The organism is Edaphobacillus lindanitolerans (assembly GCF_900156305.1).
GTDB classification, from domain to species: domain Bacteria; phylum Bacillota; class Bacilli; order Bacillales_A; family Planococcaceae; genus Bhargavaea; species Bhargavaea lindanitolerans.
In genome coordinates this window covers 460,336-575,678 of sequence record NZ_FTPL01000001.1, presented here as the reverse complement: position 1 = coordinate 575,678, position 115,343 = coordinate 460,336, and the positions used below count along the sequence as shown (strand labels likewise).

Genomic DNA, 115,343 nt, shown 5'->3' with positions numbered 1-115,343 from the left:
TTTTGTTTCGGATAGCCTAAGTGTAGCACAGATGCCTTCAGGAACGGGGGGACAGGCCCCGCCGTCACATCATTGTTAAAAAGGCTGCCGCTTTTCTGCCGACACCTGTTTGTGTATGCTTGTCGGAGGAACAATGAAACCCGGCCAAACCCGGGAAACAAAGATCAGGAGAATGAACCATGGACTTCACCACGGACTTGACGACCGACCTTCTGCACCCGTCTTCCTGGCGCTTCATCGACCAGTCGGCGAGCGGCATCGGACGGTCGGCGCTTGAATCATTTGCAATGGACGACACACTCTGCCATCTCGTCGGACAAGGGTTGAGCAGTCCGGCGGTCCGGACCTGGGTACACGGCCGGACCGTCGTTCTCGGCATCCAGGATCACCGGCTCCCGTTCATCGGGGACGCGGTCGCCCTTCTGGAGACGAACGGCTGGCGCCCGATTGTCCGGAACTCCGGCGGACTTGCGGTGGTCCTCGACGAGGGCGTGCTCAACATTACGATCACGCTGTCGGAGCGGGGACGGCCGATCGACATCCCGGCGGGCTACGAAGTGATGCTGGAGTTTGTCCGGCTCCTGCTGCCGGAGGCGGCGGACCGGATCGAAGCTTACGAAATCGTCGGTTCCTACTGCCCGGGATCATACGATCTGAGCATCGGCGGCAGGAAATTTGCCGGCATTTCCCAAAGGCGCCTCCGGGGAGGGATCGCCGTCCAGGTGTACCTTTGCGCAGAAGGCAGCGGCTCCGAGCGGGCCGAGCTGATCCGCGACGTTTACCGGACGGGCCTGAAGGGCGAGCAGACGAAATTCGACTATCCCACGATCCGTCCGGAAGTGATGGCCTCGCTCACCGAACTTCTCGGCAAGCCGGTCACCGTCTTTGAGTTGAATACCCGTGTCCAGCAGCTGCTCCATGCGCTGACAGGCAATGTGCAGCGGAATCTGTTTGAAGGGGAAGAACTCAGTCTGTACACGAAATATCTGACGCGCGTCGTCGAACGGAATGAAAAGTTGCTGGCCGGTGTGTGAAGATCTGCAGCCGAAGCGGCGGCAACCGAAACTTTTTTAAATGACGGCTGATTGATCATAGGAATCAATGAAACGCAAAAGCTGCCGAGGGATCGGCAGCTTTTATATTAGGAGTGCTGGTTGTCCTCGTCATTGACGAGGTTGCCGTTTGGTTCCATCCGGAAAACGGGAGCCTGGGCCTCATCACCATCAAGTGTCACAAGCTTGCGGGCGCGGTTCATGATGCGGACGAACTGATCGTAGTCTTCGCGGATCGACTGGTTTTCCTTTTCGAGCCGTTTGACTTCCTGTTCAAGTTCCTCGGCACGGCGCTCTGCCGCGGCGACGTTCCGCTGCCACTTCATCGTCTCGTGGCCCGCCGGGTTCGAGTGCTGCAGGCGCATGAGATAGGCGATGACGACGTCCAGTGACAAATTGGACAGCCGGAGCGGTGCACTGCTCACGCCTTCCCCTTCATTTCCGACAACATACAGCCCGGCATTGTTCCGCCGGAAATCCTTTCCTAGAGCACGCATCGTTTCCTTGCGCTCTTTCTTCGCCTCGGCAAGTTCCTTCTCGTATTCTTTGCGGACAACGGCATTCCATCGGAAACCGCATGCCGCCGCGGTCCGGTTCATTGCATCTCCCGCTTCCTCGAACGCATTCAGCTGCGTGCTGCCTTCGCGCACATGGCGCAGCACCGTTTCCGCGAGCAACTGGTCATTCTCTTCGAGCCAAGCATCCTGTCTGACTTTCACCATTGAGAATCCTCCTGCCATCTTCATAGTCTGTTTCCTTGCTTGCAGTCTGTACGGACGGCCTTTTTTTTATACGGTCTCTTTTATTTTTTCCAAAGACTTCTCGAATAGGGAATGCCGTACACCGGCCGGAGGATTCATAACTTGGCTATTTGAGGGGCAAGGGCGATGGCATCATGGGATGACCGATGAGAGCCGGATCGGGAAACGGGCGGTGTGGGAGCGGGAGATGAGAAAGCCGGTTTTACGATATTGAGAAATACGACCGGTTTACGATGCGGACCAAATTTGAAATATGGACGACCGATTTACAATATGGAACGCGAATTTGAGATATGGACGGCCGGTTTGCAATATGGGCGCGAATTTGAGATATGGACGGCCGGTTTGCAATATGGAGCGCGAATTTGAGATATGGACGGCCGGTTTGCAATATGGAGCGCGAATTTGAGATATGGACGGCCGGTTTGCAATACGGAGCGCGAATTTGAAAAATGGACGGCCGATTTGCAATATGGACAGCGTATTTGAAATAAGGACGGCCGATTTGCGATATGGACCGTGAATATGAGATAAGGGCGCCCTATATGCAATATGGCCCGGGACATTGAGGTGAAAACGTCCACTTTACGATAGAGACGGACGATCCAAACAGGTCGTTCAATCAGGACCGGTGGTGGTACTGGAGTCGGTAGATTTGGGGACGCACTTCTTCAGTCCGGATCCGTCCCGCATCATCACTTCACACGCCCGGTTCTCGGAAAATTGAAAGTCTGGCAGACGGATTCCCATGGGGTGCCGGAAGGGGTATACTGTAGGGACCGATCGTTTTGCGGGGGTGTGACATGCAATATGCCAATGAGAAACTGAAGGAAGAAAAAGTGTTCAAGGATCCGGTGCACCGCTACATCCATGTGCATGACCAGGTGATCTGGGACCTCATCGCCACAAAGGAGTTCCAGCGGCTGCGGCGGATCCATCAGCTCGGTACGACCTATCTCGTGTTTCACGGGGCGGAGCACAGCCGGTTCAATCATTCGCTGGGCGTCTATGAAATCGTCCGGCGGATCATCGACGACAGTTTCAGCGGGCGTCCCCAGTGGAACGATTCGGAGCGGCTCGTCACGCTTTGTGCGGCTTTGCTTCATGACCTCGGGCACGGCCCGTTTTCCCATGCGTTCGAGAAAGTGTTCGATCTCGACCATGAATATTACACACAGCAGATTCTGCTCGGCGACACCGAAGTGAACGCGGTGCTGAGACGGGTGGATGAAGGGTTCCCGAGAAAGGTCGCCGATGTGATCGGCAAGACTTATCCGGACAAGCTGGTCGTCAGCCTCATTTCAAGCCAGATTGACGCGGACCGGATGGATTATCTCCAGCGCGATGCGTATTTTACGGGCGTGAGCTACGGACATTTCGACATGGAGCGGATTCTCCGGGTCATGCGGCCGGCCGAGGACCAGGCGGTCATCAAGATGAGCGGGATGCATGCAGTCGAAGACTATATCATGAGCCGCTACCAGATGTACTGGCAGGTTTACTTCCATCCGGTTTCCCGGTCGGCGGAAGTGATTCTCGTGAAAATTTTGCAACGGGCGAAATTCCTGAGCGAAGAAGGGTATACGTTCAAACAGGACCCGGTGCACTTCCGCTCGTTTTTCGGGAAGTCGATCGATCTTCAGGAGTATCTCGATCTGGATGAATATATCCTGATGACGTACTTCCAGATGTGGGAGAAGGAAGACGACGAGATTCTTGCCGACCTGTGCGACCGGTTCATCAACCGGCGGCTGTTCCAGTACATTGACTTCAATCCCGCCCGGGAATACCGGAAACTCGGGGAGCTGGAGATGTTGTTCCGGAAGGCCGGGATCGACCCGGATTATTATCTTGTCGTCGACTCTTCCTCGGATCTGCCGTATGATTTCTACCGGCCGGGCGAAGAAGAGGAACGGCTGCCGATCCATCTGCTCATGCCGGACGGAGAACTGAGGGAACTGTCCCGTGAGTCCGACATCGTGGATGCGATCAGCGGCAAGCGGCGGACCGACCATAAATTGTATTTCCCGGAGAACCTGCTCCGGGAAGGCAGGAAAAAGAAAGTGTTCAGGCAGCAGATCCTGGACATTCTGGGTAGAACCGAAGGGAGAGAGTGAAAATGCTTCGGGAGCATGCGAAGATTGTGCAGTTCGTCTCGATGGCCAATGGTGTCACAGGACGGAAAAAACTGCAGAAGATGATCTATATCGCCAAGAAGATGGACTTCCCGTTCCAGGAAAAATATGAACTGCATATATACGGCCCTTATTCGGAAGAACTGACGCTCCGAGTTGAAGAGCTTTGTGAAATGGGCTTCCTCGATGAGGCGCAGGAAGACAAGGGCTCTTACATGCAATACAGCTACGAAGTGACGGAAGAGGGGAGCCGCTTCATCCGGGATACGGGAGATGCACCGTCCGGACTGGGAGACTGCATTGTCCGGATGAAGGAGAAGAGCTCGCGTTTTCTGGAGCTCGTGTCGACGCTGCTTTACTTTGACCATCTGCCGAAAGAAGAACAGATCGCCAATTTACATATCGTCAAGAACAAGCTTAATTTTTCGGAAGCCGAGATCGAGGATGCCTTCAGCTTCATGGAAGAGCTGTCCGGCTGCATCCGTCAGTAGAGCGCCCGCCTTTTACGGGCCGGGCGGAATGGATATAATGGCAGGGGAGGGGGTGCTTGACGATGGCGAATGAAGACAAGCCGAAGCAGAAAATGGGTTTTACGATTCTGAGGGATGATCCGATCAGCGGCCATAAAGGGTTCGGCAGGAGTTCCCTGTCCCTTGAGAACGTGTCGCCGGTCATCATCGATGTCGAAGAGGGCACCGCCCAGGTCGAAATGGGTGCGATGCATGCCCGGAGCCTGACCGAACGGGGGATCAAGTTCACCGTCAACCGGGAGGATTCCGAAGGCGGCAAGCCGTACTGGCTCGTCTGGGTCACGATCGACTACAAGGAAGACGGTCCGTACTACGCGGGGGTCACGGCGGCCGAAATGGTCATCAACCGCGAGAAGCGCCGCGGATACAAAGTCCTCGCGGATCATGTGAACCTGCTCGACAAATCGCTGAAGCGGAGAATCATTGTTGACGGGATGGACGACAAGTCCAAGGGCATTCTGGCAGACTTCCTGATGAGCCACAACGAGGAGTTGTGGAGAAACAGCGAGCCCGAACTCCGGGAAGGCCTGAACGCGGAGGGTTGACCGGTCCCTCCCGACAAATATGAACGATCTTTGACAGTTGCCCCGAACGTGCGGCAGACGGTTGAACCGGGCCGCAAAAGGGAGTAAACTGACGATAACGCTTGCTGAATACAAGCTAGGACAGCCTGCCGCGCGTAGCGGCGCAGCAGGCAAACCCCGACCCGCCACGGAGAGATCCGAAGGCGGGTCGGGGTTTTTTCGGCCATTGAGAGACGGAGCGCTTCTCATGGCATACACAGCTCCTTCTCACAGGCAGCCGCTATTTCCAAACATAGGAACCGGCGTTCTAAACGGACAGGATCGTCATCTGAACGCGCGGCGCATTCAGATCGTCCCGTTATTCATTCGCCCGGTATTCATTCAAAGAACGAAAACGGGAACAGCCGGACGGGGGCCCCGTCTTTCGTATCGGAGGAGCGGTCCAGGCGGAGGGCGGGATCGGTACAGAGTTTTTTTGGCACGTCGCGCTCTTTCATATAGACGAGGCGCTGCTTGCCGCAGCCATCGACGGCAAGGCCGCCCGTCTCGACGTCGACGATGACGCCGGTCACGCCCTCCGGTTTCCTGAACGCTTCCGGCGTTGTGCCGGCGTGGACGTCCTCCATGAAATCGATCCACATTTTTTTGGCTGCCATCTTGTCACTGTTCTCGGAGAGCTGGCGGCCTTCATCGAAACCGGCCCAAATGCCGGCAGTGAGCACCGGAGAAAAGCCGATGAGATACTGGTCGCTCAGCGTCGTCCCGGATTTTGCCGCATACGGACGGGTCTGACGCGGTCGCAGCGACAAGCCGGTCGCGGGCGCATAGTCACTGAACACCGGATCGAACATCCCGGTCATCATCTCAGTGAGGATATAGGCATCTTCCTGATCCATCACCCGCTTGTCCGTTTCCTCCTTCTGCCGGTAGACTTCCTCGCCCGAGGCATCGGTGATCGACACGATCGTCGTCGGTTCAACCCGTATCCCGCCGGCAGCGATCCGGTTGTAGGCACCGGTCATTTCATAGAGCGTCACTTCCGCCGTGCCGAGTGCGGTCGCCGGAGCATCGGTGAAATTCCCGCTGATCCCTAGCCGGGCCGCCATGTCCTTGAACGGCTTATAGCCGATCTCCTCAAGCGTCTTCACCGCATAGATGTTGTCCGAAATGGCCAGTGCCTGGGCGAGGGATATCGGACGCCCGGCAAATTTCCCGTTCACATTCTGCGGTTCGTATGTCTGCCGCCCGTCGTCGTATGTGAACACGGTCGGTTCGCTTTTCAGGAATGTCAGCGGATTGAATCCTTCCTCGAGGGCCGCCGCGTACAATACGGGCTTCATTGCGGATCCGGACTGCCGTTCGGCCTGGGTCACGCGATTGTAGGGGCTGAGCGAGTAATCCCTCCCGCCGATCATCGAGGTCACCCGGCCCGTTGACGGCTCGACCGAGACGAATCCGAACTGCAGGTCGTTATCAGGTAGCCAACGGGCCGCGGCGGCTTCCGCCACTTTCTGATGCTGGGGGTCGAGGGTCGTTTTGATCGTCCAGCCGCCTTCGTTGATGCTCCGGCCTTCCGATTTCAGGATCTTCTCCGCTTCGCGCCACACTTCATCCAGGAAGTAAGGCGCCGCTTTTTCCGCTCCGTCCCACTCGCTGTTTTTGAGTGAGATCCGCTCGGCCACTGCGTGGTCGGCCTGGTCCCGCGTCACGTACCCCTGACGGACCATTGCGTCGAGGATGATCTTCTGCCGCTTTTTCGCTGCATCCGGGTGATCGACGGGAGAATATACCGACGGGCCTTTCGGAACTGCCGCGAGCAGCGTGGCCTCGGACAGCGTCAGTTCATCCGCATCCTTGCCGAAATAAAACCGGCTCGCCGCCTCGGCCCCGTACATCCCGTGTCCAAAATAAACTGTGTTCAAATAGCCCTCGAGGATGGTGTCCTTGTCATAGAATGTCTCGATCCGGCGTGCATAGACCGCTTCGTTGATTTTCCTCGACCATGATTTTTGATGTGTGAGGAAGAGGTTCCGGGCATATTGCTGGGTGATCGTGCTCGCGCCTTCCACTTTTCTGAACGCCTTAACGTCCTTCAGAACCGCAGCGGCAATCCTGGAATAGTCGAACCCATTGTGCTTCCGGAAGTCCTTATCCTCAACTGCCACGAACGCATCCTGCAGAAAAGGGGAAATTTCATTCAGAGAAGCGGGATATCTCCGCTCGCCCGAATGCCGGTCGCCGATCGGGTTCCCGTTCCGGTCGAGGAACACCGACGCCGACGGCACGTCGAGTCCCGGCGGTCCCGCAGCACGGATATAGATCAGAAACGCACCGTACATGATTCCGGCCGCAACGGCCAGACTCACCGTCAGCAGCAATCCCCGCCTGAACATGGACCGCCGTCTGCGCTTCCTCCTCATCTGCGACCGTCTCATTTTCCCGCCGCCTTTCCTCCGCATTTTTCCCGAGTATGCGCAGTCCGCCGGCTTTTCAACCGCATGGATCGCCGCGGATTGATTGTTTTGGCACACGGAGGGCCGTTCCCATCCCCTTTCAATTCAAATTTCCGGTGCGAATATGCGCTGCTTGTCCCTTGCCGTCGGCGGCCCGGCGTCTGTCAGCACCATGCAAAAAATGGTTGCAACCTTACACTCAGGCCTTATAATGAAGCTTAGTTTCCACGGAACCCGCCTGAAAGCGGGGGAGCCGGGACGTGAAGCATAAGGAGGGTACATCATCATGGCAGGTCTTTGGTATACAGAAAAACAAACGGAACATTTCGGGATCACGATGAAAATCAAGAAAACACATCACGTGGAGCAGACGGATTTTCAGCTGCTGGAGATGGCAGAGACGGAAGAGTGGGGGAATATGCTGTTTCTCGACGGCATGGTCATGACGTCGGAGCGGGACGAATTCGTCTACCATGAAATGGTCGCGCACGTGCCCCTCTTCACGCATCCGGACCCAAGGAAAGTGCTCGTCGTCGGCGGCGGCGACGGCGGCGTCATCCGTGAAGTGCTGAAGCACCCGCAGGTTGAGCAGGCGGTACTCGTCGACATCGACGGCAAAGTCATCGAATACTCGAAAAAGTATCTTCCGTCGATCGCCGGCAAGCTGGAAGATCCGCGTGTAGACGTCCGGGTCGGAGACGGCTTCATGCACATCGCCGAATCCGAGAATGAGTACGACGTCATCATGGTCGACTCGACAGAGCCTGTCGGGCCGGCGGTCAACCTGTTCACAAAAGGCTTCTATGCAGGTATTTCCAAAGCGCTCAAAGAAGACGGTCTGTTTGTCGCACAGTCGGACAATCCGTGGTTCAAAGCGGACCTCATCCGCCAGGTTCAGCAGGATGTGCGGGAAATCTTCCCGGTCACCCGGCTTTACACGGCGAATATCCCGACCTATCCGAGCGGTCTGTGGTGCTTCACGCTCGGCTCGAAAAAATACGATCCGCTTGCAGTGGAAGAATCCCGCTTCCATGACATCGAAACGAAGTATTACACAGAAGAGCTGCACAAGGCCGCTTTCGTCCTTCCGAAGTTCGTCCGTGATCTCGCAGAAGGAGAAGGGGAATGAGATTCGAAGAAGCCTACTCCGGCAACGTGTTCATCAAAAGCGGATCCGACTACGATGAAGCGGACGCCGTCATCTACGGAATGCCGATGGACTGGACGGTGAGCTGGCGTCCGGGCTCCCGTTTCGGCCCGGGACGGATCCGCGAAGCGTCGATCGGCCTGGAAGAGTACAGCCCCTACCTTGACCGGGAACTGGATGACATCCGCTACTTTGATGCCGGCGACATCCCGCTGCCGTTCGGAAATGCACAGCGTTCGCTCGATCTGATCGGCGGGTTTGTCCGCCGGATTCTGTCAGACGGCAAGATTCCGGCAGGCATGGGCGGGGAGCATCTCGTCTCCCTGCCGGTCATGCAGGAAGTCGCGGCGGACAACCCGGATCTCGCCGTCATCCATATTGACGCCCATACCGATCTCCGGACGGATTATGAAGGGGAGCCGCTGTCCCACTCGACGCCGATCCGGAAGATCGCAGAACAGATCGGTCCGCGCAATGTGTACTCGTTCGGCATCCGCTCCGGCATGAAGGAAGAATTCGAATGGGCGCGGGAGAACGGCATGCATCTTTCGAAATTCGATGTTCTGGAGCCTCTAAGGGAAGTCCTGCCCGCACTTGCGGGACGCCCGGTCTATGTGACGATTGATATCGACGTGCTGGATCCGGCCCATGCGCCCGGTACGGGAACCGTCGACTGCGGCGGCATCACTTCCCGGGAACTGCTCGCATCGATCCATGAGATCGCCCGGTCGGATGTCCGGGTTGCCGGCTTTGACCTCGTCGAGGTGGCGCCGGTGTTCGATCCGTCCGAACAGACGGTCAACACGGCCAGCAAACTGTTCAGGGAGATGCTGCTCGGTTTTGTGAAATAAGAAAAACGTGATGCCCGGTTGATCCGGGCATCACGTTTTCAATATGGGTCCCTGTCGGGGGGGCCAGACCACCGTGCAGTTCCGTCCGCTCTGCTTTGCTGCATACAATGCCCCGTCTGCGCGGCTGTATAGCTGTTTGGAATCGGCCGCCTGTCCGGGGAACGAACAGACGCCGAGCGAGATGGTGATCGGGATCGACTGGCCGCCGGTCACGATGAATGGATTGCCGGCCATTGCCAGCCGGAGCCTGTCCGCAGCGTCTGCAGCTTCTTCACCGTCAATTCCCGGAAGCAGGACGGAGAATTCCTCTCCGCCGTTCCGGGATATCACTGCGCTTCCGGGCAGCACCGCCCTCCGGGTCCGTCGGGCAAGTTCGGCGAGCACCTCGTCGCCCGCCGGATGGCCATATGTATCGTTCACTTTCTTGAACCGGTCGATATCGAAAAGGATCAACGAGACGGGACGATGTCCGTTTTGCAGGGCCGTCTCCAGGATTTCACCGAATGCGCGGCTGTTGTTCAATCCGGTGAGAAAATCGGTCCTGGACAGTTTTTCAATGCCGGCGAGCTTCCTGAAGTGACTGTTCAGCTCCCTCAGGATGGTCACTACAGTGAAATAAGACAAATACGAATAAGCCAGAAACATGGCCGTGTTCAGGAATTGGTCGGAACCGGGCGGCAGGAGTGCAACGAGCACAATGGCCGTCTCGAGCACAGCGAAATGGAAAAACAGCCGTGCGTTCCGGAACGAAGACCCTTTCCAGGCGAAAAACCCGGCGGCCGTGAGCCCGGTCAGAAAGGCATTCAACCCTGCGATGAGGCCCGGTCCTGCGAACCCGGCGTATGCAATGCGGACACTGCCGATGATGAGCGCCGATATGATTGGTGCCGCGGGCCCGCCAAAGATTCCGGATATGACGATGACGGGGACCCGGGCATCCACGACCACTCCGCCATCCAGGCGGACGGAAGCAGCCAGCAGAAAAACCCCCGTCACGCCGCCCAGCAGACCGATCAGGGCCGGATGGAGCCGCGGATACGGAATCCGGAATCGGCCCCGGTCCTGGAACGGCCAATAGCTGATGACGGAAAATGTGAACAGAATACAGAAGTTGACGGCAAGCTGATAAAGCAATGTGGTCTCCTCCAGGTTCAGGATCCGATAAGAACGGGATATTTTAAAATGGGGGCCGGCGGGACTGTCTTCAACAACCGCCTATTTTCTGATAAATAAAGAGGGGACCCGGAAACCGCTGCGCAAACTTACATGGTCACTCCGCGGGCAGAAACCCGGCCCAAGATTTTCTTGATTATACCATCTTTTCAACGGCGGACACGCCCCTTTCCGGCATCCGTTGAAAACGTGCGGCCGGACGGGCTATAATAAGGGAATGATTTTATGGACGGGAGGCAGGACAATGACCAATCCGGCGGAAGGGAAAGCCGCTGCCATCCGGCTCATTTCGACGGTCACGCAGCCCGGTGAGCCCCCGGCAAAGCACATCGTGAATACAGATGGCCATCTCATCGAACGGGGCGGCAGTCTGTGGCTCCGATTTGAAGAGGAGATGGACGGCCGGCAAGTCCGCACAACCGTCCGCATGCGGGAAGAGGACGCGCTGATCATGCGGAGCGGGGATGTGTCGATGCGCCTGCCGCTTGTCCCCGGCGAAGACCGCCCCGGTACATACGGAGTCGGGGAGTTCAGCCTCCCGCTTGACGTCCGGACCCGGTCGATGCAGTTCGAACCGGGCAGGGAAGGCAGGTTTGCCGCAGTCTATGAGCTCGTTTCAAACGGGCAGACGGTCGGCACCTATGAGATTGAATTCACTTATTCGGAGGGAAAAAGATGAACATCGTGGAACAGGTCCAGCAACAGCTGAAAGAAGCAATCGGTGCGGCCGTGGCAAAATCCGCATTTGCAGACGCCGGCGAACTGCCGGAAGTCATGATCGAGACACCGAAAAATAAGGAAAACGGCGACTATGCCACGAATATTGCGATGCAGCTGACGAAAATCGCCAAAAAGCCTCCGCGTGCCATTGCGGATGACATCGTGGGCAATCTCGATACGGACAGCACGCCGATCCGCTCAGTCGACATCGCCGGCCCCGGCTTCATCAATATCACGCTGAAGCCGGATTACCTCGGGGACGTCGTCAAGGACATCCTGGGCAAGGGTGAGGACTTCGGCCGCAGCGATGCGGGCCAAGGAGAGAAAGTCCAGGTCGAGTTCGTCTCCGCGAACCCGACGGGGGACCTGCACCTCGGCCATGCCCGCGGCGCCTCGCTTGGCGATTCGCTCTGCAATGTAATGGACTTCGCCGGCTTCGACGTATCCCGCGAGTACTATATCAACGATGCGGGCAATCAAATTAATAATCTGGCGAAATCCATCGAGGCCCGCTATTTCCAGGCACTGGGCCGCGAAGCCGAGATGCCGGAAGACGGATATCACGGACAGGACGTCATCGACATCGCCGACGCACTGGCAAAAGAGCACGGGGACAAATTCGTCTCCATGCCGGAAGAAGAGCGCTTCGAGTGGTTCCGCAAGCACGGCCTCGGCGTCGAGCTTGATAAGCTGAAGCAGGACCTTGCCGCATTCCGAGTGAATTTCGACAACTGGTTTTCCGAGACGACGCTTTACGAAGACGGAAAGATCGACACGGCGCTGGACAAGCTGCGCCAAAACGGGCATGTTTACGAGGAAGACGGCGCAACTTGGTTCCGCTCGACCGATTTTGGTGACGACAAGGACCGCGTGCTCATCAAGCAGGACGGCTCATATACGTATCTTCTGCCGGATATCGCCTACCACGAAGACAAGCTGCAGCGCGGCTTCGACAAGCTGATCAACATCTGGGGAGCCGACCACCACGGCTACATCCCGCGCATGAAGGCGGCCATCGAGGCGCTCGGGTATGACAGGGAAACGCTTGAAGTGCTCGTCTCCCAGATGGTTCAGCTGTACAAGGACGGCGAGAAGTTCAAAATGAGCAAACGGACCGGCAAGGCGGTGACGCTGCGTGAACTCGTCGACATGGTCGGCCTCGACGCAACCCGCTATTTCTTCGTGATGCGCTCCGGGGATTCCCAGATGGACTTCGACCTGGACCTCGCCGTTTCGCAGTCGAATGAAAACCCGGTGTACTATGCCCAGTATGCACACGCGCGCATCTGCTCGATCCTGCGCCAGGCGGACGACGCCGGACTGTTCGCCTCCGAGGACCATGTGGCCCTGCTGCTGGAGTCAGAGAAGGCGCTCGACCTCATGCGCAAACTGGGCGACTTCCCGCAAATCGTGGCGGATGCTGCGAAGCTCCGTGCACCCCACAGGGTCGCAACGTACATCCATGAGCTGGCGGCCTCGTTCCACACGTTCTACAGCACAGATAAAGTCGTCGATCCGGACAACCGTGAACTGTCCGAAGCCCGGCTCGCCCTCGTCACGGCCACCCGCACCGTGATCGCGAACGCCCTGCGCCTCATCGGCGTCGCGGCACCGGACCGGATGTAACCACAAGTCGCAGACCAAATAAAGGAAGGCCGGCCCGTGCGGCCGGTTTTCGTTTGCCCCGAGAATCGCCCGAGCGGAGCAGAAATTTGGTCGGGCGGTACGCCAGCGTGAGTCCGAAATTCATGCTGCGACCGGGTTGGGGCGTATTATAAGGCGCCTGTACCGTGTTTCAGTATCCGTCAAAACATTGGATACCGTGCAAGGGCCCTCGACAAAATCAGCGCGTTCTGATTAAATTGAATAAGAATTGAATATCCGGCGTATGAGCCGCATGTCCCAGAATTGACGAAGGATGTGCGAGGATCATGCCGCCGGATGACGCGAAGGTGCCCCGTTGAGGGGGTAAAAGGGAAGCCGGTGGGAATCCGGCACGGTCCCGCCACTGTGAGCGGCGCAGCGAGAGCAAGCGCCGAAGTCAGGAAACCTGCCTTTGCGGACAACACCCGAATTGCGCCTGCGAGGACAGGCCGGTGTGGCACGGCGCCTGCATTTGCAGGCTGCGGTCGTTTTTCCGCATGCCGTCCTGCCGGTTTTCTTGACCCCCGCCGAGCGCGGGGGTTTTTCATTTCTCACAAACCAGACTGACAGGGGGATATCAGCAATGAGCAACAGATGGATGAAGTGGCTGGCCGTTTTCCTGGCAGCCTTGCTGCTGACGGCATGCGGATCAGGCAAGGACAATGCCAATGAGCCGCAGATGAAGCAGGAAGAAGGGACGGCAGACAAGCAGGATGACAACCCATCCGGCAAGCAGGCGTTCCCGGTAACCGAGACCGACGCGGTCGGGAACGAAATCACGCTTGATAAACAGCCTGAGAAAATTGTTTCCATGATACCGAGCAATACGGAAATCCTGTTCGCGGTCGGAGCGGGAGACACGGTTGTGGGAGTCGGTGATTACGACGATTACCCGGCGGAAGTGCAGGACATTGAAAAAATCGGCGGGCAGGAGTTCAACGTCGAGAAGATCATCGGATTGGCTCCGGATATCGTCTTCGCCCACGAATCGGCCCTCAGCATGGGTGAGGAAGGTCTCCAGCAGCTTCGGGACGCGGGCCTGACCGTCTTCGTCGTCAAGAATGCGGCGGATTTCGATGAGACCTACAGTACGATCGGGCAGATCGGCAAGCTGACCGGACATGAAGACAAGGCAGAGGAAATTGTCGAGGACATGAAAGCGAAAGTCGCGGAAATCGAAGAAAAGGCAAAAGACGTGAAAGAAGAGAAAAAAGTGTTTGTCGAAACGTCACCCGCACCTGAAATCTATACGCCGGGCTCCGGTACGTTCATGCAGCAGTTCCTCGACATGATCCATGCAGAAAACGTCGCGGGCGACCAGGAAGGATGGGTCATGATGGATCCGGAAGAGATCGTCAACCGCAATCCGGATGTGATCATGGTCATGTACGGAGACGACAGTGCAGTGGATGCCGTCTATGAGCGGGACGGGTTCGGCGCCGTTTCGGCGATCAAGGAGAAGGAGGTCGTCCGTGTCGATGAAAATACGACAAGCCGGACGGGTCCCCGCCTTGCAGATGGACTTGAGGCCGTAGCCAAAGCCGTGTACCCTGAAATCTTCGGCGACGGGCAGGGCGACGTCCAAAACGATGACGAAGACGAAGAAGATCAGGCGGCCTGATATGAGGAATCGCCTGCTCGCCTATACCTTGGCGTCGGCCGTTCTTCTGGCCGCCATCTGGTTCGGCGTGTCGATCGGGACGGTGAACGTTCCGCTCCGTGTGCTGTGGGATCCGGGGGCGAATGAGACTGCCGCCAATATACTGTGGAATATCCGCCTGCCTCGTGTCGTGCTTGCGGGTCTTGTCGGCGGATCCCTTGCCATGGCGGGAGCGGCCTTCCAGGGGCTGCTGAAAAACCCGCTTGCGGATCCTTACACGCTCGGAGTGTCGTCCGGTGCCTCGGTGGGCGCCGTGGCGACACTCTTTTTCGGAATCGGCCTGTTCGGATCGTATACGCTGCCGATCTTCAGCATGGCCGGCGCCATGGCTGTCCTCCTGCTCGTCATCGGATTCTCCCGTGCAGTGGACAGGTCGCTCAAGATGGAGACGATCATCCTGACCGGGGTCATCTTCGGCTCATTCCTCGGCTCGCTGCTGTCGCTCATGATTGCACTCACCGGCGAGGAACTTCGCCAGATCATCGGCTGGCTGCTCGGCAGTGTGTCGATGAGGGGGTGGAAGTACATCTGGATGGTCCTCCCGTTCATGTTCATCGGCGGTTTCATGCTGTGGCTCTGCCGCAGGGAGCTCAATGCCATGCTGTTCGGAGAGGAGCGGGCCCATCATCTCGGGGTGGATGTCCGCAAACGGAAATGGATGATCCTCGGAGGGGGATCAATCCTCACCGGTTCTGCTGTCGCGGTCTCCGGCACGATCGGTTTCGTCGGGCTCGTCGTCCCGCATATGACCCGGATCCTGTTCGGCAATGATCACCGGCATCTGCTGTCGCTGTCGTTCATGAACGGGGCGTCGCTCCTGATCCTGTGCGATCTGGTCGCCCGGACGATCATCTCACCGACCGAACTTCCGGTCGGGGTGATCACCTCCTTCATCGGGGCTCCGGTGTTTGCATTCATTTTCTACAGACAGAGGAGAAAAGGGGCGGTTCGCCATGCTTAAAGTGAGCGGTTTAACCGGGGGATACGACATTGGCAATCCGGTCGTCCGGTCGGTTTCCTTCGAGGTGGAGGCCGGCACGATGCTCGGCATCCTCGGTCCGAACGGAAGCGGGAAGTCCACGCTTCTGAAAATGCTGAGCGGCCTGCTGCCCGCGGCATCGGGGACCGTGGAGGTCGGCGGCCGGAACATCGGGGACTATTCAAGGAAGGCGTTCGCCCGGCAGGTCGCCGTGCTGCCCCAGCTCCAGGCGGATACGTTCTCCCATACGGTTTACGAAACGGTGTCGCTCGGACGATACCCGCACCAATCCGGCCTGTTTTCGAGCTGGACCGGGGCGGACGAGCGGGCGGTGGAATCGGCGATGGACAGGATGGGCATCTCGAAGTACCGGAACACTCAGATCGAGTTCATGTCCGGAGGGGAGCGCCAGCGGGCGTTCGTCGCCCAGGCGCTTGCCCAGGAAGCCCCGCTCCTCCTGCTGGATGAGCCGACGAACCATCTCGACATCGCCCACCAGCAGCAGCTGCTCGATACGGTCCGTCAACAGGCAACCGAAAACGGGCTCACGGTCGTGTCTGTTTTCCACGATATCAATCTGGCGTCTCTCTATTGCGACCGGCTGCTCCTCCTTGATGAGGGGGAAGTCGCCGCGATCGGAACCCCGGGCGAAGTGATCGATGAGCGGAAGATCAGTGACGTGTACAAGGCGCGGGTGAAGAAGGGCATGCACCCGGAAATTCCGAAGCCGCAGATCACGCTGCTTCCCGGGGAAGAACCCTCGGTCCGGGAAAAGTCCGTCATCCGCAAGGGAGACTTCTCGGTATCCGGGAAGTATGTCCACCTCGACAGCCGATACCCGCTGAAGGCCGTTTCGTCCGCGGTGTTCCAGGCCGGTTCCGGCTGGTTCCGCCACTTCATCAACCGCCACGTGGACGCCGGCTACCGGTCGGACGACGCCGGGGCGGAAATGCGGTCCTGGCTGCAGCGAAACGGGTTCCCCCTTTCTCAGTCGGTCGCCATGATGACGGCGGCCATGACGGAAGACGCCGTCATCCGGGAATACGGTCCAAAAGAAGCCCCGATCGTTGTCTGTGTGACGGCAGGGGTCGGAAATGCGGTGGATGCATCGGCAGGGGCAGACCGCGGTGTGCATGCCGGTACGATCAACACATGGATCATCGTAAACGGGCACCTGACCGAAGAAGCGCTCATCCAGGGAATGGTGACCGCGACCGAGGCGAAGGCGAAGGCGATGCAGACCGAGCAGGTCCTCGATCCGCTCACCGGGACCATCGCGACCGGAACGTCAACGGACAGCCTGCTTATCGCGGCGACCCAGACGGGCGACCGGCATCCATACGGCGGTACCGTCACCACACTCGGGAAGGCGATCGGCAGAGGCGTGTTCGAGTGCACGGCGGAGGCCGTCCGCCGGTACAGGGACCGCAAAAAGGTTTTTGAGGGGGAAGAAGAGGAATGATGCCGGAGGTGATGGTGAATCATCTGGCTGCCGGTCTCGCGGGATTCATCCTTGACCGGTGCATCGGCGATCCGCCCGGCTGGCCGCATCCGGTGCGCTGGATCGGCAGGCTGATCGGCTTTCTTGACGCTAAATGGAACAAGGGCCCGTATCGTCGCGCCAAAGGGGTGCTTTTGCTTGTAGTCATCGTTGCCGCATCGATCACCGCAGCACTCACTGTCACCTGGATGTTCTACAGCTTTCACCGGTTCGCCGGTATCGCGGCGGAGGCGATCCTGATCGCAGCGGGCCTGGCACAGAAGAGCCTAGGCGAAGCGGCGATGGACGTATACCGGCCGCTCCGACGGGGGGATCTTGCCCAGGCCCGGGAAAAGCTCGGCTGGATCGTCGGGCGTGATACGGAGAATCTGGACGAGCCGGAAATCGTCCGCGGTGTCATCGAGACCGTTTCGGAGAACACGTCGGACGGCGTGACGGCCCCCCTGTTTTGGGCGGTGCTTCTCGGTGCCCCGGGCATCTGGGGGTATAAAGCGGTCAACACGCTCGATTCGATGGTCGGCTACCGAAACGATAAATATGCGGAGTTCGGCCGCTTCTCCGCCAAGGCGGACGACTGGCTGAATTGGATCCCTTCCCGGCTGACGGGCGCATTGATTTTATTGACCGTGAACAATCAGGGCGGACTTCCCCTGAGCGAACGGATCCGGATCTGGCGGCGGGATGCGCGCAGGCACCCGAGTCCGAACAGCGGCTGGCTCGAGGCCGCGACTGCATGCCGGCTCGGCATCGAGCTCGGCGGTCTCAATTATTATGGCGGCATCCCATCCGACCGGGCGCGGATGGGCGTAGCACAAAGACGTCCGGATGCGGAGGATATACCGGATTGTGTGAAGGAAATGCAAACCGTCTCTGCCGCATTCCTTGTTATGTCACTGATGATCGGAGGGGGGTTCATTGCCGTCTTTGCCTGAACACGGGGCGAACCCGAAGTTGCTGTACCGGCGGCTGGGAATGGAAGAACCGGAAGAGGTCCTCGATTTCAGCGAGAACGTCAATCCGCTCGGCATCCCCGAATCTGTCCGGAAAGCCTGGCCCGGCCTGATCCGATTGCTTCCGCACTATCCGGAGCCGGATGGGGAGCCGTTCCGCTCGGATGCGGCCCGCTTCCACGGTGTCCCATCGGAGATGGTCATGGTGGGGAACGGGGCGGCCGAGCTGTTCTCGGTCATTGCCGATCGCTACCGCGGAAAGCGGGCCCTGCTCATCCATCCGACCTTCTCGGAATACAAGGCGACACTCCTTGCAAAAGGGGCCCTCTGCGTAGACCTGACGGTCGATCCGTCCGATGCGGCGCTGCCCGTCGGACGGATCAAGCAGGCGATGGAAGACGCGGATGTCATTTACCTATGCAATCCGAACAATCCGACAGGGGAGCGGATTCCGGAAGAGAAGATGCTCGAACTGGCGGGCCACGGACGGGGATGCGGCTGCGAGCTCGTGATCGACGAAGCGTTCATGGACTTTGCGGGCGAGGCGCATTCGTTTGTCCCCCATCTCGCAGAGCATCCCCATGTCGCGGTCATGCGGTCGATGACGAAAATGTATGCGATCCCCGGAATCCGGCTCGGCTACATGGTCGCCTCGCCACAGCGGATCAAGGAACACCGGAAGGCCGCACCGCACTGGAATGTGAACGGGATCGCCGCGCAGATCGGTTCGCTCTGCCTGCAGGAGGCGGAATTCAGGGAACGGTCCGTGCTGTATAGCCGGACAGTGCGGGAAGAATTGACGGCTTTTCTCGTTGCCGCGGGATGCACGGTCACAAACAGCGAGACGAACTACGTCAGCTTCCGTCCGCCGGCCGATCCTGCCGGGCTGTACGAAAGCCTGCTCCGGCAGGGGATCGTCCTCCGTCATTCCGAGAACTTCCTCGGCATGGACGGGCAATGGTTCCGGGTCGGCATGAAGGAAGAATGGAAAATGGACAGGCTGAAGGAGGCGCTCGCCCGATGGTTCGAGGAGACATCACCTTCGTAAGCGGCGGTGTCCGCAGCGGCAAGACAGCGTATGCGGAAGGGCTGCTCGAAGGTTCGGATTGCAGCCGGCTTGTATACGTGGCGACGGGCCTGCCGGCTGATCCGGAAATGGAGGAACGCATCAGCCGGCACCGGCAAGACAGGAGACGAAGCAGGAGGAACTGGGTCACAATCGAGCGGCCGATTGACCTGCCCGGGGTCCTGACGATGATCCGGGAGGGGGACGGCGTGCTCGTCGACTGCATCACAACTTGGCTGGCCAATGCAATGTATGAGGGGTTTGAGACCGGTTCGTCTTGCCATGAACAGCCCGGCTGCATGGAAGAGAAGATCGGTGAAATGCTGAATGCGGTCGTCCGGCTCGCCGAAACGGCATCGGCAGTCGTGATCGTTTCCAATGAAGTGCTGGATGAACCGTCTTCGGGATATGAGGAAACACGGAAATACGCGGAGACGCTCGGCCGCATCCACCGTCAGCTTGTGAAGATTTCGGACCGGGCGATCGAGATGGACGCCGGAATCCCGCACCGGTGGAAGTGACAAACGGACAAGGAGGAACAACATGAACGGCATCATGATCCAGGGGACTGCCTCCCACGTCGGAAAAAGCCTGAGCTGCGCCGCGATCTGCAGGCTGCTCGCGGATGAAGGTGTGAACGTCGCGCCATTCAAGTCCCAAAACATGTCCAACCGGACCGTCCTCGTCAAAGACGGCCTTGAAATCAGTGCGGCACAGGCGGCACAGGCGGAAGCCGCCAGGACGGAGGCCCTTCCGGAGATGAACCCGATCGTCCTGAAGCCGTCCGATGACCGGAATGCGGATGTGATCCTCCGGGGCCGGCCATTCGCAAGGATGGGCGGCATGGAATACCGTGAGCGGTTTTTTGAGGAAGGCATGAGGGCGATCCGGGAGTCGCTCGGTTTTCTGGAGGGCCATTATGAAGCGGTCGTGATCGAAGGGGCCGGCAGTCCGGCCGAAGTGAACCTGAACGACCGGGAACTCGTCAACATGCGCATCGCGCGTGCCGCGGATGTCCCCGTCCTGCTCGTCGCCGACATTGAGCGGGGCGGGGTGTTTGCCTCCATCATCGGGACGCTCGAACTTCTGGCTGAAACGGACCGGGACCGGGTCAAGGGACTGATCATTAATAAATTCCGGGGGGATGCCCGTCTGTTCGAGGACGGGATGGAGTTTCTCGAGAAGCGCACCGGTATTCCGGTACTCGGCGTCATTCCGGTGATGGACGGACACGGCATTGCAGAAGAGGACTCGCTCGGTGAACAGGCAGGCCGCCCGGCCGGTCCGGACTATGACGGATGGGCCGGGCATTTCAGGAAGCATGTGGACTGGCCGGTTATCCGGAGGCTGATCGGGCTTTCGGAAGAACCGGCATTCGGAAAGGCTCCGTCATGATCAACGGATTCCTGCTTGCAATACAGTTTTTCACTTCGGTTCCGATCCGGAAAAGCCTGCCGATCGGGCAGCGGGAGGCGGTCTGGATGTTCACGCTGTATCCAGCGGTGGGCGCACTCATCGGCCTTGCGGCATGGACCGTGTGCGCTGTTGTCACGGGACCGGGGGGAGGCGGAAGCTTCCTCGCGGCATTCGCAGTGGTCCTCGTATTTGCCCTGTTGTCCGGCGGACTGCATCTGGACGGATGGGCCGACACAGGTGATGCGTACTTCTCTTATCGGGACCGGGAAAAGCGGCTTGAAATCATGGCCGATCCCCGGATCGGCGCGTTCGGAACGATGGCGCTCCTGTTTCTGCTGATCGGCAAGCTCGCTGTGTTGAATGAGCTCATCGCGCGCGGCGGTCCCGGACCCGTCCATTTCCTCCTGGTTCCGTTTGCCGCGCGTGCCGGACTCGCCCTGTTTTATGCACACGTCCGTCCAGCGAAGGGATCCGGCCTGCTCGCCTTCCTGAAAGGGAAAGCGGACGGCCCTCAGGTCGGCATCCCGGGGCTGGCCGTGCTTGCCGCGGGGACTGCAGCTGCGGCGCTCGTGTCCGGATCGGTCCTGCCGGCCGCGGCCATTGCACTGGCCGTGCTGGTCTCCGTGTTGGCCTTCGGCAAATGGTCGGTCAGGAATTTCGGCGGTGCGACGGGTGATCACGCCGGCGCCTTTGTGGAAGGATGTGAGGGACTGCTGTGGACGGTTCTTTTGTTCTTTACCTGATCCGCCACCTTGAGACGGCGGCAAACCGGGAAAAGCGGTACGTCGGCTGGACGGACGTTCCGGTCTGTACGGATGCCGGACCTGTTGGATTCCGCCCGGATCTCATCACGGGAAGCGACCTGATCCGCTGCCGGCAGACGGCAGCACATTTATTCCCCGGGCAGGTTTACCGGCCGGATGCCGATTTTCGCGAATGCCATTTCGGGGACTGGGAAATGAAAACATATGAAGATCTGAAGTCGATCCCGGCTTACCGCCGGTGGATCACCGATCCGGCCGTGCGGTGTCCGCCCGGCGGTGAGCGGTTCAGTGAGATTGAAGCCCGGCTGGACAAGGGGCTTGTCCGGTTGAGGGAGCGGGCCGGAATCCATTCGGCAGCCGTCGTCTCACACGGCGGGCCAATCCGGCTCATGCTGTCGAAGCTCGCCCCGGCCGAAACGCCGTTCAATGATTGGGTGGTGCCCGCCGGAAGCCTGCACGTCCTCCGGTGGGCGGACAAAACACAATGGGAGGCGGGAGCAAGGTGCACATTTTTTTCGGCGGAGCCCATAACGGAAAACGGGAATATGTGAAAAGGTTGCTCGGGGAAAAAGAAGCGGAGTGGATCGAAGCCGGCGGCCTGGAGAAATTGCCGCATCCCCGCCGCGGCACGGTCGTGCTGGCAGGCATGGAATCCTATCTGTCAAAAAATCATTCCGTCGAGGAAGAGGCGGTCAGCGACGTGATGCGATTCGTGGATGCCGCCGATCGGGACAGCCTGGTGCTGATCATCACGGACATCGGACGCGGAATTGTTCCCGTTGATGCGCATGAACGCTGGCTCCGCGACACATGCGGAAGGCTGAACCAGCGGCTGTTCAAAAAAGCAGGCAGGATCACCCGGATCTGGTACGGGCTTGCTGAAGAAATCCGATAACCAAAGAGGAGGAAGGAAATGGGCATTTATACAAGGACGGGAGACAAAGGAATGACCGGGCTCATCGGGGCCCGAGTCGGCAAGGATCATCTGCGCGTCGAGGCGTACGGGACGACAGATGAGCTGAATGCGTTCATCGGAAAAGCGATGACCGAGCTTCCGGAAGAGGAGTTTGCAGATCTGCTGGATGATCTGGAGACGATCCAGCATGAGCTGTTCGATTGCGGCGGGGATCTCGCCAATGTAACGGACAAGCGGAAAGATAAGCTGGGGCCGGAGTCCATTGAGGTGCTGGAACGGCGGATCGATGAACTGATGGGCGAAGCACCGCCGATCGAGCGGTTCATCCTGCCGGGCGGCACCGGGCCTTCCGCGACGCTGCACATTGCCCGGACCGTCGCCAGAAGGGCCGAACGGCAGATCGTCCGGCTTATGAATGCCGGAGAAGACGTACCGGAAATCGCCCTGCAGTACATCAACCGCCTGTCGGATTACCTGTTTGCTGCAGCACGCATCGCGAATGCCCGCCTCGGGACGGGGGACATCGAATACGTCCGGAGCGCTAAAGTGTTCCGGAACACCGGCAGCCCAGGAAAGAAGGACGGGGAGTGACAAAGGAGAATTGCCGGTCCGTACCCACCCTGATGGCTGCTGCCATCCCCTCCGTCCGGAAGAAGATGCGGAACCTGGAGCCGGTCCGGTGAGGAATGCGGTGGAGATCGGAAACGGCCTGGTCATGACAACCGACAATTCCGGCGGAATCGGGATGAAGGAAGCGGATGCCGTCCGTGCGCCGGATGATGTGGTCGGCTACTTTGCCGCACGGGTGTGCCTGCTCGAACAATGGGCGGCCGGTGCCGAGCCGGAATGCGTCATCATCCATAACTTCACCGGAGCAGGGAGCTGGGAGGCATACCAAGACGGCATCCTCCGAGTGTTTACGGAAAGCGGGAAGAAGATGCCGGAGGTCACCGGCAGCTCCGAGACCAATATGGAGATGCCCCAGTCGGCTGTGGCCGTGACGATGATCGGGAGAAGGGGCGGTATGCCGGCTCCGTCAAAAGGGCGCTGGTTCCTGTATGGCCGGCCCCTTGTCGGAGAAGCGGTGCTTGCGGAAAGCGGAAAGACGGCCCGGCTCGGTAAGATCAGATCAGCGCTTGCCGTCGGATTGGCGACCGCTGTCTGGCCGCTCGGTTCCGGAGGACTGGACGCGGAATGGAAACGGCTGACCGGACGACCGCTTGCCGCCTGGCCCGAAGGGTTGGACCCGGCCGCTTCCGCGGGTCCGTCGACGGCGGTGTTGATCCGGATCAAGCCGGGTGAAGAGGAACGGGCCAGGGAACACTTCGGGCAGTTTTTCGGCAAAGTCGAATAGGAAAGGATGGACCGGTCTTTCATGGAAAGGCCGTTTTTTTATTTCAGTGACGGGATTTTCCTTGACTGCTTTTGAATCTACTTTTCTTCGGTGCATCCAGCCGGAAGAGCTCATCTATCCTCGTATCAGACAGAGAGAATCTGACATCCGCCTCATCTGAATCCATTCTCCCGTTGCAGAGACGGCTGCCTTCCCGTAAAATCGGTGGAAAGCAGCCGTCACTTTTTTGGGACACATGGCAAAATTCTAAAATAGTGTTGACTGAATGCTCATTCATTATTAAACTATATCCATAATCATTGACCGGACCCGGGCTCCGCCCGCCGCTGAAAGCGGATACAGAAAGTGCCGTCCGGCAAGCGGATAGGAAAGGGGAGGACATTGTGAACCCATTGCTCATTGCCAACTGGATTTTGTTCCTGGCCATCGTCGCGTATGCGCTCGGACTGTTCACATACGTCGTCAAAACACGGATCCAGTTCATGAGGCTCGGAAGGAAAGAGGAATTCGACCTCAAGCTCCAGGAACGTCTCCACATGATCTGGGTGAACGTCTTCGGGCAGAAAAAACTTCTCAAGGATAAGAAGAGCGGCGCCATCCATGTCATGTTCTTCTATGGTTTTCTGCTCGTGCAGTTCGGGGCGGTCGATCTCATCTGGAAAGGGCTGAAGCCGGGATCCCATCTGCCGTTTGGCCCTGTGTATCCGGCTTTTACGTTCTTCCAGGAAATCGTCGTCTTCATGATTCTGGTTGCGGTCGTCTGGGCGTTCTACCGCCGCTACGTGGAGAAGCTCGTCCGCCTGCGGCGCGGCTGGAAGGCCGGACTTGTCCTCATCTTCATCGGGACGCTCATGCTGTCCACGCTCGTTGCGAACGGAATGAACATGATCTGGCACGACCATGCCGCCACGTGGACGGAGCCGATGGCATCCCTCATCGCCTCCGGTTTCGGGTGGATGCCGCCGACTGCCGCCGCAGCCGTGTTCTTTGTCGCATGGTGGGTGCATCTGCTGACGCTGCTCGCATTCCTCGTGTATGTGCCGCAGTCGAAGCACGCCCACCTCATCGCCGGCCCGGCGAATACGTTCTTCATGCGCTTTGACCGACGGGGCAAGCTTGCGCCGATCGACTTCTCCGTACTGGAGGAGGAAGACGGCGACGAAGATGAAATGCCGTCAATCGGCGCCGGGAAGATCGAAGACTTCACACAGCTTCAGATGCTCGACTTCTACGCATGCGTCGAATGCGGCCGCTGCACGAATATGTGCCCGGCGACCGGGACCGGGAAGATGCTGTCGCCGATGGACCTCATCACAAAGCTCCGCGACCATCTGACGAACACCGGTGCGGTGACGACAAAGCAGAAGCCGTGGGTGCCGCCGTTCATGTTCAGCGATACGCGGGGCAACCAGCTCGCGATGGCAGCCGGTGCGGAAGGCGCGGTCATCGGTGACATCTACAGCCCATCGCTCATCGGTGACGTCATCACGGAGGAAGAGATCTGGGCGTGCACGACTTGCCGGAACTGTGAAGACCAGTGCCCGGTCATGAATGAGCACGTCGACAAGATCGTCGACCTCCGCCGTTACCTCGTCATGACCGAAGGACGGATGGACCCGGATGCACAGCGTGCGATGACGAACATCGAACGCCAGGGCAACCCGTGGGGGCTCAACCGGAAGGAAAAGGAAAACTGGCGTGACGCGCGTCCGGATCTCCACATCCCGACGGTGAAGGAAGCGAAAAAATCGGGCGAAGGCTTTGAGTACCTCTTCTGGGTAGGATCGATGGGCTCGTTCGACAACCGTTCCCAGAAGATCGCGCTCTCGTTCGCACACCTCATGAATGAGGCGGGCGTCAAGTTTGCCATCCTCGGCAACAAGGAAAAGAACTCCGGCGATACCCCTCGCCGTCTCGGCAATGAATTCCTCTTCCAGGAGCTTGCCGAAGCGAACATCAAAGAATTCGAGAAAAATGACGTGCACAAGATCGTGACGATCGACCCGCACGCCTACAATATCTTCAAGAATGAATATCCGGACTTCGGGTTCGAAGGCGTCGTCTACCACCATACCGAGCTGCTGTACAAGCTCATCATGGAAGGCCGCCTGAAGCCGAAGTACGCGGTGGATGAACGGATCACTTTCCACGACTCCTGCTACCTCGGCAGGTACAACGATGTGTATGATCCGCCGCGCGAGATCCTGAAGTCCATTCCGGGCGTCGAGCTCGTCGAAATGGTCCGCAACCGCCAGGACGGCATGTGCTGCGGCGCAGGCGGCGGACTCATGTGGATGGAGGAAGACACCGGCCACCGCGTGAACGTGGCGCGCACGGAGCAGGCGCTCGAAGTGAACCCGTCCGTCATCTCCTCCGGATGCCCATACTGCCTGACGATGCTGTCCGACGGCACGAAAGCAGTGGAGGCAGAGGACAAGGTGGGCACATATGATGTGGCCGAACTGCTCGAGCGCTCCATATTCGGGGACAACCCGGAAACGGCTGCAGAGGAAGAAGAAGAACCGGTCCTTCAGTGAGCCGTTGCACCATCTTTGAAAATTCGATACAATGAAACAAATGAGAGAGGGAGTGCATGGAGTCACTCCCTTTTCTTTTGACGCAATGCCGAGCGAGCGTTCAGTCACCGGATCGTGCCGGTGCACTGAATGTCTGTCCGGCTTTTGTCGGATCCGGTTTGAAAACGCTCTCAAATCAAAAAGGGGGAAACGCAAATGTCGAAAACGGTCATACTCGGCGGCGCACGGACGCCGTTCGGCAAATTTGGCGGTCTGCTGGCAAAGAAGACGGCAAGCGATCTCGGAGGCACGGCGATCAAGGCGGCACTGGAGCGGACGGGGGTCGTTCCGGAGCAGGTCGATGAAGTGATCATGGGCACGGTGCTCCAGGGGGGACAGGGACAGATTCCGTCACGCCAGGCGGCGAACAAGGCGGGCCTGCCCTGGGGCGTGAAAACCGAGACGGTGAACAAAGTCTGTGCATCGGGTATGCGGAGCGTCTCGCTCGCCGATCAGATCATCCGGCTCGGGGACGAGGAAGTGATCGTCGCGGGCGGCATGGAGTCGATGTCAAATGCCCCGTATTACATGCCGCAAGGCCGGTTCGGCCTCAAGATGGGGGATGCCCCGCTCATCGACGGCATGATCCACGACGGTCTGTCCTGCTCATTCCATCCCGACCGCATCCATATGGGCACGTACGGCAATTCAACCGCAGAGAAAATGGGCCTGTCCCGCGAATCACAGGACGACTGGGCGCTCCGGAGCCATGAACTGGCCGTGAAGGCGATCGATGAAGGGCTGTTCACCGAGGAGATCGTCCCGGTCGAGGTCCCTGCGCGCAAGGGGCAGATGATCCTTGTCGGAGAGGATGAGGCTCCGCGCCGTGATACGTCGAAGGAGACGCTTGCCAAACTCCGGCCTGCCTTCGGAAACGACGGGACGATCACGGCCGGCAACGCACCGGGCGTGAACGACGGCGCCTGTGCGCTCGTCCTCATGAACGCTGACCGGGCGGCTGCAGAAGGGAAGAGCGTGCTTGCCGAAATCGTCGCACACGCCGAAGTCGCGGTAGAGCCGGAAAACTTCCCTCAGACGCCGGGTCTCGTCATCAACGAGCTGCTCGGGAAAACCGGGAAATCACTGGATGACATCGATCTGTTCGAGATCAACGAGGCATTCGCGGCCGTGGCGCTCGCAAGCTCTGCGATCGCGAAGCTGGATCCCGATAAAGTGAATGTGAACGGCGGTGCCGTGGCGCTCGGCCACCCGATCGGCGCAAGCGGCGCACGGATCATCCTGACGCTCGCGCATGAGCTGAAGCGGCGCGGAGGCGGCATCGGCATCGCGGCGATCTGCTCGGGCGGAGGCCAGGGCGACGCCATCATGATCGAAGTACCGAAAACGGACGAGGGGGAATGACGGATGGACATTAAACGGGTGATGGTGATCGGAGCAGGACAGATGGGCGGCGGCATCGCACAGGTGTGCGCACAGTCCGGCTTTGACGTAATCTTGAACGATATCAGCGAAGCATCCTATGAGCGCGGACTCCGCGTGATCGATAAAAACCTGGCGCGCAGCGTGGAAAAGGGCCGCATGTCCGAAGAAGAAAAAAGCGCCGCACTCGGCCGCATCACGAAGTCGACCGACCTCTCGGATGCAAAAGACGCGGACATCATCATCGAAGCAGCCGTCGAAAAGATGGAGATCAAGCAGTCGATCTTCCGCCAGCTTGACGGAATCGCTCCGGAACATGCCATCCTGGCGACCAACACATCGGCCTTGCCGATCACGGAAATTGCGGCAGTCACGAAGCGGCCGGGCCAGGTGATCGGCATGCACTTCATGAATCCAGTGCCGGTCATGAAGCTCGTCGAAATCATCCGCGGTCTTGCGACGGAGGATGGAGTATACGAGGCGGTCGAAGACATGACACGCAAACTGTCGAAGACGCCGGTCGAAGTGAATGACTATCCGGGCTTCGTCTCGAACCGTGTCCTCATGCCGATGATCAACGAGGCGATCTTCACCCTCTACGAAGGCGTCGCGACGAAGGAAGACATCGACGAAGTGATGAAGCTCGGCATGAACCATCCGATGGGACCGCTTCAGCTTGCCGACTTCATCGGCCTCGACACTTGCCTGTACATCATGGAAGTGCTCCAAGAAGGATTCGGGGACCCGAAATACCGTCCGTGCCCGCTTCTCCGCAAATATGTAAACGCGGGATGGCTCGGCAAGAAATCCGGACGGGGCTTCTACGTTTACGAATGAGGGCAGGATGCCCGTTGTTGAACAAAAAATATAGTCTGCCGGCAGCGGAACTGCAAATGAGGTGCACAGCATGAATTTTCATTTCACAGAAGAACAGAAGATGATGCGCAAAATGGTCCGGGATTTCGCGAAAAACGAAATCGAGCCTTTCATCCCGCGCATGGAGGCCGGCGAGTTTCCGCGTGAAATCGTCAAAAAGATGGGAGAGCTCGGCCTGATGGGCATCTCCGTTCCCGAAAAGTACGGCGGTTCCGAAATGGACTACATCAGCTATATCATCGCAGTGCACGAGCTGTCTAAAGTGAGTGCGGTGCCGGGAGTGATCCTGTCCGTCCACACGTCGGTCGGGACGAACCCGATCCTGCTGTTCGGAACCGAGGAACAGAAACAGAAATATGTCCCGAAGCTCGCATCGGGCGAGTACCTCGGCGCCTTCTGCCTGACCGAGCCGTCCGCGGGCTCCGATGCCGGCGCACTGAAAACCCGTGCCGTGAAAAAAGACGGTGAATATGTGCTGAACGGCACGAAGGTGTTCATCACGAACGGCGGCGAAGCGGACGTCTACATCGTGTTCGCGTCGACCGATCCGGCTGCCGGAACACACGGCGTCACCGCGTTCATTGTGGAAGGTAGCACCGACGGACTGATCATCGGCAAGGATGAGAAAAAGATGGGTCTCCATGGTTCCCGCACGGTCCAGCTCACATTCGAAGATATGCGGGTGCCCGAGGAGAACGTGCTCGGCAAGCCGGGTGAAGGATTCAAGATCGCGCTTGCCAATCTTGACGCCGGCCGGATCGGCATCGCCGCGCAGGCGCTCGGCATCGCGGAAGCCGCTCTTGAGGCGGCAACGGCGTATGCAAAGGAACGCGTCCAGTTCGGCAAGCCGATCGCAGCCAATCAGGGGATCGGCTTCAAACTCGCCGATATGGCAACACAGGTCGAGTCGGCCCGCCTCCTCGTTTACCGGGCCGCCTGGCTGCGGTCCGAGGGTCTGCCGGCCGGAAAGGAAGCCTCCATGGCAAAGCTGTCCGCCTCCCAGGCGGCCGTTGACTGTGCCATCGAAGGCATCCAGGTCTTCGGCGGATACGGCTACACGGAAGACTATCCGATGGAACGCTATTTCCGGGACGCCAAAGTCACCCAGATCTACGAGGGAACGAGCGAGATCCAGCGGCTCGTCATCAGTAAACATCTCACGAAGTGAGATGTTCTGCGTCAAAAAGCGAAGCGTTTGGCGGCAAACGCGAAGTGGGATGTTCTGCGTCAAAAAGCAAACCGCGCAGTGAGATGTTCTTCGCCAAAAAGCACGTTGGCGGCCAGCTCACGAAATGAACGGCGTCTGCACCGATAAAGGAAGGCACCCGGATGGAACCATTGATGTTCATCCGATAAAGATATCGATTTGCCGCAACGCATCATCGACATGACCGATTACCGAAAGGGTGGAGAACATGCAATTCAAACTGTCCGAAGAACATGAAATGATCCGCAAGATGGTCCGGGATTTCGCGACGAAGGATGTGGCACCGACTGCAGCAGAGCGCGATGAGGAAGAGCGCTTTGACATGGAGATCTTCCATAAGATGGCGGAGCTCGGCCTGACGGGCATTCCGTGGCCGGAAGAGTACGGCGGCATCGGGTCCGACTTCCTGGCATATGTCATTGCGGTCGAGGAACTGTCCCGGGTGGATGCATCCGCAGGGGTCGTCCTCTCCGCGCACACGTCGCTCGCCGGCTGGCCGGTGTTCAAGTACGGCACGGAAGAGCAGAAGCAGAAGTACCTCCGTCCGATGGCGGAAGGCTCGAAAGTCGGCGCCTACTGTCTGACGGAAGCGGGTTCGGGTTCCGACGCCGGCGGCATGAAGACGACCGCCAGGAAAGATGGCGATCATTACATCCTGAACGGCTCGAAGATGTTCATCACGAACGGCGGCATCGCCGATACGTACATCGTGTTTGCGGTCACCGATCCGTCCTCCAAGCACAAGGGCACGAGCGCGTTCATCGTTGAAAAGGACTTTGACGGATTCTCCGTCGGCAAGAAGGAGAAGAAGATGGGAATCCGTTCGTCACCGACAACCGAAGTCATCTTCGACAACTGCAAGGTGCCTGCAGAGAATCTGCTCGGCGAGGAAGGCCAGGGCTTCATCATCGCGATGAAGACGCTCGACGGCGGCCGGAACGGCATCGCGGCACAGGCGGTCGGCATCGCACAAGGTGCGCTTGACGCATCGGTAGACTACGCAAAGGAACGCGTCCAGTTCGGAAAGCCGATCGCAGCCAATCAAGGCGTCGGTTTCAAGCTCGCGGATATGGCGACATCGATCGAGGCATCGCGCCTCCTCACATACCAGGCGGCCTGGCTTGAATCGAACGGCCACCCGTACGGAAAAGAGTCGGCAATGGCCAAGCTCATGGCCGGCGATACGGCAATGAAAGTAACGACGGAGGCGGTCCAGGTGTTCGGCGGCTACGGCTACACGAAAGACTACCCGGTCGAGCGCTACATGCGCGATGCGAAGATCACGCAGATCTACGAAGGCACGCAGGAAATCCAGCGGCTCGTCATCTCCCGCATGCTGACGAAATGACGGAACGCGGGAAACCGGTGCGCCATGAAGTGAAGTCGTCCGTCAAAGACGAGACACTCATCGAAAAACGCCGCGACCAGATGATCCGCGGAGCGGTGAAACTTTTCAGGGAGAAGGGGTTCCACCGCACGACGACGCGGGAAATCGCGAAGGAAGCGGGGTTCAGCATCGGCACGCTGTACGAGTATATCCGGACGAAGGAAGACGTGCTGTACCTCGTCTGTGACCGGATCTACGACGAGGTGAACAGCCGTCTTGCACCGTTGGCCGGGCAGCCGGGCACGATCGGCGGCCTGAAGGATGCCATTCATCAGTACATCACGCTCATCGACGACATGGATGATGAGTTCACGGTGATGTACCAGGAATCGAAGTCGCTGCCGAAGACCGCACTGAAATACGTTCTCGAAAAAGAACTTGAAATGACCGCCCTGTTTGAAAAGATCCTCATCGGCTGTGCGGAAACGGGGGAGCTCCGCATTTCCGGCAAGGAAGCGAAGCTTGCCGCACACCACATCGTCGTCCAGGGGCAGATGTGGGCATTCCGCCGGTGGGCGCTCCACAAGCTGTTCACGCTTCAGGAATTCATTACCATGCAGACGGATGAACTGATCAACGGTCTGGTCGTCCGTCAGCGGGAGGGGGAACCATCTTGACCACAGCATCAGTAGAAGTGTACCGTCCGGTGAACCATGTCCGGTTCGTCACGGCTTCGAGCCTGTTCGACGGCCACGATGCATCGATCAACATCATGCGGCGCATCCTCCAGGCAAGCGGCGCGGAAGTCATCCACCTCGGGCATAACCGATCTGTCGAGGAAGTCGTCAATGCTGCCATCCAGGAGGATGTCCAGGGGATTGCGATCTCGTCCTACCAGGGCGGCCACGTGGAATATTTCAAGTACATGCACGATCTGCTCAAGGAAAAAGGCGCACCGCACATCCAAATATACGGAGGGGGCGGAGGCGTCATCATCCCGAAGGAGATCAAGGAACTCCAGGATTACGGCATCTCCGGGATCTTCTCGCCTGAAGACGGCCGCCGCCTCGGCCTGCAGGGCATGATCAACGAAATGCTGAGACAGTGTGACTACAAGACAGCCGAGAAAAAAGACCTTGGCCATCCGGAAGACCTTTCGACGGACAATGTGCCGCTTCTTTCGGGCCTCATCACGATGGCGGAAGACGCCCACAAGTCGGGAGATGAGGAAGCCGAGAACATGCTCACGGAAGTCCGCAAACGGTCGAAAAACACGCCGGTGTTCGGCATCACGGGCACGGGCGGTGCCGGGAAGAGCTCGCTCACCGATGAGCTCATCCGCCGGTTCCTCCATGAGCTGCCGGACAAGAAAGTCGCCATCCTGTCGATCGACCCGACCAAACAGAAGACGGGCGGGGCGCTGCTCGGCGACCGGATCCGCATGAATGCGATCTTCAACAACCGCGTCTACATGCGCAGCCTGGCAACGCGCGGCTCCCGTTCCGAACTGTCCGGGGCAATCAAAGACGTGCTCGACGTTGTCCGTGCCGCAGGCTTTGACCTGATCGTCGTCGAGACGAGCGGGATCGGCCAGGGCGATGCGGAAGTCGCAGAGATCTCTGATGCTTCCATGTATGTGATGACAAGCGAATTCGGCGCGCCTACGCAACTTGAGAAGATCGACATGATCGACTTTGCGGACTTGATTGCGATCAACAAGTTCGAACGGAAAGGTTCCGAAGATGCGTTGCGCCAGGTCCAAAAGCAGTATCAGCGCAGCCGGATGCTCTTCGACAAAGACCTTGACGACATGCCGGTGTACGGCACGATTGCGAGCCAGTTCAACGACAAGGGGACCAATTCCCTGTTTGCGGCCATCGTCGACGTGCTAAACGAAAAGTTCAGCCTCGGCTGGGAGACGTCCTACAAGCATTCTGTGAAGACACAGAAGCAGAACGTCATCATCCCGAATGACCGCCGCTATTATCTCCGCGAAATCACGGACACGGTCCGCGACTATCACAAGCGGGCGGCGCAGCAGGCGGAGTTCGGCCGCAGATTGTTCCAGCTTGAAGGGACGCTTGCCATCATCCGTGAAAAAGGCGGCGACGAAGCGCTTGAGAAATCCGTCGAATCGCTCATGGACGGCGTCCGTGATGAACTCACCGCTGAGTCCAAGAGGATCCTCGACAACTGGGAGAACCTGAAGCAGGCGTATTCCGGCGAGGAGTATGTGACGAAGATACGGGACCGGGAGATCCGGACGATCCTGCGCACCGAAAGCCTGTCGGGTCTCCAGATCCCGAAAGTCGCCTTGCCGAAGTTCAAGGACTACGGAGAAATCCTGCGCTGGGTCTATGCCGAAAACGTGCCCGGGTCGTTCCCGTACACGGCAGGCGTGTTCCCGTTCAAGCGCCAGGGCGAAGATCCGAAGCGCCAATTCGCAGGTGAGGGGACGCCTGAGCGGACAAACCGCCGGTTCCATTATCTGTCCAAAGATGATGATGCCAAGCGGCTGTCGACCGCATTCGACTCCGTCACGCTGTACGGCGAGGATCCGGATTACCGTCCGGACATCTACGGGAAGGTCGGCGAATCCGGCGTATCGATCTGTACGCTCGAAGACATGAAGAAGCTGTATGACGGCTTTGACCTGTGCGCGCCGGCGACATCCGTCTCGATGACGATCAATGGTCCGGCTCCGATCATCCTGGCGATGTTCATGAACACCGCAATCGACCAGCAGGTGAAGAAGAGAGAAGAGGAGCTCGGCCGCGTGCTCACGGTGGAGGAATTCGCCGATGTCCGCGAGGGGACGCTGCAGACGGTCCGCGGAACCGTGCAGGCGGATATCCTCAAAGAGGACCAGGGCCAGAACACATGCATTTTCTCGACGGAATTCGCGCTCCGCATGATGGGCGACATCCAGCAGTACTTCATCGACCATAAAGTGCGGAACTATTATTCCGTCTCGATCTCCGGCTATCATATTGCGGAAGCGGGGGCGAACCCGATTTCCCAGCTGGCGTTCACGCTTGCGAACGGGTTCACGTACGTCGAGTACTACTTGAGCCGCGGCATGAACATCGATGATTTCGCGCCGAATCTCTCGTTCTTCTTCTCCAACGGCCTTGATCCGGAATATACGGTCATCGGCCGCGTCGCACGCCGGATCTGGGCGGTTGCGATGCGGGATAAGTACGGTGCGAATGAGCGCAGCCAGAAGCTGAAGTACCATGTCCAGACGTCCGGCCGCTCGCTGCATGCACAGGAAATCGATTTCAATGACATCCGCACGACGCTCCAGGCGCTCATGGCGCTTCAGGACAACTGCAACTCTCTGCATACGAACGCCTACGACGAGGCGATCACGACACCGACCGAGGAATCGGTCCGCCGCGCGATGGCAATCCAGATGATCATCACGAAGGAGCTCGGCCTGTCGAAAAACGAAAACCCGCTCCAAGGTTCGTTCATCATCGAGGAGCTCACCGATCTCGTCGAACAGGCGGTCCTGGAAGAATTCGACCGGCTCAACGACCGGGGCGGCGTGCTCGGCGCGATGGAGACACAGTACCAGCGGGGCAAGATCCAGGAAGAGTCGATGTATTATGAGCACCTCAAGCACTCGGGTGAACTGCCGATCATCGGCGTGAACACATACCTCAACCCGAACCCGCCGAGCGAAGATGACATCGACAGCATGGAACTCGCGCGTGCGACGAAGGAAGAGAAAGAAACCCAGATCCGCAACCTCCGCACATTCCAGGAGGGGAACAAGGACGAAACGGCCGAAGCGCTCCGTCGCCTGAAGCAGGCCGCCGTCGCCAACGGCAACATCTTCGAACAACTCATGGAGACGGTGAAGGTCGCGAGTCTCGGTCAGATCACCTCTGCGCTTTATGAGGTCGGGGGACAATACAGAAGGAATATGTAAGACCAAAAGCGGAGGGCGGCTGGCCAGGGGCGACAGGCAGAAGACAGGATGCAGAGCGAAGCCTGCTTTGCGGCACAACATGACTGATGACCCAGAGCGTCTGGCCCGCGCAGCCGGATGGACCGAAAGCCCGCTTGCCATCCATGCAGCGTGTTTGTTGTTCTCCCAGGAATTTGAAAACTCCGTGCTTTCCGGAAAAAATTTCCCATGATGCCCCTTCAGGGGGCATCATTTTCTTCTGGTGATGTATAATGAAGGAAACTCCGCCAAGGGAGGCTTGCCGGGTGAGGCTAACCTATCATGTCATCGTCATGGTCATCCTCGTGGTCGTGACCGTGTTGCTGTATAACCACGGGCTTGCAGCAATTCCGCTGATCCTGCTGTCCGCCCAGCTTTTCTGGCTGACTTACCTCGGCTTGAGACACTTGAAAAAACGTACGTGAGGGTGGCATGGGAATGCCCGGTTTGTATATAATGGGGATTATGCCACCGTATGCAGAAAGGACGTGCGCCTGATGAACATCACTGAACTGACGAAAGAACAATTGAATGAAGAAGCGTTTATAGATCTCGCCTATGCCCTCCTGGAGGAGCGGCGCGAGCCCATCACGTTTGACGGAATCCTGGCGGAGCTCAAGAAACTGCTTGGGCTGTCTGAAGCCGAAATGAAAGAGCGGCTCGTCCGCTTCTATACCGACCTGAACATTGACGGCCGGTTCCTTGCTCTCGGAGATGGCCGCTGGGCACTCCGTGAATGGTATCCGGTTGACAAGATCGAAGAGGAAACCGCCCCTGTCGTCAAGACGCGCAAGAAAAAAGCGAAAGCGAAAGTCGTGGATGACGATGAGGAAGATGAAGACCTCCTGGCCGAAGACGAGGACGAAGACTTCGATGACGAGGATCTCGACGAATTCGCCGACGAAGAGGAAGAGGACTTCGACCTCGACGATGAGGAAGAAGAGGAAGAAGAGGACGTCGATCTGGATGATGACGAACTTGACCTCGATGAGGAATTGGAGATTGACGAAGAGGAAGAAGAGGAAGAAGAATAAACTTGACTTCTCCCTTCCCGCGGGTTTATGATTTATTCGGGCTCCTGAATTAGGAGATAGGAAACGTGCATATGCGCTCCCCTGCAGAACGGTTTGCAGGGGAGCGTTTTTTGTTTTTGGCAACCAAGGGAGGAAGATCGAACATGACAAAGTATATTTTCGTAACCGGAGGCGTCGTCTCTTCATTGGGCAAAGGAATCGTGGCTGCTTCGCTCGGCCGCCTGCTGAAAAACCGCGGACTGGAAGTGACCATCCAGAAATTTGACCCGTACATCAACGTCGACCCGGGAACGATGAGCCCATACCAGCACGGGGAAGTCTACGTGACGGAAGACGGTGCGGAAACCGACCTGGACCTTGGCCACTACGAGCGCTTCATCGACATCAACCTGACGAAGTATTCCGCCGTCACAACCGGCAAAATTTATTCCACTGTCCTGAAAAAAGAGCGCCGCGGCGACTACAACGGGGCCACCGTGCAGGTCATCCCGCATATCACGAATGAAATCAAGCAGCGCGTGCTCCGGGCTGGCAAGGAAACTCATGCGGATGTCGTCATCACGGAAATCGGGGGAACCGTCGGCGACATCGAATCGCTCCCGTACCTTGAAGCGATCCGCCAGCTCCGCAGTGATCTTGGCCGCGATGAAGTGATGTACATCCACTGTACGCTCATCCCGTATATCCACGCAGCCGGCGAGATGAAAACGAAGCCGACCCAGCATAGCGTCAAGGAACTCCGGGGACTCGGCATCCAGCCGAACCTGATCGTCGTACGGACCGAACAGCCGGTCCCGCAGGATATGAAAGACAAGATTGCGCTCTTCTGTGATATCCGTCCGGAAGAAGTGATCGAATCGCGCGACGCGGAAACCCTTTATGAGATTCCGCTCAACCTTCACCGGCAGGGCATGGACGACCTCGTCCTCGACCATCTGCGCATCATCGCCCCGCAGCCGGACCTCGAGGAGTGGACACAGCTCGTTGACAAGGTGAAGTCGCTGTCGAACACGGTGAACATCGCCCTCGTCGGGAAATACGTGGAGCTCCAGGATGCATACATCTCCGTCGTGGAAGCACTCCGGCATGCCGGCTATGCATTTGACGCGGACATTTCCGTGAAGTGGATCAACGCCGAGGAAATCTCCGATGAAAATGCCGCCGGACTGCTTGACGGCATGGACGGCATCCTGGTGCCGGGCGGCTTTGGCGACCGGGGGATCGACGGCAAAATTGCCGCCGTCCGCTTTGCACGAGAGAACAACGTCCCGTTCTTCGGCATCTGTCTCGGCATGCAGCTTGCATCCGTCGAGTTTGCCCAGCATGTCATGAACATGGAAGGCGCACATTCGTCCGAATTGGATCCGTCGACCGCATTCCCGATCATCGACATCATGCCGGACAAGAAAGACCTCGAAGATCTCGGGGGCACACTCCGCCTCGGCCTGTATCCGTGCAAGGTGAAGCCGGGCACGAAAGCCCACGAGGCATATGGCGAAGACCTCGTCTATGAGCGCCACCGCCACCGTTTCGAATTCAACAATGAATACCGTGACGAGTTCGAAAAAGCGGGCTTTGTCTTCTCGGGTGTCAGCCCGGACGGACGCCTCGTTGAAATTGTCGAACTCCCTGAACATCCATGGTTCGTCGCGTGCCAGTTCCATCCGGAATTCATTTCACGCCCGAATCGCCCGCAGCCGCTCTTCCGCGAATTCGTCCGCGCGTCGCTCGGCAAATGAAAACCGATCAGAAAAGGTCCTGCCCATTGAGGCAGGACCTTTTTTAATCTGTGGCGGAAGCGGATGCACCGCACTTTCCGGCGTGCATCCGCCCTCTCATAGTCTCATTCAAATTCTGCGAGCAGTTCAACATAATCGAGCCGCACGGCCTCGTAGATGAACAGGCCGGCCAGCGCGTGAGGCAGGACGGTCCGTCCGCCGTCCTCGGCAGGCAACAGCCCTTTTTTCACGCCGAGGCTTGTATAGACGGTGGCCAGTCCCGCCAGCTCATTTCCTTCCGAATCCTCATGTTCCGAAGCCGTGGCGGCAAACGGGATGAATCGTTCCGAGAGCTTCCGTGCAAGCTCCAGCGCCTCCGTGTCCGCCGCGGAACGGGTGAGGATCCAGACGCGGTCCGCACTCGTCATTTCCTCCCCGCGGTAGCGGGCTGCGCCTTCAAATGGCTCGGCGCCCCGGATCGCGTTTGCGCTCACCGCCCCGAGCTCTCCGAATGCGGCAATGTAAACGGTCCCCTGCCCGGTGGTCGCCTGGGCGAGCAGGCGGGCAGTCATTCCGATCGCCTCTTCTTCGTTCGCGGCGATGCGCTGCAGAAGGCCGGTGATCTGTGTCGTCAGCATTTTCATATGAATCCCTCCGCCTTCATTATAGGGCTCCGGCTGGCGGATGAACATGGAAAAGCGAATCCGGGGAAATGCGGAATTTGCGGATTCCTCAATTAATTGAAGGAATTGTGCCATTTGTCTCGAATACAAGCAATACGGACTAGGACGGAAGGCGGGAATGGAATGAAACGGATATTGGTCGTCGACGATCAGAACGGAATCCGGTTGCTGCTGGCGGAAGTTTTCCGGAGGGAAGGCCACGAGACGGTGCTCGCGAAAAACGGGTTCGAAGCGGTGGAGCGATTTCATGAAACCTCCCCGGACTGTGTGCTGCTCGACATGAAAATGCCGGGGATGGACGGCATTGAAGTATTGAAGGAGATCAAGGCGGTTTCGCCGTCCACGCCGGTCCTCATGATGACTGCGTATGGAGAGCAGGAACAGATTGATACGGCAAAGGAGCTCGGGGCGACGGACTATTTTACAAAGCCGTTCGATATTCATGAACTGAGGGCGGCGGTCGCCGGCATCCTCGGCTGAACGTACAGGCAGTGGCAGACACTGCCTGTTTTTGTTATGATGGGGGAGTGTATGAAACAACAGTACAAGCAGTTCCGACATTCGAAGGAGGAATCCCAGATGGCACTTGTCTCCATGACTGAAATGCTCCAGAAAGCGAAGAAAGAAGGCTACGCAGTCGGGCAGTTCAACATCAATAACCTCGAATTCACCCAGGCGATCCTGGAAGCGGCCGAAGAAGAGAAATCTCCGGTCATCCTCGGCGTCTCCGAAGGGGCAGGCAAATATATGGGCGGCTTCAAGGCGGTCGTCCCGATGGTGAAAGGACTCATGGAATCGTACGGAACGACCGTGCCGGTCGCCATCCACCTCGACCACGGTTCTTCTTACGACAAATGCAAGGAAGCGATCGAAGCAGGATTCACGTCCGTCATGATCGACGCGTCTTCCAAGCCGCTTGAAGAGAACATCCGCATCACTTCCGAAGTGGTGGAGCTGGCGCATCAGCACGGCGTTTCGGTTGAAGCGGAACTCGGTGTCGTCGGAGGCCAGGAGGACGACGTCGTTGCGGACGGCGTCATCTATGCCGATCCGAAAGAATGCGAGGAGCTCGTGAACAAGACGGACATCGACTGTCTCGCTCCGGCACTCGGATCTGTCCACGGCCCGTACAAAGGAGAGCCGAATCTTGGATTCAAGGAGATGGAAGAGATTTCGAAACAGTCGGATCTTCCGCTTGTGCTCCATGGGGGCACCGGAATCCCGACGAAGGACATCCAGCGTTCCATTTCCCTCGGGACGGCGAAAATCAACGTCAACACCGAAAACCAGATTGCCGCGACGGATGCCGTCCGCTCGGTCCTGAACAACGACCAGAACGTGTACGATCCGCGAAAATACCTCGGTCCGGCACGCGAAGCCATCAAGGAAACGGTCAAAGGCAAGATGCGTGAATTCGGCTCAACGGGGAAAGCTTAAGGGAACAGCAGGGAAAAGGAGAGGCGCCCTCGGGGCACCCTCCTTCTTTCCTTTCATTAATCAGGACTCGGGAGGAACAGGACAATGAAATTTTTCATCGATACAGCGAACTTCGAAGAGATCAAAGAAGCCCATTCGTGGGGCATCCTTTCCGGCGTGACGACGAACCCTTCGCTTGTCGCGAAAGAGAATATCTCATTCCATGAACGGCTGAAGGAAATCGCTGCACTCGTTCCGGGCTCCGTCAGCGCGGAAGTGATCTCGACCGACGCGGAAGGCATGATCCGGGAGGGCCGTGAACTCGCAGCCATCGCTCCGAACATCACGGTCAAGCTTCCGATGACGGAGGAGGGGCTGAAAGCGTGTTCGACTTTCGCCAAGGAAGGCATCAAGACGAACGTCACGCTCGTCTTCAGCGCGAACCAGGCTCTGCTTGCTGCGCGTGCAGGGGCATCCTATGTGTCCCCGTTCCTCGGCCGCCTCGATGACATCGGGCACGACGGAATGGACCTGATCGCTACAATCTCCGAAATCTTTGCAATCCACGGCATCGACACGGAAATCATCGCAGCGTCGATCCGCCATCCTCAACATATTACCGATGCCGCGCTGAACGGCGCGCATATTGCCACAACGCCGCTCAAGGTACTCAAGCAAATGTTCAAGCATCCGTTGACGGAAAAAGGTCTTGAGGCGTTCCTTGCTGACTGGAACAGCCGCTCGGCTGATTGAGCTGTTGACGCAGAACGAGGGGAAATGAATGGACGTATATAAAATTAACGGCGGTCGGGAACTGAATGGCACGGTGAAAGTGAGCGGCGCGAAAAACAGCGCCGTCGCACTCATCCCCGCCTCGATACTGGCGGGCTCTGAAGTGACGATCGAAGGGCTGCCTGAAATTGCCGATGTGCATACGCTGAAACTGTTGCTCGAAGAAATCGGCGGAGTCGTCTCTTTTGAAGGCGGCACAATGAAAATCGATCCTGCCGGGATGGTCGCGATGCCGTTGCCGAATGGCAATGTCAAAAAGCTCCGTGCTTCTTATTATCTGATGGGTGCGATGCTCGGCCGGTTCGGCAGGGCGGTCATCGGACTTCCGGGCGGCTGTCATCTCGGGCCGCGCCCGATCGACCAGCACATCAAAGGATTCGAGGCGCTCGGTGCCACCGTGACGAATGAGCACGGATCCATCTATCTCCGTGCCGACAAGCTGCGCGGTGCAAAGATCTATCTGGACGTGGCAAGCGTGGGCGCGACGATCAACATCATGCTCGCCGCCGTGCTCGCAGAAGGGCGCACCGTGATCGAGAATGCGGCGAAGGAGCCGGAAATCATCGACGTTGCCACGCTCCTGTCGAATATGGGTGCGAACATCAAGGGCGCCGGCACGAACGTCATCCGGATTGAAGGCGTCAAATCGCTTGCCGGGACAACCCATACAATCATCCCTGACCGGATCGAAGCGGGGACGTACATGATCATGGCGGCTGCGGCAGGAGGCGGCGTGACGATCGACAATGTGATTCCGTTCCACGTCGAGGCGCTGACCGCAAAGCTGCGCGAGATGGGCGTGAAAATCGTCGAGGAGGAAGAACGGATTTTCATCCCGAAGACGGAAAAACTGTCATCGGTTGATATGAAGACGCTTGTCTACCCGGGCTTCCCGACAGACCTTCAACAGCCGTTCTCCGTGCTCCTGACACAGGCGACAGGCTCTTCGGTTGTCACGGATACGATTTATTCTGCCCGTTTCAAACATATCGACGAGCTCCGGCGCATGAATGCCTCGACACGCGTCGAGGGCCGTTCCGCCATCATTTCGGGACCGACGAAACTTCAGGGAGCCTCTGTCCGTGCATCCGATCTGCGGGCCGGAGCCGCCCTCGTACTGGCCGGCCTGCTCGCAGAAGGCGAGACGGAAGTGCAGGAGATCCACCATATCGAGCGCGGCTATTCGAACATCGTCGAGAAGCTGAGGGGCCTCGGCGCCGATATCCGGAAAGTCCGCATTCCGGCTGAAGCAGCGGGCGGCACGGGCCGTCCGGGTTGAAACCCGTGCGGTCCCTGCAACGAAATGAACGGTAATCCCCGACCGGGGAAACGGAAAGGATGACCAGGATGGAACGCAGTTTATCAATGGAACTTGTACGGGTTACGGAGGCCGCCGCGCTCAACTCTGCGCGCTGGATGGGCCGCGGCCAGAAAAACGAAGCCGACGATGCGGCCACTTCCGCGATGCGGACGGTTTTTGACACGATCCCGATGCAGGGTGTCGTCGTCATCGGTGAAGGAGAAATGGACGAGGCGCCGATGCTGTACATAGGCGAAGAACTCGGCACCGGATCGGGACCGGCGGTGGATGTGGCCGTTGACCCCCTTGAAGGCACGAATATCGTCGCTGCCGGCGGCTGGAATGCGCTCGCGGTCCTCGCCGTCGCAGACCGGGGAAACCTTCTCCATGCACCTGATATGTACATGGAAAAGCTGGCCGTCGGTCCGGAAGCAGTTGGCATGGTCGATATCGATGCACCGGTCATCGACAACCTACGTGCAGTCGCAAAGGCGAAAAACAAAGACATTGAGGACGTCGTCGCGACGATCCTCCACAGGGACCGCCACTCACGGATCATCGAAGAGATCCGCGAAGCGGGCGCCCGGATCAAGCTCATCAATGACGGGGATGTCGCCGGTGCGATCAACACTGCATTCGACGAAACCGGCGTCGATATCCTGTTCGGCATGGGCGGCGCCCCTGAAGGCGTCATTGCGGCCGTCGGCCTGAAGTGCCTCGGCGGTGAAATCCAGGGCCGGCTGATCCCGTCCAATGACACGGAAGTCGAGCGGTGCAAGAAAATGGGCATCGACGTGAACAAGGTTCTCCGGATGGAAGACCTTGTCCGGGGTGATGATGCAATCTTTGCCGCAACCGGTGTCACCGACGGGGAACTGCTCTCTGGTGTCCAGTTCAAAGGCTCCTATGGTTCCACCCACTCGCTCGTCATGCGTGCGAAGTCGGGCACGGTCCGCTTTGTCGAAGGCCGCCACTCACTGAAAAAGAAACCGCACTATGTAATGGAATACTGATTGAACCCATGCCCGGCGGCATCGCCGGGCATCCCTTCTTTATTTCTTCCCTTTGATCGGGCGGACCGGCAACTCCAGGCCGGTCGGACGCCCCAGACCCCAACCCGTGAAAGAGGTGACCGCCCATGGCGGAAGTGACGCTGGCCGGCCTTCAGGATATGACACTGAAGGAACTGTACGGTCTCGCCCGGAAATTCAATATTTCCTACTACAGCAAAATGACGAAAAAAGAACTGACCCTGGCGATCCTGAAATCGCGTGCCGAGCAGGAAGGATACTCATTCATGGAAGGGGTCCTCGAGATCATCCCGACCGAAGGGTATGGGTTCCTCCGGCCGATCAATTACTCTTCCAGTTCCGAGGATATTTATATCTCGGCTTCCCAGATCCGCAGGTTCGACCTGCGGAACGGCGACAGGGTGAGCGGAAAAGTCCGGCCTCCAAAAGAGAACGAGCGTTATTACGGCCTTCTTCAGGTGAATGCGGTGAACGGGGAAGATCCGGAGACCGCCAAGGAACGGGTCCATTTCCCGGCGCTGACCCCCCTGTACCCGGAACGGCAGATCAAGCTGGAGACAGACCGGAATAAGCTGTCGACCCGGATCATGGACCTCGTGTCCCCGGTCGGCTTCGGACAGCGCGGACTGATCGTTGCACAGCCGAAGGCAGGGAAAACCCAGCTGCTGAAGGAAATCGCGAATGCCATCAGCGAAAATCACCCGGAAGCCGAACTCATCGTCCTGCTCATCGACGAGCGTCCGGAAGAAGTGACCGACATCGAACGTTCGGTGAACGCGGATGTCGCAAGCTCGACGTTCGACGAAACGCCGGACAATCACGTGAAAGTCGCGGAACTTGTCCTGGAGCGGGCGATGCGGCTCGTGGAACATAAACGGGATGTCATCATCCTCATGGATTCGATCACCCGGCTTGCCCGGGCATACAATCTCGTCATTCCGCCGAGCGGACGGACACTTTCGGGAGGGATCGACCCGGCGGCGCTCCACCGGCCGAAACGGTTCTTCGGAGCAGCCCGTAATCTCGAGGAAGGGGGCAGCCTTACGATTTTGGCGACCGCACTCGTCGAAACCGGCTCCCGGATGGACGATGTCATCTATGAAGAGTTCAAGGGCACCGGCAACATGGAGCTCCATCTTGACCGCAGCCTTGCCGAACGGCGCATCTTCCCGGCGATCGACATCCGCCGGTCAGGCACCCGGAAAGAGGAACTGCTTATCCCGAAGGACCGGCTCGAGAAGCTGTGGGCGATCCGGCGCACGTTCTCGGACAGCCCGGACTTTGCCGAGCGCTTCCTGAAGAAGCTCCGCAACACCGCCGGCAACGAGGAGTTTTTCCTTCAGCTGGACAAGGAAATGAAAGAAAAGCGTGGCGGGAAAGGGCTCCTCTAATCCCGAATTTATTCGTTGCATCCGCGGCAGTGCAGTGCTATAATGAGAAATGTAAGTTTGCGACTATCTGACAGCATATACGGCTCGACTGTATGGCCGTGTAAGGCTGCAGTACCATAATAAAACTCTGTTCCGGATGGTTCAGGGCGAGAGGAGAAACAATTCATGAAAACTGCAATTCACCCGGACTACAAAACAGCGACCGTCACTTGCTCTTGCGGCAACACGTTCGAAACTGGTTCCGTGAAAGAAGACATCCGCGTGGAAGTCTGCTCCGAATGCCACCCATTCTACACGGGTCGCCAGAAATTCGCTGCAGCCGACGGCCGGATCGACCGCTTCAACAAGAAATACGGCCTCAAAGAAGAAGGCCGCGACGAAGAGTAATTTCGACGTCCCGACCCGCCCGGACATTGCGTCCCGGGCGGGTTTTTGTATGCGGCAAAGCAGCCGTGGCCGAGAATGGCTGGGGTGAGGCGAACGGCCCGCGGGAATGACGATGATTGACTTTCGTGAAACGGCAAAGGTCCGGAGAGACAAGAATCTGCCGGGCTGATCCGGCCTTTGAAGGTTCCCCGGCTCCATACCACATCTCCGGACAAATTTAAAGACGGGAAATGGCACACAATATCCGTTAAGATAAAACTTCGGAAACCAAGGACGGGGGAAGAGCCCCTGGGATCGGAAAGGGGAATTCCGGATGTACGTTTCAATGCAGGGCGGCTGGGTCGAGGTGATCTGCGGAAGCATGTTCTCGGGGAAGTCCGAAGAACTGATCCGGCGGCTTCGGCGCGCACGGTTTGCCAAACAGGAAATCGCCGTGTTTAAGCCGGCGATCGATAACCGGTACAGCGACAATTCAGTAGTGAGCCACAACGGCGATGAAATCATCGCAATGCCGGTGGTGAGTGCAGACCAGATCTGGCGGCACATCGACGACCGGGTGGATGTGATCGGGATTGACGAAGCCCAGTTTTTCGATGAAAGCATCATCGGGACGGTGAGCCGGCTGGCGGATCACGGATACCGGGTCATCATTGCCGGGCTTGATCAAGACTTCCGCGGAGTGCCATTCGGACCGATGCCGCAGCTCATGGCGGTTGCTGAAAATGTCACGAAGCTGCAGGCGGTCTGCACCGTATGCGGATCCCCGGCAAGCCGCACCCAGCGGCTCATCAACGGCAGGCCGGCCCATGCGGACGATCCGGTCATCCTTGTCGGCGCCTCGGAGGCGTACGAGCCGAGATGCCGGATGCACCACGAAGTGCCGAATGGCGTGTCCGTGAAGAGCACGGCGCTTGAAGACGAATAGAAGCTGAGGCACCCGCCGAAAGACGGCCGGGTGCTTTTTAAGTTATAATGGAACGATCATCAAGAAGAAGTTATCGGAGGGCTCCGTGATGTATGAACGGCTGCAGGCAGTTGAAGATCGCTACGAAAAATTGAATGAATTGCTGAGCGACCCGGATGTCGTGTCCGATGCCGGTCTGCTTCGGAAATACTCCAAGGAGCAGGCGGACATCGCCCGGACGGTCGAAGTATACCGGACGTACAAATCAGCTGCGGGAGAGCTGCAGGACGCGCGCGGGATGCTCGGGGAAAAGCTCGATGACGAGATGCGCGAGCTTGTGAAGGAAGAGGCGGCAGAACTTGAAGAAAGAATCGCCGTGCTCGAGGAAGAGCTGAAAGTGCTGCTCCTTCCGAAAGACCCGAATGATTCCCGGAACGTCATCATGGAAGTCCGCGGTGCGGCAGGCGGAGACGAGGCTGCGCTGTTCGCGGGTGACCTGTTCCGGATGTACAGCCGCTATGCGGAGTCAAAAGGATGGAAGACGGAAGTGATGGACGCCTCGCCGACCGGACTCGGCGGATTCAAGGAAATCATTTTTATGATCAGCGGGCACGGGGCATTCTCCCGGCTCAAATTTGAAAACGGTGCCCACCGGGTCCAAAGGGTGCCGGAAACGGAATCCGGCGGGCGGATCCATACGTCGACCGCGACGGTCGCCTGCCTTCCGGAAGCGGAAGAAGTGGAGATCGAGCTGCACGACAAGGACATCCGTGTGGACACATTCGCTTCGAGCGGGCCGGGCGGCCAGTCCGTCAACACGACCATGTCCGCCGTCCGGCTGACCCATATCCCGACCGGCACCGTCGTCTCCTGCCAGGACGAGAAATCGCAGATCAAGAACAAGGAAAAGGCGATGAAGGTGCTACGTGCCCGGGTGTATGACAAGTTCCGTCAGGAGGCGCAGGCGGAGTATGATGCCAAGCGGAAGTCGGCCGTCGGCACGGGCGACCGGTCCGAGCGGATCCGTACTTATAATTTCCCGCAAAACCGGGTGACCGACCACCGGATCGGACTGACGATCCAGAAGCTCGACCAGATCATCAGCGGCAAGCTGGACGAAGTGATCGATGCGCTCACGATGGAGGAACAGGCGGCGCGCCTGGAACAGCTCGATGCAGCGGAATGACACGATTGCGTCCGTCCTTGCCGAAGGGAAGCGGCGCCTTCAGGAAGCCGGCCGGGAAGAATTCGCGGCCGAACTGCTCATGCAGCATGTGCTCGGAACGAATCGGACCGGCCTGCTCATCAAGCTGCCGGAGAAACTCGAAGATGCGCAGCGCCGCGAGTTCTCAAAGGGGATCCAGTCAATGGAATCCGGCATCCCGCTTCAGTATGTGACCGGGCGGGAAGCGTTTTACGGCCGCCCGTTCCGGGTGACGCCCGATGTGCTGATTCCCCGCCCGGAAACGGAGGAGCTCGTGGACCGGGCGCTTGCCCGCGCGGCCAGGATCTGGCCTGCAGTCGACCGGCCGCTGCACACGGCCGATATCGGGACGGGCAGCGGCGCGATCGCCGTATCGTTCAAACTGGAGCGCCCGTCGGCGAACGTGACGGCGACGGATATTTCGCCTGCGGCCCTGCGCGTGGCGGCAGAAAATGCCCGCCTGCTTGGTGCAGAGGTCTCTTTCCTGGAAGGGGACATGGCCGCACCGCTGGAAGGCCGGGAATGGGACATCGTCCTGTCGAACCCGCCGTATATCGCACCGGACGAAGCGAAGGGGATGAGCGATTCGGTCACCGGCCATGAACCGCACGCTGCCTTGTTCGCGGAACAGGGCGGGCTGGCCCATTACCGGACGCTCGCCCGTACGCTGCCGGGCCTCATGAGGCGTCCCGGGCTCATCGGTCTGGAGATCGGCCATCTGCAGGGGCCGGCCGTATCGGGTTTATTCGCAGAGGCGTTCCCGGACGGTTCGGTCGAAGTGGTGCAGGACATCAATGGGAAAGACCGGATCGTATTTTGCGAGCTTTCCAAATAAAAATAGAAGATTCGTTGAATAGTTTTCTTTCTTCCTGACCACAATGCGTGCAAGGGAGGAAGAGAACATGCTGAATGACTATCCAATTAATCAATCCAAAAGAATGCAAGAGAAACTCCGGGCCGCGATTCCGTTTATCCAATTTATCCTGATGCTGATCGTCATCCAGTGTGCGCTGTTCCTCTTGACCGGAACGGCCGCGGAGGAAGCGGAAGGCATGCTCCGGATCCGCGTGATCGCCGACAGCAACACGGAATCGGCACAGTCGGCAAAACGGGAGATCGTCGCCTTGATCGCACCGGCTGTCGAACAGGCGAGGAGTGAGAGCCGCACGCCGGAAGAGCTCGCCGCCCGGCTGGATACACTGCTGCCCGGTGTCCTCGCGGAAGCCGGTGAGGATGTCACGCTCCGGAGGGGTTCTGCGGTATTCCCGCCCAAGCCGTATAGGGGCGGCATCCTCGCCCAGCAGGAAGCGGATGCATGGGTGGTGACGATCGGAGACGGACGCGGCGACAACTGGTGGTGCGCCCTGTTCCCGGATGTCTGCGACCCGCCGGAAGAAACGGCGACCGCAATGAAGGAAGAGACTGAAGAAGAGCCGGTGACGTTCTTTCTCGTCGAATGGCTGAAGGGCCTGTTCGGCTGAGTGGAACACTGAACGTCCGGCGGAAAGGAAGCGTTTGCGATGATAACGGAGAAAGCGGTGCTCACGGAGAAAGCGGGCGAAGAGCAGTATGACCGGGCGGTCCGGCTGCTGCACGAAGGAGAACTCGTCGCCTTCCCGACGGAAACGGTGTACGGACTCGGTGCATTGGCGACGTCGGAAGAGGCAGTCCGGAAAATCTACGAGGCGAAGGGCAGGCCTTCGGACAACCCGCTCATTGCCCACGTCGGAACGGCGGAGGAAGTCTCGGAATATGCCTGTGATGTGCCTGAAAAGGCCCGGATTCTGATGGATGCCTTCTGGCCTGGCCCCCTGACGCTCATTCTGAGAGCGGCCCCCGGTGTGTTCGCCCCGTCGGTAACGGCCGGGCTCGATACGGTCGGGCTCCGCATGCCGGATCATCCGGTCGCGCTGAAGCTGCTCCGCCGGTTCGGAAGGCCTGTCGCCGCTCCGAGCGCGAACACGAGCGGCAAGCCGAGCCCGACATCGGCCGACCATGTGGCGACGGACCTGGACGGCAAAATATCTTACATACTGGACGGCGGCAGAACCGGCATCGGCATCGAGTCGACCGTCCTTGACCTCACATCGGACATTCCGGCGATCCTCCGGCCGGGAGCCGTGACCGCCGACATGCTCGTCCCGCTCATCGGTCCCGTCAACGGATCCGCCGAAGCCTCTGAAGCCGGAACCGATGCGCCGCGTGCGCCCGGCATGAAATACACCCACTATTCCCCGGATGCGCCGGTCTTCCTGATCCGGCCGGACCGGAACCGGATCGGTGAGGCGGTCCGGTCGCTGCAGGAGGAAGGACATCGCATCGCGCTTGTGGCCCCCGAAGAATTCGGGGGATCGGATGCCGACTGGTTCTTCCCGGCCGGCAGGGAAGGAGACCCCGAATCCGTTTCTGCGGACCTGTACGACGCACTCCGTGCCTGTGACCGGACCGGCGCCGACATCATCCTCGCCGCTTCGGTCGGCGAGGAAGGCATCGGCCGCGCCGTCATGAACCGGCTCAATAAAGCGGCCGGAGGAAAATGGTTTGGAAGATGAATGATAGAATGAAGGAAACAACCGTCTCCCGGGAGGCGGTTGTTTTTTTGTGGGTTGGAGCGAGCGTTATCGGGTTTCCCCGAAGTGGCCCTGAGTTTTACTGGAAGTGTCCTGAGTTTTACCTGGGGGGATAAGTTTTACCTGAAAGGTGTTGAGTTTTACCGTCCAGGTCTCGAGTTTTACCGAAGTGGTGATGGGCTTCACCTGAGAGGTCCTGAGTTTTACCTGTACTCAGTTTTACTGGATGGACCCCGAACTTTCCGTGATGGAGTCGCCGAATTACCGAATAGTTCCCGAGCTTTACTATATAAGCCCTGAACTTTACCTGCCGGGTCGCGAGCTTATCCTGAGGGGGCCTGAGTTTTACCGAATAGTTCCCGAGTTTTCCAAAGTTTTATTTTGGTCCTCTTTTGGCACCCTAAATTTCAATTTTGCCGTAAAAAGCGGCTGTAAAATTCAAAAATGACATTCTCTCGCCTGGAGGAGCGGCTATCCTGCAGTCCTGCCGCGTGATATGGTACAGGCAAAGGAGGGGGCGGGATGAACAGGTCATTCTCTGAGTTAAATCGTTACGGGCTGAAGAGAATTTTGATGCGGGCCAATCTGCAGCAACACCGGAAAATGAGCGATATCCGGTTTCGGCTGTACACATTGGGAGCGGGCATTGCGGGGGAACAAAAGGTGCTGGACTATCTCAAAAATTTGAGGTTTGGGTTTCCTTTCCGAGTGCTGTGGGATATTCGGCTGGAAGTCTCGTCGAGGCAATATGTGCAGATTGATTTGCTGGTCCTGACACCGACCCGTGCGATCATTTACGAAGTGAAAAATATTGGAGGGCGCCTGCGTTTTGAGGATAACCCGGCCAGGCTGGACAAAGTGGATGCGGATGGATTCATTTCTGATAGTTTTGAGTGTCCGGTTCTTCAACTGGAGGAAGAAATGGCGGGCCTTCGTCAATGGCTGGAGATGAATCGCATTTCTAGCACGGTGGACGGAGCGGTGGTCATGACTGCAAATCCGGTCTTTGAGCAGGCGAAAAAGGATGGCCGGGTGTTCCGTCTCCGCGAAATCCGCCGGCACCTTGCGACAGAACGGACCGGTCCGAGCGGACGGAGTGGGCCACAGATTGAGGAGTTGGCAAAGCTTTTCATGCGTGCTCATGAGCCGTATTTCCCTTTTCCTTTGAGGAACCAATTTAATATCCAGGAGAATGAACTTTACTGGGGACCGATCTGCAGTGATTGTGGTGAACTGGTTATTAGAAAAAGTGAACGGACTTGGATCTGTAGGGCATGCGGGACGCGTTGCAAGAATGTATTTGAGGAAACGTTGCTCGACTGGTTTTTGTTGAAGGGGCGGCTCATTTCAAGCGAAGACATCCGGCATTTGTTCAGCCTGGCGGACAGGCGGTCTGCTTCCTGGATTATAAGGAGGTTTGAACTGGACAGGATCCAAGATTCCAGGCTTGTGCTGTACAGTTGGGATTATAGCGCGCTGCGGCTCCCGTATCGGTTGAATGAGTGAGTTTTCCTTAAGCGGCCCCGAGTTTTCCCGGAATCGTTGTGAGCTTTCCCGTGATGGGTCCGAGTTTTCCATTCCCGTCGAGTTTTCCTCTGGACCCTTTGAGTTTTCCTGCAATCATCATGAGTGTTCCCGAGGGGTATCTGAGTTTTCCTTTAGTCCGTCGAGATTCCCGTGGCCCCAGAGTTTCCCTATGATCGACACGAGTTTTCCCAAGAACACGCCGAGTTTTACCGAAGCCGTCCCGAGTTTTTCCACGATTACCCCGAGTTTTCCCAAGATCACACCGAATTTCCCCGTGCCCAACCCAAGGTCCTGACGTCCGCAGCGTACCCCGCCTCCCGTCATGTGCCCTCGCCTGTCCGCATAAGATGGATGGATGATGCGGGAACGGAGGGATCGGATGTGGCAAGAACCGGTGGCGGGGGTGTTGACTGCAGTGGATGCAGCTGCGGTCTATGCCATCCTGCCGCTGAGGAGGAACCGGCTTCCGCTTGCGATGTGGACGGGCACGCTTCATATGATTTTTCCGCTGGCGGGCTTTCTGGCGGGGGGCGCGGCCGCAGCGCTGCTTGCCGGTCTCGGAGTCTACATCTCGGCCATCCTGCTCATATTGCTCGGGCTTCACATGATCCTGTCGGATGATGGGGCGGATGTGAAGATGCCGCCCTATATGCTGGCCGCCCTGCTCAGTGTCGACTCCTTTTCAGTGAGCATGTCATTTGGTATGCTTCAGTTAGATATGATCCGGTTCATCGTCAGCGCGGGGGCAAGCGCATTTATCCTGTCGTGCGGAGCCCTTTACATGAGGGGGACATTCAACAAGATCGGCGGCAGGCGGCTCCGGCTGCTTGCCGGGGCGGGGCTGGTGCTCATGGGCGTGCTCCCGCTGCTTTGAGTGCGGACCGGATCGGATGGGCGGTGAGCGGAGTTGAATATTTTATTCATCTGTACGGGAAATACATGCCGGAGCCCGATGGCCGAGGCGTTGCTGAAGGCGGAGGGGATTCCCGGAGTGGACGTGCGCTCTGCCGGCGTGTCGGCGTTTGCGGGGCAGCCGCCTTCCCGGCATGCCGCTGTGCTGATCGGTGAACATGGGCTGCCAGAGCCGGATCCTTCGGCTGTTGCCGATGAGGAACTCGTCGACTGGGCGGATCTGATCCTCGCGATGACCGACGGCCACCGGCGGGCGCTCGAGCGTTCCGCGCGGCATGCCCGGGGGAAGACGTTCCTGCTCAACAGCTATGTCGGGCTCGGCGACCGGGATATTATGGATCCGTTCGGCGGGCGCGAAGAAGAGTACCGGCGGACTTTCGAGGAACTGAAAAAGGCGGTCGGCCTGCTGGCCGATGCACTCCGCCGGAACATGAAGCAGCCCTGAAATCGGGCTGTATTTTTATTTTCCCAATAATGTTATGATGATGGGGCAAACGGATTTTTAGAAAAGAGGGAAAGCGGATGAAAGTAGCGATTTCTTCCGATCACGGCGGCAACCGGCTGCGCGCCGAGATCAGGGACCTGATGGACGGGATGGGCATCGAGTATGAGGACTTCGGACCGCGGGACGACTCTTCCGTGGATTATCCCGATTATGCACGGCCTGTGGCGGAACGGGTGGCAGCCGGCGAATTCGACCGGGGCATCGTCATCTGCGGGACCGGGATCGGCATGTCGATCGCGGCCAACAAAGTCAAAGGCATCCGCTGTGCACTCTGCCACGATGTGTTCAGTGCCAAAGCTACCCGCGGACACAATGATTCCAATGTGCTGGCAATGGGAGAGCGGGTCATCGGACCGGGTCTTGCACGCGAGATCGCCCAGACCTGGCTGGAAGGCGAGTTCGAGGGCGGCCGCCATGAGCGCCGCATCGAAAAGATTACGGAGCTTGAACAGTAACCGGATCAAGGGAGTGAAGCCCCGTGGATGCACGGCAACTATGGAAGCTGCAGCTTGAGGAAATCCTCGGACAGCTGGAGGAACAGGCGGAATTCCGCCCGGGACAGCTGTTCGTTGTCGGGTGCTCGACATCGGAAGTCGCGGGCAGCCGCATCGGAACGGGCGGAGCACTCGATATCGCGGAAATTCTATACGGTCCGCTCCAGGCATTCGCGGACCGGAACGGCCTGCATCTGGCGTTTCAGGGATGCGAACATATCAACCGTGCCGTGACGCTCGAGCGGAAGGCGGCGGAGCGGTACGGATACGAACCGGTAACGGTCGTGCCGGCCGTTCGGGCGGGCGGATCGATGTCCGCGTTTGCCTACAGGAACATGGCCGACCCGGTCGTCGTCGAAGGCGTCCGCGCCCATGCCGGGATCGACATCGGTCAGACGCTCATCGGCATGCAGCTCCGGCCGGTCGCCGTCCCGCTCCGTGCCTCGGTCGACCGGGTCGGCGAAGCGGTCGTGACGATTGCCAAAACCCGGCCGAAACTGATCGGTGGCGCCCGTGCGGTCTATGAACTCGAAGAAGAGATCATGGAGCCCGAAGAAGAAAACGGAGCGTACGAAGAGGAACTGAAAGAAGAAGACCAGTAAAGATAACGGGGAAGGGGAATGAAGCAGTGGAGCAACTCGTACATGTGAAAAATGAGGACACAGCAGTATTTGACGCCATCATGGCGGAGAAGAAACGCCAGCAGGACAACATCGAACTGATCGCATCGGAGAACTTCGTCTCGGAAGCGGTCATGGAAGCACAAGGTTCCGTCCTGACGAATAAATACGCGGAAGGCTATCCCGGCAAGCGGTATTACGGCGGCTGCGAACACGTGGACGTCGTCGAGAATATTGCGCGCGACCGCCTGAAAGAAATTTTCGGTGCCGAGTATGCCAACGTCCAGCCGCACTCGGGTGCACAGGCGAACATGGCAGTCTATTTCACGGTGCTTGAGCCGGGAGACACTGTGCTCGGCATGAACCTGAGCCATGGCGGGCACCTCACCCACGGCAGCCCGGTCAACTTCTCCGGCGTCCAGTACAATTTCGTTGAATACGGTGTCGGCAAAGGGGACGAGCTGATCGACTATGAAGACGTCCGCCAGAAGGCGCTCGAGCACAAGCCGAAAATGATCGTCGCCGGTGCGAGCGCCTACCCCCGCCGGATCGACTTCAAGAAGTTCCGGGAAATCGCGGATGAAGTCGGAGCCTACCTGTTCGTCGACATGGCGCATATCGCGGGTCTTGTGGCGGCAGGCCTCCATCCGAATCCGGTACCGCATGCACACTTCGTCACATCGACAACCCACAAGACGCTCCGCGGACCTCGCGGCGGCCTCATCCTGACGACAGAGGAATTCGGCAGGAAAATCGACAAGTCGATCTTCCCGGGCATCCAGGGCGGTCCGCTCATGCATGTGATCGCAGCAAAGGCGGTCGCATTCGGCGAAGCTCAGCAGCCGGAATTCAAAGAATACATCCAGCAGGTTGTCGAAAACGCGCGGGTGCTCGGCGAAACCCTCAACTCTGAAGGGATCGACCTCGTCTCGGGCGGCACGGACAACCACCTGCTGCTTCTCAACCTCCGCTCGCTCGGCATCACCGGTAAAGTTGCGGAAGCCGTGCTTGACGAAGTCGGCATCACCGTCAATAAAAACACGATCCCGTTCGATACCGAAAGCCCGTTCGTCACATCAGGCGTCCGGATCGGGACACCGGCCGTCACGTCCCGCGGCTTCAAAGAAGAGGAAATGAAAGAAGTCGGCGCGATCATTGCCAAGCTCCTCAAAAATCACGAGGACGAGTCGGTCAAGCAGGAAGTCAAGGATCGCGTCGCCGCGCTCACTTCGAAATTCCCGCTTTACGAATCGTGATCATTTAATGAAGGAAGGGACTGCCCGAGCGGCAGTCCCTTCTTTTTTTGAGGACGGAGACCGCCGAAAGGCGCTGCAAATACCTCCTTTCAATCTTTCATTTCCGTGACAATGCCATCCGGCCGGTGCAGCCCGGATGAATCATTGTTATAATGAACAAGTTGAGAACATATACAGGCGGCCGGGGGATTCCCGGCCGGTGAACAGGAGAGTGAAAACGATGGGGAAAGTGCATGTATTTGACCACCCGCTCATTCAGCATAAACTGACGTTTATCCGGGACGTGAACACGGGGACGAAAGAGTTCCGCGAGCTTGTCGACGAGGTGGCGACGCTCATGGCGTATGAGATCACCCGTGACCTTCCGCTGCGGAAGACGGAAGTGGAGACGCCGGTCCAGATGGCGGAGTCCTATGTCCTGGCGGGCAAGAAGCTCGGCATCGTGCCGATTCTGCGTGCGGGCATCGGGATGATGGACGGGATTCTCAAACTCATCCCGGCGGCGAAGGTGGGGCACATCGGCCTTTATCGCGATCCCGAAACACTGAAGCCCATCGAGTATTACGCGAAACTGCCGTCCGACATCGGTGAGCGGGAATTCATCGTCGTCGACCCGATGCTCGCAACCGGCGGTTCGGCGATTGCAGCGATTGATTCACTGAAGACACGCGGTGCATCGCACATCCGGTTCATGTGCCTCATCGCCGCACCGGAAGGCGTGAAGGCCCTCGCAGAAGCGCATCCGGACGTGGATATCTACATCGCAGCGCTTGACGAGAAGCTGAATGAGCACGGATACATTGTGCCGGGCCTCGGAGATGCGGGCGACCGTCTTTTCGGAACGAAGTAAATCCGGATACAAAATAACGTTGGATGGTGACTGAGATTGACGAAACGCTGGAAAGTGATGACGATCTTCGGCACACGGCCGGAGGCGATCAAGATGGCGCCGCTCGTGCTGGAACTGAAAAAGCATCCAGAATCGATCGAGCCGATCGTGACGGTGACCGCCCAGCACCGTGAAATGCTCGATCAGGTGCTCGATGCGTTCGGCATCGAACCCGAGTATGATCTGAATATCATGAAGAGCCGGCAGACGCTCGTCGATGTGGCGACCCGCGGACTTGAAGGGCTTGACCGGATCATGAAAGAGGCCCGTCCCGATGTCGTGCTCGTCCACGGGGACACGTCGACGACATTCATCGCGGGTCTTGCCGCTTTCTACAACGGCATCACGGTCGGTCATGTCGAGGCGGGACTGCGCACATGGGACAAGCACTCGCCGTTCCCGGAGGAGATGAACCGCCAGCTCACCGGCGTCCTGGCCGACCTGCATTTTGCCCCGACCGAAAAGTCGGCTGCGAACCTTCTTGCGGAAGGGAAGCCGGAAGACCGGATCTTCATCACCGGCAATACGGCAATCGACGCACTGAAGACGACTGTGGATGAAACGTATTCCAATCCGCTGCTTGAAGGAGCGGAAGGGGACCGGATCATCCTCCTGACCGCCCACCGCAGGGAAAACCTCGGCGAGCCGATGAGGCATATGTTCCGGGCGATCAGCCGGCTGCTCGAGAAGCACGAGGACACCCGCGTGATCTATCCGGTGCATCTCAATCCGGCCGTGCGCGAAGTGGCCGACGAGATTCTCGGCGACAATCCACGCGTCCGTCTCATCGATCCGCTGGAAGTGGTGGATTTCCATAACTTCGCCGCCCGCTCCCATCTCATCCTCACCGATTCGGGCGGGATCCAGGAAGAGGCACCGTCGCTCGGAAAACCGGTGCTCGTCCTGAGGGATACAACCGAACGGCCGGAAGGAATCGAAGCGGGCACGCTGAAGCTTGCCGGGACGGACGAAGAGACAATTTTCCGGATGGCCGACGAGCTGCTGTCCGACCAAGCCTCCTATGCCGCGATGGCCAAGGCTTCCAACCCATACGGGGACGGACACGCTTCGGAACGGATCGTCCAGGCGTTGCTGGATTATATGGAAAAAGAGAAATGATTTCAGAAAAATATGTATAAGGTTGTGGTTCGCCCGGCAACACTTGGCAAAAGCCGGGTGGGCCGGGCGATTTTCTTCAGTAAGCGGAACAGTCCGTGGGGCCGGCCGGGCCCATAAAAAAACAGCCGCCGGCGGCTTGGATGCTGCCCGTTCCGGCCACTCTCTCAAGTTTGTCGAATCTTTGACAAAAAAGGCCGCTTGTGAAGAATTTCACGGGAATCAATTGACATCATTTTACCCCTGTTGTATGCTTGCAAAGGGTAAGAATGACAAGGGTTACAGGCGTTTTCTGACGCTGCGTGCGCTTGCTGTTACTGCATTCTATTATACTCGCTCCGAAAGGCGGAAACCGGCCGGAAATACGATGCGGGGGACCTCAAAAATGGAGAACTTACGGCAGATCCACAATAGGCAGAAGAGGGCTCTCTTTTTTTTGCTCGCTTTGCTTGTCCTCGGATGGGGATTCACCCCATGGCCGAAGGTGTTTGCCGGGCTGATCCTCGGGATCCTCTTTGGATTGTACAACTTCTGGATCCTCGTCAGGAGGATGGAGAAGTTCGACCGGACGCTGACAGAAGGGACACGGGCACCTTCGCTCGGGTCCGGCATCCGATTCGCTTCGGGTGTCGCAGCGGCGGCCATCGCCATTTCGCTGCCGGAGACATTTGACCTGATCGCCACGGTGATCGGTTTAATGATCCCTTACGGCCTCATGCTGGCAGAACGGATCACTTATCATCTGAAACACCAGGATTCTGGGGAGAAAGAGAGGTGAACCAATAAATGAACCATGAAAACCCCCAATTCGTATGGCTCGGACTGACGTTCAATCCATCGAATATTCTTATGCTCGGGGTTACATGCCTGATCGTCTTTCTCATTGCGTTCATCTCGACCCGAAACCTGAAGCTGAAGCCGACCGGCATGCAGAACTTCATGGAATGGGTCATGGACTTCGTCAAGGGCATCGTCAAGAGCAACATGGACTGGAAGACAGGCGGGCGATTCCACCTGCTCGGCCTGACGCTCATCATGTTCATCTTCGTTGCGAACATGCTCGGCCTTCCGTTCTCGATCGTCTGGGACCATCAACTATGGTGGAAGTCCCCGACTGCCGACCCGACCATCACGATGACGCTTGCCGTCATGGTCGTCGTCCTGACCCACTTCTACGGCGTCAAGATGCTCGGTCTCAAGAAATACCTCGGCGGATTTGCACAGCCGATGCCATTCCTTGCACCGCTTAAGGTCATCGAGGAATTTGCAAACACGCTGACGCTCGGTCTCCGTCTCTACGGGAACATCTATGCGGGTGAGATCCTCATCGGGCTCCTCGCCGGCCTTGGTTCCGCAAGTGTCTTCGGATTCCTCGGCGCAATCGTTCCTGCAATGGCATGGCAGGGCTTCTCGATCTTCATCGGGGCGATCCAGTCGTTTATCTTCGTTATGTTGACGATGGTATACATGGCTCACAAAGTGAGCACAGACCATTGATCATATGATGCCCGAAAATCGGGCTGACAAAACAAAACCAAACACTTAGGAGGAAATTATAAAATGGGTCTTTTGGCAGCAGCAATCGCAGTCGGTTTGGGTGCCCTCGGCGCCGGTATCGGTAACGGTCTCATCGTTTCCCGCACAGTAGAAGGTATCGCACGTCAACCAGAGGCACGCGGTGTCCTCCAGACGACAATGTTCATCGGGGTCGCACTCGTAGAGGCCCTTCCGATCATCGCGACGGTCATCGCGTTCATCGTCATGAACAGATAATCATACGCAGTTTTGAAAATGGCGAAGAGCATCGATTGAATCTTTTCGCCATTCCTTTATGTATGGACATTTGAATGCATGACCATCTGAGGGAGGCCGCAATCCGGCCCCCAAGTTTCCGAAGGGAGTGAGACAATCGTGTCTTTGGACCATTTCGTCCTGGCCGCAACAGCCGGCGAAGGATTTTTTGAGAGACTGAACACCGGTGACATCATCGTCACCGTCGTATTCTTCCTGCTGCTCATGCTCCTCCTCAAGAAGTTCGCCTGGGGCCCGCTCATGGGCATCATGGACCAGCGTGCGGAACTCATCGCAACCGAAATCGAGGAAGCCGAGAAGAGCCGTGCCGAGTCCGCGAACCTGCTTGAAGAGCAGCGAGCTCTTTTGAAGGAAGCACGTACGGAAGCACAGGCGATTGTTGAAAATGCGAAGCAGCAGGGCGATGCCCAGCGTGCCGAAATCATGGAAACCGCCCGTGCCGAAGCGGTCCGCATGCGCGAAAATGCAGCGGCTGAGATCGCAAACGAAAAAGAAAAGGCCATCCAGGCCGTCCGCGAAGAATTCGTCTCCATGTCCATTCTCGCGGCGGAGAAGGTGCTTGGCAAAGAAATCTCCGAAGAGGACAACCGTGCCCTCATTGAAGAGACGATCCAGAAGGCAGGGGAAGGCCGATGAGCCGTTCCGTGGCTGCAAACCGCTACGCTCTCGCTTTGTTTGAAGTAACACGTGAACAGGGCAAGCTTGATCCGGTCCAGGGAGATATGAGAGAACTGCGGAAAGTGTTCCGGGAGTCTGCGGACCTCCGGGCGCTTCTCGGTTCGCCGAAAATCTCCGGTTCCAAAAAGAAAGAAATGCTGAAGGGCCTGTTCGCCGGTGCGGACATCCTGACAGTCAATCTGCTGCAGGTGCTCGTCGATGCCCAGCGCATCAGCGAAGCGGCAGACGTTGCAGACGAGTTCATCGAGATGGCGAATGAATCGGCAGGCATCGCGGAAGCGAAAGTCTACTCGACCCGCCCGCTCACCGAAGAGGAACAGCGGGAGCTGTCGACTGTGTTTGCCGGCAAAGTGGGCAAGCAGTCACTCCGGATCGACAATATCGTCGACCCGTCGCTGATCGGCGGCGTGCGCATCCGAATCGGGAACCGCATCTACGACAACAGCCTTAAAACGAAGCTGGATCACCTCAAGCGTGATCTGGTCAACGCATAATCTTTTGAAATGAAGGGGTGACATGCATGAGCATCAAAGCTGAAGAAATCAGTGCTCTCATCAAACAGCAGATTGCGGACTACCAATCTGAGTTGGAAGTCAGCGATGTCGGCACCGTCATTACCGTCGGTGACGGGATCGCCCGCGCGCATGGCCTCGACAATGTCATGGCCGGCGAACTGCTCGAGTTCTCCAATGGTGTCATGGGCCTCGCCCAGAACCTCGAAGAGAACAACGTCGGTATCGTAATCCTCGGGCCATACACCGAGATCAAAGAAGGCGACGAAGTTCGCCGCACGGGCCGCATCATGGAAGTACCGGTCGGCGAACAGCTGATCGGCCGTGTCGTGAATCCGCTCGGCATGCCGCTTGACGGCATGGGTCCGGTTGAAACCGGCAAAACCCGTCCGATCGAAAGCCCGGCACAAGGTGTCATGGCGCGTAAATCGGTCGACGAGCCGCTCCAGACAGGGATCAAGGCCATCGATGCACTCGTTCCGATCGGCCGCGGCCAGCGGGAGCTCATCATCGGTGACCGCCAGACCGGCAAAACATCCGTGGCAGTCGACACGATCCTGAACCAGGCGGATCAGGACATGATCTGCATCTATGTCGCCATCGGACAGAAAGAATCGACGGTGCGCGGCCTCGTTGAAACGCTCCGCAAAAACGGTGCGCTCGACTACACGATCGTCGTCTCCGCAGGCGCTTCTGATCCTGCACCGCTTCTCTACCTTGCACCGTATGCAGGGGTCACGATGGGTGAAGAATTCATGTTCCAGGGCAAGCACGTCCTCGTCGTCTACGATGACCTTTCGAAGCAGGCGGCTGCCTACCGTGAACTTTCCCTTCTGCTCCGCCGTCCTCCGGGCCGCGAAGCATACCCTGGTGACGTCTTCTACCTTCACTCGCGCCTCCTTGAGCGTGCAGCGAAGCTGAACGACGACCTCGGCGGCGGTTCCATCACGGCACTGCCATTCGTTGAGACGCAGGCTGGGGACATTTCCGCCTACATTCCGACGAACGTCATTTCGATTACGGATGGACAGATCTTCCTCCAATCCGACCTGTTCTTCTCCGGTGTTCGCCCGGCGATCAACGCCGGCCTCTCCGTATCCCGCGTCGGCGGTTCCGCGCAGATCAAGGCAATGAAGAAAGTTGCCGGTACGCTGCGTCTTGACCTGGCTGCATTCCGTGAGCTCGAAGCGTTTGCCCAATTCGGTTCCGACCTTGATCCGGTGACGAAGGCGAAGCTTGACCGCGGTGCCCGCACCGTTGAAGTGCTCAAGCAGGATCTGAACAAGCCGATCAAAGTCGAGAAGCAGGTAGCCATCCTGTATGCGCTCACCCGCGGCTTCCTTGACGATGTTCCGGTACAGGACATCCAGCGCTTTGAATCCGAATTCTACAGCTGGCTTGATGCCAACCGCCCGGACGTTCTGGACACCATCCGCACGACGAAAGCACTTCCTGCGGACGAAGACATGGCTTCTGCCATCAACGACTTCAAGAAGACGTTCGTCCGTTCCGAAGACTGAGTCACGGATCCGATCCAAAAACGATAAGGTGGTGAACAACCGATGGCATCATTACGCGAAATCAAGAGCCGGATCACCTCCACGAAGAAAACGAGCCAGATCACGAAGGCGATGCACATGGTATCTGCCTCCAAGCTGAGCAAGGCGGAACTGAACGCGAAATCGTTCAATCCGTACATGGAGAAGATCCAGGAAGTGATCGGGGCAATCGCAGCCGGCGCTCCCGATGCGACCCACCCGATGCTTGAAACCCGGCCTGTCAAAAAGACCGCTTATCTCGTCATCACTTCCGACCGCGGGCTCGTGGGCGCCTACAACTCCCACGTCCTCAAGGCGGCTCTGAACAAGATCAGGGAACGGCATACATCCAAAGATGAAGTCGTCATCCTCTCCATCGGGCGCCACGGCGTCGATTTCTTTACGAAGCTCGGCTACAATGTGGCCGCCAGCGTTCTCGGCATCTCGGATCACCCGACATTCGCCGAGGTCAAAGATGTCGCCCGCGACGCTGTCGGGAACTTCATCGACGGCACATACGATGAGCTGTATATGTTCTACAACCACTATATCAGCGCCATCAGCCAGGAAGTGACCGAGAAAAAAGTCCTTCCGCTGACGGATATGGCCACGGTGACGGCGACGGCTTCCTATGAGTTCGAACCGGACGCGGAAGCCATCCTCGAAGTGCTCCTTCCGCAGTATGCGGAAAGCCTGATCTACGGTGCGGTGCTCGACGGCAAAGCCTCCGAGCATGCATCCTCCATGACGGCGATGAAGAGCGCGACCGACAATGCGATGGAACTGATCGATAATCTGACACTCACATACAACCGTGCACGCCAGGCGGCGATCACCCAGGAAATTACGGAGATCGTCGGCGGGGTGGCCGCGCTCGAATAAGCGCACACCCCTCCATGCGTGACTCCACGGCAGCACTCAGACAGGAGGGAACAGCATGAACAAAGGACATATCCTCCAGGTTATGGGTCCTGTCGTCGACGTGAAGTTCGACGGCGGCAACATGCCTGAGATCTATAATGCCCTTACAGTCCAGATCGAGCGTCCGAACGAAGCGCCACAGACGCTGACGCTCGAAGTCGCCCTTCACCTCGGCGACGATTCCGTGCGCGCCATCGCCATGTCCTCCACGGACGGCCTTAAGCGCGGCGCGGAAGTGACCGACATGGGGGCACCGATTTCGGTCCCTGTCGGTGACATCACACTCGGCCGTGTATTCAACGTACTCGGTGACGCGATCGACCTTGCAGAAGAAATCCCTGCAGGCGAGCGCCGCGATCCGATCCACCGCGAACCGCCTTCCTTCGAAGACCTGACGACCGATGTCCAGATCCTCGAAACCGGCATCAAAGTCGTCGACCTTCTCGCTCCTTACATCAAGGGCGGCAAGATCGGTCTCTTCGGCGGCGCGGGCGTCGGCAAGACGGTCCTGATCCAGGAACTCATCAACAACATCGCCCAGGAACACGGCGGGATCTCTGTCTTCGCCGGTGTCGGCGAGCGTACCCGTGAAGGGAACGACCTGTATTTCGAGATGACCGATTCCGGCGTCATCAAGAAAACGGCGATGGTCTTCGGACAGATGAACGAGCCGCCGGGTGCCCGTATGCGCGTAGCGCTCACCGGCCTGACGATGGCAGAACATTTCCGTGATGAAAAAGGCGCGGACGTTCTTCTCTTCATCGACAACATCTTCCGGTTCACGCAAGCCGGTTCCGAAGTATCCGCACTTCTTGGCCGCATGCCGTCCGCGGTTGGTTACCAGCCGACGCTGGCAACCGAGATGGGCAAGCTCCAGGAGCGGATCACATCGACGAACAAAGGGTCCGTCACATCCATCCAGGCAATCTACGTCCCTGCGGATGACTATACCGACCCGGCTCCTGCCACGACATTCGCTCACCTTGACGCGACGACAAACCTCGAGCGGAGCCTCTCCGAGATGGGGATCTATCCTGCGGTTGACCCGCTTGCATCTTCTTCCCGAGCGCTTTCTCCTGAAATCGTCGGCGAAGAGCACTACGCGGTCGCCCGTGAAGTCCAGCAGACGCTTCAGCGCTACCGTGAGCTCCAGGACATCATCGCCATCCTCGGGATGGACGAATTGAGCGACGAAGACAAGCTCGTCGTTGACCGTGCGCGACGCGTCCAGTTCTTCCTGTCCCAGAACTTCCACGTTGCCGAGCAGTTCACGGGCCAGCCGGGATCTTATGTCCCGGTTGCCGAAACGATCAAAGGCTTCCGTGAAATTCTGGACGGGCGCTACGACCACCTTCCGGAAGATGCATTCCGACTCGTCGGACGCATCGAGGAAGTCATCGAAAAAGCGAAGGGCATGGGCGTTGAAGTCTAATCATCCTGACCAGGAGGGGAAACAATGAGCACAATCAAAGTGAATATCGTCACTCCCGACGGTCCGGTATATGACTCGGAAGCGAACATGGTCATCGCGGTCACTTCGACCGGTGAGCTCGGGGTTCTCCCCGGCCATATCCCGATGGTGGCGCCGCTTGAGATCGGTGCGGTCCGCCTGAACAAAGACAATGGCACAGAGCGCATTGCCGTAAGCGGCGGCTTCCTTGAAGTCCGTCCGGACAAGGTCACCATCCTTGCCCAGGCTGCAGAGCTGGCAGAAGATATCGACACGGAACGTGCCATCGAAGCGCGGAAACGTGCCGAAAGCCGGCTCCAGGCAAAACAGGATGACACTGACTTCAAGCGGGCGGAACTGTCCCTGAAACGGGCCATGAACCGCTTGAACGTCGCAAAAGGCAACATTTGATCCATTAAGCATAAAAATGGCGGGCAGGAGAATACACTCCTGCCCGCCTGTTTTTTTTGAAGGGAGAATCATAGAAGATGACGGACTCCTATTTTGCGTTCCAGTCGGTGACGGGACTCATCTCCCATATATTCTTCATCGGCATTTCATTTTATGCGCTTCAGGCGATCATGCCGGAAGCATGGATCCGGAAAAATCGGGTATTTCAGGCGCAATTGCTGTTTATTTTGCTAAGTATCGCCATCGGATCGGCCGTATCGAATTTCTTTCTGGACATATCCTATTGGTCAAGGCAGCTTCCGGGATTATTCAGCTGAAGCGAGGCGGGGCAACAAGACCGGCCGCACAGGGCTGAAATGCTGTCCTGCATGGACGTGCACAGGCGTAGACCTGTTTGCGTCCATGCAGGGCAAAAGTCATTCCCGAGAAACGTTTGCGGGAAAATAAGACGGGGAATGACATTTAGGACGGAAGACCCGAGTCCGTTGTGGACACGGACCGACACAAAAAAGTCGAATGCGGCGTACATTGTATTAATGTGTGCGCAGATTGGACCGAATCTTGGCGAATCGCGCGGCCTGCCCCTTGAAACAGCCGGTGAATCATTGTAAACTTGATGTTGTGTGAGCTTTTTTAGTTGTTATGTAACCGGACCCGGGGGCGCCGCAATCAGGCAGCCCGTAACAGGGCCGCACTGATGGAACAGCAATGGACCGACTTAAAGAAGAGAGAAGCCGGAGGGACTTATATTGGATAAGATTATTGTTAAAGGTGGACGCCCGCTGAATGGGACGGTCCGCGTAGAAGGAGCGAAAAATGCGGTGCTCCCGATTCTTGCAGCAGCGCTCCTGTCATCCGAAGGGACGAACATCATCAAGGATGTCCCGATTCTGACCGATGTATACACGATCAATGAAGTTTTGAGAAGCCTCCATGCAGAGGTTCAATTCGACCCTGAATACAACGAAGTGCGCATCGACGCATCGATGCCCCTTTCAAGCGAGGCACAGTTTGAGTATGTCCGGAAAATGCGGGCATCCATCCTGGTCATGGGGCCGCTTCTCGCACGCAACGGGTTTGCGCGAGTGGCGCAGCCCGGCGGGTGTGCAATCGGTTCACGCCCGATCGAACAGCATTTGAAAGGTTTCGAAGCGATGGGTGCGGATATCTCATTCGGTAACGGCTATGTGGAAGCAAAGATCGACGGCCGCCTGAAAGGTGCGCGGATCTATCTGGACTTCCCGAGCGTCGGGGCAACCGAGAACATCATGTCTGCCGCTGCGCTGGCGAAAGGCACGACGATCATTGAAAACGCGGCGAAGGAACCTGAAATCGTCGACCTCGCCAACTATATCAACGAGATGGGCGGCCGCATCGTCGGAGCGGGAACCGATACCATCCGGATCGAAGGCGTCGACAAGCTTCACGCAGCTGTGCACCATATCATTCCTGACCGGATCGAGACCGGCACTTTCATGGTGGCCGCAGCGATCACCCGAGGTGACGTGACGATCGAGAATGCAGTTCCCGAACACAACGCCGCTCTCATCGCCAAACTCAAGGAAATGAACATCGACATCGAGGACACCGACCACGGCCTCCGTATCCGTGCAGACAAGCCGGTGAAATCCGTCGACCTTAAGACGATGCCGTATCCCGGGTTCCCGACAGACATGCAGTCCCAGATGATGGCGCTCATGCTGACTGCGGAAGGCACGGGTGTCCTTACTGAAACTGTATTCGAGAACCGCTTCATGCATGTTGAGGAATTCCGCCGCATGAATGCCGCGGTGAAAATCGAGGGACGCTCCGTCATCATGGACGGCCCGTCCGATCTCCAGGGCGCAGAAGTGGCGGCCACTGACCTGCGGGCGGCAGCCGCACTCATCCTTGCCGGACTCGCTGCAGAAGGCATCACACGGGTCACCGAACTCATCCACCTTGACCGCGGCTACGTCAACTTCCATGGAAAGCTTGCGGACCTTGGTGCGGACATCTGCCGCGTCAACGACGAATCGCACGCCGAGGAAAAAGTGACCGAAACGGTTTGACTGATAGAATAACCCCCGTGATCCTGAGGATCACGGGGGTTATATTAATATGGGCTGGGAAAGTCAGTCGCGTGTGGCCGCGAAACACGGGCGACCGGCCGCGAATCTCCGCCGATCGGATGCGGAAGCGTGGCAAACAGAAGATCAGCCGCGGATGTTCTTTAATCGGTCGCGAAAATCCGCCTGTGTACAGATGGGCCGGGACTTTCGCATTCAGTCGGCAACCTTCATCGACCGGTCGGGAAAACACGGGCCTCCGGTGAATTTGTTTTGCTATTGTCCGTCTCTCATAACTGGTTGTCCATATTCATAAAATCAGGATATGAATAAAATATTGGGTGTCCTCATCGTAGCACTATTATTTTTCATACCGATTCTATTGAAGCCTCCTCTGCCGCAGGCGGCGAACGAGCGTGCAGGAGAGACAGAGCTTCCTGACGGGAAATCCTCGGGTATGCCGTCCAAAGACGGGCCGGTCTGCGGGGCGGTGCTGAACGTGGAAGGGGAATCGAAGCCTGTCCCGATCGAGGAATATGTGGCAGGCGTCCTCGCGGGTGAGATGCCGGTCAATTTCCACGAAGAGGCACTGAAGGCTCAGGCGGTCGCTTCCAGGACTTATGCACTCCGGCTTGCGGGAAGCAGTGAAGGGCAGATCAAGACGACGACGGCCCATCAGGTGTACAAGCCGGAGGCCAAGCGCAGGAAACTGTGGGACAAGTCATTTGCCGAGAATGAGAGAAAAGTGAGGAGGGCCGTAAAAGAGACTGAAGGGCAAGTGCTTGTCCATGAGGGAGAACTCATTTCCGCCATGTTCTTTTCGACGAGCAACGGCCGCACCGAGACGGCGAAGAACTACGGAGGGACTGATATTCCATACTTGCAGAGCGTGGAGAGCTCGGGGGAAGAGACGGTTGCGCCTGCATTCGAGGACTCGGTCACCTTGACGCTCCAGGCATGGAATGACGCACTTGGCTCGGACTGGTCCGCCGACAGGTTCAGGACGATGAAGCTCAGAAGGAACGAGACCGGGCGCGTGCAGACGGTGGCCGCCGAGGGATTCGAAATGTCAGGGCGTGACATGAGAGACAAGCTCGGGCTCCGGTCCACCGACTTCGACGTCGCCTATGACCCCGACAAGAAGGTCGTGCATGTGTTCACGAAAGGGTTCGGCCATGGTGTCGGCATGAGCCAATACGGCGCGGAAGCCTATGCCCGCGACGGATGGACGGCCGAAAAGATCCTCTCGCATTATTACAGCGGGACAACGATAAAAAAGTTGTCTGCCGATGATCCTGCATGTTTAAAATTACCTTAACCTGCCGACACTGCGGTTGAGGTGATGAAGATGAGAGAAGAGAACAAACCGTCTACTCCTTCTCAGAAGAAGAAAAGCAAAAGGTCAGCCTGGTTCTGGCCGGCCATCTATTCCGGTTTCGCGCTTTTATTTGTCGGGATGGTCTGGACGTATCAGGCAGTTGTAAAAGATGATCAAGCAGAGCAGCAGGAAGTTGCCAAGTCCGGTTCCGGAGGCGGCGAAGTGACGATCGAGACGAATGCCGAGAACGAAAATATGAAATTCCCGTTCGATGAGGCGCTTCTCGACAGCGTGAAGGTTGTCCAGGAATTCTATGATGTCGAAGCAGATTCCGAGCAGCGGGAGAAGGCGCTTCTGGTCTTCCAACAGTCATATGTGACGAACAGCGGCATCTCGCTTTCAGCCGGAGAAGAACCGTTCGAAGTCGTGGCTGCACTGAGCGGGACGGTCGAAGACATCGTGGTGGATGAATTCACCGGCAATCGTGTGACGATCCAGCATGCGAACGGGCTGAAGACGACCTATGGCTCAGTTACCGGCATCCTCGTCGAAAAAGGCGATTCGGTCGGACAGGGAGATGTCATCGCGACGACGACATCGAACGAATGGAATCCCGAGGCCGGCAATCATCTGCACTTTGAAGTGACGAAAGACGGCGTGGCCGTCAACCCAGGAGAATATTTGGCGTTCTGATGAGCGACGGGAAGACGGGGCCTCCCGTCTTTTTGTTTGTTTTGCCCCAAAAGTCGGTCCCCGCGGCTTTGAACGGTCTGAATGGCGCTTCGCTCGCATACGTTGTGGAAAGCGTTCCGACAAGAGGAAAGGAAGAGAACGTGCACGAACATATCCGGCGCCGATGCCTCATGCTCGGGGAACTGTTGCTGGAGACCGGGTCCACGGTCCGTGCCCTCGCGCGGACGACCGGCTATTCCAAAAGTACGGTACACAAGGATCTGACGGAGCGGCTTCCGGACGTGAACGGCGAACTTGCAAAGGAAGTCGCCAGGGTGCTCGCTTACCACAAAGCTGTCCGCCATCTGCGCGGCGGCGAGGCCACACGAAGGAAATGGCGGAGCGGTCCCGCCGGTCCAACCGGATTGTCCGCCGAAACCGACTGACGCCAGCCGTCCTACCGGAAATCGATTCCGGCAGGGCGGGCGTCTTTTTTTATGAAGAACGGATTTAGGACCCGTTTCTTCCGGATCGGCATCCTGCTTCCGACATATGTGTTCAACGGCATTCCGCTATGTTAAAATGATACAGACAGCATCAACCCGGGCTTGAAGCCGGGCGGAAGGGGCACGGATATGTTTTCGAAAGATATCGGAATCGATCTGGGGACGGCGAATGTACTCATTCACGTCAAGGGCAAGGGAGTAGTATTGGATGAGCCTTCGGTCGTGGCCATCAGCCCGAAAACAAAGCAGGTTCTGGCAGTCGGGGCGGAAGCACACCGAATGATCGGCCGGGCCCCGGGCACGGTGGAAACAGTCCGTCCGTTGAAGGACGGCGTCATTGCCGACTTTGACATGACCGAGAAAATGCTTACGATGTTCATTGACCGGCTGGGTGTCAAAGGGTTCATGACGAAGCCGAGGATTCTGATCTGCTGTCCGGTCAAAGTGACGGCGGTCGAGCAGAAGGCGATCCAGGATGCTTCTCTGAAGGCCGGAGCCAGACGGGTATACATAGAAGAAGAGCCGAAGGTGGCTGCCATCGGGGCAGGAATGGACATTTATCAGCCGAGCGGCAATATGATCATCGACATCGGCGGCGGAACGACCGACATTGCCGTGCTTTCAATGGGCGGCATCGTGACCTCGGAATCCGTGAAGGTGGCGGGCAATACGTTTGACCGGGACATCTTGCAATTCGTTAAAAAGCACGAACGGCTGCTCATCGGGGAAATGACGGCCGAATTGATCAAAAAAGAAGTCGGAACCGCTTTTCCGGGTACAGCCGAGAAAACGATCGATGTTCGCGGCCGGGATCTTGCGACAGGACTGCCAAAAGGCATCACGGTGACGTCAGCACAGGCTGCGGAAGCGATCCGGGAATCGGTCCGCGCCATCGTCCTTGGAGCCCGCAACGTCCTCGAACAGACACCGCCGGAGCTGTCCGCGGACATCATCGACCGGGGCATCATGCTGACCGGCGGCGGAGCTCTCCTCGACGGCCTGGACAAGCTGCTGACCGAGGAACTGAAAGTTCCGGTCTATCTGGCGGAGAATCCGCTCGGCTGCGTCGTTGCCGGCACAGGCATCATGCTGGATCACCGTCGGGCCAACTTCCAGAAGAAATGAATCCAACGGAACGGCCGGACGAATTGATGGACCGGCACCGCAAACAGGGAGCCATCGCAATGAATGAAAACCGGAAAACGGAATTGAATACACAGGCCGGCGGACGGAGCACCCGGCGGCCGGAAACTGATCCGGCGAAAAAGACCCGTGTACTTCGCGCGTCCAATGCAGCGGCAGACCGGGAAAAATTACGCGCCATTGAACGGAAAAGACAGAAAGAGGCGCGAAAAGCATCCGCTGCGGAAGCTGCATCAACGCGCAAATCAGCGGTGCAAAAGGCCGGGAAAGAGGAAACGGGCACCCACAAACGCTGGGTCCGGATCCGGCTGATCCCGATCTGGCTGAGGATCATCATCGTCCTTTTCGCAATCATTGCAGCTGCCGCGCTCGGACTCATGTTCGGATACGGTGTGCTCGGTGACGGCAAGGCGACAGACGCATTGAAGCCTGATACGTGGAAGCATATCCTCGACATTATCGGCGGGAAAGAATGAATGCGGGGCATTCCGCACATACATAAGGAGGAAACCAAGAATGCTGACAACCGAACAGATCCAGGCGATCCTGCCTCACCGCTATCCGTTCCTTCTTGTGGATCGGATCACGGAAATTGAGGAAGGCAAACGGGCGGCGGGATATAAAAACGTCACCATCAATGAAGACTTTTTCAACGGGCACTTCCCGGGCTATCCAGTCATGCCCGGCGTGCTCATCGTGGAAGCGCTGGCCCAGGTGGGTGCGCTTGCGGTGCTCTCAATGGAGGGAAATGCAGGGCGCCTTGCTTTCTTCACAGGCATTGACAACTGCCGCTTCAAGCGCCAGGTCAAGCCCGGCGACCGGCTGGAACTCGAAGTCGAGCTTACCCGCCTCCGCGGATCGATGGGCAAGGGGCATGCCATCGCCAAGGTGGATGGGGAGATTGCCTGCGAGACGGATATCCTGTTCGCCCTCGGCCCCGTGGCCGGGGAAGGGAAAGATGCCTGATGGCACTCTCCCTCGGGCCGGGACTGCTGCCAGCATGCCGGAAATCGATCCGCCGGGCCTTCATCCGGTATATGGATGAGCGGCGGTGGAAGATGGAGGCGTTTGATCCTGAAGAATTTCATCATTACTGGAGAAGCTATGTGATATTTGAGACGGAGTTGTTTGATGAGCTGCCAAAAAGTCTGCGGGCTGATGCCCAATTCAGTTCGATGCTGGCACAGCTGATCAATGAAACCGTGTCAGGTGTCATGGAAGAGCCTCCATCTGAGGACCTCATCGCGGAAATCGAGTGGATGCAGGAAAAGCTCGATACTCAATATCAGTATGCGTGCAGATCCGAGGCAACATACGTCCACAGCCTGCTCACGGGCAGGCTTAAATAGGAAAGCGCAATTGATGATAGAACCTGCCCGAACCGGCCAACCTACATCATCGCATGGGCCCGTGCGATGAAAAATGCCGAGGGGAGGTTTTTTCATGTGGAAGAAAGCAGCGCCGGCACTCATTGCCGCAGCAGCCATTCTTGGCGGATGTAACAATAACGACAACGGTGCACTGCCACCGGACAACGAGACACCGATGGAAGACATCGAAAACGGCAACAACATGATGCCGAACGACACGGACAATGGTGTCAACGACAACCGTACCAACAACGGTACGGACAACGGGACTCCGGACGGCCCGATAGACCCGGACGGAACCGGTTCGGGATTCGGTGAATTTGGCGGGGATGACAACGGTGCAGGCAACGGCGGCAACGGAACGATGAACGAAAACAACCGCGACCAGATCATGGATGATGACCTGAACCGAGACAACGGCAGGTAACATGAAAAACCCGGCAAGGGCCATTAAAGCCCATGCCGGGTTTTTCATGTTACGGAACAGTTTATTCGGCCGGACGGGCATCCCGGTCACGGCGGAGTTGAGGCCGGTTCTTCATATCACGGGTGAATCGCCCGATCAACGCTTCTCCTTCGAGCCCTTGGTCGATCAGTTCTTCAAGAAGCTGCTCTGCGTATTGGGAACGGATCCGCTTCAGTGTCCCCTTCATCAGGACTGAAATACTGTCCCCGATTTCTTTCACGGCATAGACTGCGACCTTGAAAGCAGCCGGCTCGTTCTCAGGATAGGAGATCACGGCTTTGGTATCGAGCAATTCCCCCGATTCCAGCAGGGCATCAAACGCCGCCTTATGTTTTTTATCGATGAACATTTCAAGGATCCACGACCGGTGGCTGTCTTCCTGGTTGATGATGATACCGTCGATCAGCGGATACCGCACGACATGGCCTTCTTTGACGAATGAAGTCGAGATCAGTTTGAACGATTTCACGGTCCGCACCCCCTGTTGCATTCTTCCCACAGTATACCATAACCTCCTTTCCGGCCAATCATGGCAAGAGCTTTCCACGGAGGAGCGAATTCATCAACTGCCAAGTTTGCAAAATGACGCCTTCTCCAAAATACCGGCAAACCGCGGGGAATATGAGAAGCAGTGAAAAAGGGCCAGAATTTCCCGCGTTGCATATTCGGATTTTGGAGCAAAAAGGGGCTTCAAAATTGAAAAATGGCTCTTTGCCCGTTTTGCCGTACATCGGGTATGCTCAGGTTACAAATCAGGGAAGGAGGTGAACGCGTGAACCAGGTGGCATTGATCGGCCGGCTTACAAAAGATCCGGAACTCCGGCAATTTGCCGGCGGTGCTGTCCAGGCAGGATTCGTTTTGGCAGTGGAAAAGAAGTTCAAGGACAAGGAGGCTGATTTCGTTCTCTGCTCAATCTGGGGCAAGCAGGCTCATAGTACCGTCGAGTATTGCGGAAAAGGTTCGCTCGTCAGTGTCTGCGGCAGGCTCCGGTCGAGGTCATACATGAAAGGCGAAGCCCGGGTGTTTGTAACAGAAGTGCTTTGCGAGGAACTGAAGTTTCTCCAGCTGAAGCCGCCGGCAAAAAATGAAGAAAAGCAGGCGGAAGAGATGCTGGAGTCCCAGGCCGGCCCGTCAGCTGCGGGCCAGTCTGATCCAGCAGGCGGGCATCAGAACGGACATCCGACAAACAGCACTTCCGAACGGCAAGCCGCCGCCGGAACGGCTCATGAGCAGGCAGAGCCGGCAGCTTCCGCACATATTGCACATGGTCGAAAGAACGGAGCGGCGGGCATCGCAGTCAGTCCTGCAGAAGCGACCAGGCAGAACAGCGGCATGGTTGCCCATGGAACCGGTCTGCCGAAGGAACTGACGCTGCCGGAGGAAGAGTCGGCCGGGTTCCCGATCCGCCACTGAACGTCGGGGGCGGGACTGACCGCCATACGGAGCCGCCCGGAGTACAGGCCCGGTGCGACCGCTGCACCGGAAGCGGTCGGGCCTCCGTCCGGCCAACCACCTTATTGAAAGGATCACGAGCGAATGATGAAGAACATTGAAGATCAGCTTGTCAGGTCAGAACGGCAGATTGAGCAGCTGATCCGGATTGTCGCCCATATGAACGAAAGGGTGGTACATCTGGAAAAACTGCAGGACAATCGGTTTCGGCACGATCCCGGCACACTGAATCTCGTTGTGAAGCGCTGAGTGGAGTTGGCATTGAATACAGGATCAAGACGGCCCGGCCATGGGGGTGGCCGGGCCGTCTGCAATATTTTACTGTAAACGGATCATCCGATTGTGAACAGATCGTCCAGTTCGGACTCCGTCAGGTCGGTGATCCAGGCACCCGACTGAATGAGTTCGGAGGAGAGGGCCGCCTTTTCCGCAATCATCCGGTCGATCTTTTCCTCCACGGTTCCGATGGTGACGAACTTTCTCACATGGACGAAGCGCTCCTGGCCGATCCGGTATGCCCGGTCGGTCGCCTGGTTTTCGACGGCCGGGTTCCACCAGCGGTCGGCATGCAGCACATGGTTCGCGCCGGTCAGATTGAGGCCGGTGCCGCCTGCTTTCAGGGAAAGGATGAAAACGGGGAACTCGCCATTCTGGAAATCCTCGACAAGGCGGTCCCGGCTCGTTTTCGGCATGCTGCCGGTAAGGAACGGCGCTTCAATGCCATGCAGGCCGGACAGGCAGTGACGGATGAGTTCCCCCATCCCGATGTATTGCGTGAAGATGAGCACCTGCTCACCGCTTTCTGCAATCTCTGCTGTCAGTTCAATGATCCGTTCGAGCTTCTTCGACCGGATGATCAGGTCGGCAGGCTCGGAAAACGGCTCTTTCAAGAAGAGGGAAGGGTGGTTGCACAGTTGTTTCAGCCGGCTGAGCATTTTGAGGATGATGCCCTTTCGGCGGAACCCTTCCGTCTCCATGAGGCCGGCCTTCGTTTCCCGGATATAACTTTCATAGAGAGCGGCCTGCTCCTCAGTGAGCGGCACGTACTCGTTCTCTTCAAGCTTGTCCGGAAGGTTGAGCATGAGCTCGGGGTCTGACTTTGTCCGTCTGAGCAGGAACGGCGCAATTTTGGCGCGAAGCTTCTGTTTTCTTGGCTCTGAACCGTCCTTCTCGATCGGATTGATGAATTCTTCCTGGAAAGAGGCAAACCGGCCGAGGTATCCCTTATGGATAAAGTCGAAAATTGCCCACAGTTCCGCCAGCCGGTTTTCTACGGGAGTCCCGGTCAGTGCGATGTGCTGCCGGCCATGAAGCTTACGGATGGCCCTGGACTGCTTTGTCTGCATGTTCTTGATGTTTTGTGCCTCATCGAGCGTAACGGACGCCCATTCGAATTCCGACAGGGCCTCGCTGTCCTGCATGAACGTTCCGTACGTAGTAAGGACAAGGCCATTGCCGATCCTTCCGAGCCCGTCGTCCAGGGATTCGTCTTTCAGGCGGCTCTGCCCATAGTGGACGAGAACCGGAAGCCCCGGCGCAAACCGGGCAAGTTCACGCTGCCAGTTGCCGATGACGGAGGTCGGGCAGATGATGAGAGACGGTCCGTGTCCCGGACCTTCCGTTTCATGCAGGTGAAGCAGATAGGCAATGAGCTGCACGGTCTTCCCGAGCCCCATATCGTCAGCCAGGATTGCACCGAATCCATTCTCGCGCATAAATACGAGCCAGTCGAAGCCGTCTTTCTGGTAAGGACGGAGGGTTGCATGGAGACCTGCCGGCACCGGCGCGGACGGAATGCCTTCTTTGCTGCGGATGCGGCCGACCGCCTCCTTCAAAGACTGCTGTAATGAAAAGGCGAACAGCGGATCGTCATCGTCATCTTCATCTTCTGAGACATCCGCTGCAAGGCCGAGCTCTTCCTCCAAATCCCGGAATAGCAGATCCTTCACCGTCAAACCGCCCCGTTCAGCCTCTTCCATCATCTCGCGGATGCGGGCGAGCCAGGCGGCGTCAAGCCTGAACCAATCTTCTCCGGCGCGGATGAACTCCCGCTTTTCCTCGACGAGCCGGCGGAAATGCTCCGCCGGGATTTCTTCTCCGCCCAATGAAAACGACCAATTGAAGTCAAGGGCGTCATCGAGCCGTGCAGTCCCGGATGAACCGGCAGATGTAGTCGCACGGACACGGACTTTCCGCTCTGCCGCATCCCGCAGCCATGCAGGAATGATGACATCGATACCGAGCGATTGGAGGACCGGCAAATCTTCCGCGAGAAACCGGCGAACCTGTGCATCTTCAAGCGGTTCGGAAATGAAGGAACCGGGCATGCGATCCGCTCCTTCACCGTCACCGAGCAACGCGGCGATCCGGTCCTGCATCGCTGCCACCGGATCGGCGAATTCCTTCCACTTCTTAGGGAGAGACTCGGCTGGATGCAGCACGGTCTTCCGTGCCGCCGGGGTCCAGTGCGTGCCTCCGCGTTTGTTCACGAGCACCGTTTCCAGCATCCATTCGTCATGGCTTTCTTCCGGTTCACTCAGACGGACGGCGATCCGGAACGGGAGCGTTTCGCCGATAGCGGCGTCTTCGGTTTCGGTTCTGCGGAATTCGATCACGTCTTTGAGCCGGTCAGTTCCGATTCCGCCATCGGCAAGCAGTTCACGGAATGCATTCTCAAGGACGGCTTTCGTGCCTTCCGTCACTTCGTCATCCGTGAAGTTCAGCTCGCCGCCGTCCGCGCCCGCAATGCGGGGGAGGCCCGGGCTGTTCCAGATTTCAGCCGCGCCCATCAAGTTCTGAAGCAGCACCCCGTCGTGATCCGAAGCTCCCACGAAACTTACAAGCGGGAACCCGCCGCCGAGCGCTTCGACCGCTTCGCGCGGCGTGAGAATGACGGCGTCCGGGTCTGCCGTTGCATCAAGTCCGAGAAACGAGCGAAAATGGCTGAAGAACAAAATCTCTTTCAGGCGTCCGACGGGAATATTCATATCGCTTTCATTGAATCCTGCAAGGGCGAAACGCCCGTCCGGAAGTTCCCGCACGGAAAGGCGGATTGTCCGGTTCAGTGTCATCGGTTTCATAGCGTCAGCTTCCCTCTTTCCATCTCTTCCATGAGCGCGCGGAGCCTGGAATGCTTTTTGCGGAGGGCGGCAATGTAGTCGTTCCACCAGTCGGCCCTGCCTGACTTTTTCGCCGCTCGTTTCATTTTTTTCAGGATCCGGACGGCTTCCCGGTAATTCCCGCGGCTTTTCTGGGCGATCTGTTCGGTGACGTGCGTATGGCATAAGGAAATGGCTTCCATCGGCGCTTCATCGATGAGCGTCTTGAGCCCCGACATCTCCACACGGTCAAAGCTTGAATGATTCAGAAGATGCCATGCGGCCCATTCGCGGTAGCGTCCCCGGCCGAGCAGGAACTCCGCGTATTCGGCCTCTGCCGCAGACCCGCAGCGAAACAGGATGTCGGTCGTCACGTTTTCCGGCATGTCTGTTTCACGGCACAGGTCGGCAAGATCGGATGCCGTTTTCCGCTGCTCGATGAACGAGACCGATTCCATGTATGGTGAGATGAGCGGGACGAGCGCATGGATGATCTCCCGGGCCTTCGTGCCCTCTTTGGCTTTGGCCAGGTATTCCGCGAGCTCCATCCACGAAGTGAACAGCGGGATCTCGGAGGGATCGTCCGAGACAGAGACATCTCCGGCCGGCAAACCGAGGAGAATCGATATCCATGCCCTCATCAGCAGGAGCGGAGAGCCGTCAGAGGAGTCATCCATCCCGCTTAGTACAGCCAGTTCCCGTTCCCGGGCATCTTTTCCGGTGAACAGTGTCGTCCAGACATCCCGGTAGATGGCAATCCACATTTCCGGGGAATGATCTGCAGAAAGAGTGAACGATCGGACAAGGTCCTCCAGATCGTGATAAAACGGGTCGGCCGCAAACAGCCGCCTTGAGGTGGAGAGACGGGCGAGGCTGTCCTTGATGTTGTCCAGCAGGCCATCGAGCATCCGGCCAAACTGCCAGCGGTCATAGCCGATGGAAAACCCGCGCGCAGAAAATCCTGCAGATACCGCGTGCAGGGCGTACAGCGAAGAGTAGAGCTTGAACAACGGCTTCCATTCCTGTTCGATCGGCTCAACGGACCGCAGCTGCTGGCTAAAGAGGCTGAGTTCCTCTGAGATGATATGATACGGGACCGTCTCACCGAACGAACGGAACCTGGACGTCAGTTTGTCGAGCAGGTCACGCCAGGCTTCCGGTGTCTGTTCCAGCGCACGGCCCGGCTGATAGCGGGAAACACCGGAGCTGCGCCAGTCCCGAAGCCATTCCGACAGGGAGCCGATATGCTGGAAGGCGGAGAACCAGGCGGCAGCGGTATGTTCGCAGCCCCGGTCGCCGTGCAGGCTGCAGGTCGACTTCTGGGCCGGGAGCATCAGCATGATCTCGGCATACGGGAAATCCCTCGTAGTGAAACGGACCGTCCCGTACCGCTCATCCGCATCGACGAGGCGGAGACGGTCATTCCGTACGAGCATGGCCGCTTCCCGGACCATGCGCTCCGCAGATTCCGATGACGGTTCGGCGATCAACTTCAGGCGATCCATCGCACTCATGATTTCGTTTTCGTAGAGCCCGGCAAATGCCGGCAACAATGTATTCATGGGATAACCCCCGTCCTTCACATTAAAAAAAGGCTTTCCCTCCATTATACGACTCGGGGTGCGAAACGTAAACGAAGCCGAAAGCCTTCATCCCCGTATCCACATGCCTGCCACCCGTACCCGGCTCCGGCCGGCGGGACAGATGGCTTTATTGGTACAAAAATGACGGCCCGCTTTATTCTGCAGTTGGCCCTGCTGTTAATTGAACGGATGCCGGAAAAGCTGTTGAAACTGAAAGGGAGGCGTGGGCATGGCCCGGTATGAAATTATCATCAAAAATCCGACGGTGACACGGGAAAATAGAAATTGGCGGCTGATCAGGCGGGATTCAGGCGACGGCAGAATACAGGTCATCCAGGAAGGGGATGCCCCAGTCGGCACTGTGCCCTATATGCTGTTCGGCCCTATCCTGCTCACGGACGTGGAAATCGACCTGAGGAAAGGAAGCATCGTCTTTGAGAAACATCCCGCATACCGCGAAGGATTCAGGATCCTGGGTCCACGGCTCATGTCTTCGTATGTGCTGGAGTACGGGGAAAACCGATTCGGGTTCTTTTTGAACGGAAAGGACGGAAACGGCAAAAGGGGACGGCAGAAGGAATAAAAGAAAGGCATGGAGGGGACAGGCTGGATAGCCCGGATTTTTCTGTATGCGCTTTCATATAATTATGGTAAAATGAAAGTATTGAAAATTGCGATAAAGGGAGGGAGCCCCATGCTGCACATCCAACGAATGAAGCCTTTTTACATGACACAGGAACAAACACGGGTGAGACTCGTCTTCGAATATCAGTATTTCACAATCAAAAAAGGGGAAGAACTGTTCCACTTTATCCCGTCGGAAGGCAAGGAGATCCATATCAATCTCCTAAACCTCCAAGTAGAAAATCTCGGCGAAATCTTCGTTTTCCAAAAAGGCAGCCGGTTCATCCGGCTCCCGCTCTATCAATTGTTGCTGATCTCCGACATCCACACCCATCTGAAAGACATCCTCGAAGGGGCAGACATCATGGAAAGCGATCCGATGTTCATCGAACCCGGCGAAGCGGAAGTGCTCATCGCCGAGTTCGAGCGCGCCAACCTCATGAACTTGATCGACCGTGCACTTGCAGAAGGCGACCGTGACAGCTTCCATCGCCTTGCCGGGCAACTGAATGGCCAATGACCGGAACAACCCCGTGCAGCCCGGACGCCATGGCAACCCGATATGGACCAGAGCCCGGCGGAGCTCCCGCGGGCTTTTATGATGGAAAAATGACCCCGGAAGCCCGGTGCAGCCGCCCAAACCGCCGTGCCCGTCAAGTTTTCATCCTTGCGACTGTGCCGATAAATGACCCGGATTCCTTCCATTCCCACCGATTCGCCGTATTCCTAGGGGGATATGCGGGAACTTTCTGCCGAAAGCGGTCTGCCTGAACAAAATTTTGTCATAGTTCCCCGGGCATGGTCTGTTTGACTGGTTACAAAAACGCCGTCTTTTGGTAAAGTGGATGATATGGCAGTCTATCAACCTTGCATGGCCGGAAGGGAATTGGGCATATGTTTTTCGACTTCAAGTTCTGGCGGTATCTGACCGACCAGGGCACATTGGTGGAGCGGCTGGACAACAGCACGATGAGGGGGTTCCGATTGCGGGTCGTCGGTCTGTTCATCTCCGCACTGATCCTTTATGCATTGATGAATATGTGGGGGATCGGTACACGCGGGCTGACACCGATCACCGCCAACGGCGACGACGAGACATTTGCTCTTGCCCGGATGATGTCCCTCGCCGGTTCGATGTTGTGGGCGGTTGTTTATACGGCGTTCCATCTGTACGGTATCTCGTTCATTTTACATAAGCTGACAGGGATCCATTACCGGAAGCTTGTCGTGCTGCAGTTGTTCATTACAGGCATCCTTCTCCTCGAGAAGTTGCTCGTGTTCATCGTCTTTCTCGTGAATGGTGCGGCAGCGCCGGTTTCTTTCCTGTCATTCGGTCCGCTCGCAGCGACATTCCTCACTTATCCGTTCCTGATCTACTTCCTCAACCAGCTGTCGATCGGGACCGCGATTGTCATAGCGTTTCAGTTCCGGTTTATCCGGTATTATCTGCCGGAGGCGAAGCGAAGTCTGCTCTGGCTGCTTATCGGGCTGAACGTCGCGATGGCGGTCATCACGTCGCTCATCGGGTTGATTCCGGCGGAACGCCTGTTCACGGAGCTGTTCGGGGGAGGTGCCGCTGTTGAATAAATTCTGGAACATCGCAGTGGCCATCACGGTCACGGCATTCGTTGCGACGAACGCCGTGCTGCTGTTCGGCGACAAGAGTTCAATTCCGAAGTACGTGTATGTCCAGGGGACTGACCGGATGGTCGCCGCAGACTACGCGGACAAGCTGGCAAAGGAAGCACTCGTCGTGCCGGGGAATGTGTATACGGCATATGTCGACAACGATTCTTCCGTTCAGCAGTGGCTCGTCACAGAAGGGGATCCGGTGAGCGCCGGGCAGGAAATCGCGACGCTCAGTTCGGAGCGGGCAGATGGCCAGCGTTCGGTGTGGGAGTCGGAGCGGGCTGCGCTGAAGGCGCAGGAATCTGATCTCAATGCGACGAAGCGCGACCTTGAACAAACACGTCGCATGGCGCAGTCCGACGCCCGCTCCTCTTCCAACCGGAGTGACCGTGTCGAAGGCAGCGGTTCATCGGGCACCGGCACTGATGCCGACAGAGTGGAGATCGGCCTGAACGTGGACGTGAATGTCGACGTCTCCCAGGACGGCGCCTATGCTCACGCAATCGCCGCGGTCGACAATGCACTTTCCGATGTCCGGCGCCAGCTGGCAGTAGTCGAAGCCCAGCTGGCCCGGAGTCCGGACTCCCCGGCACTCATCAGCCCGGTGGACGGCACCGTTGCCGATGTACACCGTCTCGGTGAACGGCTCGCCGTCGATATTTACACGGATGACCGCCAGTTCCTCACCTATGCCACAGGAGAAGAGTGGCAGAAAATTACGCCGGATGACCGGGTGTACATCCAGGCACCGGGCATCGAAGGCGCGGTCGAAGGAACCGTCCTCTCCGTTTCCCGGGTGGAGGCGAACGGGTCGAAATGGCTGGATGCCTACCAAAAGCTCGACCGGGAAAAAGTGAACAATCCGCTCGCCTACTACGAGGTCCGGATATCGACCGACGCTGATGTCAGCCGGCTTCCGTTTGCCAACAACGCCAACGCGGTCATCCACACCGAGGAAGCCCCGGCTTCCATTGCGGTGAAGGAAGACGCACTTGAAGGCAAGTATCTCAATGAAGCACTCGCCACCATCATCGACCGGAACGGCCACGCCGTGAAGGTCCCGGTCATGACCCCGTTCGACTTGGAGGGGTACAGCATCGTCACTGACGGCCTGTACGAAGGCGACCTTGTCGTCAACAAACCGAGAATCGGAGGGTATGCCCCGCCGTCTCCGGTCATCCTCCCGATGCCGCTCCAATGGCCATCAAAATCAACATGGACGGCCACGAGCTGGCAGGACTATGTCCGCTTCACACTGTTCGGGGTCGAATGAAAATACGGGAACCGTCCGCTTTTGCGGGCGGTTTTTTCATTGGACTGACAGTGGCGGCGGCGGAGCGAATGGAGTTCGTTGGCATGATTTCCCTCTTTCATCTCGGCCTCCATTCAGGTTTACGAGTCTCCCTACCGGGTAATCTCAAACTAGACCAAAAGGAGGCGTTGGATAATGGCAGAACGCAGAGTAGTTGGTTATTATGACACAGAACACGAGGCGATTGATGCGATTGAGGACCTAAAGCGCCAAGGATATCGAGCGGAGGACATTTCGGTGATTTCACAGAACAATGAACAGGTGGATGCGATTTCAGAGGAAACCGGCACGAAGGCAGCGGAAGGAGCTGCGACAGGTGCCGCGACTGGCGGCGTGCTCGGCGGCCTCGGCGGGGTACTTGCCGGGCTCGGGGCACTGGCTATTCCGGGGATCGGCCCGATTGTGGCGGCCGGCCCGATTGTCGCCGGGCTCACCGGTGCCGCGGCAGGTGCCGGCGTGGGCGGCCTGGCGGGCGCGCTCATCGGGATGGGTGTTCCGGAAGACGAGGCCGAGCGCTATGAAACGTATTTCAATGAAGGCAAAATCCTCGTTCTCGTCGACCGCAATGCGGAGGTGGAAGACAGCTTTTTCGCGAGCCGCCGTCCGCTGACAAATGACGTCAACGACCTTGCACGTGACCGCGATCGTATGGACCGTGACCGTTTCAATGATCCGCTCGCTTAACCTCACCGACAAAAATCGAATGGACGTATATTTCCGCTGCCCCCGAGGGGGCGGCGGTTTTTTGATGGCCGGATGAGTAGTCCCGTGAATAAAGCCATGCCATTAAAGGAAAGATGGGAGGAGGATTGCTCGGGGGAGGGTGAAACATGGACGATTGGCTGCGAGTGGATTTTTGGGAAATGGTACTCCGGTCGGCGGTGACCTTTGCCGTGCTGTTGCTGCTCACACGACTTCTCGGCAAAAAGCAGATGAGCCAGCTGACATTCTTTAACTATGTGACCGGGATCACGATCGGCTCCATCGCAGGAAATATCGCGGGGGAGAGCGAAACACCGTTTTTTGACGGACTGATCTCGCTCGTTACCTGGACGCTGCTCACTGTGGTGCTCAGCCTCATTTCACTAAAATGGCCCGGAGCCCGGATCATTCTGGACAACGAGCCGACAATCGTCATCAAAGACGGCCGGTTGGATGAAAAGGCGATGAAGTCCGTCCAGCTCCATCTGGATGACCTGAATATGATGCTCCGTGAAAACGGAGTGTTCCTCGTGAAAGACGTTAGATATGCGATTCTCGAGACGAACGGTGCGCTCAGCGTGCTGCTCAAGGGGCCGAACATGCCGGCGACAAAGAAAGATGTGAATGTCGGCGCCGGGCCGTCGAAATATTTGCCGGCTGAAATCATCTCGGACGGGAAGATCGTCCGAAAGAATCTGAAGGAGTACAATTTATCGGAGGAATGGCTGCTCAAGGAACTTGGAAAGCACGGAGTCTCGCGGCCGGAGCAGGTATTTTTCGCCCAGCTGCTCGATGACGGCACGCTTGACGTGACAGTAAAAGAAAACTAAATACCGCAACCGCCGCTTTTTCCGGAGACTTCTCTGGAGAATGCGGTTTTTTTATTTTGATAAGTCCAAAATGACTATTCCACTTTGCGGTGAGCGGAAGTCCAGTTCAGCGAAAAGCAGCTCGACCGGATCGTCGCCGCGAAAAAAGGCCTGACGGTCATCAGTGACGGACTCAGCTTCACGGCGGACAAGAAACTCGTCGAAGAGCTGGGCGGCGCGGCAGAAGGGGTGACAATTGCACTCGGAAAGGCAGACTCGAATGAGTCTGCGGCCATCTCCGGAGCATTCTCGATCCACTTCTACGACAAAGCAGGAGACGAAATGAACACAGGCAAGAAGAAGCAGAAGCTGGAAATTGAGATCCCGGTTGATTTGAGCGGGGTCGGCAAGACGAACAAGCTGACCGCCCGGGACAGCGAGTCCGGTACGGTGTACAAACTCAAAGTGAAAGACGGCACCGCTGCATTCACGGCGGCCGGGTCGGGCACATTCACTGCATTCAATTGATGATATTTGCCGCCGAGGGGTCTCCATTCCCGCGGCGGTTTTTTTATTGTTACAGAAGGCTTATAATAATCTATAATCGGGAAGAGGAAGAATACTAGTTTGGGGAGGCGGTGGTTTCCGTGGAGGAACAGAAGAGGGCAGTCGAGCAGCTGCTGGAAGAAAAAGTCCACCAACAGATCAAACGCATGCGGCCGCCCGCACGTCCGAAGAAATATAAATCGTCCGTCCGCAAAGTGGCCGACTACGTTGTGCTCGATTTTGAAACGACCGGTTTCCGGTCGGGAGCAGACAAGATCATCCAGATCGGCGCTGTCAAATACATCGGTCACGAACAGCAGGGGTGCTTCGAGACACTCGTCAATCCCCGCCGGCATATTTCGCCGACCATCACCAGACTGACGGGAATCACCAATGAACAGGTGGCCGATGCGCCGGCCATTGAGGAGGTCATCGGTGATCTGATCGGATTTATCGGTGACTTTCCGATCATTGCCCACAATGCCGCATTCGACATGAGCTTCCTTTATGCACTTGACGCCATCGAAGGGATCACCATCCCCGAATATACCGTCATCGACACGGTGCGTCTCGCCCGGAAAGTCATTACCGAAACGACGAACCATAAACTTGGAACGCTTGCTCATTACCTGCGTCTGGAACACCGTGCACACGATGCCATTGGTGACTGCCTGGCAACTGCTGCGATTTACCAATACTGCCTCGGTGTACGAAAATAGTGATTTGGATCAGCTGCTGTTCAGAAACGTCCTCTCTTAAGGACGTTTTTTCAATTTACGCCGCACGGCCCGTCATGATCCGATATAATGAAAGAATATTCAACCGGTGAGGAGGAGACGGCATGTGGAAAATTTATGGCATCCTGACGTTTGTCATGGTGGCGTGGGGACTCAACCTGCCGATGCTGAAGTATCTGCTTCAATACGTCGGGCCCGTCACGATGACTTCCTTCCGGATCTTCTCGGCGGGGGTCATTGTCTTCCTCATCCTGTGCTCCCTCCGGATCGTCCGCATGCCGCGCCGTTCGGAATGGAAATACATCATCCCCGGCATGCTTCTGAATGTGGTGGCACACCACTATTTTCTGAACAACGGATTGACGATGACGAGCGGCACGAACGCCGGACTGATCCTCGGGACCGGTCCGTTCCTGACAGCCGTATTCTCCTCCATCCTGATCCGCGTTTCCCCGACGAAGATCCAATGGCTCGGCGTCCTCCTCGGACTCCTCGGCGTCTCGTCGGTGGTCCTGGCAGACGGCGGGCTGTCCGGCATTTCCAGAGGGGACGTGTACATCTTCCTGGCTATCTTCGTGCAGGTGCTCAGCTTCCTGATCGTCGCAAAAGCCGCTGCCACAATTGACCCGAGGCTGCTAACCGCCTACATGCTCATACTCGGCGGTTCGACGCTGTTCGTCATCAGCCTCGCTGCGGAGCCCGGCGAACTGGCCGCATTCCAAAGCGTCCCGCCGTCGTTCTGGCTCGTCTTCGCCGTCAGCGCCATCTTCGGCACTGCCGTCAGCCATATGCTCTACAATTATTCTGTCGGACAGGCCGGTCCGACAAAAGCGGCCATCTTCATGAATCTTAACACGCTCGTCTCACTCGCCGGCTCGGCCCTCTTCCTTGGCGAAGCGATCACCGCACGCCACCTCGCCGGTCTCTTCTTCATCATCCTCGGTGTCCTCCTCGGCAGCGGGGCGGCGGAAGACCTTCTGAGAAAAAGACGTGTTGAAGTTGAAGTCGGGGATCGTTGAGCCCTGACCGCAGTAATAAGAATGGTTTCATCGGCATAGAACATAGATACGCTATTCATTGATGGAATGACTTTTCATTGAGCGATGATTGCGCTACTCTTGGTTAAGAGCGAAAAGGGAGGATGGAGATGGGACGATCAATCAATGGCCGGGCACTGGACACGGAACTGTCGGGAATCCGTCAGATCTCGAATTTGATCCCTGAATATCCGGGTGCGATCAACCTGACAGTCGGACAACCGGACACCCCTGTGCCGGAAGGGGTGAAAGCGGCGGGCGAACGGGCAATCCGGGGTGACTTAACAGGCTACTCCCATAACGCAGGGCTTCCTGAGCTCCGTAAAATTGCCTCGGCGTACTATGGAGGTAAGTATCGATTTGAGTATGACCCGTACACCGAGACAGTCGTCACAGCCGGTGCAAGCGGGGCAATGGATGCCGTACTCCGCACATTGCTGGAGCCGGGTGACGAAGTGATCATTCCCGTTCCGATCTTCGCGGGGTATGAGCCGCTGATCAAGCTGGCAGGCGCCAAACCCGTTTATCTCGATACCCGTCCGACCGGGTTCGTGCCGGATGTGGAACAGCTCGAGTCCTTGATCACCGAGAAGACCAAGATTGTCATCTTCAACAATCCGTCCAATCCTACCGGTGTCATGATCCCGCAAGATCAAATGGACTCGCTTGCTGAGATGCTTGCCCGGCATCCTGTTTTTATTTTGTCCGACGATATTTATAGCGAGAATACTTACGGAGTCTCCCACACTTCTTTCGGAAAGTATCCGGCATTGCGGGATCGGCTATTTCTCATCCACGGTCTTTCGAAATCCCATTCAATGACCGGTTGGAGAATCGGCTTTTTATTTGGTCCTGCCGACATCATGAACTATGTTGTGAGGATACACGCATACAACACCATCTGCGCGCCAACCCCGTCACAGCATGCAGCGATTGAGGCACTCGGCGGCTCGGCAACGGCACCGGATAAAATGAACGAGATCAACCTGGAGCGCCGCAGCATTGTCCTGGATGCCCTTCATCGGATGCAATTGCCTACAGTGAAGCCGAACGGGGCGTTCTATGCTTTCCCATCCATCCAGGAGTTTCCGCTCATTTCCAAAGACTTTGCACTCCGGATGTTGGCCGAGGCAGGGGTCGCCGTTGTGCACGGCAGTGCGTTCACTGATTACGGAGAAGGGTACATCCGAATTTCCTATGCAAGGCCAAAAGCGGAAGTCCGGCTTGCAATGGAACGCATGTCGGAGTTTGTTGAACAGTTAAGAAGAAACCGGTAAACCTTAAAAGAACAGAGAACACACCTTGATCCAAGGGAATATATTGTTATAGGCTGTGAGAGATTTTATGGGCAATAAGGTTAAATTATTCGATGTAGATATTGATGATCTGACAAAAAGCGGGGCACTGGGGATTGTGGATGCGGCTTTGAACAAAAAAGATAAAATGTTCATTGCCACATTGAACCCGGAGATCGTCATGTATGCCAACAGCAATCCCGGTTATTTGAGAGCCATACAAGCTGCAGACCTGAAAGTGGCCGACGGAATCGGATTGGTCGTAGGGGCGAGGATTCTTGGGCTGCCCCTGAAAGAACGCATTCCGGGAATCGAACTGATGGAAGAAATGCTGAAAATGGCCAGTGCGAAAAAACTGCGGGTTTTCCTTTACGGGGCAAAACCGGCGGTGCTGGCCAAATTAGTAGAGGTATTGAATGAAAAATACCCCGGCATTCAAGTGGTGGGGGATAGGGATGGTTATCATGGGAACGGCCGGCAGGCGGCCGATCACGTCATAGAAAGCAAACCCGATATGACGTTTGTTGCCTTAGGCTTTCCAAAACAGGAACAGTGGATCTATGATCACTTACCGGAATTTCCGGATGGCGTGTATATGGGGGTTGGGGGAAGTTTTGATGTTCTCTCGGGGACGATCAAACGGGCGCCGCTTTTTTGGAGAAAGCTGAATCTGGAATGGCTCTACAGATTGCTTCGACAACCGAGCCGTTTCAAACGATTTCTGGTCATCCCCCAATTTTTACTGAAAGTATTAAAGTCGAGAAAATAAAAAAGAAGGCGACAGCAACGGCTGTCGCCTTCTTTCTATGATCACAGCTGGGAGTAGTGCTTTTTGAATTCCCTAGGGAACTTTTTCCAATACGAGTCATTCACATTTGAGATCGTGATGCCCTGTGAAGAACTTGCATGGATGAACTGGTTGTTTCCAAGATAAATCCCCATATGGGACACGTTATTCGCGCCGCCGTATGTGCCCCGGAAGAACACGAAGTCACCAGCCTGAGGAGATTTTACGGAAAACGAGCGGTCATAGTAGCCGGCTGCCGTAGCACGGGAATTGCTGAGGCCTGCTTCCTTCAGAACATAGTAGATGAAGCCGCTGCAGTCAAATCCGGACGGTGTAGTGCCGCCCCATTTGTAAGGGACGCCCTGATACTTTTTGGCGATGCTTACAATGTTGCTTGTTGACGCCGTGCTTGACGGAGCGGATGTCTGGATCACTTTTCCGCTGTCTGTTTTGCCGTTTGCTTTTGCAGTCCCGTTTACTTTCAGGGTCTGGCCGACGTAGATCGTTGTGCCTGAAAGGTTATTCAAAGCTTGCAGGTTCTTCACTGTCGTTTTATGGCGTGCGGCAATTTTGGAAAGGGTGTCGCCGGAGACCACTCTGTAAGTCTGGCTGCCGGTCGCCAGTTTTGCAGGTGCTTTAGCCGGGGACGATGGTTTGGACGTCTGTGCCGGAGCTTTCGCCGATGTTGAAGATGAAGTTGAAGCCGATGAGGAAAGCTTCAATTTCTGGCCGACCAGGATCAGGTCTCCCTTAAGATTGTTCAATTTCTTGATGTTCGCTACGGACATTCCGTTATTTGCGGCAATGCGGCTGAGCGTATCTCCGCGCTTGACGGTGTAGACACTGCCCGAAGCGGCAGAAGCGGAAGAAGCCGGCTTTGCGGTGCTTGTCTGTTGTTTGCTTTGATTATTGGCCGGGGCTTTGTATGTGCCGGAAAGGCTGAGGTTTTGTCCAGGGAAAATAATATCGCTGGACAGGTTGTTGATTTTCTTGATTTCCGAGACACTCAGCTTATGTTCGGTTGCGATTTTCCAGAGAGAGTCACCCGACTTGACTTTATATGTATTCGAAGAGGCTTCGGCTTCACCATTTGCGACAAAGGTGGCAAGGGCGGCAGTTGTTAAAACAGAAAACGCCAGATGTTTAACTTTCATTTTGTAATTTCCCCCCGTAGATTTTTTTGGTTTTATATGGTCGATTCTATGTCTTCTAGCTAACTCTATCGATAATCTCGCTCTTATTATATCGAAGAGTCTATGAAGTTAGGTTACAGTTACATTACAATAAGGTTACAAGGCGTTAAGTCATGGATTTTTATATGAAAGACTATAGCAATATATTTCTTTCGCGGTGACGACCGCTGCGCCTGCAAAATACTATTCGGAGAGTGAATTGAATGTTGAAAGATGTCCGTTTTGAGTTGCTGAACCGCAAAACGGTCAAGCATGACATTGTCGCCGGCGTGACCGTCGGCATCGTGGCCATTCCGCTCGGGATGGCTTTTGCGATTGCATCGGGCGTGAAGCCCGAATACGGGATCTACACAACGGTCATCGCAGGTCTGCTCGTAGCCTTGCTCGGCGGATCCCGTTTCCAGATTGCGGGTCCTACGGGTGCATTTATCCCCATCCTGCTCGGCATCGTACTCCAGTACGGGTATGAAGACCTGCTTGTTGCAGGGTTCATGGCGGGCGTTTTTCTGCTCGTCATGTCCTTTCTGAAAGTCGGCGACCTCATCCATTTCGTCCCGCGGGCAGTGACGGTCGGCTTCACTGCGGGGATTGCCGTCATCATCTTCACGGGTCAGATCGGCAATTTTCTCGGACTGGAGGGTGTGGAACAACAGGAGTTTTTCCACCGGGACATGCTGGAGATCCTTCGCAGCATCGGCACGGTTAACCTCTTGTCGGTTCTTACGGCGGTGACCGGCCTCGCTGTGATTGTCCTCCTGACCCGGTTTGCGCCGAAAGTCCCGGCGTTCCTCATTGCTCTCCTCATCCCGACACTGATTGCATCGATCTTTTATCCCGGGCAGGTGGCGACGATCGGGACGGCGTACGGCGGCATCCCGCAGAAGCTTCCGGAGTTTTCCTTTCCGCAGCTCACCTTCCAGAAAGTCGTAGAGCTCTGGCAGCCTGCACTGATCATTGCCGCGCTCGGTGCCATCGAATCGCTCCTGTCCGCCGTCGTCGCTGACGGCATGGCGGGCGGACCGACGGCCAGATCCAACCGGGAACTGTTCGGGCAGGGGGTCGCCAACATGGTGACCCCGCTGTTTGGCGGAATTCCGGCGACCGGTGCCATCGCAAGGACGGCGACAAACATCCGTTCCGGAGCGGTCAGTCCGATGTCGGGTGTCGTCCAGAGTGTGTTCGTCCTGTTCGTGCTCGTCCTGTTTGCTCCGTTTGCCTCGCACGTCCCGCTTGCGGCCATGGCCCCGATCCTTATGTTCGTCGCCTGGAACATGAGCGGAATCCGGCCGTTCGCCCAGATTGCAGGCTTGCGCTCGGGAGACTCCGCCGTTCTGTTAGCGACGTTCCTGCTGACCGTGTCCGTCAATCTGACGGTCGGCGTCCAGGCGGGCTTCCTCCTTGCTGTGATCATGTTCCTCCGGAAGATGAGCGGCAAGCTCGTGCTGCAGGTAAAGCCTGCAGAAAAAGAGGATTACCTGTCCGGAAATGTGGAGCCCGGCAGCCTGTTCACTTCCGTCAAAGTGAGCGGTCCTCTTTTCTTCGGAACTGTGCGGGCTTTTGAGCTGAAACTGGATCAGGAAATTAAAAAGGGACCGAATGCCCTCATCCTCCGGATGAAAGGCTTGACGGCCCTTGATGCAGGCGGAGTCGCAGCCATGTCCGAAGTCCTGGATAAAGCCGCTCTGAACGGCATCCGGATCCTTCTGCAAGGATTGCCGGCAGAAAAGAGGGTCCTTTTGAGTAAAAGCGGTCTTCTTGAGAAGATTGGCAAAGAGAACGTCTTAAAGTGAAAGCAGCCTCCGGCGGGCTGCTTTTTTCATTTCCTCTTTCACTCGGACAAGGACTTTAGACTCTTCCCGAGATGATTCCAAAAGACTAATAGACTATGCAGAAACTAGAAAGTTAGATAAAAGGATGCATACCAAATAAATGCAGATAATGATAAATTCATAATTGCCACTCTATTTAAAAAGGGTGAAATTCGAACGGCAAGGGGGAAAAAGATTGAGGAAGATGAAGCGGGTACTGCTTTTGGCACTGGTCTTCGTTCTTGCGCTCAGCACGACGGCATTCGCCTCGGCGCCTCAGCCGGGGAAGGGACCGGCCGCGTCACCGAAGCTGACGCTTGAGAAGCCTTCCACAAAGCTTCCGGCAAAGCTCGAAAAACCGGAAAAGCCGGAGGAAGAAATTCGGATCATCGTCGAGCTTGCGGAAAAGCCGGCGATTGAGGAAGCGACGAACAAAGGCGTCCTCTACAAGGAACTCTCGAAGTCCCAGAAAGAGCAGACACAGCAAAAACTGAAGAAGTCGCAGCAGAACGTCATGAAGACGGCGAAGCTGAAGGCGCCGAGCATGAAAGTGAAGAAGGAGTTCACGACCGTCTTCAACGGATTCTCGGCAAACGTCAAGGCGAAGGAAGCGAAAGTCATTTCAGAGCTTCCGGGCGTCAAGGCGGTTTACGAAGCAACGGAATATGAGCGTCCGGTCGAAAAGCCGGAAATGGTTTCATCGAAGGATCTCGTACAGGCCCGCCAGTTCTGGGAGGAGTATGGCTTCAAGGGTGAAGGCATGGTCGTGGGGGTCATCGACACGGGCATCGACCCCGCACATAAAGACATGGTGCTGACAGACGCTTCCTCCGCAGCACTCAAGAAGGCGGACATTGACCGGGAGCTTTCGGCCGGCCAATTGCACGGCGGTAAGTATTACACGGAAAAGGTCCCGTTCGGCTACAACTATATGGATGAGAACGACATCATCCGGGACATCGCTCCGGATGCATCGATGCACGGCATGCACGTGGCCGGTACAGTCGGTGCAAACGGTGATGAAGAGAACGGCGGCATCAAGGGGATTGCACCGGAGGCACAGCTTCTCGCGCTGAAAGTGTTCGGAAACGATCCGCTTTACCCGTCCACTTACGGGGATGTCTACGTCAAGGCGATGGACGATGCGATCAAACTCGGTGCGGATGTCCTGAACCTGTCCCTCGGTTCGACTGCGGGATATGTTGACGACAAGAGTCCTGAACAGCAGGCCGTGAAGCGTGCGGTGGAAAACGGCCTCCTCGTCTCCATCTCTGCCGGCAACTCGGCGCTCTATGGTGACGGCTACTATTACAATTACGCGGATAACCAGGATTACGGACTCACCGGATCACCGAGCGTATCATATGATTCCCTCGGGGTTGCCTCGTTTGAAAACGATATGATCCGCACGATGAGCTTCGCCTATGCAATCGACGGAGCGGAAAAGCGCAGCGGGTACATGCTTGCAAATGACGCAGATCCCGTGAAGCTGGATCATCAAGGAATGGAAGTGGAGGATGCCGGCTTCGGTCATCCGAAAGATTTTGAAGGCAAAGACTTCAACGGAAAATATGCCCTCATTTCCCGCGGCGACATCGCCTTCACGGAAAAGGGGCTGAACGCACAGGCTGCGGGTGCTGCCGGCGTGATCATCTACAACAATGCAGCCGGCACGATCAACATGGCCTCCGACCCGGCGATCAAGATTCCGTACATGTCCATTCTTCAGTCGGACGGCGTTTCGATGGCCGATGCCCTGAAGGCGGGCAAGGATGTGACCGTGACATTCGACGGGGAATACGTGGATACACCGAACGAAAAAGCAGGTCAGATGAGTGATTTCACCTCGTGGGGACCGACACCGAACCTGGATTTCAAACCTGAAATCACAGCACCGGGCGGCAATATCTTCTCCACGCTTGAAAACAATCAGTACGGCATCATGAGCGGGACATCGATGGCGGCTCCCCATGTTGCCGGCGGGGCGGCCCTCCTCTTCGAACGCATCGATGAAGAGTTTGGCCTGACGGGCCGGGAACGCTCTGAAATGACCAAGAAACTGCTCATGAACACTGCTGCTCCGGTCATCTTCGATGAGGAGCAGGGCGATTATGTTTCGCCTCGGCGACAGGGCGCCGGGCTGATGCAGCTTGCGAATGCCCTCAACACCGATGTGCTCGTGACGGACAAGGCGACCGGTGAAGCGAAAGTCGCGCTTAAAGAGATCAAGGACAACAAAATCCGGCTGGCTCTGACGGCCGAGAACTTCTCTGATGAAGAGAAGACGTACAACGTCTCGTACGCGGTGCAGGCGGACAACCTGGCAGATGTAGGCGAGGACCTGATCACTGCATCCAATCTGATCGGGTCCATGGTCCTGACGGATGAAGCGGAAATCGACGGACCGGAAACGGTCACGGTACCGGCCAACGGAACGGTGACCATCGATGCGACGATCGACCTGTCCGGCATCGAGTACCTGAAAGACTACTTCACGAACGGATTCTTCGTGGATGGCTTCGTCTTCCTTGAAGATCCGGATGAAGAAGTGACGGGCAATGTTCCGCTCTCCGTTCCGTTCTTCGGATTCAACGGCAGCTGGGATGATGCTCCGATCTTTGATTATTTCGCATGGGATGCACGCACGTACTGGGGATACACTGCGCTTGCGGATGAACAAGGTTACTTCATCGACGGCGGCGGGAACTTCGACCAGGACCGTTTCGGATTCTCCCCTGACGGCGACGGTCTCCGTGACCAGGTCACCCCGGTTTACTCCCTGTTCCGGAACGCCAAGAAGATGGAAGTGAACGTTCTCGATGCAGACGGCAAGAAAGTGCGCACGATCCGGACGGCGGCAGACCTCCGGAAGCATTACATCAATTCCGAGACCAATCCGCCGTATACGTACAGCATGAACTATGCGTGGGACGGCAAAGTCAACGGACAGCTTGCAAAGGACGGTCAGTACTTCATTGAGCTGAAAGCGGTCATCGACTATGAAGGCGCCGAGTGGCAGTCCATCAAGTTCCCTGTAAAGGTCGACACGGCTGCACCGGAAGCCGACTTCGATTTGGACAACGGCAAAATCATCGCTTCCGACTTCCGTGACGAAGGCACCGGCGTTGAGGCTTGGGAAGTGCTGCTCAATGGTGAGTCGCTGACGGATGACCCGGCCACAGAGGAGGTAGAAATGCTTTCCCCTGACGAGGAAGAGTTCACTGTCGATCAGGAAGTGGGCGAGGACGATGTTCTCGTGGCACGTGTCTGGGATTACGCCAAAAATCACCGTGACTACGAGCTGAAGGACGAGCCTGCGGAAAAAGATCCTCCGGTCATCTATATCAACGATCCGGCCAACTTCTCCGTCTATGACAACGGAAAAGTGACGGTGAACGGCTACGTCACCGACGAATCGGAAGTCGTGTCCGTGACGGTGAACGGCGAGAAAGCGGCCGAATTCGACGGTCGCAACTTCTCCCACACGCTCACACTCGAGGACGGTTTCCAATCGGTGAAGGTCGCTGCGAAGGACGAGCATGGCAATGAAATGTCCATCATGCGCCGATTCTTCGTCGACTCTTCACCGGCTGAGCTGAGCATTCTGACGAACCTTCCGAAGAAGACGGAGGAAGCGGAAGTCGGCGTGTCGCTCCGGGTGAAAGACAACTTTGACGACATCCGAATCTATGTGAATGACAGCGAAGTGTTCGCCAATGATCTGAGCGAGCCGTACGGCAAGAAGAACTTCGATGAAACAATCGAGCTGACGCTGCCGCTTGTCGAAGGGAAATTCGATTATACCTTCAAAGTGGTAGACCTGGGCGGCCATGAAACAGTTCAGACGGTTTCCATCGAACGCAAACTGCCGAAAGGGGAAAAGCCGGACAAGCCGGGCAATCCGAATCCGGGCACCCCTCCCGGCAAGCCTGCAAATCCGGGCAAACCCGTGACGCCGGGTAATCCTCCGGGCAAGCCGGCAACACCGGGCAACCCAGTCACGCCGGGCAATCCTCCCGGCAAGCCTGCCAATCCCGGCAAGCCGGTCGTAAATCCGGTCCAGCCGGGCAACCCGGGCAAAGGGGTTCAGGGCTTCTGATCACAGATGTAAAAAGGCACTCTTTTACGAGTGCCGGACTGCAGACAAAGTGGGTGCATTCGCTCCTTTGCCTGCAGTTTTTTCTTGCTTCCAGGCTAACTGCTAACTGGCTGAGACTTCCTCGGGCGCGGATCGCCTTGCTGCATGCAGGGCGTCAGTCCCCATGGTTTCAAAGTCATCCTTCTGAGGGTATTCATTGAATACTACCCTGACAGGAGGGAACAGGCATGAAACAAGGTGATCACCAACCGCGGGGACGGGAAACGGACGCCTATGCGGAAGGACGAACATTCGCAGAGCGGCATCCGGAGTTTGAACGGGAGATAGACGATTCCGTCATTCCGTCTGAATCGGTGCTGGAAGAAAGCGTCGGCCAGCGCGGATTCTTCAATGAGCGTGACCGGGAAGCCGCTGAAGCGGCAGGACGTCTTGAAGAAGAATCTGGTTATATGGAAGGACACACAGAATCGGTAAATGACCTGACACCAAATCGGGAAACCGATCATTACGGACGGGCGACGGGTCACGGGGAGGATGTCATTGGGATCGAGGACGGCTCGGTCAATTCGCGCGGAGTCGGGCGCAGACCGGATGAGGGCTCTGTCAGCATCGGGGCGGACAACCGGGAACAGAAGAACGAGGAACTGAACCGCAGTTCCGATCATGCAGTCTCCGAAGGCCGTCTGCCGGGAGAGATGGCGGGGGAGGAAGCGCCGTTCTCCGGAGTCAGGTCAGAGGCGGCAGACCCGAACCTTGGACCGGAACCGTTCGGGGATCCGGCGGTTGAAGAGATTGACCGCAGCCCTGCGCGCGATCATATCGACGATCGCCACCGTGAACGTTTTATGTAGGATGTGAGGAAAACGATCCGATCCGAAACACTCCGCCGGGGAACCGGGGGAGTGTTGTTTGTTTTCCGAAAGGATCGGCCATTTTCCTCTTGCACGGAGGCTTGTTTGCCCTCAAAGTAGGGAAAGGAAAAGAGAATGCAGGCGGAATGCCGGCAAACACCTGTTGAAAGGGGAAAATACATATGTTCCAAGATGCGTTGGAATGGATCGTCGGGCACGGCAACGATCTTTTGTGGTCTTATGTTCTCATATACGTACTGCTCGGGCTTGGTGTCTGGTTCACCATCCGCACGAAGTTTGTCCAGTTCCGGCTGTTCGGTGAGATGTTCCGGCTTCTCACAGAACCAAAAGATGATAAAGATGGGATTTCCCCGTTCCAGGCATTTACGATCAGTGCCGCTTCCCGGGTCGGGACGGGCAATGTGACCGGCGTGGCCCTGGCAATCGGAATCGGCGGCCCGGGAGCGGTATTCTGGATGTGGGTGGTCGCAATCGTCGGAATGGCGACCGCATTCATTGAAAGTACGCTGGCGCAAGTTTACAAGGTCCAAGACGGGGATACCTTCCGGGGAGGCCCCGCTTATTACATGCAGAAAGCCCTTGGCCAGCGGGGGCTTGGCATCGTCTTTGCCATCCTGCTGACACTTTGCTTCGGATTCATTTTCAATGCCGTCCAGGCGAATACGATCAAGGAATCGTTCAGCAGCGTCTTTTCCATTCCAGACTGGGCGGTCGGCCTGGTGCTCATCGGGCTCGCGGCAGTCGTTATTTTCGGCGGTGTCAAAAGAATAGCAAGCGTGACACAGTTTCTCGTCCCGATCATGGCGGTCCTGTACCTGGCAGTCACCGTCATTGTCCTTGCCATGAACCTCGGGGAGATTCCGGGCATGTTCAAACTGATCTTTGAGCATGCTTTCGGCCTTCGGGAGGCGGCGGGCGGAGCTGTCGGAGCGGCGATCATGCAGGGCGTCCGCCGTGGGCTCTTCTCGAATGAAGCAGGGATGGGGAGTGTGCCGAACGCGGCAGCTACCGCAAGCGCCTCCCACCCTGCCAAGCAAGGGCTCGTCCAGAGCCTCGGCGTATTCTTTGATACGATCATCATCTGTTCGGCAACCGCGTTCATGATCATCCTGGCCGGCGTATACAACACGACGGAGCAGGAGGGCATCGTCCTCACCCAGGCATCCCTGTCGGAACTGGTCGGTGCATGGGCTCCTTATTTCATCGCAGTGGCAATCTTCTTCTTCGCGTTCAGCTCGATCATCGGCAACTATTATTATGGCGAATCGAACATTGAATTCATCAATGCCCATCCGGCCTGGCTTACTGCCTACCGAATCGGCGTGCTGGCCATGGTCATGTTCGGATCGTTGGCACAAGTCCAGATTGTATGGGACATGGCGGACCTGTTCATGGGCATGATGGCGGTCATCAACCTTGTTGTAATCTTCCTGCTCGGAAAAGTGGCTTTCAGTGTTCTTGACGACTTCACCGATCAGCGCAGACGAGGGCTGAATCCCCAATTCCGTGCCTCTTCCATCCCGGGCCTGAAAGGAGCCGAGTGCTGGGAGGATGAAAACCGCTCAGGCAGATGATGTTAGAGGTCGGACGACTGCTGTTTACGGTCTTGCTATCAAAGTAGTACAATGAATAACATTGATAGAAGACAGCAGGAGGGACATATCCATGGAATATAGCATTTTACGCAATCTCATCATTGAAATCCCGCAGATGCCCGGGAACTTTGCAAAGGTCGCTTCTGTGATCGGCGCGGAAGGCGGAGACATTGGGGACATCGAAACGCTGAAGATCGGAACGCATACGACGGTCCGTGACATTTCGGTCCAGTTTGAGAATAAGGAGCACGTCGAACGGGTTGTCGATAAAATCCGCGCGCTCGGTGACGGCATCGTCGTCCATGCCATCTCGGATGATGTGATGAAGGCCCATGAAGGCGGGAAAATCCATATGTCGAGCCGACGTCCGGTCCGTTCTCTCGGTGATCTCCGGCGGGTGTATACGCCCGGCGTGGCGAACATCTGTGAAATCATCCACCAGGACCCCGAGCAGGCCGACTACTTCACGAGCATCGGAAACACGGTTGCCATCGTGACGGACGGGACGGCCATTCTCGGACTCGGGAACATCGGCCCGGTCGCCGGGATGCCGGTCATGGAAGGGAAAGCCGTCCTGTTCGACCAATTCGTCGGGATCAGCGGTGTCCCGATCCTGCTTGATACGAGCGATCCCGACGAGGTCGTGGAAACGGTCAAGCACATCCACCAGGCCTATGGCGGCATCCTTCTGGAAGACATCGGGTCTCCGCACTGCTTTGAAATCGAAGAGCGTCTGAAGAAAGAGCTGGACATCCCGGTCATGCATGACGACCAGCATGGTACGGCTGTCGTGACGCTCGCAGCGATCCTGTCCGCCTGCCGTACGGCTGGCGTGGATCTGGGCAAGGCAAAAGTCGGACAGATCGGGCTCGGTGCCGCGGGGCTTGCCATCTGCAAAATGCTCATGGAATACGGCGTCGAGGAAATGTACGGCTCGGACCTGAATGCAGCGGCAAAAGACCGTCTCCGCGAAAGCGGCGGCACGGTGATCGAATCAATCAACGAACTCATGGAAAAAAGCGACATCGTCGTCGCGACCACGGGTGTACAGGGCCTGATCAAAAAAGAAATGGTGCGGGAAGGGCAGATCATCCTCGCACTGTCCAATCCAAATCCTGAAATCGCGCCGGACGATGCGCTTGAAGCCGGTGCGGCATTTGCTGCGGACGGCCGGCTCGTGAACAACGTCCTCGGCTTCCCGGGCATCTTCCGCGGTGCGTTGAACGCCCGGGCAAAGGCAATCACTTACCCGATGCTTCTGGCAGCTGCCGAGGCAATCGTGGACAGCACGAAGCCAGGGGACCTCGTCCCGCATCCGCTTGATCCGAACGTTCATGTTAACGTGACGGAAGCAGTAGAACGGGTCGCCGGTGATGGACAATTAGATTAAAAGCGTAAATCTTCGAACGAGAATTACAGAGACCGAGAAGGAGTGAGAGTAGTATGCAAAATGTGCGGTTTATAAAGGTTGGCGGCAAGGAAGAAGCAGCAACAGTCATGTTGGAGAGAATGCGTAAGGAGCTGGACGAAGGACTTCGGGTCCTCGGACTGGCGACCGGCAGCACGATGATTCCGGTCTATGAAGCGTGGGCGAAATCTGACCTTGACTTCTCGGAAGTCATCTCGTTCAACCTCGATGAATATGTGGGACTTGGAGCCGACAACCCGAACAGCTATGCCTGGTTCATGAACCATCATTTGTTCAGCCATAAACCGTTCAAGGAAACATACATCCCGGACGGAACTGCTGAGGACCTCACTGCTGAATGCGATGAGTACGAAGCACTGCTCCGTGACGCGGAAATCGATCTCCAGTTTCTCGGGGTCGGAGAAAACGGCCATATCGCGTTCAATGAGCCGGGCACGCCGTTCAGCTCGACGACGCATGTGACCGAACTCGCAGATTCCACGCTTGGCGTCAACAGCCAGTACTTCGAAGACAGATCCGCCATCCCGAACACGGCACTGACGATGGGAATCGCCTCGATTCTTTCTGCCAAAAAGATCGTCCTACTGGCGTTCGGCGAGAAAAAGAGAAGCGCGCTCCAGGAGCTCGTGAAAGGGCAGAAGACGACAGATTATCCGATCACTTCGCTTCTTGACCACCCGGATGTGACGATTGTCACCGATCTCGAAGGCATTGCCGAATGAAATAAGAAAGCCGCCGTGCCGGATATCTGATCCCGCACGGCGGCTTTTCTGTTTGATCCGTTCAGATGGGCCTTCTCCCTGCATCGCCAAATGGCTCCGGAGGCTCCTCTGCGGTGCCGTCTCCGAGAAAGTCGCCCACCGGCTCTTGTTCCTCGTAGCGGGACTGGCGTTCTTCTTCATTGAGGATATCTTCTTCATGGCCGTCATACCGACCGATCGGGTCACCGTATGCGACGTTCGTGCTGCTTGCCTGGGGATCGGTGCCGGATTCCATGGATGTCATGCCTTCCGATGGAGCCGCGTCTTCCGGGAAGCCGTCGACGGGCTCCTGTTCCTCATAGCGGGATGAACGGGATTTCCCGCTTGCAATGCCTTCCGGCTCTGCACCTCCCGAAAACTGATTCGGCGGGGCGGGCTTGCGGGAATCCGGGGTGTTGCCGAACTCATCAGAAGCCGGTTTGGCATCCGCTCTTGCGTCCGTACCGGTGTGGATGGCCGAGATTCCGCCGAATTCCGACATGTGGTGATCCCCGTGTGTACCGCGTTCGTTGTATTCATATTCCCCGGCGGCTTTCGGGCGGCCACCGCCGTCATTCTTGCCGTCGGCCTGAACAGAAGATCCTGAGCGGTTCGGACTGCTTTCTGTTTGGCCGGCTTTTCCGGACTCCACTTCATCTGCCCACTGATTCACTTTGTCCATGGCTTTCCCGGCCACTTTGCCGACAGTATCTTTCGCCCTGTCAAGAAACCCGGAGTCTTTATCCATTAAAAAAACGCCTCCTTTTAAATTGATTTCCCCATAAAGCCGGCAGATAAAACATGGGTATATATCCTGAAGCATGTCTTCTTTACAATATGTTAACATCTTAACAGTTAGTTAATATCTTAGGATTCCAGATTGAATTTGTGTTATAATGCAGTGTAAAGCCATCGGACATTAGCGGGAGGAGCATAATCATGATAACCGCTTTGATTATCACTTTTATATCAGTACTTTTTCTTACTCCGTTTGTAAAAAAGCTTGCTATGCATATAGGTGCCATCGACCGGCCCAACATCAGAAAAGTGAATACGATCAATGTGCCCCGCATGGGCGGCCTGGCAATCATCATTTCATTTTTTATCGGGCTGGTTATTGCACAACCCCAAAGTGAACACCTGATTCCGCTTATTATTGCGGCATCTATCATTATTTTGACAGGGATCTTGGATGATATCTATGATATTACAGCAAAGGCGAAGTTGGCGGGCCAACTTTCAGCTGCAATGATCATTATCATCTTTGGAGATATGCAGATTGACTTTGTAAATCTGCCTTTTGGCGGGCAGGTCAGTTTCGGGTATCTGAGCATCCCGCTGACACTGCTGTGGATTGTCGGAATCACCAATGCCATTAATCTGGTTGACGGTTTGGATGGACTGGCTGCAGGGATTTCCGCCATCGCATTGATCACCTTGTCTGTGATGGCTGCAATAATGGGGAACACTTTTGTCATCGTGTTCGCTTCTTTGCTGGCTGTTTCCTGCCTCGGGTTTCTGTTTTATAACTTTTATCCGGCCAAAATCTTCATGGGGGACACAGGGTCGCTTTTCCTCGGTTTTATGATTTCGATCCTTGCCTTGGACGGGTTTAAAAACGTCACGATGATTTCCCTGATCATCCCGATCATCATATTGGCCATCCCGATTTTTGATACGATCTTTGCAATCGTTCGCAGAGTAAGGCTGCAGCAGTCGATCACCGCACCGGATAAGTCACACTTGCATCATACGCTGATGGACATCGGCTTTTCCCACCTGCAGGCGGTTCTGCTGATTTATGCGGGGGCGGCGACATTGGGCATGGCTGCGATCGTGTTTTCACAGGCGACGATCTGGGGCGCATTCTTGATTGGAGCCCTCCTTCTGTTGTTTATCGAATTGCTGGTTGAGCTTTTGGGCCTTGCCGGTAAAAACTACAGGCCGATCATCAGCCTGGTCAGAGGGAAAAGATAGCGGATCGGCGCTATTGATGCTCATGGTATTTTTGGGACTATCATGATCACTTATTTCGAATGAGATTGATAAACCCCGGAATCGGACACCTTTTGTCCGGTTCCGGGGTTTTTGTTTATTTGGATCTTGCATACGATGCCGGGCCGGGAGGACCGCCGGGACAGCCTGCTGCAGCCTTGTTGATCGGACGCCCCTAATTGAACGAGGCAGTCGGAGTCATAACAGACGGTGATCCGCCGGAGGCGGGGGAGCCGGTGAATTGCCGCCGGAAAAGAAAAATGATCCCGGCAATAAGCCGGGATCATTTTTCTTTATTCGTTCGTTGAGTTCGCACTGTCTGTTAAGTTTTTCGTGCTGTTCGTGAACGGATCTTCTCCATTCTCCAATTGCAGATGATCTCTGAGTTTTTGGCTGGTTTCTTTCAGAGACTCCGCATCCAGCTTCCAGTAATAGATCCCGGTGGACATGTCATCTTCCCCTTCAAGGGAAATGGTTTCGATCTCCGGCATTCCGTCTTTAAGGTAGGCCAGCAGAGACTTCATGTCATTAAATGTTAAATCGGTGGCCATATTCCCCCCGATGGCATCGATGACTTCGCCGTACTTGGAAATAGATGATACGGAGCTGGCCTTTTTCATCATGGCCTGCAGGATCATCTGCTGACGCTTGCCCCGCTCCACATCATTGTCGGCTTTTCGCGTCCTTGCAAGTGCCAATGCATGCCGTCCATCCAGCTTTTGATAGCCTGGCATTAAGTGAATCGTTTTTTTATCGTTTTCGTCGAGTTCAACGCGTTCATAAGGCACATTGACCTGAATTCCATCCAGCGCATCAACGATGTCGATAAATGCGTTGAAGTTCATTTTCACGTAGTAATCCACAGGTACGCCCAATGTGGCTTCCACTGCATTGATGCTGGCCGGTACACCGCCGAACGCATGGGCATGGGTGATTTTATCCTGGTATCCGACCTCTTTGATATAGACCAGGGAGTCCCGCGGAATGCTCACCAATTTAACCGTTTTTTCCTTATTGTTCAACGTAGCCAACATTAAGGCATCCGATCTGCTGTGAGAGTCTGAGCGGACTTCGCTGTCGTCGACTCCTATAAATAGAATGGAAACATTATCTTTATAGGGGGTAACTTTATCGTCTCTGAGACTTGAAACATCCCTGTCAGTTTCCTGGAATGCACCGTCCATGGCAGATTGAGCTTTCTTATATAGGTAAACCCCGTAGGTCGAAAAAAGCAAAACAACACCCAAGATGACAACGGACCAGATCTTGAGATGCTTTTTCCGTTTCGAAGCGACCCTCTTATTTCGATATTCTCTTCTTTTCATTTGATAACTCCTTGGGCACCAAGCTCTTTTCCTTCTGACAATTTTTCAGCATTGCAATCTTATCCATTATACTATCTGAAACAGACTTCGTAAAATATAAAATCGAATTAAATGTCGAACTCCAGAAATTCCGAGCGTTCGGAGGACAATTCCGCCTGACCGTTCGTCAGGTCCTCCATCCATTCCCGAAAATTGTCTTCTTCTGCTGCCGGCACATAAATATATAGCGAAACCGCGTCCGCGTAATCGATGTGGTCGAGTGGATATGACGACAGGCGAACCTCGTTTTCGACTTTTCCGAGCCAAGTGTAATCCACTGTCGCTTTCATGAGCCTGTACTGGCGCCGTTCGACGGTTCCCGTCTCTTTCAGCACTTCAGACACGGCGCTTCCATAGGCACGGATCAGTCCGCCGCCGCCGAGTTTGATGCCGCCGAAGTAGCGGGTCACGACGACCGCAGTGTCTTTCAGCCCCTGTTTTTTCAACACATCGAGCATCGGAACGCCCGCAGTTCCGCTCGGTTCTCCGTCGTCGTTCGCCTTCTGGATCTGATCATGCTCCCCGATGAGATAGGCCGAGCAGTTGTGGGTGGCGGAATGGTGGGTTTTTTTGACTTCGGCAATGAACGCCGTCGCCTCCTCCTCGGTTTCGGCACGGGTCACAGTTGCTATGAAGCGGGATTTTTTGATGATGATTTCCGCTTCTCCGCGTTCCTTGACCGTCCTGTAATCATTTCGCAATGTCGATGCACCTCTTGATCGCTGTAATGTATTTTTAATATATTTTCATGGTTGTAATGCTATAATAAACACAGTTTAAACTCAAATACCGGATAAATAGGGCCCGGATGGAGAGGGAGATGGGTCATGCCTGTTGAAAGAGTGGATGTTCATTCACTGGATTCCATCTTCAATTCGATGGTTCAATCGGTGAATGAGTCAAAGAATGATATTTTCATCATCAATGAAGAAAGCCGGCGACAGCTGTCGGAGCTCCGGGAGGAACTCCGGCAGACGGATGAAGGGATTTCCCGGGCAATAATAGAAGGGGAGCGCCTCCAGAAGGCCGCAGTCGCCGCGCGAGAAAAGCTGCAGCACGTCTCGATGTATTTCTCGGATTATACAAAAGAAGAGGTTCGGGAAACGTATGACTCTGCCCATGAAGTCCAGATGGAGTTCATGCTGAACAGCACGAAACTCAGGCAGCTGGAAGAAGTGCGGGGGCAGATCGAAAACCGGATCCGTACATACGAAGAATCGATCCGCCGGTCAGACCAGTTGGCCAGCCATGTCAATGTAGTGATGAAATATCTTGCTTCCGAGCTCAGGGATGTCGGGCCGGCGCTGGAAACGGCGAAAATGAGAAAACACATGAGCATGCGAGTGATTGAAGCGCAGGAAGAAGAGCGGAAGCGGCTTGCCCGTGAGATTCACGACGGGCCTGCCCAGATGATGGCCAATCTCGTCATGCAGCTCGGGCTCGTCGAGCGGGTGTTTGAAGACAAGGGGATGGATCCGGGGCTTGAACAGCTCGGGTTCACGAAAGAGCTCGCGCGCAATACGCTGTCCGAGGTGAGACGGATCATCCATGATTTGAGGCCGATGGTACTCGACGACTTCGGACTGATCCCCGCCCTCAGCAAATACATTGAGCGCACCGCCTCATACAACGAGAAAATCCATTTTTCGTTTGAGTCACAGGGGATTACGGTGAGGCCGAACCCGAGCGTGGAAGTGGCGGTATTCCGCCTCGTACAAGAGGCCGTAACGAATGCGGTCAAGCACAGCAGGGCGAAAACGATAGAGGTCCTGGTGGAAACATGCAAGGATTTCATCCGGGCGACCGTGAAGGATGACGGCCGGGGGTTCGATCCGGCCGACCGGTCCGAATCCAATTTCGGCATACAGGGGATGTACGAGCGGGTCGCCCTCCTGAGGGGCGAATTGGATATCAATACTGCTGCCGGCAAGGGGACGGAAGTCATCCTGATCCTGCCGCATGCACAGTCATTATAATAAGTAAACTATGAGCAGGGGGAATTCGGGATGACAGACATCATTATTATTGACGATCATCAATTGTTCCGTGAAGGGGTCAAGCGGATCCTGGATTTTGAAGAGACGTTCAACGTAGTGGCCGAAGGGGCCGACGGAGATGAAGTGCTTGCCCTCTATGAGGAATTCCGTCCGGATGTCGTCCTCATGGACATCAATATGCCCGGAAAGAGCGGCATCGAGGCCACGTCCGAATTGATCGCCGCACACCCGGAGGCGAAAATCATCATTCTTTCCATTCATGATGACGAGTCCTATGTGACCCATGCGATGAAGACGGGCGCACTCGGGTATATGCTCAAAGAGATGGACGCGGATGCGATCGTTCAGGCAATCAAGGTTGTGGCGGCAGGGGGGTCCTATCTCCATCCGAAAGTGACCCGCAATCTTGTGGCCGAGTTCCGCCGTCTCAGTGACAAAGAGATGGTCGGCTCTTTCCATCAGACGGAAATCCGCCGTCCGTTCCACCTGCTCACGAAGAGGGAATGCGAAGTGCTGCAGCTGCTGACGGACGGGCAGAGCAACCGGTCCATCGGCGATTCGCTCTACATCTCGGAAAAAACGGTGAAAAACCATGTTTCCAGCATTCTCCAGAAGATGGGCGTCAACGACCGCACCCAGGCCGTCGTCAATGCCATCAAAAAAGGCTGGGTCGAAGTTCGCTGATCCAGGAAAGGTCTGCCCGGGCAGGCTTTTTTCTTTGGGCCAAAATCAGGCTGTTTACTGATTCGTGCATCAAGAACCAATCCGTTGCATGAACGTCCATGGATATGGCACACTGACACGGGAGGGAACGAACATATGAAAACCAAATCAGGACTGTTCATCCCGGTACTGCTTGCCGCACTGTTCCTCGGGGCATGCGGCGGCAAGACGGATGAAAATCAAAATATGGCCGAAGACGGAACGGCGCCTTCGGGCGAGAACTCTGCGGTCGGGCACGGCGTTGAAGACGGCGCCGATCAGGAAGCGGACGATCCCGAAGTCGGATTCGGCATGACGGACGGGACGATCGAAGAAGCCGAGAATGTTCCGGAGGAAGAGAAAGCGGCGATCCTCGATACGTTCGCTCAATACATGGAAACCTTCAACAACCAGGACCCGGACGGCTACACATCGCTTCTCGTAGAGGGCAAGGACGGTTTTGACATCGACGAGGAGAAGAAGGCGATGCAGGAGCTGTTCGCCGCATACGATGTCGAGCGCTCGGCTGAAAATGAAACCATCGTCTCCTACAAGGACGGAGAGGCCCAGCTGTTCTCCAATTTAACGACAACGATGACTTCCAAGGCATCCAAGGAGGCGCGTTCGGAGAAGGGGCGGCAGGTCACCGTCTTCAAAAAGGCCGGAGACGCGTGGAAAGTGAAGGAGATCTATTATATCGGGGATTCTGCCTGATCCGGGAACGGGACATCAGGTCCCGAAATGATGGCCGGCGGGGGATCGTCTGTATCCCCGCCGGCTTCCTTTTCTGATTCCTATTTCGAACCGAATTTAGTATGATGATAGGACGGAGGTTGATAGAATGAAAACGGCCATTGTGACCGACAGTACCGCCTATCTTCCGGCTGCACTTCGGGAGGAGCTGGGCATCGGGATGATCCCGCTCAGCGTGACGATCGACGGCGAAACATATGAAGAAGAAACAGAACTGGGTGCAGACCGTTTTTACCGGATGGTCGGCGGGGGCGAGCTGCCGAAAACATCACAGCCTCCGATCGGAAAGTTTGCAGAATGCTTCCGGCAACTATCGGAAAATGGGTTTGACGCAGTGGTTGTTGTCACTTTGTCGAGCGGTATAAGCGGAACATTTGCCTCCGCGGTCCAGGCGGGGGACATGGCGGAGAACATGGATGTGCGGGTGTTTGATTCAGAGATCTCTTGCATGATGCAAGGCTTCTATGCAGTCCGTGGCGCAAAAATGGCACGCGGGGGAGCGGGACCGGATCAAATCATGGACGAGCTGGCAACGATGCAGAAGACCATGAACGCCTTTTTCATGGTGGATGACCTGGCGCATCTCCAGCGGGGCGGACGGCTGTCCGGTGCGCAGGCGCTCATCGGCGGTCTTCTCCAGGTGAAACCGCTCCTTCATTTCAAGGATAAAGTGATCGTTCCGTTTGAAAAGATCCGCACGCGAAAAAAAGCGATGGGGCGGATCGAGCAGCTGCTCGGCGAGGCCGTTGAGGAAAATGGCCCGATGGAAGCGGCGGTCATCCATGCAAACCGTCCGGAAGACGCGGCTGTCTGGAAAGAGTCCCTGGAAGCCCGATATCCCGAAGTGGAATTTACGACCAGCTATTTCGGCCCCGTGATCGGCACCCATCTCGGCGAAGGGTCGATGGGGCTCGGGTGGGTGAAGAAGTGACCGGCAACACAGCGGTCGCTTTTTTTACAAAGAACCATGTCGGAAAAGTCTGTTAAATGGAGGCGGTCAGATCGGTTGATGAAGAAATCCGCGATTTCCTGCAGGGGAGGCTCTGGCTGAAAGAGCATCTCCCGTTCGATGCCGGCGAGATCTCCCGGCATGTCAAATCGGGGTGGATCGGCACCCTGCCCGGTCTGCTTGTCAGCAGCCGCCGGGCGCCGGGCCTTCGTTTCCGCTGCAATCGTTGCCTCATGACGGCACCCTCGGCATTTTATTCATTTGACTGCCGCAGGTGCGGCAAGGTCTGCCACTATTGCCGGCATTGCATCCGGATGGGCCGGGTCGCTTCGTGTGATGAGCTTGCATACTGGACAGGGCCGGAGCGCCCGCCGCCCGCGCCCCCGGTGCTGAAATGGTCGGGAAGACTGACGCCGGCCCAGGCCGGGGCATCCGTGGACATCTCGGAGAGCCTTCAAGCCGGGAGGCCGCATCTTCTGCATGCCGTGTGCGGTGCCGGAAAGACGGAAATCCTTTTCGGGCCGGTTCATGAATTGCTTTCAGACGGGAAACGGGTATGCATTGCCACACCAAGGACAGATGTCGTGCTGGAACTGCTTCCGAGGTTTCGTCAGGCGCTTGGAGAAACGGTCATCCATGGCCTGTACGGCGGATCGGGTCAAGGGGACGGATATGCACCGCTCGTCATCGCCACGACCCACCAGCTGTACCGGTTCCGCGATGCGTTCGATGCCATCTTTGTCGACGAGGCGGACGCGTTTCCTTATTCATTCGACGGAACACTGAAAAACGCCGTGACAAAGGCGCTGAAACCCGGCGGTGTAAAGGTGTTTGTCACCGCAACCCCCTCGCCGTCCATCATGGCGGCCGTGAAAAAAGGCGGCCGGACAGTGATCCGCCGCCGCTACCACGGGCATCCGCTTCCGGTCCCGAGGTTCGTTCCGCTCTGGAATTACCGACGCCTGATCGATTCCGGGAAGTTGCCCCGCCGTCTCCTGCATTGGGCGGAAGCGAGACTATCTTCTTCCGAGCCATTCCTGATTTTCTTCCCTTCAGTCCGTCTGATGGAGAAATGCCTGCCGATGTTCCAGACTCTCGACAGCCGGATCATGGCGGTCCATGCATCAAGCCCCGACCGCCGCGAAGCCGTCATGGCACTGAGAAGAGGACAAGCACCGGGTCTGCTGACAACAACGATCCTGGAACGCGGAATCACCATCCCGGGCCTTCAGGCTGCCGTTGTCGGAGCGGAGGACCGGGTGTTCGGCCGGTCTGCCATCATCCAGATCGGCGGACGGGTCGGCCGGAGCGCAGACCTGCCTGGCGGGGACATCGCCCTGTTCCACCATGGGATCACATCCGAAATGGATGAGGCGGTCAGGGAAATCATGCGGCTGAACCGGGAAGGCGGGGGAACTGGTTGAACTGCCTTTTATGTAATGGACGGACTGACCGGAATCCCTCTTGGGCCCGTCTGTTTTCCGATAAGGGATTTCCGGTCGTGTGCGAAGGGTGCCGGAAGGGGTTTTTGCCTGCCGAGAGCCAGCCGCCGCTCTCCGATTGGGACGGGACCCCATATGCAGGGATGCTGGAACGTGCCGTTTCTCTGTTTGCCTATAATGAGCCGATGAAGGAGTTCCTGCATCAGTACAAGTTCCTGAAGGACGTGGCCCTGTCTCGTGTTTTCAAATCCGAGCTTGCGGAAGCCATCCGGCTGTCGGGCGGGCAGGCAGTGCCGATTCCCATGCATCCCGATCGCCTGAACGAACGGACCTTTGCACATGTGGAAGAAATGCTGCGTGCTGCCCGGGTTCCCTATGCCGACCTGCTGGAAAAGACGGCACCTGTCACGCTTGGCCGGATGAACAGGCAGGAACGGATTCAGGCAGACCGGCTTTTCAGGCTGCGGAGTGGCATACGGGACGTGCGGGGGGAATATGTTCTTGTCGATGACCTCTATACGACCGGCACGACGGTCCACCATGCTGCCGCGGTGCTCAGGCAAGCCGGTGCGGATAAGGTGTCGGCCGTGACGCTCATCAGGGCCTGAGCCGCTCCCCGCACGCATGGAAGTGCGGACCGGAAGGGAGACTCTGCATTTCGACAAAAGTTGCAAAATCACGAGTTTCTTAAAGGGTTTTCAAGGGAACATGAAGAATTATACCGATAGAGTAAGATCTCAAAAGGAGGAGTTCATATGCTGAATTTCAACATCCGTGGGGAGAACATTGAGGTCACACCGGCAATCCGTGAATATGTGGAGAAGAAAGTCCAGAAACTCGAGCGATACTTCACGGATGAAGTGAATGCCACGGCCCACGTCAACCTCAAGGTCTACAACGATAGGCAGACAAAGGTCGAAGTGACGATCCCGATGAAGAACCTCACGCTGCGGGCAGAAGAACGGAACTCCGATATGTACGCGGCCGTTGACCTGATCACGGACAAACTCGAACGCCAGATCCGCAAATATAAAACGAGGGTGAACCGTAAATTCCGTGAACGGGAAGGGGTAGCCTCTTACTTCAGTACGTTCACCGAGGAAAGCAGCGCAACGACCGAAAGCGAAACGGACAGCGAGTTTGACATCGTCCGCACGAAGCAGTTCAACCTGAAGCCGATGGACCAGGAAGAGGCCATTCTCCAGATGAACATGCTCGGCCACTCGTTCTATATTTTCACCGATGCCGATTCGAACGGAACGAATATCGTATACAAGCGGAAGGACGGCAAATACGGTCTCATCGAAACCGAAGCCGAATAATTCCTCTTTTGGGGAGCCTGCCCGGGCGGCAGGCTCCTTTCGCATGCGGTCGGCCGGACGGAATGAATCCTGCGTTGTGTTATTGAAGGCGGCGGCCGGACGGCCGGGGGATGCAGGTCCGCGCCGCCCGATGCAGGCCAAACGGGTGTCGGACTGTTGCTTCCGTTCATCCTGCAAGGTTTGCAGTGAGGATGGGGCGATGTTAAAATAGTGTGGATACCAGTGAGGAAGTGAAGACATGCTAGGTGCTTTAAATAAATTGTTCGATCCGACAAAGCGAGATTTGAAGAGACTGGAAAAAGTGGCCGATGCCGTTGAGGCGCTGGCCTCTCAAATTGAACAGCTTTCTGATGAGGAACTCCAGGCGAAAACGGATGAATTCCGGAACCGCATCGCCGACGGAGAGTCACTCGACCGGATTCAGCCCGAAGCATTTGCGGTCGTCCGGGAGGCGGCACGCCGGGTGACCGGCATGTATCCGTTCCGTGTCCAGCTCATCGGTGCGGCTGCGCTCCACGACGGCAACATCGCCGAGATGAAGACCGGTGAAGGGAAGACGCTCACCTCCACGATGGCGGTTTACCTGAACGCGCTGGAAGGGAAGGGCGCCCATGTCGTTACGGTCAATGAATACCTGGCCAGCCGGGATGCGGCGGAGATGGGCCAGATCTATGAATTCCTCGGTCTCACCGTCGGCCTGAATCTCAACAGCATGACAAAGGAAGAGAAGCGCGAAGCGTACAGCGCAGACATCACCTACAGCACGAACAATGAACTCGGATTTGATTACCTCCGCGACAACATGGTCCTTTATAAGGAAGAGCGTGTCCAGCGTCCGCTCCACTATGCGGTCATTGACGAGGTCGACTCGATCCTGATCGATGAAGCCCGGACACCGCTCATCATTTCGGGGCAGGCGGAGAAAAATGCAATGCTCTACATCCAGACCAACGCATTTGTCCGCACGCTCCGGAAAGAAGACGACTATTCGTACGATGAGCAGACGAAGGGCGTCGTGCTGACCGAGTCAGGAATTGAGAAGGCGGAAAAGGCGTTCTCGATCGACAACCTGTTCGACCTGACCCATGTGCGCCTCAACCATGCGATCAACCAATCGCTCAAGGCGCATGCGAGCATGCATCTGGACATCGACTATGTCGTGGACGACGGCAAAGTCGTGATCGTCGACTCGTTCACGGGACGGCTCATGAAAGGCCGGCGCTACAGCGACGGCCTCCATCAGGCGATCGAGGCCAAGGAAGGCCTGGAAATCCAGAACGAATCCATGACGATGGCCACCATCACATTCCAGAACTTCTTCCGGATGTACGACAAGCTGTCCGGGATGACCGGTACGGCCAAAACCGAAGAAGAGGAATTCCGCAACATCTATAACATGAACGTCATCGTCATCCCGACAAACCGGCAGATCGCCCGTGATGACCGGGCCGATCTGATCTATGCGACGATGGAAGGCAAGTTCAAGGCTGTCGCGAACGATATCAAGGATCGGCATGAGAACGGCCAGCCGGTGCTCGTCGGCACAGTCGCCATCGAAACGTCAGAGATCATTTCCGATTTCCTGAAAAAATACGGCGTTCCGCACAATGTGCTGAATGCGAAAAACCATGAACGCGAAGCGGAAATCATTACGGACGCCGGCAACAAAGGCGCTGTGACGATTGCGACGAACATGGCCGGACGCGGTACGGACATCAAGCTCGGCGAAGGCGTCCGCGAACTCGGCGGGCTGGCCGTCATCGGGACCGAGCGCCACGAGTCCCGCCGGATCGACAACCAGCTCCGGGGCCGGTCGGGACGTCAGGGAGACCCGGGCGTGACCCAGTTCTATCTGTCGCTGGAAGACGAACTCATGCGCCGGTTCGGTTCCGAAAGCATGAAAGGCATGATGGCCAAACTCGGTATGGATGATTCCCAGCCGATCCAGTCGAAGATGGTGTCCCGTGCCGTCGAATCCGCCCAGAAACGGGTGGAAGGAAACAACTTCGATGCGCGGAAGCGTCTCCTCCAGTATGATGATGTCCTCCGCCAACAGCGTGAGATCATCTACAGGGAGAGAAACGAAGTCCTCGACACGGATGACATGCGCGCGCTTGTCGAATCGATGATTGCGGATGTCATCGCCCGGGCCGTGCCATCCTACACTTCAGATGAAAGTCCTGAAAAATGGAACCTCAAAGGGCTTGAAGACTTCCTGAACGCGAACCTCCTGCCGGAAGGGACCTTCACGGCAGAAGATTTCGATGGCAAAACCCAAGAAGAAATCACAGAAATGATTTCGGATGAAGTCGGGAAACGCTATGACGAGAAGGAAGAGGAAATGACGCCAGAACGGATGCGCGAATTTGAGAAAGTCGTGCTGCTGCGCTCGATCGATACGAAATGGATCGACCACATCGATATGATGGACCAGCTGCGTCAGGGCATCCACCTGCGGGCCTACGGCCAGACCGACCCGCTGCGCGAATACCAGAACGAAGGTTTTGCGGCATTTGAAGAAATGGTCGATTCCATCCGCGATGATGTGGCCAAGTACGCCATGAAAGCGGAAATCCGCCATAACCTCGAACGTGAGGAAGTGGCAAAAGGGGAGGCCGTCAACCCGAAGGAAGAGGGCGGCGAAGTGAAAAAGAAGCCGATCCGCAAAAAAGCGATGGTCGGCCGGAATGATCCATGCCCTTGCGGCAGCGGAAAGAAATACAAAAACTGCCACGGAACGGCCTGACCGCCGTGGCAGCAAACGGGTGTGCCGGATAATATGGAAGGCACCGATTCCAAGGAGGAAGAATTTATGATAGAACTCGCAGAAGTGCGCAACACGCTCGACAAAACAGCCGGGAAACTGGCGGACTTCAGGGGGTCTCTTTGACTTAGAAAACAAAGAGGCTCGGATACAGGAACTGGACGAGCGCATGCTCGAGCCGGGATTCTGGGACAACCAGGATGAAGCCCAAAAAGTCATCTCAGAGGCAAACGGGCTGAAAGACATCGTCAACGAATACAACCGATTGGCCGAAACACAGGAAAACCTTGAAATGACCCTGGAATTGCTCCGGGAAGAGGATGATCCCGATCTCCATGCGGAACTTGGAGATGAGCTGGCCGAATTCAGCGGCGAGCTGGCGGACTTTGAGCTCCAGCTGCTGCTGAGCGAGCCGTATGACAGGAACAATGCAATTCTTGAGCTCCACGCCGGAGCCGGCGGAACGGAGTCCCAGGACTGGGCGTCGATGCTCCTGCGCATGTACACCCGCTGGGCGGAAAAGCGCGGATTCAAAGTGGAGACGCTGGACTACCTCGCCGGGGATGAGGCAGGGGTCAAATCCGTGACGATCAGCATCAAGGGCCACAACGCGTACGGTTACCTGAAAGCGGAAAAAGGCGTGCACCGCCTTGTCCGGATTTCGCCGTTCGACTCATCCGGACGCCGCCACACATCGTTCGTCTCCTGTGAAGTGATGCCGGAGTTCGACAATGAAATCGAACTCGACATCCGATCCGAGGATCTGAAGATCGATACGTACCGTTCCAGCGGTGCCGGCGGCCAGCACGTCAACACAACGGATTCCGCGGTCCGGATCACCCACCTTCCGACCAACACGGTCGTCACCTGCCAGTCGGAACGTTCGCAGATCAAGAACCGCGAGCAGGCGATGAATCTCCTGAAATCGAAGCTTTACCAGCTGAAGATCGAGGAGCAGGAGAAGGAATTGCTGGAAATCCGGGGAGAACAGAAAGAGATCGGCTGGGGCAGCCAGATCCGTTCCTATGTGTTCCATCCTTATTCGATGGTCAAGGACCACCGGACCGACACAGAAACGGGGAATGTCCAGAATGTCATGGACGGCGACCTCGACATGTTCATCAATTCGTACCTCCGGTCCAGGCTTGCCTGATCGTCTACGGAAGAATCTGTCCGCCAAGAATTTTTCAAGCCAGTCAGGGAAAAATAAAGCAGGGCACGCAAGTGCGACCAAAGACGGAATTTTGGTCGCTGCGTCCCTGCTTTTTGCTTCTTTCGTTGCAGCCTGCTTCCCTCTCAGTCCATTTTGGATTGATACAAATTTCAATATCATTCCAATGACAACTAGTATTATCAAGAAAATGCTAAAAAAGAATGCATGATGTCGTTTATTTGGGATGACATGTCTTGTCGGTTTGTCGACAAAAGTCGGGCCGGATGTTTCAAATCCGGACGGTTTGGTATACTAATGGGGAACACACTACATCTGAGACACAGGAGGGAAAGCGCATGAAGAGAAAACTCATGATGTTGCTGTTCGGTTCTGCGCTTGTTCTCGGCGCCTGCGGAGGCAACAACAACAACGCAACCGACGACAACAACGCAGGAACTGACAACAATGCGACGGAAGAGACCAACAACAATGGCGGCGAGACTGCCGGTGTGGATCCGGAAAAAGTCGTACAGCAGAAGTGCATTTCCTGCCATGGTGAAAACCTTGAAGGCCAAGGGAACTTCCCGAGCCTGACCGACGTCGGCTCCCGTCTTTCCGAGCAGGAGATCCATGACACGATCGAAAACGGCCGCGGTGCCATGCCGGGCGGACTCATCGAAGGAGAAGAGCTCGACGCAGTTGCGAAGTGGCTCTCCGAAAAGAAATAATCTGTCGAACGGCGGACCATTCCGGTATTGCACCGGAGTGGTCTTTTTTTGTCATAATTTTGATGCGTCGTCCGGATCGGCGGACGGGCGGCAAGATTTTTGTCACAATGCTTTGGCCAACGGGCAAAACAAAGTCGGAAAACATAAAAAAAGCAGTGTGGTCAATGTTTCTGCTTGTAACAAAATGAAATATAACTGTAATAGTATACGAGTTTAATAATGCTATAATAGGCATGCCGGAAAAATTTCGCCCTTCAAACGGGCAATCAGGTGATTGTTTTAATGATAGAAATGAAAGAAGTATACAAGAAATATTCGAACGGTGTCGTGGCAGCGAACGGGCTGAATGTAAAGATCGACAAAGGCGAATTTGTCTATGTGGTCGGGCCGAGCGGTGCCGGAAAATCGACATTCATCAAAATGATGTACCGTGAGGAAAAGCCGACATCCGGTGAAATCCTCATTAACGGAACGAGCCTGCCGAAGTTGAAAAATCGTAAAGTGCCTTTGCTGAGGCGGCAGATCGGGGTCGTATTCCAAGACTTCAAGCTCCTGCCGAGACTGTCCGTCTATGAAAATGTGGCATTCGCCCTCGAAGTGATCGAAGAGCCGACTGAAAATATCCGCCCCCGGGTGACGGAAGTCCTCGAGCTTGTCGGATTGAAGCATAAGGCACGGATGCTGCCAACCGAGCTTTCCGGCGGTGAGCAGCAGCGCGTGTCGATTGCAAGGTCCATTGTGAACCGCCCCCAAGTGGTCATTGCGGATGAGCCGACCGGAAACCTGGATCCCGAAACATCGATGGGAATAATGAATGTACTGGAACAGATCAATGAAATGGGCACAACGATCGTCATGGCCACCCACAACAAGGACATCGTCAACCGGAACCGGCACCGCGTCATCGCCATCGAAGGCGGACTGATCGTCCGGGACGAACTCGAAGGGGGATACGGCTATGAAATTTAGGACAGTCCGCCGCCACTTCCGGGAAAGCTTCAAAACACTCGGCCGAAACGGCTGGATGTCGTTTGCTTCCATTGCGGCTGTCACGGTCACTCTGCTGCTCGTCGGCGTTTTCGTGACCATCATGCTCAACCTGAACAAGGTTGCCGATGACCTCGAAAAGGACGTCGAGATGAAAGTGTACGTAGAACTTTCCGCAGACCCGGCCGCAACCCGGGAACTGGAAACGCAGATCAAAGAAACATCCGGCGTCGCAGAAGTCCAGTACTCGACGCGTGATCAGGAACTGGACAAGATGGTGAAAGACTTCGGGGAAGACCTGAAGCTGTATGAACAGAGCAACCCGCTT

112 protein-coding genes and 1 riboswitch (1 of these 113 running past the window's edge) are annotated in these 115,343 nt (G+C 56.8%); of the genes, 101 read left to right on the top strand and 11 right to left on the bottom strand.

Going from position 1 to position 115,343, the window contains the following annotated elements:
* Positions 1 to 179: 179 nt before the first annotated feature.
* Positions 180 to 1,034, top strand: a complete 855-nt coding sequence (locus B0B07_RS02750; RefSeq protein WP_076756829.1) for an octanoyl-[GcvH]:protein N-octanoyltransferase — start codon at positions 180 to 182, stop codon at positions 1,032 to 1,034.
* 107 nt (positions 1,035 to 1,141) lie between these two features.
* Here the strand turns inward: B0B07_RS02750 and B0B07_RS02745 are convergent, their stop codons facing one another.
* The gene (locus B0B07_RS02745; protein WP_076756828.1) at positions 1,142 to 1,774 is read right to left on the bottom strand and encodes an RsfA family transcriptional regulator; all 633 of its coding nucleotides are present in this window, start codon (positions 1,772 to 1,774) and stop codon (positions 1,142 to 1,144) included.
* Between the two features lie 842 nt (positions 1,775 to 2,616).
* Here B0B07_RS02745 and B0B07_RS02740 point away from each other — a divergent pair.
* The 3 genes from B0B07_RS02740 to B0B07_RS02730 all read left to right on the top strand — a co-directional run bounded on the left by B0B07_RS02740 (position 2,617) and on the right by B0B07_RS02730 (position 5,023).
* A complete protein-coding gene (locus tag B0B07_RS02740) occupies positions 2,617 to 3,930 on the top strand; it encodes an HD domain-containing protein (protein WP_076756827.1) in 1,314 nt (437 codons plus the stop codon).
* Between the two features lie 2 nt (positions 3,931 to 3,932).
* Positions 3,933 to 4,439, top strand: coding sequence for a YwgA family protein (locus B0B07_RS02735; protein ID WP_076756826.1), 507 nt, complete (start codon positions 3,933 to 3,935; stop codon positions 4,437 to 4,439).
* A 62-nt stretch (positions 4,440 to 4,501) separates the two neighbouring features.
* Positions 4,502 to 5,023 (top strand): YwhD family protein, encoded by a 522-nt coding sequence (locus B0B07_RS02730; RefSeq protein ID WP_076756825.1) that lies wholly within the window; start codon positions 4,502 to 4,504, stop codon positions 5,021 to 5,023.
* A 356-nt stretch (positions 5,024 to 5,379) separates the two neighbouring features.
* On the opposite strand, the gene B0B07_RS02725 is transcribed toward B0B07_RS02730, so the two are convergent.
* Positions 5,380 to 7,437: a transglycosylase domain-containing protein gene (locus B0B07_RS02725; RefSeq protein ID WP_076757479.1), complete on the bottom strand. Its 2,058-nt coding sequence runs from the start codon at positions 7,435 to 7,437 to the stop codon at positions 5,380 to 5,382.
* 304 nt (positions 7,438 to 7,741) lie between these two features.
* On the opposite strand from B0B07_RS02725, the gene speE reads away from it, so the two are divergent.
* Together speE and speB are read left to right on the top strand one after the other, a co-directional pair.
* Positions 7,742 to 8,584: a spermidine synthase gene (gene speE, locus B0B07_RS02720; protein ID WP_076756824.1), complete on the top strand. Its 843-nt coding sequence runs from the start codon at positions 7,742 to 7,744 to the stop codon at positions 8,582 to 8,584.
* On the top strand, positions 8,581 to 9,453 hold the full coding sequence (gene speB / locus B0B07_RS02715; RefSeq protein WP_076756823.1) for an agmatinase: 873 nt from the start codon (positions 8,581 to 8,583) through the stop codon (positions 9,451 to 9,453). The genes speE and speB overlap by 4 nt, the downstream gene beginning before the upstream one ends.
* Positions 9,454 to 9,483: 30 nt before the next feature.
* Here the strand turns inward: speB and B0B07_RS02710 are convergent, their stop codons facing one another.
* Complete coding sequence (locus B0B07_RS02710; RefSeq protein ID WP_076756822.1) at positions 9,484 to 10,587, bottom strand: GGDEF domain-containing protein; 1,104 nt, start codon at positions 10,585 to 10,587, stop codon at positions 9,484 to 9,486.
* A gap of 283 nt (positions 10,588 to 10,870) precedes the next feature.
* On the opposite strand from B0B07_RS02710, the gene B0B07_RS02705 reads away from it, so the two are divergent.
* The 24 genes from B0B07_RS02705 (at position 10,871) to B0B07_RS02595 (ending at position 37,690) form a co-directional block, all read left to right on the top strand.
* Positions 10,871 to 11,305 (top strand): YwiB family protein, encoded by a 435-nt coding sequence (locus B0B07_RS02705; RefSeq protein WP_076756821.1) that lies wholly within the window; start codon positions 10,871 to 10,873, stop codon positions 11,303 to 11,305.
* Complete coding sequence (gene argS, locus B0B07_RS02700) at positions 11,302 to 12,972, top strand: arginine--tRNA ligase (protein ID WP_076756820.1); 1,671 nt, start codon at positions 11,302 to 11,304, stop codon at positions 12,970 to 12,972. The genes B0B07_RS02705 and argS overlap by 4 nt, the downstream gene beginning before the upstream one ends.
* 308 nt (positions 12,973 to 13,280) lie before the next feature.
* Positions 13,281 to 13,418, top strand: a riboswitch (cobalamin riboswitch).
* Between the two features lie 155 nt (positions 13,419 to 13,573).
* Complete coding sequence (locus B0B07_RS02695; RefSeq protein ID WP_076756819.1) at positions 13,574 to 14,611, top strand: ABC transporter substrate-binding protein; 1,038 nt, start codon at positions 13,574 to 13,576, stop codon at positions 14,609 to 14,611.
* A 1-nt stretch (position 14,612) separates the two neighbouring features.
* Positions 14,613 to 15,611 (top strand): FecCD family ABC transporter permease, encoded by a 999-nt coding sequence (locus tag B0B07_RS02690; protein WP_076756818.1) that lies wholly within the window; start codon positions 14,613 to 14,615, stop codon positions 15,609 to 15,611.
* A complete protein-coding gene (locus tag B0B07_RS02685; protein WP_076756817.1) occupies positions 15,604 to 17,091 on the top strand; it encodes an adenosylcobinamide amidohydrolase in 1,488 nt (495 codons plus the stop codon). The genes B0B07_RS02690 and B0B07_RS02685 overlap by 8 nt, the downstream gene beginning before the upstream one ends.
* Positions 17,088 to 18,062 carry an adenosylcobinamide-phosphate synthase CbiB gene (cbiB, locus tag B0B07_RS02680; protein WP_234982234.1) on the top strand — a complete coding sequence of 325 codons (975 nt, stop codon included), beginning with the start codon at positions 17,088 to 17,090 and terminating at the stop codon, positions 18,060 to 18,062. Before B0B07_RS02685 ends, cbiB begins: the two co-directional genes overlap by 4 nt.
* Entirely contained in the window at positions 18,046 to 19,128 is a 1,083-nt protein-coding gene (cobD, locus tag B0B07_RS02675; RefSeq protein ID WP_234982233.1) for a threonine-phosphate decarboxylase CobD, read from the top strand. The genes cbiB and cobD overlap by 17 nt, the downstream gene beginning before the upstream one ends.
* Positions 19,101 to 19,667 (top strand): bifunctional adenosylcobinamide kinase/adenosylcobinamide-phosphate guanylyltransferase, encoded by a 567-nt coding sequence (locus tag B0B07_RS02670; protein ID WP_076756816.1) that lies wholly within the window; start codon positions 19,101 to 19,103, stop codon positions 19,665 to 19,667. The genes cobD and B0B07_RS02670 overlap by 28 nt, the downstream gene beginning before the upstream one ends.
* Positions 19,668 to 19,689: 22 nt before the next feature.
* Positions 19,690 to 20,541, top strand: a complete 852-nt coding sequence (locus tag B0B07_RS02665) for a cobyric acid synthase (RefSeq protein WP_076756815.1) — start codon at positions 19,690 to 19,692, stop codon at positions 20,539 to 20,541.
* On the top strand, positions 20,538 to 21,305 hold the full coding sequence (cobS, locus tag B0B07_RS02660; RefSeq protein WP_076756814.1) for an adenosylcobinamide-GDP ribazoletransferase: 768 nt from the start codon (positions 20,538 to 20,540) through the stop codon (positions 21,303 to 21,305). The genes B0B07_RS02665 and cobS overlap by 4 nt, the downstream gene beginning before the upstream one ends.
* On the top strand, positions 21,278 to 21,877 hold the full coding sequence (locus B0B07_RS02655; protein ID WP_076756813.1) for a histidine phosphatase family protein: 600 nt from the start codon (positions 21,278 to 21,280) through the stop codon (positions 21,875 to 21,877). The genes cobS and B0B07_RS02655 overlap by 28 nt, the downstream gene beginning before the upstream one ends.
* On the top strand, positions 21,874 to 22,221 hold the full coding sequence (locus B0B07_RS02650; protein WP_234982232.1) for a bifunctional adenosylcobinamide kinase/adenosylcobinamide-phosphate guanylyltransferase: 348 nt from the start codon (positions 21,874 to 21,876) through the stop codon (positions 22,219 to 22,221). Before B0B07_RS02655 ends, B0B07_RS02650 begins: the two co-directional genes overlap by 4 nt.
* An 18-nt stretch (positions 22,222 to 22,239) precedes the next feature.
* Positions 22,240 to 22,833: a cob(I)yrinic acid a,c-diamide adenosyltransferase gene (locus B0B07_RS02645; RefSeq protein ID WP_076756811.1), complete on the top strand. Its 594-nt coding sequence runs from the start codon at positions 22,240 to 22,242 to the stop codon at positions 22,831 to 22,833.
* An 88-nt stretch (positions 22,834 to 22,921) separates the two neighbouring features.
* Complete coding sequence (locus B0B07_RS02640) at positions 22,922 to 23,596, top strand: hypothetical protein (protein ID WP_076757476.1); 675 nt, start codon at positions 22,922 to 22,924, stop codon at positions 23,594 to 23,596.
* A gap of 383 nt (positions 23,597 to 23,979) precedes the next feature.
* Positions 23,980 to 26,133, top strand: coding sequence for a (Fe-S)-binding protein (locus B0B07_RS02635; protein ID WP_076757475.1), 2,154 nt, complete (start codon positions 23,980 to 23,982; stop codon positions 26,131 to 26,133).
* A gap of 195 nt (positions 26,134 to 26,328) precedes the next feature.
* Positions 26,329 to 27,534 carry an acetyl-CoA C-acetyltransferase gene (locus B0B07_RS02630; RefSeq protein WP_076756810.1) on the top strand — a complete coding sequence of 402 codons (1,206 nt, stop codon included), beginning with the start codon at positions 26,329 to 26,331 and terminating at the stop codon, positions 27,532 to 27,534.
* Between the two features lie 3 nt (positions 27,535 to 27,537).
* Positions 27,538 to 28,389, top strand: a complete 852-nt coding sequence (locus B0B07_RS02625) for a 3-hydroxybutyryl-CoA dehydrogenase (RefSeq protein WP_076756809.1) — start codon at positions 27,538 to 27,540, stop codon at positions 28,387 to 28,389.
* Between the two features lie 70 nt (positions 28,390 to 28,459).
* Positions 28,460 to 29,596 carry an acyl-CoA dehydrogenase gene (locus B0B07_RS02620; protein ID WP_076756808.1) on the top strand — a complete coding sequence of 379 codons (1,137 nt, stop codon included), beginning with the start codon at positions 28,460 to 28,462 and terminating at the stop codon, positions 29,594 to 29,596.
* 247 nt (positions 29,597 to 29,843) lie between these two features.
* Positions 29,844 to 30,983, top strand: coding sequence for an acyl-CoA dehydrogenase (locus B0B07_RS02615; protein WP_076756807.1), 1,140 nt, complete (start codon positions 29,844 to 29,846; stop codon positions 30,981 to 30,983).
* Complete coding sequence (locus B0B07_RS02610) at positions 30,980 to 31,639, top strand: TetR/AcrR family transcriptional regulator (protein ID WP_076756806.1); 660 nt, start codon at positions 30,980 to 30,982, stop codon at positions 31,637 to 31,639. The genes B0B07_RS02615 and B0B07_RS02610 overlap by 4 nt, the downstream gene beginning before the upstream one ends.
* Complete coding sequence (icmF, locus tag B0B07_RS02605; protein WP_076756805.1) at positions 31,636 to 34,899, top strand: fused isobutyryl-CoA mutase/GTPase IcmF; 3,264 nt, start codon at positions 31,636 to 31,638, stop codon at positions 34,897 to 34,899. Before B0B07_RS02610 ends, icmF begins: the two co-directional genes overlap by 4 nt.
* A gap of 284 nt (positions 34,900 to 35,183) precedes the next feature.
* Complete coding sequence (locus B0B07_RS15205; protein ID WP_159438411.1) at positions 35,184 to 35,342, top strand: hypothetical protein; 159 nt, start codon at positions 35,184 to 35,186, stop codon at positions 35,340 to 35,342.
* A gap of 72 nt (positions 35,343 to 35,414) precedes the next feature.
* A complete protein-coding gene (gene rpoE / locus B0B07_RS02600) occupies positions 35,415 to 35,951 on the top strand; it encodes a DNA-directed RNA polymerase subunit delta (protein WP_076756804.1) in 537 nt (178 codons plus the stop codon).
* Between the two features lie 143 nt (positions 35,952 to 36,094).
* Entirely contained in the window at positions 36,095 to 37,690 is a 1,596-nt protein-coding gene (locus B0B07_RS02595) for a CTP synthase (protein ID WP_076756803.1), read from the top strand.
* A 104-nt stretch (positions 37,691 to 37,794) separates the two neighbouring features.
* Here B0B07_RS02595 and B0B07_RS02590 read toward each other — a convergent pair whose 3' ends face one another.
* Positions 37,795 to 38,313 carry a DUF2529 family protein gene (locus B0B07_RS02590; RefSeq protein ID WP_076756802.1) on the bottom strand — a complete coding sequence of 173 codons (519 nt, stop codon included), beginning with the start codon at positions 38,311 to 38,313 and terminating at the stop codon, positions 37,795 to 37,797.
* Positions 38,314 to 38,475: 162 nt separating this feature from the next.
* Between B0B07_RS02590 and B0B07_RS02585 the strand changes: the two genes are divergently transcribed.
* The 39 genes from B0B07_RS02585 (at position 38,476) to B0B07_RS02385 (ending at position 71,472) form a co-directional block, all read left to right on the top strand.
* A complete protein-coding gene (locus tag B0B07_RS02585; protein WP_076756801.1) occupies positions 38,476 to 38,832 on the top strand; it encodes a response regulator in 357 nt (118 codons plus the stop codon).
* Between the two features lie 99 nt (positions 38,833 to 38,931).
* Positions 38,932 to 39,789 (top strand): class II fructose-bisphosphate aldolase, encoded by an 858-nt coding sequence (locus B0B07_RS02580; RefSeq protein ID WP_076756800.1) that lies wholly within the window; start codon positions 38,932 to 38,934, stop codon positions 39,787 to 39,789.
* An 84-nt stretch (positions 39,790 to 39,873) separates the two neighbouring features.
* Positions 39,874 to 40,521 (top strand): fructose-6-phosphate aldolase, encoded by a 648-nt coding sequence (fsa, locus tag B0B07_RS02575; protein ID WP_076756799.1) that lies wholly within the window; start codon positions 39,874 to 39,876, stop codon positions 40,519 to 40,521.
* Between the two features lie 28 nt (positions 40,522 to 40,549).
* On the top strand, positions 40,550 to 41,839 hold the full coding sequence (locus B0B07_RS02570) for a UDP-N-acetylglucosamine 1-carboxyvinyltransferase (protein ID WP_076756798.1): 1,290 nt from the start codon (positions 40,550 to 40,552) through the stop codon (positions 41,837 to 41,839).
* A 68-nt stretch (positions 41,840 to 41,907) separates the two neighbouring features.
* On the top strand, positions 41,908 to 42,873 hold the full coding sequence (gene glpX, locus B0B07_RS02565) for a class II fructose-bisphosphatase (RefSeq protein WP_076756797.1): 966 nt from the start codon (positions 41,908 to 41,910) through the stop codon (positions 42,871 to 42,873).
* 125 nt (positions 42,874 to 42,998) lie between these two features.
* Positions 42,999 to 44,282, top strand: a complete 1,284-nt coding sequence (gene rho, locus B0B07_RS02560) for a transcription termination factor Rho (protein ID WP_076756796.1) — start codon at positions 42,999 to 43,001, stop codon at positions 44,280 to 44,282.
* 165 nt (positions 44,283 to 44,447) lie between these two features.
* Positions 44,448 to 44,669 carry a 50S ribosomal protein L31 gene (gene rpmE / locus B0B07_RS02555; protein WP_076756795.1) on the top strand — a complete coding sequence of 74 codons (222 nt, stop codon included), beginning with the start codon at positions 44,448 to 44,450 and terminating at the stop codon, positions 44,667 to 44,669.
* A 313-nt stretch (positions 44,670 to 44,982) separates the two neighbouring features.
* Positions 44,983 to 45,594 carry a thymidine kinase gene (locus tag B0B07_RS02550; RefSeq protein ID WP_076756794.1) on the top strand — a complete coding sequence of 204 codons (612 nt, stop codon included), beginning with the start codon at positions 44,983 to 44,985 and terminating at the stop codon, positions 45,592 to 45,594.
* 88 nt (positions 45,595 to 45,682) lie between these two features.
* The gene (gene prfA / locus B0B07_RS02545) at positions 45,683 to 46,759 is read left to right on the top strand and encodes a peptide chain release factor 1 (RefSeq protein ID WP_076756793.1); all 1,077 of its coding nucleotides are present in this window, start codon (positions 45,683 to 45,685) and stop codon (positions 46,757 to 46,759) included.
* Positions 46,746 to 47,612 carry a peptide chain release factor N(5)-glutamine methyltransferase gene (gene prmC, locus B0B07_RS02540; RefSeq protein WP_076756792.1) on the top strand — a complete coding sequence of 289 codons (867 nt, stop codon included), beginning with the start codon at positions 46,746 to 46,748 and terminating at the stop codon, positions 47,610 to 47,612. The genes prfA and prmC overlap by 14 nt, the downstream gene beginning before the upstream one ends.
* Before the next feature lie 67 nt (positions 47,613 to 47,679).
* Entirely contained in the window at positions 47,680 to 48,258 is a 579-nt protein-coding gene (locus B0B07_RS02535) for a stage II sporulation protein R (RefSeq protein ID WP_076756791.1), read from the top strand.
* A 39-nt stretch (positions 48,259 to 48,297) separates the two neighbouring features.
* Complete coding sequence (locus B0B07_RS02530; protein ID WP_076756790.1) at positions 48,298 to 49,329, top strand: L-threonylcarbamoyladenylate synthase; 1,032 nt, start codon at positions 48,298 to 48,300, stop codon at positions 49,327 to 49,329.
* A 540-nt stretch (positions 49,330 to 49,869) separates the two neighbouring features.
* Positions 49,870 to 50,853, top strand: a complete 984-nt coding sequence (locus tag B0B07_RS02520) for a nuclease-related domain-containing protein (protein WP_076756788.1) — start codon at positions 49,870 to 49,872, stop codon at positions 50,851 to 50,853.
* Between the two features lie 400 nt (positions 50,854 to 51,253).
* Positions 51,254 to 51,748, top strand: coding sequence for a manganese efflux pump (locus B0B07_RS02510; RefSeq protein ID WP_076756786.1), 495 nt, complete (start codon positions 51,254 to 51,256; stop codon positions 51,746 to 51,748).
* 33 nt (positions 51,749 to 51,781) lie between these two features.
* Entirely contained in the window at positions 51,782 to 52,231 is a 450-nt protein-coding gene (locus B0B07_RS02505; protein ID WP_076756785.1) for a low molecular weight protein arginine phosphatase, read from the top strand.
* A 77-nt stretch (positions 52,232 to 52,308) separates the two neighbouring features.
* A complete protein-coding gene (rpiB, locus tag B0B07_RS02500; RefSeq protein WP_076756784.1) occupies positions 52,309 to 52,746 on the top strand; it encodes a ribose 5-phosphate isomerase B in 438 nt (145 codons plus the stop codon).
* A gap of 23 nt (positions 52,747 to 52,769) precedes the next feature.
* Positions 52,770 to 53,387, top strand: a complete 618-nt coding sequence (locus B0B07_RS02495; protein ID WP_076756783.1) for a TIGR01440 family protein — start codon at positions 52,770 to 52,772, stop codon at positions 53,385 to 53,387.
* Positions 53,388 to 53,413: 26 nt separating this feature from the next.
* The gene (gene glyA / locus B0B07_RS02490; protein ID WP_327078156.1) at positions 53,414 to 54,661 is read left to right on the top strand and encodes a serine hydroxymethyltransferase; all 1,248 of its coding nucleotides are present in this window, start codon (positions 53,414 to 53,416) and stop codon (positions 54,659 to 54,661) included.
* 220 nt (positions 54,662 to 54,881) lie between these two features.
* Complete coding sequence (gene upp / locus B0B07_RS02485; RefSeq protein ID WP_076756782.1) at positions 54,882 to 55,511, top strand: uracil phosphoribosyltransferase; 630 nt, start codon at positions 54,882 to 54,884, stop codon at positions 55,509 to 55,511.
* A 36-nt stretch (positions 55,512 to 55,547) separates the two neighbouring features.
* The gene (gene wecB / locus B0B07_RS02480; RefSeq protein ID WP_076756781.1) at positions 55,548 to 56,669 is read left to right on the top strand and encodes a non-hydrolyzing UDP-N-acetylglucosamine 2-epimerase; all 1,122 of its coding nucleotides are present in this window, start codon (positions 55,548 to 55,550) and stop codon (positions 56,667 to 56,669) included.
* Between the two features lie 382 nt (positions 56,670 to 57,051).
* Positions 57,052 to 57,444, top strand: coding sequence for an ATP synthase subunit I (locus tag B0B07_RS02475; protein ID WP_076756780.1), 393 nt, complete (start codon positions 57,052 to 57,054; stop codon positions 57,442 to 57,444).
* 8 nt (positions 57,445 to 57,452) lie between these two features.
* Positions 57,453 to 58,163: a F0F1 ATP synthase subunit A gene (gene atpB / locus B0B07_RS02470; protein ID WP_076756779.1), complete on the top strand. Its 711-nt coding sequence runs from the start codon at positions 57,453 to 57,455 to the stop codon at positions 58,161 to 58,163.
* Positions 58,164 to 58,226: 63 nt separating this feature from the next.
* Positions 58,227 to 58,439: a F0F1 ATP synthase subunit C gene (atpE, locus tag B0B07_RS02465; protein WP_076756778.1), complete on the top strand. Its 213-nt coding sequence runs from the start codon at positions 58,227 to 58,229 to the stop codon at positions 58,437 to 58,439.
* 138 nt (positions 58,440 to 58,577) lie between these two features.
* Entirely contained in the window at positions 58,578 to 59,114 is a 537-nt protein-coding gene (gene atpF, locus B0B07_RS02460; RefSeq protein WP_076756777.1) for a F0F1 ATP synthase subunit B, read from the top strand.
* Complete coding sequence (locus tag B0B07_RS02455) at positions 59,111 to 59,650, top strand: F0F1 ATP synthase subunit delta (RefSeq protein WP_076756776.1); 540 nt, start codon at positions 59,111 to 59,113, stop codon at positions 59,648 to 59,650. The genes atpF and B0B07_RS02455 overlap by 4 nt, the downstream gene beginning before the upstream one ends.
* Before the next feature lie 26 nt (positions 59,651 to 59,676).
* Positions 59,677 to 61,188: a F0F1 ATP synthase subunit alpha gene (atpA, locus tag B0B07_RS02450; RefSeq protein WP_076756775.1), complete on the top strand. Its 1,512-nt coding sequence runs from the start codon at positions 59,677 to 59,679 to the stop codon at positions 61,186 to 61,188.
* Between the two features lie 42 nt (positions 61,189 to 61,230).
* Entirely contained in the window at positions 61,231 to 62,088 is an 858-nt protein-coding gene (gene atpG, locus B0B07_RS02445; RefSeq protein ID WP_076756774.1) for an ATP synthase F1 subunit gamma, read from the top strand.
* A gap of 55 nt (positions 62,089 to 62,143) precedes the next feature.
* Positions 62,144 to 63,559, top strand: a complete 1,416-nt coding sequence (gene atpD, locus B0B07_RS02440) for a F0F1 ATP synthase subunit beta (protein ID WP_076756773.1) — start codon at positions 62,144 to 62,146, stop codon at positions 63,557 to 63,559.
* 24 nt (positions 63,560 to 63,583) lie between these two features.
* Complete coding sequence (locus tag B0B07_RS02435; RefSeq protein ID WP_076756772.1) at positions 63,584 to 63,988, top strand: F0F1 ATP synthase subunit epsilon; 405 nt, start codon at positions 63,584 to 63,586, stop codon at positions 63,986 to 63,988.
* A gap of 77 nt (positions 63,989 to 64,065) precedes the next feature.
* Complete coding sequence (locus B0B07_RS02430; RefSeq protein WP_076756771.1) at positions 64,066 to 64,305, top strand: DUF1146 family protein; 240 nt, start codon at positions 64,066 to 64,068, stop codon at positions 64,303 to 64,305.
* A gap of 432 nt (positions 64,306 to 64,737) precedes the next feature.
* Positions 64,738 to 66,039 carry a UDP-N-acetylglucosamine 1-carboxyvinyltransferase gene (murA, locus tag B0B07_RS02425; RefSeq protein ID WP_076756770.1) on the top strand — a complete coding sequence of 434 codons (1,302 nt, stop codon included), beginning with the start codon at positions 64,738 to 64,740 and terminating at the stop codon, positions 66,037 to 66,039.
* Between the two features lie 322 nt (positions 66,040 to 66,361).
* Complete coding sequence (gene spoIID, locus B0B07_RS02420; protein ID WP_076756769.1) at positions 66,362 to 67,354, top strand: stage II sporulation protein D; 993 nt, start codon at positions 66,362 to 66,364, stop codon at positions 67,352 to 67,354.
* A gap of 30 nt (positions 67,355 to 67,384) precedes the next feature.
* A complete protein-coding gene (locus B0B07_RS02415) occupies positions 67,385 to 68,047 on the top strand; it encodes a M23 family metallopeptidase (RefSeq protein WP_076756768.1) in 663 nt (220 codons plus the stop codon).
* A 140-nt stretch (positions 68,048 to 68,187) separates the two neighbouring features.
* Positions 68,188 to 68,472, top strand: coding sequence for a sporulation transcriptional regulator SpoIIID (locus B0B07_RS02410; RefSeq protein WP_076757473.1), 285 nt, complete (start codon positions 68,188 to 68,190; stop codon positions 68,470 to 68,472).
* A gap of 189 nt (positions 68,473 to 68,661) precedes the next feature.
* Positions 68,662 to 69,657 (top strand): rod shape-determining protein, encoded by a 996-nt coding sequence (mreB, locus tag B0B07_RS02405; RefSeq protein WP_076756767.1) that lies wholly within the window; start codon positions 68,662 to 68,664, stop codon positions 69,655 to 69,657.
* On the top strand, positions 69,654 to 70,151 hold the full coding sequence (locus B0B07_RS15520) for a DNA-directed RNA polymerase subunit beta (RefSeq protein ID WP_327078154.1): 498 nt from the start codon (positions 69,654 to 69,656) through the stop codon (positions 70,149 to 70,151). The genes mreB and B0B07_RS15520 overlap by 4 nt, the downstream gene beginning before the upstream one ends.
* A gap of 40 nt (positions 70,152 to 70,191) precedes the next feature.
* Positions 70,192 to 70,641: a 3-hydroxyacyl-ACP dehydratase FabZ gene (gene fabZ, locus B0B07_RS02395; protein WP_076756766.1), complete on the top strand. Its 450-nt coding sequence runs from the start codon at positions 70,192 to 70,194 to the stop codon at positions 70,639 to 70,641.
* Positions 70,641 to 71,024: a hypothetical protein gene (locus B0B07_RS02390; protein ID WP_076756765.1), complete on the top strand. Its 384-nt coding sequence runs from the start codon at positions 70,641 to 70,643 to the stop codon at positions 71,022 to 71,024. The genes fabZ and B0B07_RS02390 overlap by 1 nt, the downstream gene beginning before the upstream one ends.
* A gap of 94 nt (positions 71,025 to 71,118) precedes the next feature.
* Positions 71,119 to 71,472: a hypothetical protein gene (locus tag B0B07_RS02385; protein ID WP_076756764.1), complete on the top strand. Its 354-nt coding sequence runs from the start codon at positions 71,119 to 71,121 to the stop codon at positions 71,470 to 71,472.
* A 61-nt stretch (positions 71,473 to 71,533) separates the two neighbouring features.
* Here the strand turns inward: B0B07_RS02385 and B0B07_RS02380 are convergent, their stop codons facing one another.
* A complete protein-coding gene (locus B0B07_RS02380) occupies positions 71,534 to 71,980 on the bottom strand; it encodes a YwpF family protein (protein ID WP_076757471.1) in 447 nt (148 codons plus the stop codon).
* 303 nt (positions 71,981 to 72,283) lie between these two features.
* On the opposite strand from B0B07_RS02380, the gene B0B07_RS02375 reads away from it, so the two are divergent.
* Positions 72,284 to 72,925: a single-stranded DNA-binding protein gene (locus B0B07_RS02375; RefSeq protein ID WP_076756763.1), complete on the top strand. Its 642-nt coding sequence runs from the start codon at positions 72,284 to 72,286 to the stop codon at positions 72,923 to 72,925.
* Between the two features lie 123 nt (positions 72,926 to 73,048).
* Positions 73,049 to 73,213, top strand: coding sequence for a hypothetical protein (locus B0B07_RS15200; RefSeq protein WP_159438410.1), 165 nt, complete (start codon positions 73,049 to 73,051; stop codon positions 73,211 to 73,213).
* Between the two features lie 83 nt (positions 73,214 to 73,296).
* On the opposite strand, the gene B0B07_RS02370 is transcribed toward B0B07_RS15200, so the two are convergent.
* Both B0B07_RS02370 and B0B07_RS02365 read right to left on the bottom strand, forming a co-directional pair.
* Complete coding sequence (locus tag B0B07_RS02370) at positions 73,297 to 76,044, bottom strand: DEAD/DEAH box helicase (RefSeq protein ID WP_076756762.1); 2,748 nt, start codon at positions 76,042 to 76,044, stop codon at positions 73,297 to 73,299.
* Positions 76,041 to 77,624 carry a hypothetical protein gene (locus B0B07_RS02365; RefSeq protein ID WP_076756761.1) on the bottom strand — a complete coding sequence of 528 codons (1,584 nt, stop codon included), beginning with the start codon at positions 77,622 to 77,624 and terminating at the stop codon, positions 76,041 to 76,043. Before B0B07_RS02365 ends, B0B07_RS02370 begins: the two co-directional genes overlap by 4 nt.
* A gap of 250 nt (positions 77,625 to 77,874) precedes the next feature.
* Between B0B07_RS02365 and B0B07_RS02360 the strand changes: the two genes are divergently transcribed.
* From B0B07_RS02360 to B0B07_RS02310, 11 genes are all read left to right on the top strand, one after another.
* Positions 77,875 to 78,228 (top strand): hypothetical protein, encoded by a 354-nt coding sequence (locus B0B07_RS02360; RefSeq protein ID WP_076756760.1) that lies wholly within the window; start codon positions 77,875 to 77,877, stop codon positions 78,226 to 78,228.
* 111 nt (positions 78,229 to 78,339) lie between these two features.
* Positions 78,340 to 78,789: an IDEAL domain-containing protein gene (locus tag B0B07_RS02355; protein WP_076756759.1), complete on the top strand. Its 450-nt coding sequence runs from the start codon at positions 78,340 to 78,342 to the stop codon at positions 78,787 to 78,789.
* A 374-nt stretch (positions 78,790 to 79,163) separates the two neighbouring features.
* Complete coding sequence (locus tag B0B07_RS02350) at positions 79,164 to 79,856, top strand: hypothetical protein (protein WP_076756758.1); 693 nt, start codon at positions 79,164 to 79,166, stop codon at positions 79,854 to 79,856.
* Complete coding sequence (locus B0B07_RS02345; protein ID WP_076756757.1) at positions 79,849 to 81,171, top strand: HlyD family secretion protein; 1,323 nt, start codon at positions 79,849 to 79,851, stop codon at positions 81,169 to 81,171. Before B0B07_RS02350 ends, B0B07_RS02345 begins: the two co-directional genes overlap by 8 nt.
* A gap of 174 nt (positions 81,172 to 81,345) precedes the next feature.
* Entirely contained in the window at positions 81,346 to 81,894 is a 549-nt protein-coding gene (locus B0B07_RS02340) for a general stress protein (protein ID WP_076756756.1), read from the top strand.
* A gap of 146 nt (positions 81,895 to 82,040) precedes the next feature.
* A complete protein-coding gene (locus B0B07_RS02335) occupies positions 82,041 to 82,742 on the top strand; it encodes a YetF domain-containing protein (RefSeq protein WP_084186506.1) in 702 nt (233 codons plus the stop codon).
* A gap of 228 nt (positions 82,743 to 82,970) precedes the next feature.
* Positions 82,971 to 83,249, top strand: a complete 279-nt coding sequence (locus tag B0B07_RS02330; protein WP_076756755.1) for a hypothetical protein — start codon at positions 82,971 to 82,973, stop codon at positions 83,247 to 83,249.
* A 119-nt stretch (positions 83,250 to 83,368) separates the two neighbouring features.
* A complete protein-coding gene (locus B0B07_RS02325) occupies positions 83,369 to 83,986 on the top strand; it encodes a 3'-5' exonuclease (protein ID WP_234982231.1) in 618 nt (205 codons plus the stop codon).
* A gap of 122 nt (positions 83,987 to 84,108) precedes the next feature.
* Positions 84,109 to 85,023 (top strand): DMT family transporter, encoded by a 915-nt coding sequence (locus tag B0B07_RS02320; RefSeq protein WP_076756754.1) that lies wholly within the window; start codon positions 84,109 to 84,111, stop codon positions 85,021 to 85,023.
* A 128-nt stretch (positions 85,024 to 85,151) separates the two neighbouring features.
* Positions 85,152 to 86,318: an aminotransferase class I/II-fold pyridoxal phosphate-dependent enzyme gene (locus B0B07_RS02315; RefSeq protein WP_076756753.1), complete on the top strand. Its 1,167-nt coding sequence runs from the start codon at positions 85,152 to 85,154 to the stop codon at positions 86,316 to 86,318.
* Positions 86,319 to 86,385: 67 nt separating this feature from the next.
* Positions 86,386 to 87,105 carry a WecB/TagA/CpsF family glycosyltransferase gene (locus B0B07_RS02310; RefSeq protein ID WP_076756752.1) on the top strand — a complete coding sequence of 240 codons (720 nt, stop codon included), beginning with the start codon at positions 86,386 to 86,388 and terminating at the stop codon, positions 87,103 to 87,105.
* Positions 87,106 to 87,146: 41 nt separating this feature from the next.
* On the opposite strand, the gene B0B07_RS02305 is transcribed toward B0B07_RS02310, so the two are convergent.
* Positions 87,147 to 88,277 (bottom strand): C40 family peptidase, encoded by a 1,131-nt coding sequence (locus B0B07_RS02305; protein WP_076756751.1) that lies wholly within the window; start codon positions 88,275 to 88,277, stop codon positions 87,147 to 87,149.
* A 242-nt stretch (positions 88,278 to 88,519) separates the two neighbouring features.
* On the opposite strand from B0B07_RS02305, the gene B0B07_RS02300 reads away from it, so the two are divergent.
* The 6 genes from B0B07_RS02300 (at position 88,520) to B0B07_RS02275 (ending at position 98,841) form a co-directional block, all read left to right on the top strand.
* Positions 88,520 to 90,106, top strand: a complete 1,587-nt coding sequence (locus tag B0B07_RS02300; RefSeq protein WP_076756750.1) for a SulP family inorganic anion transporter — start codon at positions 88,520 to 88,522, stop codon at positions 90,104 to 90,106.
* 223 nt (positions 90,107 to 90,329) lie between these two features.
* A complete protein-coding gene (locus tag B0B07_RS02295; RefSeq protein ID WP_144264301.1) occupies positions 90,330 to 94,223 on the top strand; it encodes a S8 family serine peptidase in 3,894 nt (1,297 codons plus the stop codon).
* Between the two features lie 227 nt (positions 94,224 to 94,450).
* On the top strand, positions 94,451 to 95,074 hold the full coding sequence (locus B0B07_RS02290) for a hypothetical protein (RefSeq protein ID WP_076756748.1): 624 nt from the start codon (positions 94,451 to 94,453) through the stop codon (positions 95,072 to 95,074).
* 182 nt (positions 95,075 to 95,256) lie between these two features.
* On the top strand, positions 95,257 to 96,669 hold the full coding sequence (locus tag B0B07_RS02285) for an alanine/glycine:cation symporter family protein (protein ID WP_200805774.1): 1,413 nt from the start codon (positions 95,257 to 95,259) through the stop codon (positions 96,667 to 96,669).
* 91 nt (positions 96,670 to 96,760) lie between these two features.
* A complete protein-coding gene (locus B0B07_RS02280; RefSeq protein WP_076756747.1) occupies positions 96,761 to 98,080 on the top strand; it encodes an NAD-dependent malic enzyme in 1,320 nt (439 codons plus the stop codon).
* A 53-nt stretch (positions 98,081 to 98,133) separates the two neighbouring features.
* Positions 98,134 to 98,841: a glucosamine-6-phosphate deaminase gene (locus B0B07_RS02275; RefSeq protein ID WP_076756746.1), complete on the top strand. Its 708-nt coding sequence runs from the start codon at positions 98,134 to 98,136 to the stop codon at positions 98,839 to 98,841.
* Positions 98,842 to 98,902: 61 nt separating this feature from the next.
* On the opposite strand, the gene B0B07_RS02270 is transcribed toward B0B07_RS02275, so the two are convergent.
* Positions 98,903 to 99,607, bottom strand: coding sequence for a hypothetical protein (locus tag B0B07_RS02270; RefSeq protein ID WP_076756745.1), 705 nt, complete (start codon positions 99,605 to 99,607; stop codon positions 98,903 to 98,905).
* A gap of 188 nt (positions 99,608 to 99,795) precedes the next feature.
* On the opposite strand from B0B07_RS02270, the gene B0B07_RS02265 reads away from it, so the two are divergent.
* On the top strand, positions 99,796 to 100,836 hold the full coding sequence (locus tag B0B07_RS02265; RefSeq protein WP_076756744.1) for a glycosyltransferase family 4 protein: 1,041 nt from the start codon (positions 99,796 to 99,798) through the stop codon (positions 100,834 to 100,836).
* 311 nt (positions 100,837 to 101,147) lie between these two features.
* Here the strand turns inward: B0B07_RS02265 and B0B07_RS02260 are convergent, their stop codons facing one another.
* Complete coding sequence (locus tag B0B07_RS02260) at positions 101,148 to 102,179, bottom strand: LCP family protein (RefSeq protein ID WP_076756743.1); 1,032 nt, start codon at positions 102,177 to 102,179, stop codon at positions 101,148 to 101,150.
* A gap of 107 nt (positions 102,180 to 102,286) precedes the next feature.
* On the bottom strand, positions 102,287 to 102,919 hold the full coding sequence (locus B0B07_RS02255; protein ID WP_076756742.1) for a YigZ family protein: 633 nt from the start codon (positions 102,917 to 102,919) through the stop codon (positions 102,287 to 102,289).
* 126 nt (positions 102,920 to 103,045) lie between these two features.
* On the opposite strand from B0B07_RS02255, the gene B0B07_RS02250 reads away from it, so the two are divergent.
* From B0B07_RS02250 to ftsX, 12 genes are all read left to right on the top strand, one after another.
* Positions 103,046 to 104,194, top strand: coding sequence for a sensor histidine kinase (locus B0B07_RS02250; protein ID WP_076756741.1), 1,149 nt, complete (start codon positions 103,046 to 103,048; stop codon positions 104,192 to 104,194).
* Positions 104,195 to 104,224: 30 nt separating this feature from the next.
* A complete protein-coding gene (locus tag B0B07_RS02245; RefSeq protein WP_076756740.1) occupies positions 104,225 to 104,899 on the top strand; it encodes a response regulator in 675 nt (224 codons plus the stop codon).
* 135 nt (positions 104,900 to 105,034) lie between these two features.
* Complete coding sequence (locus tag B0B07_RS02240; RefSeq protein ID WP_076756739.1) at positions 105,035 to 105,631, top strand: nuclear transport factor 2 family protein; 597 nt, start codon at positions 105,035 to 105,037, stop codon at positions 105,629 to 105,631.
* Positions 105,632 to 105,758: 127 nt separating this feature from the next.
* On the top strand, positions 105,759 to 106,601 hold the full coding sequence (locus B0B07_RS02235) for a DegV family protein (protein ID WP_076756738.1): 843 nt from the start codon (positions 105,759 to 105,761) through the stop codon (positions 106,599 to 106,601).
* 56 nt (positions 106,602 to 106,657) lie between these two features.
* Positions 106,658 to 108,043: an ATP-dependent helicase ComFA gene (locus tag B0B07_RS02230; RefSeq protein WP_076756737.1), complete on the top strand. Its 1,386-nt coding sequence runs from the start codon at positions 106,658 to 106,660 to the stop codon at positions 108,041 to 108,043.
* Between the two features lie 104 nt (positions 108,044 to 108,147).
* Positions 108,148 to 108,669 (top strand): ComF family protein, encoded by a 522-nt coding sequence (locus B0B07_RS02225; RefSeq protein ID WP_084186505.1) that lies wholly within the window; start codon positions 108,148 to 108,150, stop codon positions 108,667 to 108,669.
* 147 nt (positions 108,670 to 108,816) lie between these two features.
* The gene (gene hpf, locus B0B07_RS02220) at positions 108,817 to 109,383 is read left to right on the top strand and encodes a ribosome hibernation-promoting factor, HPF/YfiA family (RefSeq protein WP_076756735.1); all 567 of its coding nucleotides are present in this window, start codon (positions 108,817 to 108,819) and stop codon (positions 109,381 to 109,383) included.
* A 238-nt stretch (positions 109,384 to 109,621) separates the two neighbouring features.
* A complete protein-coding gene (gene secA, locus B0B07_RS02215) occupies positions 109,622 to 112,129 on the top strand; it encodes a preprotein translocase subunit SecA (RefSeq protein WP_076756734.1) in 2,508 nt (835 codons plus the stop codon).
* Positions 112,130 to 112,198: 69 nt separating this feature from the next.
* Positions 112,199 to 113,300, top strand: a protein-coding gene (gene prfB / locus B0B07_RS02210; RefSeq protein ID WP_144264300.1) for a peptide chain release factor 2 whose coding sequence is annotated in 2 segments (ribosomal slippage) — positions 112,199 to 112,270 and positions 112,272 to 113,300 — 1,101 coding nt in all. Because the reading frame shifts where the segments join, the coding sequence is not laid out codon by codon here.
* Between the two features lie 356 nt (positions 113,301 to 113,656).
* The gene (gene cccB / locus B0B07_RS02205; protein ID WP_076756732.1) at positions 113,657 to 114,028 is read left to right on the top strand and encodes a cytochrome c551; all 372 of its coding nucleotides are present in this window, start codon (positions 113,657 to 113,659) and stop codon (positions 114,026 to 114,028) included.
* A 282-nt stretch (positions 114,029 to 114,310) separates the two neighbouring features.
* Positions 114,311 to 114,997: a cell division ATP-binding protein FtsE gene (ftsE, locus tag B0B07_RS02200; protein ID WP_076756731.1), complete on the top strand. Its 687-nt coding sequence runs from the start codon at positions 114,311 to 114,313 to the stop codon at positions 114,995 to 114,997.
* Positions 114,987 to 115,343, top strand: the beginning of a protein-coding gene (ftsX, locus tag B0B07_RS02195; protein ID WP_076756730.1) for a permease-like cell division protein FtsX. Its footprint extends 528 nt past the window's final position; only the first 357 of its 885 coding nucleotides appear in the window; it begins with the start codon at positions 114,987 to 114,989; its stop codon lies off the right edge, out of view. The genes ftsE and ftsX overlap by 11 nt, the downstream gene beginning before the upstream one ends.

Bases quoted from the DNA above. Each gene is read 5' to 3' on its own strand.
- rpiB (WP_076756784.1), top strand. From the start codon at position 52,309: ATGAAAGTAGCGATTTCTTCCGATCACGGCGGCAACCGGCTGCGCGCC.
- B0B07_RS02340 (WP_076756756.1), top strand. From the start codon at position 81,346: ATGGCAGAACGCAGAGTAGTTGGTTATTATGACACAGAACACGAGGCG.
- B0B07_RS02475 (WP_076756780.1), top strand. From the start codon at position 57,052: ATGGAGAACTTACGGCAGATCCACAATAGGCAGAAGAGGGCTCTCTTT.
- rpoE (WP_076756804.1), top strand. From the start codon at position 35,415: ATGAACATCACTGAACTGACGAAAGAACAATTGAATGAAGAAGCGTTT.
- B0B07_RS02670 (WP_076756816.1), top strand. From the start codon at position 19,101: ATGGTTCGAGGAGACATCACCTTCGTAAGCGGCGGTGTCCGCAGCGGC.
- B0B07_RS02455 (WP_076756776.1), top strand. From the start codon at position 59,111: ATGAGCCGTTCCGTGGCTGCAAACCGCTACGCTCTCGCTTTGTTTGAA.
- B0B07_RS15520 (WP_327078154.1), top strand. From the start codon at position 69,654: ATGAATCCAACGGAACGGCCGGACGAATTGATGGACCGGCACCGCAAA.
- B0B07_RS02530 (WP_076756790.1), top strand. From the start codon at position 48,298: ATGATAACGGAGAAAGCGGTGCTCACGGAGAAAGCGGGCGAAGAGCAG.
- B0B07_RS02595 (WP_076756803.1), top strand. From the start codon at position 36,095: ATGACAAAGTATATTTTCGTAACCGGAGGCGTCGTCTCTTCATTGGGC.
- B0B07_RS02355 (WP_076756759.1), top strand. From the start codon at position 78,340: ATGCTGCACATCCAACGAATGAAGCCTTTTTACATGACACAGGAACAA.
- upp (WP_076756782.1), top strand. From the start codon at position 54,882: ATGGGGAAAGTGCATGTATTTGACCACCCGCTCATTCAGCATAAACTG.
- B0B07_RS02745 (WP_076756828.1), bottom strand. From the start codon at position 1,774: ATGGTGAAAGTCAGACAGGATGCTTGGCTCGAAGAGAATGACCAGTTG.
- B0B07_RS02690 (WP_076756818.1), top strand. From the start codon at position 14,613: ATGAGGAATCGCCTGCTCGCCTATACCTTGGCGTCGGCCGTTCTTCTG.
- speE (WP_076756824.1), top strand. From the start codon at position 7,742: ATGGCAGGTCTTTGGTATACAGAAAAACAAACGGAACATTTCGGGATC.
- B0B07_RS02435 (WP_076756772.1), top strand. From the start codon at position 63,584: ATGAGCACAATCAAAGTGAATATCGTCACTCCCGACGGTCCGGTATAT.
- atpD (WP_076756773.1), top strand. From the start codon at position 62,144: ATGAACAAAGGACATATCCTCCAGGTTATGGGTCCTGTCGTCGACGTG.
- B0B07_RS02335 (WP_084186506.1), top strand. From the start codon at position 82,041: ATGGACGATTGGCTGCGAGTGGATTTTTGGGAAATGGTACTCCGGTCG.
- prfA (WP_076756793.1), top strand. From the start codon at position 45,683: ATGTATGAACGGCTGCAGGCAGTTGAAGATCGCTACGAAAAATTGAAT.
- B0B07_RS02320 (WP_076756754.1), top strand. From the start codon at position 84,109: ATGTGGAAAATTTATGGCATCCTGACGTTTGTCATGGTGGCGTGGGGA.
- B0B07_RS02610 (WP_076756806.1), top strand. From the start codon at position 30,980: ATGACGGAACGCGGGAAACCGGTGCGCCATGAAGTGAAGTCGTCCGTC.
- argS (WP_076756820.1), top strand. From the start codon at position 11,302: ATGAACATCGTGGAACAGGTCCAGCAACAGCTGAAAGAAGCAATCGGT.
- cccB (WP_076756732.1), top strand. From the start codon at position 113,657: ATGAAGAGAAAACTCATGATGTTGCTGTTCGGTTCTGCGCTTGTTCTC.
- B0B07_RS02620 (WP_076756808.1), top strand. From the start codon at position 28,460: ATGAATTTTCATTTCACAGAAGAACAGAAGATGATGCGCAAAATGGTC.
- B0B07_RS02310 (WP_076756752.1), top strand. From the start codon at position 86,386: ATGGGCAATAAGGTTAAATTATTCGATGTAGATATTGATGATCTGACA.
- B0B07_RS02730 (WP_076756825.1), top strand. From the start codon at position 4,502: ATGGCGAATGAAGACAAGCCGAAGCAGAAAATGGGTTTTACGATTCTG.
- atpE (WP_076756778.1), top strand. From the start codon at position 58,227: ATGGGTCTTTTGGCAGCAGCAATCGCAGTCGGTTTGGGTGCCCTCGGC.
- rpmE (WP_076756795.1), top strand. From the start codon at position 44,448: ATGAAAACTGCAATTCACCCGGACTACAAAACAGCGACCGTCACTTGC.
- B0B07_RS02280 (WP_076756747.1), top strand. From the start codon at position 96,761: ATGGAATATAGCATTTTACGCAATCTCATCATTGAAATCCCGCAGATG.
- B0B07_RS02725 (WP_076757479.1), bottom strand. From the start codon at position 7,437: ATGAGACGGTCGCAGATGAGGAGGAAGCGCAGACGGCGGTCCATGTTC.
- B0B07_RS02235 (WP_076756738.1), top strand. From the start codon at position 105,759: ATGAAAACGGCCATTGTGACCGACAGTACCGCCTATCTTCCGGCTGCA.
- B0B07_RS02390 (WP_076756765.1), top strand. From the start codon at position 70,641: ATGGCACTCTCCCTCGGGCCGGGACTGCTGCCAGCATGCCGGAAATCG.
- B0B07_RS02430 (WP_076756771.1), top strand. From the start codon at position 64,066: ATGACGGACTCCTATTTTGCGTTCCAGTCGGTGACGGGACTCATCTCC.
- B0B07_RS02415 (WP_076756768.1), top strand. From the start codon at position 67,385: ATGAGAGAAGAGAACAAACCGTCTACTCCTTCTCAGAAGAAGAAAAGC.
- B0B07_RS02365 (WP_076756761.1), bottom strand. From the start codon at position 77,624: ATGAATACATTGTTGCCGGCATTTGCCGGGCTCTACGAAAACGAAATC.
- B0B07_RS02360 (WP_076756760.1), top strand. From the start codon at position 77,875: ATGGCCCGGTATGAAATTATCATCAAAAATCCGACGGTGACACGGGAA.
- hpf (WP_076756735.1), top strand. From the start codon at position 108,817: ATGCTGAATTTCAACATCCGTGGGGAGAACATTGAGGTCACACCGGCA.
- glpX (WP_076756797.1), top strand. From the start codon at position 41,908: ATGGAACGCAGTTTATCAATGGAACTTGTACGGGTTACGGAGGCCGCC.
- B0B07_RS02695 (WP_076756819.1), top strand. From the start codon at position 13,574: ATGAGCAACAGATGGATGAAGTGGCTGGCCGTTTTCCTGGCAGCCTTG.
- B0B07_RS02245 (WP_076756740.1), top strand. From the start codon at position 104,225: ATGACAGACATCATTATTATTGACGATCATCAATTGTTCCGTGAAGGG.
- mreB (WP_076756767.1), top strand. From the start codon at position 68,662: ATGTTTTCGAAAGATATCGGAATCGATCTGGGGACGGCGAATGTACTC.
- B0B07_RS02300 (WP_076756750.1), top strand. From the start codon at position 88,520: ATGTTGAAAGATGTCCGTTTTGAGTTGCTGAACCGCAAAACGGTCAAG.
- B0B07_RS02385 (WP_076756764.1), top strand. From the start codon at position 71,119: ATGTGGAAGAAAGCAGCGCCGGCACTCATTGCCGCAGCAGCCATTCTT.
- fabZ (WP_076756766.1), top strand. From the start codon at position 70,192: ATGCTGACAACCGAACAGATCCAGGCGATCCTGCCTCACCGCTATCCG.
- B0B07_RS02290 (WP_076756748.1), top strand. From the start codon at position 94,451: ATGAAACAAGGTGATCACCAACCGCGGGGACGGGAAACGGACGCCTAT.
- B0B07_RS02615 (WP_076756807.1), top strand. From the start codon at position 29,844: ATGCAATTCAAACTGTCCGAAGAACATGAAATGATCCGCAAGATGGTC.
- B0B07_RS02705 (WP_076756821.1), top strand. From the start codon at position 10,871: ATGACCAATCCGGCGGAAGGGAAAGCCGCTGCCATCCGGCTCATTTCG.
- rho (WP_076756796.1), top strand. From the start codon at position 42,999: ATGGCGGAAGTGACGCTGGCCGGCCTTCAGGATATGACACTGAAGGAA.
- B0B07_RS02260 (WP_076756743.1), bottom strand. From the start codon at position 102,179: ATGAAAAGAAGAGAATATCGAAATAAGAGGGTCGCTTCGAAACGGAAA.
- cbiB (WP_234982234.1), top strand. From the start codon at position 17,088: ATGATGCCGGAGGTGATGGTGAATCATCTGGCTGCCGGTCTCGCGGGA.
- spoIID (WP_076756769.1), top strand. From the start codon at position 66,362: ATGAATAAAATATTGGGTGTCCTCATCGTAGCACTATTATTTTTCATA.
- cobS (WP_076756814.1), top strand. From the start codon at position 20,538: ATGATCAACGGATTCCTGCTTGCAATACAGTTTTTCACTTCGGTTCCG.
- B0B07_RS02535 (WP_076756791.1), top strand. From the start codon at position 47,680: ATGCTGAATGACTATCCAATTAATCAATCCAAAAGAATGCAAGAGAAA.
- B0B07_RS02305 (WP_076756751.1), bottom strand. From the start codon at position 88,277: ATGAAAGTTAAACATCTGGCGTTTTCTGTTTTAACAACTGCCGCCCTT.
- atpB (WP_076756779.1), top strand. From the start codon at position 57,453: ATGAACCATGAAAACCCCCAATTCGTATGGCTCGGACTGACGTTCAAT.
- B0B07_RS02550 (WP_076756794.1), top strand. From the start codon at position 44,983: ATGTACGTTTCAATGCAGGGCGGCTGGGTCGAGGTGATCTGCGGAAGC.
- B0B07_RS02350 (WP_076756758.1), top strand. From the start codon at position 79,164: ATGTTTTTCGACTTCAAGTTCTGGCGGTATCTGACCGACCAGGGCACA.
- ftsE (WP_076756731.1), top strand. From the start codon at position 114,311: ATGATAGAAATGAAAGAAGTATACAAGAAATATTCGAACGGTGTCGTG.
- B0B07_RS02240 (WP_076756739.1), top strand. From the start codon at position 105,035: ATGAAAACCAAATCAGGACTGTTCATCCCGGTACTGCTTGCCGCACTG.
- B0B07_RS02585 (WP_076756801.1), top strand. From the start codon at position 38,476: ATGAAACGGATATTGGTCGTCGACGATCAGAACGGAATCCGGTTGCTG.
- B0B07_RS02645 (WP_076756811.1), top strand. From the start codon at position 22,240: ATGGGCATTTATACAAGGACGGGAGACAAAGGAATGACCGGGCTCATC.
- B0B07_RS02520 (WP_076756788.1), top strand. From the start codon at position 49,870: ATGAACAGGTCATTCTCTGAGTTAAATCGTTACGGGCTGAAGAGAATT.
- B0B07_RS02570 (WP_076756798.1), top strand. From the start codon at position 40,550: ATGGACGTATATAAAATTAACGGCGGTCGGGAACTGAATGGCACGGTG.
- speB (WP_076756823.1), top strand. From the start codon at position 8,581: ATGAGATTCGAAGAAGCCTACTCCGGCAACGTGTTCATCAAAAGCGGA.
- B0B07_RS02510 (WP_076756786.1), top strand. From the start codon at position 51,254: ATGTGGCAAGAACCGGTGGCGGGGGTGTTGACTGCAGTGGATGCAGCT.
- B0B07_RS02250 (WP_076756741.1), top strand. From the start codon at position 103,046: ATGCCTGTTGAAAGAGTGGATGTTCATTCACTGGATTCCATCTTCAAT.
- atpA (WP_076756775.1), top strand. From the start codon at position 59,677: ATGAGCATCAAAGCTGAAGAAATCAGTGCTCTCATCAAACAGCAGATT.
- B0B07_RS02625 (WP_076756809.1), top strand. From the start codon at position 27,538: ATGGACATTAAACGGGTGATGGTGATCGGAGCAGGACAGATGGGCGGC.
- B0B07_RS02750 (WP_076756829.1), top strand. From the start codon at position 180: ATGGACTTCACCACGGACTTGACGACCGACCTTCTGCACCCGTCTTCC.
- B0B07_RS02665 (WP_076756815.1), top strand. From the start codon at position 19,690: ATGAACGGCATCATGATCCAGGGGACTGCCTCCCACGTCGGAAAAAGC.
- B0B07_RS02685 (WP_076756817.1), top strand. From the start codon at position 15,604: ATGCTTAAAGTGAGCGGTTTAACCGGGGGATACGACATTGGCAATCCG.
- B0B07_RS02230 (WP_076756737.1), top strand. From the start codon at position 106,658: ATGGAGGCGGTCAGATCGGTTGATGAAGAAATCCGCGATTTCCTGCAG.
- B0B07_RS02285 (WP_200805774.1), top strand. From the start codon at position 95,257: ATGTTCCAAGATGCGTTGGAATGGATCGTCGGGCACGGCAACGATCTT.
- fsa (WP_076756799.1), top strand. From the start codon at position 39,874: ATGAAATTTTTCATCGATACAGCGAACTTCGAAGAGATCAAAGAAGCC.
- B0B07_RS02580 (WP_076756800.1), top strand. From the start codon at position 38,932: ATGGCACTTGTCTCCATGACTGAAATGCTCCAGAAAGCGAAGAAAGAA.
- B0B07_RS02270 (WP_076756745.1), bottom strand. From the start codon at position 99,607: ATGGATAAAGACTCCGGGTTTCTTGACAGGGCGAAAGATACTGTCGGC.
- B0B07_RS02740 (WP_076756827.1), top strand. From the start codon at position 2,617: ATGCAATATGCCAATGAGAAACTGAAGGAAGAAAAAGTGTTCAAGGAT.
- B0B07_RS02735 (WP_076756826.1), top strand. From the start codon at position 3,933: ATGCTTCGGGAGCATGCGAAGATTGTGCAGTTCGTCTCGATGGCCAAT.
- B0B07_RS02630 (WP_076756810.1), top strand. From the start codon at position 26,329: ATGTCGAAAACGGTCATACTCGGCGGCGCACGGACGCCGTTCGGCAAA.
- B0B07_RS15200 (WP_159438410.1), top strand. From the start codon at position 73,049: ATGATGAAGAACATTGAAGATCAGCTTGTCAGGTCAGAACGGCAGATT.
- atpG (WP_076756774.1), top strand. From the start codon at position 61,231: ATGGCATCATTACGCGAAATCAAGAGCCGGATCACCTCCACGAAGAAA.
- B0B07_RS02315 (WP_076756753.1), top strand. From the start codon at position 85,152: ATGGGACGATCAATCAATGGCCGGGCACTGGACACGGAACTGTCGGGA.
- B0B07_RS02275 (WP_076756746.1), top strand. From the start codon at position 98,134: ATGCAAAATGTGCGGTTTATAAAGGTTGGCGGCAAGGAAGAAGCAGCA.
- B0B07_RS02370 (WP_076756762.1), bottom strand. From the start codon at position 76,044: ATGAAACCGATGACACTGAACCGGACAATCCGCCTTTCCGTGCGGGAA.
- B0B07_RS02295 (WP_144264301.1), top strand. From the start codon at position 90,330: ATGAAGCGGGTACTGCTTTTGGCACTGGTCTTCGTTCTTGCGCTCAGC.
- B0B07_RS02590 (WP_076756802.1), bottom strand. From the start codon at position 38,313: ATGAAAATGCTGACGACACAGATCACCGGCCTTCTGCAGCGCATCGCC.
- prmC (WP_076756792.1), top strand. From the start codon at position 46,746: ATGCAGCGGAATGACACGATTGCGTCCGTCCTTGCCGAAGGGAAGCGG.
- secA (WP_076756734.1), top strand. From the start codon at position 109,622: ATGCTAGGTGCTTTAAATAAATTGTTCGATCCGACAAAGCGAGATTTG.